Annotated in this window: 105 protein-coding genes (1 of these 105 cut by a window edge); 46 read left to right on the forward strand and 59 right to left on the reverse strand. The window is 67.4% G+C overall.

Annotated features, from left to right (window positions below; all coding sequences use genetic code 11):
• From DIE12_RS09135 to DIE12_RS09145, 3 genes are all read right to left on the reverse strand, one after another.
• Positions 1-268, reverse strand: the 5' end (the start) of a protein-coding gene (locus DIE12_RS09135) for a helix-turn-helix domain-containing protein (RefSeq protein WP_044848383.1). 767 nt of this gene lie to the left of the window's left edge; the window shows 268 of its 1,035 coding nt (coding positions 1-268); the start codon lies at positions 266-268; its stop codon lies beyond the left edge, outside the window.
• Between the two features lie 185 nt (positions 269-453).
• Complete coding sequence (locus DIE12_RS09140; RefSeq protein WP_124520461.1) at positions 454-999, reverse strand: hypothetical protein; 546 nt, start codon at positions 997-999, stop codon at positions 454-456.
• A gap of 323 nt (positions 1,000-1,322) precedes the next feature.
• Complete coding sequence (locus tag DIE12_RS09145) at positions 1,323-2,849, reverse strand: aldehyde dehydrogenase family protein (RefSeq protein ID WP_124520460.1); 1,527 nt, start codon at positions 2,847-2,849, stop codon at positions 1,323-1,325.
• A gap of 317 nt (positions 2,850-3,166) precedes the next feature.
• Between DIE12_RS09145 and DIE12_RS09150 the strand changes: the two genes are divergently transcribed.
• Complete coding sequence (locus DIE12_RS09150) at positions 3,167-3,595, forward strand: pyridoxamine 5'-phosphate oxidase family protein (protein WP_124486842.1); 429 nt, start codon at positions 3,167-3,169, stop codon at positions 3,593-3,595.
• Between the two features lie 359 nt (positions 3,596-3,954).
• On the opposite strand, the gene DIE12_RS09155 is transcribed toward DIE12_RS09150, so the two are convergent.
• On the reverse strand, positions 3,955-5,562 hold the full coding sequence (locus DIE12_RS09155) for an MFS transporter (protein ID WP_124520459.1): 1,608 nt from the start codon (positions 5,560-5,562) through the stop codon (positions 3,955-3,957).
• A gap of 150 nt (positions 5,563-5,712) precedes the next feature.
• On the opposite strand from DIE12_RS09155, the gene DIE12_RS09160 reads away from it, so the two are divergent.
• On the forward strand, positions 5,713-6,597 hold the full coding sequence (locus DIE12_RS09160; protein ID WP_044848388.1) for a LysR family transcriptional regulator: 885 nt from the start codon (positions 5,713-5,715) through the stop codon (positions 6,595-6,597).
• Positions 6,598-6,633: 36 nt separating this feature from the next.
• Here the strand turns inward: DIE12_RS09160 and eutC are convergent, their stop codons facing one another.
• The 4 genes from eutC to DIE12_RS09185 all read right to left on the reverse strand — a co-directional run bounded on the left by eutC (position 6,634) and on the right by DIE12_RS09185 (position 12,015).
• Positions 6,634-7,428, reverse strand: a complete 795-nt coding sequence (eutC, locus tag DIE12_RS09165; protein ID WP_124486840.1) for an ethanolamine ammonia-lyase subunit EutC — start codon at positions 7,426-7,428, stop codon at positions 6,634-6,636.
• Positions 7,425-8,822, reverse strand: coding sequence for an ethanolamine ammonia-lyase subunit EutB (locus DIE12_RS09170; protein WP_124520458.1), 1,398 nt, complete (start codon positions 8,820-8,822; stop codon positions 7,425-7,427). Before DIE12_RS09170 ends, eutC begins: the two co-directional genes overlap by 4 nt.
• A gap of 106 nt (positions 8,823-8,928) precedes the next feature.
• A complete protein-coding gene (eat, locus tag DIE12_RS09175) occupies positions 8,929-10,341 on the reverse strand; it encodes an ethanolamine permease (protein WP_124486838.1) in 1,413 nt (470 codons plus the stop codon).
• A 210-nt stretch (positions 10,342-10,551) separates the two neighbouring features.
• Complete coding sequence (locus tag DIE12_RS09185) at positions 10,552-12,015, reverse strand: mechanosensitive ion channel (protein WP_124520457.1); 1,464 nt, start codon at positions 12,013-12,015, stop codon at positions 10,552-10,554.
• A gap of 278 nt (positions 12,016-12,293) precedes the next feature.
• On the opposite strand from DIE12_RS09185, the gene DIE12_RS09190 reads away from it, so the two are divergent.
• Positions 12,294-13,172 (forward strand): GyrI-like domain-containing protein, encoded by an 879-nt coding sequence (locus tag DIE12_RS09190; protein WP_124486836.1) that lies wholly within the window; start codon positions 12,294-12,296, stop codon positions 13,170-13,172.
• Positions 13,173-13,305: 133 nt separating this feature from the next.
• Here DIE12_RS09190 and DIE12_RS09195 read toward each other — a convergent pair whose 3' ends face one another.
• Positions 13,306-13,671, reverse strand: a complete 366-nt coding sequence (locus tag DIE12_RS09195; protein ID WP_124520456.1) for a zinc ribbon domain-containing protein — start codon at positions 13,669-13,671, stop codon at positions 13,306-13,308.
• A 13-nt stretch (positions 13,672-13,684) separates the two neighbouring features.
• Positions 13,685-15,790 (reverse strand): heavy metal translocating P-type ATPase, encoded by a 2,106-nt coding sequence (locus tag DIE12_RS09200; RefSeq protein WP_260426252.1) that lies wholly within the window; start codon positions 15,788-15,790, stop codon positions 13,685-13,687.
• A 105-nt stretch (positions 15,791-15,895) separates the two neighbouring features.
• Between DIE12_RS09200 and DIE12_RS38575 the strand changes: the two genes are divergently transcribed.
• The 3 genes from DIE12_RS38575 (at position 15,896) to DIE12_RS09210 (ending at position 17,451) form a co-directional block, all read left to right on the forward strand.
• Entirely contained in the window at positions 15,896-16,333 is a 438-nt protein-coding gene (locus tag DIE12_RS38575) for a hypothetical protein (RefSeq protein WP_260429003.1), read from the forward strand.
• A gap of 45 nt (positions 16,334-16,378) precedes the next feature.
• Positions 16,379-16,810, forward strand: coding sequence for a Cd(II)/Pb(II)-responsive transcriptional regulator (gene cadR, locus DIE12_RS09205; protein ID WP_014895515.1), 432 nt, complete (start codon positions 16,379-16,381; stop codon positions 16,808-16,810).
• Positions 16,811-16,878: 68 nt separating this feature from the next.
• On the forward strand, positions 16,879-17,451 hold the full coding sequence (locus DIE12_RS09210) for a PadR family transcriptional regulator (protein WP_124520454.1): 573 nt from the start codon (positions 16,879-16,881) through the stop codon (positions 17,449-17,451).
• A 24-nt stretch (positions 17,452-17,475) separates the two neighbouring features.
• Here DIE12_RS09210 and DIE12_RS09215 read toward each other — a convergent pair whose 3' ends face one another.
• The 4 genes from DIE12_RS09215 to DIE12_RS09230 all read right to left on the reverse strand — a co-directional run bounded on the left by DIE12_RS09215 (position 17,476) and on the right by DIE12_RS09230 (position 21,871).
• Positions 17,476-18,906 carry an FAD-binding oxidoreductase gene (locus DIE12_RS09215; RefSeq protein WP_124520453.1) on the reverse strand — a complete coding sequence of 477 codons (1,431 nt, stop codon included), beginning with the start codon at positions 18,904-18,906 and terminating at the stop codon, positions 17,476-17,478.
• Between the two features lie 13 nt (positions 18,907-18,919).
• The gene (locus DIE12_RS09220) at positions 18,920-19,708 is read right to left on the reverse strand and encodes an ABC transporter substrate-binding protein (RefSeq protein WP_044849065.1); all 789 of its coding nucleotides are present in this window, start codon (positions 19,706-19,708) and stop codon (positions 18,920-18,922) included.
• 113 nt (positions 19,709-19,821) lie between these two features.
• A complete protein-coding gene (locus DIE12_RS09225) occupies positions 19,822-20,976 on the reverse strand; it encodes a pyridoxal phosphate-dependent aminotransferase (protein ID WP_124520636.1) in 1,155 nt (384 codons plus the stop codon).
• 226 nt (positions 20,977-21,202) lie between these two features.
• Positions 21,203-21,871: a TetR/AcrR family transcriptional regulator gene (locus DIE12_RS09230; protein ID WP_124520451.1), complete on the reverse strand. Its 669-nt coding sequence runs from the start codon at positions 21,869-21,871 to the stop codon at positions 21,203-21,205.
• Between the two features lie 73 nt (positions 21,872-21,944).
• On the opposite strand from DIE12_RS09230, the gene DIE12_RS09235 reads away from it, so the two are divergent.
• Positions 21,945-23,597, forward strand: coding sequence for an acyl-CoA dehydrogenase family protein (locus DIE12_RS09235; RefSeq protein WP_124520450.1), 1,653 nt, complete (start codon positions 21,945-21,947; stop codon positions 23,595-23,597).
• A 33-nt stretch (positions 23,598-23,630) separates the two neighbouring features.
• Positions 23,631-25,145 (forward strand): class I adenylate-forming enzyme family protein, encoded by a 1,515-nt coding sequence (locus DIE12_RS09240; protein ID WP_124520512.1) that lies wholly within the window; start codon positions 23,631-23,633, stop codon positions 25,143-25,145.
• 105 nt (positions 25,146-25,250) lie between these two features.
• On the opposite strand, the gene DIE12_RS09245 is transcribed toward DIE12_RS09240, so the two are convergent.
• From DIE12_RS09245 to hemE, 4 genes are all read right to left on the reverse strand, one after another.
• A complete protein-coding gene (locus DIE12_RS09245; protein WP_124520449.1) occupies positions 25,251-26,390 on the reverse strand; it encodes a branched-chain amino acid ABC transporter substrate-binding protein in 1,140 nt (379 codons plus the stop codon).
• Positions 26,391-26,474: 84 nt separating this feature from the next.
• Positions 26,475-30,407: a trifunctional transcriptional regulator/proline dehydrogenase/L-glutamate gamma-semialdehyde dehydrogenase gene (putA, locus tag DIE12_RS09250; RefSeq protein ID WP_044849064.1), complete on the reverse strand. Its 3,933-nt coding sequence runs from the start codon at positions 30,405-30,407 to the stop codon at positions 26,475-26,477.
• 554 nt (positions 30,408-30,961) lie between these two features.
• Positions 30,962-33,223: a primosomal protein N' gene (locus DIE12_RS09260; RefSeq protein WP_124486826.1), complete on the reverse strand. Its 2,262-nt coding sequence runs from the start codon at positions 33,221-33,223 to the stop codon at positions 30,962-30,964.
• A gap of 448 nt (positions 33,224-33,671) precedes the next feature.
• Positions 33,672-34,766, reverse strand: a complete 1,095-nt coding sequence (gene hemE / locus DIE12_RS09265) for a uroporphyrinogen decarboxylase (RefSeq protein WP_311766328.1) — start codon at positions 34,764-34,766, stop codon at positions 33,672-33,674.
• A gap of 149 nt (positions 34,767-34,915) precedes the next feature.
• On the opposite strand from hemE, the gene DIE12_RS09270 reads away from it, so the two are divergent.
• Positions 34,916-35,722: a transporter substrate-binding domain-containing protein gene (locus tag DIE12_RS09270; RefSeq protein WP_124520448.1), complete on the forward strand. Its 807-nt coding sequence runs from the start codon at positions 34,916-34,918 to the stop codon at positions 35,720-35,722.
• Between the two features lie 727 nt (positions 35,723-36,449).
• Here DIE12_RS09270 and DIE12_RS09280 read toward each other — a convergent pair.
• The 26 genes from DIE12_RS09280 to DIE12_RS09405 form a co-directional block, all read right to left on the reverse strand.
• A complete protein-coding gene (locus DIE12_RS09280) occupies positions 36,450-38,177 on the reverse strand; it encodes an AMP-binding protein (RefSeq protein ID WP_124520447.1) in 1,728 nt (575 codons plus the stop codon).
• Between the two features lie 257 nt (positions 38,178-38,434).
• Positions 38,435-38,860 (reverse strand): F0F1 ATP synthase subunit epsilon, encoded by a 426-nt coding sequence (locus DIE12_RS09285; protein WP_006477288.1) that lies wholly within the window; start codon positions 38,858-38,860, stop codon positions 38,435-38,437.
• Positions 38,861-38,980: 120 nt separating this feature from the next.
• Positions 38,981-40,375: a F0F1 ATP synthase subunit beta gene (gene atpD / locus DIE12_RS09290; protein ID WP_044845237.1), complete on the reverse strand. Its 1,395-nt coding sequence runs from the start codon at positions 40,373-40,375 to the stop codon at positions 38,981-38,983.
• Between the two features lie 66 nt (positions 40,376-40,441).
• A complete protein-coding gene (atpG, locus tag DIE12_RS09295) occupies positions 40,442-41,317 on the reverse strand; it encodes a F0F1 ATP synthase subunit gamma (RefSeq protein WP_034209645.1) in 876 nt (291 codons plus the stop codon).
• Between the two features lie 69 nt (positions 41,318-41,386).
• Entirely contained in the window at positions 41,387-42,928 is a 1,542-nt protein-coding gene (gene atpA, locus DIE12_RS09300) for a F0F1 ATP synthase subunit alpha (RefSeq protein WP_014895499.1), read from the reverse strand.
• A 44-nt stretch (positions 42,929-42,972) separates the two neighbouring features.
• Complete coding sequence (locus tag DIE12_RS09305) at positions 42,973-43,512, reverse strand: F0F1 ATP synthase subunit delta (protein ID WP_014895498.1); 540 nt, start codon at positions 43,510-43,512, stop codon at positions 42,973-42,975.
• A 2-nt stretch (positions 43,513-43,514) separates the two neighbouring features.
• Positions 43,515-43,985 carry a F0F1 ATP synthase subunit B gene (locus tag DIE12_RS09310; RefSeq protein ID WP_006477283.1) on the reverse strand — a complete coding sequence of 157 codons (471 nt, stop codon included), beginning with the start codon at positions 43,983-43,985 and terminating at the stop codon, positions 43,515-43,517.
• A 129-nt stretch (positions 43,986-44,114) separates the two neighbouring features.
• Positions 44,115-44,387: a F0F1 ATP synthase subunit C gene (atpE, locus tag DIE12_RS09315; protein WP_021160442.1), complete on the reverse strand. Its 273-nt coding sequence runs from the start codon at positions 44,385-44,387 to the stop codon at positions 44,115-44,117.
• Between the two features lie 75 nt (positions 44,388-44,462).
• Positions 44,463-45,314, reverse strand: coding sequence for a F0F1 ATP synthase subunit A (atpB, locus tag DIE12_RS09320; protein WP_039351439.1), 852 nt, complete (start codon positions 45,312-45,314; stop codon positions 44,463-44,465).
• A gap of 119 nt (positions 45,315-45,433) precedes the next feature.
• Positions 45,434-45,958 carry an ATP synthase subunit I gene (locus DIE12_RS09325; protein WP_124486822.1) on the reverse strand — a complete coding sequence of 175 codons (525 nt, stop codon included), beginning with the start codon at positions 45,956-45,958 and terminating at the stop codon, positions 45,434-45,436.
• A 324-nt stretch (positions 45,959-46,282) separates the two neighbouring features.
• Entirely contained in the window at positions 46,283-46,465 is a 183-nt protein-coding gene (locus DIE12_RS09330) for a hypothetical protein (protein ID WP_124486821.1), read from the reverse strand.
• 64 nt (positions 46,466-46,529) lie between these two features.
• Positions 46,530-47,651 (reverse strand): SLC13 family permease, encoded by a 1,122-nt coding sequence (locus DIE12_RS09335; protein WP_124520511.1) that lies wholly within the window; start codon positions 47,649-47,651, stop codon positions 46,530-46,532.
• Positions 47,652-47,673: 22 nt separating this feature from the next.
• Entirely contained in the window at positions 47,674-48,567 is an 894-nt protein-coding gene (locus tag DIE12_RS09340; RefSeq protein ID WP_124520632.1) for a ParB/RepB/Spo0J family partition protein, read from the reverse strand.
• Positions 48,568-48,598: 31 nt separating this feature from the next.
• Positions 48,599-49,378 carry a ParA family protein gene (locus DIE12_RS09345; protein ID WP_044845234.1) on the reverse strand — a complete coding sequence of 260 codons (780 nt, stop codon included), beginning with the start codon at positions 49,376-49,378 and terminating at the stop codon, positions 48,599-48,601.
• Positions 49,379-49,429: 51 nt separating this feature from the next.
• Positions 49,430-50,116: a 16S rRNA (guanine(527)-N(7))-methyltransferase RsmG gene (gene rsmG, locus DIE12_RS09350; RefSeq protein WP_124486820.1), complete on the reverse strand. Its 687-nt coding sequence runs from the start codon at positions 50,114-50,116 to the stop codon at positions 49,430-49,432.
• Positions 50,113-52,083, reverse strand: coding sequence for a tRNA uridine-5-carboxymethylaminomethyl(34) synthesis enzyme MnmG (mnmG, locus tag DIE12_RS09355; RefSeq protein ID WP_044845232.1), 1,971 nt, complete (start codon positions 52,081-52,083; stop codon positions 50,113-50,115). Before mnmG ends, rsmG begins: the two co-directional genes overlap by 4 nt.
• A gap of 490 nt (positions 52,084-52,573) precedes the next feature.
• Complete coding sequence (locus DIE12_RS09360) at positions 52,574-53,329, reverse strand: ABC transporter ATP-binding protein (RefSeq protein WP_044845231.1); 756 nt, start codon at positions 53,327-53,329, stop codon at positions 52,574-52,576.
• A complete protein-coding gene (locus tag DIE12_RS09365) occupies positions 53,329-55,113 on the reverse strand; it encodes an ATP-binding cassette domain-containing protein (protein WP_124520446.1) in 1,785 nt (594 codons plus the stop codon). The genes DIE12_RS09360 and DIE12_RS09365 overlap by 1 nt, the downstream gene beginning before the upstream one ends.
• Positions 55,114-55,117: 4 nt before the next feature.
• Positions 55,118-56,173 carry a branched-chain amino acid ABC transporter permease gene (locus DIE12_RS09370; protein ID WP_124520445.1) on the reverse strand — a complete coding sequence of 352 codons (1,056 nt, stop codon included), beginning with the start codon at positions 56,171-56,173 and terminating at the stop codon, positions 55,118-55,120.
• Positions 56,174-56,362: 189 nt separating this feature from the next.
• A complete protein-coding gene (locus DIE12_RS09375) occupies positions 56,363-57,520 on the reverse strand; it encodes an ABC transporter substrate-binding protein (RefSeq protein WP_044845229.1) in 1,158 nt (385 codons plus the stop codon).
• 1,142 nt (positions 57,521-58,662) lie between these two features.
• Positions 58,663-59,637 carry a branched-chain amino acid ABC transporter permease gene (locus tag DIE12_RS09380; RefSeq protein WP_185500351.1) on the reverse strand — a complete coding sequence of 325 codons (975 nt, stop codon included), beginning with the start codon at positions 59,635-59,637 and terminating at the stop codon, positions 58,663-58,665.
• Positions 59,637-60,521 (reverse strand): branched-chain amino acid ABC transporter permease, encoded by an 885-nt coding sequence (locus DIE12_RS09385; RefSeq protein ID WP_044845228.1) that lies wholly within the window; start codon positions 60,519-60,521, stop codon positions 59,637-59,639. The genes DIE12_RS09380 and DIE12_RS09385 overlap by 1 nt, the downstream gene beginning before the upstream one ends.
• A gap of 99 nt (positions 60,522-60,620) precedes the next feature.
• The gene (locus DIE12_RS09390; RefSeq protein WP_124520443.1) at positions 60,621-61,820 is read right to left on the reverse strand and encodes an ABC transporter substrate-binding protein; all 1,200 of its coding nucleotides are present in this window, start codon (positions 61,818-61,820) and stop codon (positions 60,621-60,623) included.
• A gap of 77 nt (positions 61,821-61,897) precedes the next feature.
• A complete protein-coding gene (locus tag DIE12_RS09395; RefSeq protein WP_124486816.1) occupies positions 61,898-62,653 on the reverse strand; it encodes an ABC transporter ATP-binding protein in 756 nt (251 codons plus the stop codon).
• Positions 62,650-63,429 carry an ABC transporter ATP-binding protein gene (locus DIE12_RS09400; protein ID WP_040142748.1) on the reverse strand — a complete coding sequence of 260 codons (780 nt, stop codon included), beginning with the start codon at positions 63,427-63,429 and terminating at the stop codon, positions 62,650-62,652. Before DIE12_RS09400 ends, DIE12_RS09395 begins: the two co-directional genes overlap by 4 nt.
• Positions 63,430-63,928: 499 nt before the next feature.
• Positions 63,929-65,614: a GMC family oxidoreductase gene (locus DIE12_RS09405; protein ID WP_124520442.1), complete on the reverse strand. Its 1,686-nt coding sequence runs from the start codon at positions 65,612-65,614 to the stop codon at positions 63,929-63,931.
• A gap of 400 nt (positions 65,615-66,014) precedes the next feature.
• Between DIE12_RS09405 and DIE12_RS09410 the strand changes: the two genes are divergently transcribed.
• Complete coding sequence (locus DIE12_RS09410) at positions 66,015-66,914, forward strand: LysR family transcriptional regulator (RefSeq protein ID WP_044845224.1); 900 nt, start codon at positions 66,015-66,017, stop codon at positions 66,912-66,914.
• Between the two features lie 295 nt (positions 66,915-67,209).
• Positions 67,210-67,743 (forward strand): class IV adenylate cyclase, encoded by a 534-nt coding sequence (locus DIE12_RS09415; RefSeq protein WP_124486814.1) that lies wholly within the window; start codon positions 67,210-67,212, stop codon positions 67,741-67,743.
• Between the two features lie 54 nt (positions 67,744-67,797).
• On the opposite strand, the gene DIE12_RS09420 is transcribed toward DIE12_RS09415, so the two are convergent.
• On the reverse strand, positions 67,798-68,283 hold the full coding sequence (locus DIE12_RS09420) for an Lrp/AsnC family transcriptional regulator (RefSeq protein WP_006408082.1): 486 nt from the start codon (positions 68,281-68,283) through the stop codon (positions 67,798-67,800).
• Between the two features lie 138 nt (positions 68,284-68,421).
• Here DIE12_RS09420 and phhA point away from each other — a divergent pair, with 138 nt between their 5' ends.
• On the forward strand, positions 68,422-69,315 hold the full coding sequence (gene phhA, locus DIE12_RS09425; protein WP_221621945.1) for a phenylalanine 4-monooxygenase: 894 nt from the start codon (positions 68,422-68,424) through the stop codon (positions 69,313-69,315).
• Positions 69,316-69,471: 156 nt separating this feature from the next.
• Entirely contained in the window at positions 69,472-69,780 is a 309-nt protein-coding gene (locus tag DIE12_RS09430) for a 4a-hydroxytetrahydrobiopterin dehydratase (RefSeq protein ID WP_044845221.1), read from the forward strand.
• A 92-nt stretch (positions 69,781-69,872) separates the two neighbouring features.
• On the opposite strand, the gene DIE12_RS09435 is transcribed toward DIE12_RS09430, so the two are convergent.
• The gene (locus DIE12_RS09435) at positions 69,873-70,103 is read right to left on the reverse strand and encodes a DUF3717 domain-containing protein (protein ID WP_044845220.1); all 231 of its coding nucleotides are present in this window, start codon (positions 70,101-70,103) and stop codon (positions 69,873-69,875) included.
• Positions 70,104-70,225: 122 nt separating this feature from the next.
• On the opposite strand from DIE12_RS09435, the gene DIE12_RS09440 reads away from it, so the two are divergent.
• Positions 70,226-70,918 carry a response regulator transcription factor gene (locus DIE12_RS09440; protein ID WP_006401494.1) on the forward strand — a complete coding sequence of 231 codons (693 nt, stop codon included), beginning with the start codon at positions 70,226-70,228 and terminating at the stop codon, positions 70,916-70,918.
• A gap of 116 nt (positions 70,919-71,034) precedes the next feature.
• On the forward strand, positions 71,035-72,519 hold the full coding sequence (locus tag DIE12_RS09445; protein WP_124520440.1) for a sensor histidine kinase: 1,485 nt from the start codon (positions 71,035-71,037) through the stop codon (positions 72,517-72,519).
• A gap of 92 nt (positions 72,520-72,611) precedes the next feature.
• Here the strand turns inward: DIE12_RS09445 and DIE12_RS09450 are convergent, their stop codons facing one another.
• The 4 genes from DIE12_RS09450 to DIE12_RS09465 all read right to left on the reverse strand — a co-directional run bounded on the left by DIE12_RS09450 (position 72,612) and on the right by DIE12_RS09465 (position 76,025).
• Positions 72,612-73,142 (reverse strand): SET domain-containing protein, encoded by a 531-nt coding sequence (locus DIE12_RS09450; RefSeq protein ID WP_124520439.1) that lies wholly within the window; start codon positions 73,140-73,142, stop codon positions 72,612-72,614.
• A 188-nt stretch (positions 73,143-73,330) separates the two neighbouring features.
• Positions 73,331-74,443: an NADH:flavin oxidoreductase/NADH oxidase gene (locus DIE12_RS09455; RefSeq protein WP_124486810.1), complete on the reverse strand. Its 1,113-nt coding sequence runs from the start codon at positions 74,441-74,443 to the stop codon at positions 73,331-73,333.
• A gap of 204 nt (positions 74,444-74,647) precedes the next feature.
• Entirely contained in the window at positions 74,648-75,358 is a 711-nt protein-coding gene (locus DIE12_RS09460) for a glutamine amidotransferase (RefSeq protein WP_124520510.1), read from the reverse strand.
• Between the two features lie 28 nt (positions 75,359-75,386).
• Entirely contained in the window at positions 75,387-76,025 is a 639-nt protein-coding gene (locus tag DIE12_RS09465) for a MarR family winged helix-turn-helix transcriptional regulator (protein WP_059682639.1), read from the reverse strand.
• A gap of 56 nt (positions 76,026-76,081) precedes the next feature.
• Here DIE12_RS09465 and DIE12_RS38580 point away from each other — a divergent pair, with 56 nt between their 5' ends.
• Positions 76,082-76,210 (forward strand): hypothetical protein, encoded by a 129-nt coding sequence (locus tag DIE12_RS38580; protein ID WP_260426250.1) that lies wholly within the window; start codon positions 76,082-76,084, stop codon positions 76,208-76,210.
• A 320-nt stretch (positions 76,211-76,530) separates the two neighbouring features.
• Here the strand turns inward: DIE12_RS38580 and DIE12_RS09470 are convergent, their stop codons facing one another.
• From DIE12_RS09470 to mnmC, 3 genes are all read right to left on the reverse strand, one after another.
• Positions 76,531-77,646, reverse strand: a complete 1,116-nt coding sequence (locus DIE12_RS09470; protein ID WP_006490006.1) for a YbdK family carboxylate-amine ligase — start codon at positions 77,644-77,646, stop codon at positions 76,531-76,533.
• A 14-nt stretch (positions 77,647-77,660) separates the two neighbouring features.
• On the reverse strand, positions 77,661-78,875 hold the full coding sequence (locus DIE12_RS09475; RefSeq protein ID WP_044845215.1) for a cation:proton antiporter: 1,215 nt from the start codon (positions 78,873-78,875) through the stop codon (positions 77,661-77,663).
• A 675-nt stretch (positions 78,876-79,550) separates the two neighbouring features.
• On the reverse strand, positions 79,551-81,512 hold the full coding sequence (gene mnmC / locus DIE12_RS09490; protein WP_124520626.1) for a bifunctional tRNA (5-methylaminomethyl-2-thiouridine)(34)-methyltransferase MnmD/FAD-dependent 5-carboxymethylaminomethyl-2-thiouridine(34) oxidoreductase MnmC: 1,962 nt from the start codon (positions 81,510-81,512) through the stop codon (positions 79,551-79,553).
• Positions 81,513-81,526: 14 nt separating this feature from the next.
• Between mnmC and DIE12_RS09495 the strand changes: the two genes are divergently transcribed.
• Positions 81,527-81,889 carry a hypothetical protein gene (locus tag DIE12_RS09495; protein WP_124486807.1) on the forward strand — a complete coding sequence of 121 codons (363 nt, stop codon included), beginning with the start codon at positions 81,527-81,529 and terminating at the stop codon, positions 81,887-81,889.
• 13 nt (positions 81,890-81,902) lie between these two features.
• On the forward strand, positions 81,903-82,181 hold the full coding sequence (locus tag DIE12_RS09500; protein WP_006401505.1) for an HU family DNA-binding protein: 279 nt from the start codon (positions 81,903-81,905) through the stop codon (positions 82,179-82,181).
• A gap of 134 nt (positions 82,182-82,315) precedes the next feature.
• On the opposite strand, the gene DIE12_RS09505 is transcribed toward DIE12_RS09500, so the two are convergent.
• Positions 82,316-83,629 carry a GTP-binding protein gene (locus DIE12_RS09505; protein ID WP_124520437.1) on the reverse strand — a complete coding sequence of 438 codons (1,314 nt, stop codon included), beginning with the start codon at positions 83,627-83,629 and terminating at the stop codon, positions 82,316-82,318.
• Positions 83,630-83,801: 172 nt separating this feature from the next.
• Positions 83,802-84,251, reverse strand: a complete 450-nt coding sequence (locus DIE12_RS09510) for a lytic transglycosylase domain-containing protein (RefSeq protein ID WP_044845212.1) — start codon at positions 84,249-84,251, stop codon at positions 83,802-83,804.
• 368 nt (positions 84,252-84,619) lie between these two features.
• Here DIE12_RS09510 and gspD point away from each other — a divergent pair, with 368 nt between their 5' ends.
• The 3 genes from gspD to gspF are packed head-to-tail and all read left to right on the forward strand — an operon-like array spanning position 84,620 to position 89,644.
• Positions 84,620-86,926, forward strand: a complete 2,307-nt coding sequence (gene gspD, locus DIE12_RS09515; RefSeq protein ID WP_124486805.1) for a type II secretion system secretin GspD — start codon at positions 84,620-84,622, stop codon at positions 86,924-86,926.
• A complete protein-coding gene (gspE, locus tag DIE12_RS09520) occupies positions 86,923-88,422 on the forward strand; it encodes a type II secretion system ATPase GspE (protein ID WP_124486804.1) in 1,500 nt (499 codons plus the stop codon). The genes gspD and gspE overlap by 4 nt, the downstream gene beginning before the upstream one ends.
• A gap of 4 nt (positions 88,423-88,426) precedes the next feature.
• The gene (gspF, locus tag DIE12_RS09525) at positions 88,427-89,644 is read left to right on the forward strand and encodes a type II secretion system inner membrane protein GspF (protein WP_124486803.1); all 1,218 of its coding nucleotides are present in this window, start codon (positions 88,427-88,429) and stop codon (positions 89,642-89,644) included.
• Positions 89,645-89,674: 30 nt separating this feature from the next.
• On the opposite strand, the gene DIE12_RS09530 is transcribed toward gspF, so the two are convergent.
• Complete coding sequence (locus tag DIE12_RS09530; RefSeq protein ID WP_044845208.1) at positions 89,675-90,085, reverse strand: hypothetical protein; 411 nt, start codon at positions 90,083-90,085, stop codon at positions 89,675-89,677.
• Between the two features lie 177 nt (positions 90,086-90,262).
• On the opposite strand from DIE12_RS09530, the gene gspG reads away from it, so the two are divergent.
• The 8 genes from gspG to DIE12_RS09570 are packed head-to-tail and all read left to right on the forward strand — an operon-like array spanning position 90,263 to position 96,291.
• Positions 90,263-90,715 (forward strand): type II secretion system major pseudopilin GspG, encoded by a 453-nt coding sequence (gene gspG / locus DIE12_RS09535; RefSeq protein WP_027783126.1) that lies wholly within the window; start codon positions 90,263-90,265, stop codon positions 90,713-90,715.
• A gap of 42 nt (positions 90,716-90,757) precedes the next feature.
• Positions 90,758-91,291: a GspH/FimT family pseudopilin gene (locus tag DIE12_RS09540; RefSeq protein WP_124520436.1), complete on the forward strand. Its 534-nt coding sequence runs from the start codon at positions 90,758-90,760 to the stop codon at positions 91,289-91,291.
• Positions 91,292-91,293: 2 nt separating this feature from the next.
• Positions 91,294-91,773 carry a type II secretion system minor pseudopilin GspI gene (gene gspI, locus DIE12_RS09545; RefSeq protein ID WP_409333448.1) on the forward strand — a complete coding sequence of 160 codons (480 nt, stop codon included), beginning with the start codon at positions 91,294-91,296 and terminating at the stop codon, positions 91,771-91,773.
• Positions 91,751-92,455, forward strand: a complete 705-nt coding sequence (locus DIE12_RS09550; RefSeq protein ID WP_124486801.1) for a type II secretion system protein J — start codon at positions 91,751-91,753, stop codon at positions 92,453-92,455. Before gspI ends, DIE12_RS09550 begins: the two co-directional genes overlap by 23 nt.
• 2 nt (positions 92,456-92,457) lie before the next feature.
• The gene (gene gspK / locus DIE12_RS09555; RefSeq protein WP_124520435.1) at positions 92,458-93,570 is read left to right on the forward strand and encodes a type II secretion system minor pseudopilin GspK; all 1,113 of its coding nucleotides are present in this window, start codon (positions 92,458-92,460) and stop codon (positions 93,568-93,570) included.
• A gap of 24 nt (positions 93,571-93,594) precedes the next feature.
• Entirely contained in the window at positions 93,595-94,968 is a 1,374-nt protein-coding gene (gene gspL / locus DIE12_RS09560) for a type II secretion system protein GspL (RefSeq protein ID WP_124520434.1), read from the forward strand.
• Positions 94,965-95,471: a type II secretion system protein GspM gene (gene gspM, locus DIE12_RS09565; RefSeq protein ID WP_124486798.1), complete on the forward strand. Its 507-nt coding sequence runs from the start codon at positions 94,965-94,967 to the stop codon at positions 95,469-95,471. Before gspL ends, gspM begins: the two co-directional genes overlap by 4 nt.
• Before the next feature lie 31 nt (positions 95,472-95,502).
• A complete protein-coding gene (locus DIE12_RS09570) occupies positions 95,503-96,291 on the forward strand; it encodes a type II secretion system protein N (RefSeq protein WP_124520509.1) in 789 nt (262 codons plus the stop codon).
• A 27-nt stretch (positions 96,292-96,318) separates the two neighbouring features.
• Here DIE12_RS09570 and DIE12_RS09575 read toward each other — a convergent pair whose 3' ends face one another.
• Entirely contained in the window at positions 96,319-97,866 is a 1,548-nt protein-coding gene (locus tag DIE12_RS09575; protein WP_124520433.1) for an efflux transporter outer membrane subunit, read from the reverse strand.
• A gap of 273 nt (positions 97,867-98,139) precedes the next feature.
• Positions 98,140-98,424 (reverse strand): multidrug ABC transporter ATPase, encoded by a 285-nt coding sequence (locus tag DIE12_RS09580; protein ID WP_082088525.1) that lies wholly within the window; start codon positions 98,422-98,424, stop codon positions 98,140-98,142.
• Positions 98,425-98,599: 175 nt separating this feature from the next.
• On the opposite strand from DIE12_RS09580, the gene DIE12_RS09585 reads away from it, so the two are divergent.
• Together DIE12_RS09585 and DIE12_RS09590 are read left to right on the forward strand one after the other, a co-directional pair.
• Positions 98,600-99,088 carry a MarR family winged helix-turn-helix transcriptional regulator gene (locus DIE12_RS09585; RefSeq protein ID WP_124520432.1) on the forward strand — a complete coding sequence of 163 codons (489 nt, stop codon included), beginning with the start codon at positions 98,600-98,602 and terminating at the stop codon, positions 99,086-99,088.
• Between the two features lie 175 nt (positions 99,089-99,263).
• Positions 99,264-100,826, forward strand: a complete 1,563-nt coding sequence (locus DIE12_RS09590) for a DHA2 family efflux MFS transporter permease subunit (protein ID WP_124486794.1) — start codon at positions 99,264-99,266, stop codon at positions 100,824-100,826.
• Between the two features lie 66 nt (positions 100,827-100,892).
• Here DIE12_RS09590 and DIE12_RS09595 read toward each other — a convergent pair whose 3' ends face one another.
• Entirely contained in the window at positions 100,893-101,819 is a 927-nt protein-coding gene (locus DIE12_RS09595) for a LysR family transcriptional regulator (protein WP_044845196.1), read from the reverse strand.
• 139 nt (positions 101,820-101,958) lie between these two features.
• Between DIE12_RS09595 and DIE12_RS09600 the strand changes: the two genes are divergently transcribed.
• From DIE12_RS09600 to DIE12_RS09670, 15 genes are all read left to right on the forward strand, one after another.
• Positions 101,959-102,435, forward strand: a complete 477-nt coding sequence (locus DIE12_RS09600; protein ID WP_044845195.1) for a CidA/LrgA family protein — start codon at positions 101,959-101,961, stop codon at positions 102,433-102,435.
• Positions 102,436-102,448: 13 nt separating this feature from the next.
• Positions 102,449-103,171, forward strand: coding sequence for an LrgB family protein (locus DIE12_RS09605; protein WP_044845194.1), 723 nt, complete (start codon positions 102,449-102,451; stop codon positions 103,169-103,171).
• Positions 103,172-103,371: 200 nt separating this feature from the next.
• Entirely contained in the window at positions 103,372-103,908 is a 537-nt protein-coding gene (gene fliL / locus DIE12_RS09610; RefSeq protein WP_124486793.1) for a flagellar basal body-associated protein FliL, read from the forward strand.
• A 22-nt stretch (positions 103,909-103,930) separates the two neighbouring features.
• A complete protein-coding gene (gene fliM, locus DIE12_RS09615; protein ID WP_124486792.1) occupies positions 103,931-104,929 on the forward strand; it encodes a flagellar motor switch protein FliM in 999 nt (332 codons plus the stop codon).
• Positions 104,922-105,413 (forward strand): flagellar motor switch protein FliN, encoded by a 492-nt coding sequence (gene fliN / locus DIE12_RS09620; RefSeq protein WP_124486791.1) that lies wholly within the window; start codon positions 104,922-104,924, stop codon positions 105,411-105,413. The genes fliM and fliN overlap by 8 nt, the downstream gene beginning before the upstream one ends.
• Positions 105,410-105,970 carry a flagellar biosynthetic protein FliO gene (gene fliO / locus DIE12_RS09625; RefSeq protein WP_124520431.1) on the forward strand — a complete coding sequence of 187 codons (561 nt, stop codon included), beginning with the start codon at positions 105,410-105,412 and terminating at the stop codon, positions 105,968-105,970. The genes fliN and fliO overlap by 4 nt, the downstream gene beginning before the upstream one ends.
• Positions 105,971-106,006: 36 nt before the next feature.
• Positions 106,007-106,768 carry a flagellar type III secretion system pore protein FliP gene (gene fliP, locus DIE12_RS09630; protein ID WP_124520430.1) on the forward strand — a complete coding sequence of 254 codons (762 nt, stop codon included), beginning with the start codon at positions 106,007-106,009 and terminating at the stop codon, positions 106,766-106,768.
• Between the two features lie 16 nt (positions 106,769-106,784).
• A complete protein-coding gene (gene fliQ / locus DIE12_RS09635) occupies positions 106,785-107,057 on the forward strand; it encodes a flagellar biosynthesis protein FliQ (protein WP_006750427.1) in 273 nt (90 codons plus the stop codon).
• A 29-nt stretch (positions 107,058-107,086) separates the two neighbouring features.
• A complete protein-coding gene (fliR, locus tag DIE12_RS09640; RefSeq protein WP_124520429.1) occupies positions 107,087-107,878 on the forward strand; it encodes a flagellar biosynthetic protein FliR in 792 nt (263 codons plus the stop codon).
• A 134-nt stretch (positions 107,879-108,012) separates the two neighbouring features.
• Positions 108,013-109,017 (forward strand): ABC transporter substrate-binding protein, encoded by a 1,005-nt coding sequence (locus DIE12_RS09645; RefSeq protein WP_044845245.1) that lies wholly within the window; start codon positions 108,013-108,015, stop codon positions 109,015-109,017.
• Positions 109,018-109,132: 115 nt separating this feature from the next.
• Positions 109,133-109,930 (forward strand): ABC transporter ATP-binding protein, encoded by a 798-nt coding sequence (locus DIE12_RS09650; RefSeq protein ID WP_044845187.1) that lies wholly within the window; start codon positions 109,133-109,135, stop codon positions 109,928-109,930.
• 24 nt (positions 109,931-109,954) lie between these two features.
• Positions 109,955-110,812, forward strand: coding sequence for an ABC transporter permease (locus DIE12_RS09655; RefSeq protein WP_124520428.1), 858 nt, complete (start codon positions 109,955-109,957; stop codon positions 110,810-110,812).
• A 76-nt stretch (positions 110,813-110,888) separates the two neighbouring features.
• The gene (locus tag DIE12_RS09660) at positions 110,889-112,256 is read left to right on the forward strand and encodes a sensor histidine kinase (RefSeq protein ID WP_044845186.1); all 1,368 of its coding nucleotides are present in this window, start codon (positions 110,889-110,891) and stop codon (positions 112,254-112,256) included.
• Positions 112,257-112,362: 106 nt separating this feature from the next.
• Positions 112,363-113,040, forward strand: a complete 678-nt coding sequence (locus DIE12_RS09665; RefSeq protein WP_044845185.1) for a response regulator — start codon at positions 112,363-112,365, stop codon at positions 113,038-113,040.
• Positions 113,041-113,296: 256 nt separating this feature from the next.
• The gene (locus DIE12_RS09670; protein ID WP_124486784.1) at positions 113,297-114,427 is read left to right on the forward strand and encodes a porin; all 1,131 of its coding nucleotides are present in this window, start codon (positions 113,297-113,299) and stop codon (positions 114,425-114,427) included.
• Positions 114,428-114,743: the final 316 nt, after the last annotated feature.

Raw genomic sequence — 114,743 nt, forward strand, 5'->3', positions numbered from 1 at the left:
GCACCTCGCACGCCTGCCGCAGCAGGTGGCTGGTCGATTCGCGAAACAGCTTCATCGTGTCGAGCGGCAGCTCGGTCAGCGTGCCGACGAAGCGGCCGGCCGCGAGCTGGTCGTAGGTCTGCCGCCAGCCGATCAGGTTGCGCGCCTGCTCGTCGGCGTCGTGCGCGACGCTGACCACGGCCTGGCCGGCCAGCGCGTCGTCGCCCTGTGCGCTGCACCGCGTGTCCTCGGCCGTCGGCTCGGCCATGCACTCCACTCGTTGACCCATCATGTTCTCCTCACCCGCCCGGGACCACGTCCAACACGCAAGTCCCGTGCCGATCCGCGTTGTCCGGCGACAAGCCCGTCATTCAACGCCGTGCGGCCGATGCGCGCCATGCGGGCGCACCCGGAGGCGGCATGCCGCGCACCGCGCGGGTGCGGCATGCGTGCCGCCGCCCGCCCGGCGACGCGCTACGCGCCCGGCCGCAACCGCACGACCCGCGTGCCGCAGTTGCCGTACGCCTGCGCGACCGCCAGTTCGACGATCGGACTGTCCGCCGGCCAGGGCGCCGCGTCCGCTTCCGGCAGATCGGTGCGCAACGTCGCGCGGCCGTTGATCCGGTAGCGGATGCCGCGCACGAAATCGATGAACAGCAGCCCGACGCCGCAGCCGTCGCACGCCAGCGCATCGAGCCGGTGGCCGCCGTGCGCCGGCAGCGCGAAGCGCAGCGTCTTCGTGTCGATCACGCGCACGACCGGCCATAGATCGCCGTTCGCGTCGCGCATGCCCTGCACGATGTCGCAGGTCATGCGCGACGGGGCCGGGCCGCCGCTCGTCGTGCCGACGAACATGAACGGCTGCGATTCGACGAACTGGCGCACACCGATGCTCAGCCGCGTCGTCACGACGTCGCTCATCCGCTCGGCTTCGTCGGCGACGCCGAAGCGGTGATGCGCGTCGAGCTCGCCCGCGTGAAACACCGGGTGACGCGGATAGGATCCGGGCAGTTCTGACATGCTGGTTTCCGTCGGGGCCATCGGGGTGCGATACGGGCACGATACGGGCGCGAACGCGCACCGGCCGGTGCGAATGCCGACGCCCGTATCGAAGGTCGGAACACGAAAACGGCGAAGTGCCGGACGAACCGGCGCCAGCGCATTGCCACCTCGCCGCGGACGCCGCCCGACGGCCGAAGGCTGGACAGCCAGCGCCCGACCGCCGCACCCTCCACGGCAAGCCGGCACCGGACGCGTCGCCGCCGTCCGGCACCGGCCGCCGTACCGGGCAGCGTTGCGCTGCCGCCCGGCCAGCCCCGGCACTTCGCCCCCTGCTGCGGCGATCAGAAGAACCCGAGCGCCTCGGCCTGGTAGCTGACCAGCAGGCACTTCGTCTGCTGATAGTTCGACAGCGCCATCTTGTGCGTCTCGCGGCCGATGCCGGACTGCTTGTAGCCGCCGAACGCCGCGTGCGCCGGGTACAGGTGGTAGCAGTTGGTCCACACGCGGCCGGCCTCGACCTCGCGGCCCATCCGGTACGCACGCGTGCCGTTGCGCGTCCACACGCCCGCGCCGAGCCCGTAGAACGTGTCGTTCGCGAGTTCGATCGCCTCCTGCTCGTCCTTGAACGTCATCACCGACGCGACCGGCCCGAAGATCTCTTCCTGGAACACGCGCATCTTGTTGTTGCCGAACAGCATCGTCGGCTTCACGTAATAGCCCGTGCCGAGGTCGGCGGCCGGTGCCGTGCGCTCGCCGCCCGTCAGGCATTGCGCGCCTTCGTCGCGGCCGATGTCGATGTACGACAGGATCTTGTCGAGCTGCTGCTGCGACGCCTGCGCGCCGATCATCGTCTGCAGGTCGAGCGGGTGGCCGCCCTTGATGCGCTCGACGCGCGCGACGGCCTTCTCGATGAAGCGTTCGTAGATCGATTCCTGGATCAGGATCCGCGACGGGCACGTGCACACTTCGCCCTGGTTGAGCGCGAACATCGCGAGGCCTTCGAGCGCCTTGTCGAGGAACGCGTCGTCCTGGTCGAGCACGTCGGCGAAGAAGATGTTCGGGCTCTTGCCGCCCAGTTCGACCGTCGACGGGATCAGGCTCTCGGCCGCCGCGCGCAGGATGTGCTTGCCGACCGGCGTGGAACCGGTGAACGCGATCTTCGCGATCCGCTTGCTGGTCGCGAGCGCCTCGCCCGCTTCCTTGCCGAAGCCGCTGACGATGTTGATCGTGCCGGCCGGGAACAGGTCGCCGATCAGCTCCATCAGCACCAGCACCGACGCGGGCGTCTGCTCGGCCGGCTTCATCACCACGCAGCAGCCGGCCGCGAGCGCCGGTGCGAGCTTCCACGCGGCCATCAGCAGCGGGAAGTTCCACGGGATGATCTGGCCGACGACGCCGAGCGGCTCGTGGAAGTGATACGCGACGGTGTTGTCGTCGATCTCGGAGATGCCGCCTTCCTGCGCGCGGATGCAGCCCGCGAAATAGCGGAAGTGGTCGATCGCGAGCGGCAGGTCGGCCGCCATCGTCTCGCGCAGCGGCTTGCCGTTGTCGATCGTCTCGGCCACCGCGAGCAGCTTCAGGTTCTTTTCCATCCGGTCGGCGGCGGCGAGCAGCAGGTTCGCGCGCTCGGTGACCGACGTCTTGCCCCACTTGCGGCGCGCGGCGTGCGCGGCATCGAGTGCGACCTCGATGTCGTCGGCGCCGGAGCGCGGCACGCGGCAGAACGGCTTGCCGTTGATCGGCGACACGTTCTCGAAATATTCGCCCTTCACCGGCGGAACCCACTTGCCGCCGATGTAGTTGTCGTACTGCTGACGGTACGGGTATTCGACGTCGAGGCCCAGTTGTTTCAGGTCAAACGGGTTCATACATGTCTCCTGTTCATCGTGCTTGTGTGAATGCAGCGCCGGTTGGATCGCGCTGCACGGTTTACGCAACATGCGTGCCAAACCGGGCGAAAACGGAACAGGAGCGGTGCGTCCGGGCGCCCGCCGGGGGCGATGCCGGCGCATCGAACACGAGTGTCCCGATTCTGAACACCGGGACGGCACAGCGGGTACGACGGGTGTTCGGATTTTTCACAGCGCAGCTGCGCACGCACCGCTGCGCGCCACGCTCGCCGCATGGCATGTCGCTTGCGTGCGGAACGCGAATCCGCACGCATCGGCCACGCGCCGACCGAACCATGAACCAACCGGGCCCCTTGAGCGACGATGTCGTCGCGTTCATCCATGAACAGGCATTCCTGATCGTCGCGACCGCGAACGCGGCGGGCGACGCCGACTGCTCGTATCGCGGCCGGCAGCCGCGCGCGGACGGTTCGTTCGCCCCGCTCGTCGACCTGCCCGATCGCCGCACGCTCGTGCTGCCCGACTTCGCGGGCAACAACCTGTTCAACACGATCGGCAACCTGCTCGTGAATCCGGCGATCGCGCTGCTGTTCGTCGATTTCGTCCGGCAGACGACGTGGCTCGTGCAGGGGCGCGCGACGATCGACGAAGAGGCGGGAAGCCGCGCGCAACTGTGGCCGGATGCGCTGCGTTATGTGGTCGTTGACGTGGAAAGCGCGCACGCGCGGGCCGATGCGGAATTGCCGCCGCTCGTGCTGGCGTGAGGCGCCGCACCATGCCGTCGTTGCGGCAAGGCGCGCGTGCCTGGGCCGGTGAGGCGCTGCGGCCGCTCGTGCTGGCGTGAGTCGCCGCACCATGCCGCCGTCGCGGCAAGGCGGGCGCGCATGGGCCGATGAGGCGCTGCGGCCGCTTGCGCAAACGTGACGCGCCGGGTGAGTCGTCGGTGCAGGAGCGCGCCGGCGCCGTTCCCGATGAGCGTGTGCCCGGCGACGCAACGCTCTACGGTCATTCGCGCGCGGGGCCGATCGTCGGTACGCGGATTCGCGCCATCGCAAAATGCCCGGGCGCGCGGTCCGCGATTGTCGACCTGCACGCCCCCGACGACGCCCCGCTCACCGCACACTCACCGCCCGCTTGCTTCCACGCAAGCCGGTCCGGTCCGGCGACGCGCCCGCGCGTCGGTATGCGCCGGTTCGCCGTCATCGCCGCGCGCTTCCGCCACTGCCGGCCGTGCACCGAGAAACGCGAACACCACCACCGCACACAGCACCGTGACGACCGCGAGCCCGATCAGCAGCCGATCGAATGCATGCACATAGCTCGCGAGCAGCGCCGCACGACCGACGCCCGGCAACCCGGCCGCCGCACCGGCGAGATCGCCGGTCGCGAGGCGCGCGGCCGCCCGCAGCGTCGCGTCGGATGTTCCCGTCGCCGCCTGCCGCAAATCGGCGTGCGCGAGGGTCGCCAGCACCGCGCCGGCGATCGCTAACGCGATCCCTTCGCCCGCAACGCGCGTCGTGCTGAAGATCCCGGTCGCCATCCCCGCGCGCTCCTTCGGCACGACGCTGACCGACAGCCCGTCCATCAGCCCCCACGGCATGCCGGCCCCGACGCCGATCGCGAGCATCGGCGCGATCGCCGCCGGCCCCGCGCCGCCGCGCAGCGCGACGCCCAGCCATACGAGGCCCGCCGCCGCGAGCAGGAGCCCGAGCCCCGAGATCACGCCGGCCGACAGCCAGCGCGTGAGCGTCGCCGCGACGAGCGGCACGACGAGCATCGGCGCGGAGATCGCGAGCATCAGCCAGCCCGCGTCGATTTCGCTGAAACCGTCGATGCCGATGAAGCGCAGCGGCAGCACGACGAGCAGCACGATGTAACAGCAGCAGGTCGACACCGGCAGCACCTGCACGCCGACGAAGCGCGGAATCCGGAACAGCGAGAGGTCGAGCATCGGCCGCGCGACGCGCGTCTCGATCGCGACGAATGCGCACGCGCCGAGCACCGCGCCCGCCAGCAGCACAACGACGAGCGGATGCGTCCAGCCGCGCGCGGGTGCCTCGATCACGCCGAACGTGAACAGCGTGAGCGCGGCGGTGAACGCTGCGGTGCCGGGCCAGTCGAGCCCCGTCGCGTGCGGATCGCGCGACTCGTGCATGCGCGGCAGCCCGAACCCGAGCGACAGCGTGCCGGCCGCCGCGCCCGTGACGAAGATCGCACGCCAGCCACCGTGCGCGATCAGCGAGCCGGCGAGCACCGGCCCGAACGCGAGCCCGATGCCGAAGGTCGTGCCGAGCAGGCTGAACGCACGCGTGCGCGCCGCGCCGTCGAACTCCTGCGCCAGCGCGGCCGTGCCGCCCGCGAGCGCCGCGGCCGCCGCGAGCCCTTGCGCGCCGCGCAGCAGGTCGACCGCGAGCATCGACGGCGCGAACGCGAGCGCAACCGACATCAGCGTGAAGCCGCCGACGCCGATCGCGAACACGCGCTTGCGGCCGAACTGGTCGGCCAGCGCGCCCGCCGCCATCAGGAAACTGCCGAACGCGAGCATGAACGCGTTCGTGATCCAGTTCATCGCGACCGGGCCGCCGTGCAGGTCGCGGCCGATCGCGGGCGTCGCGACCGCGCCGCCCGAAAACGACAGCGGCAGCGCGACGGCGGCCATGCAGACGGCGGCCAGCACCCACGCGCGCCGGCGTGCCGATGTGGCTGAATCGGCTGAAAACGGGTGATCCATCATTGCTCCTCGAAAAGCCGGCGCGGATGCGCCTCAAGCGCGATCAAGGATAATTTCGATTCAATCACCGAAAAACAATGCGTTGCTCCGTATATAACGGACTAAAATTCCTCAATTCACCGCATCGCATCCGCTCGCCCGCCTACGTCGATGGAAAACCTGAACGGCATCGCCGCCTTCGTCCGCACCGCCGAAGCGCTCAGCTTCGTCGCGGCCGGCCGCGCGCTCGGCATCTCGGCGTCCGCCGTCGGCAAGACGATCGCGCGGCTCGAGCAGTCGCTCGGCGTGCGCCTGTTCAACCGCACGACGCGGCGCGTCACGCTGACCGACGAAGGGCGCCATTTCTACGAACGCTGCCAGCGGATCCTCGAGGATTTTCGCGATGCGGAGGCGACCGTGACGGCCGCCGCGCAGCGCCCGCGCGGCAAGCTGCGCGTGAGCCTGCCGGTGATCGGCTACCGGTTCCTGCTGCCGGTGCTACCCGAATTCAGGCAGCGCTATCCGGACGTCGAGCTCGACCTGGATTTCAACGACCGGATGGTCGATGTCGTCGAAGGCGGCTTCGACGCGGTGATCCGCAGCGGCCCGCTGTCGGATTCGAGCCTGATGTCGCGGCGGCTCGGCCCGTTCGCGTTCGTGCTGTGCGCAACGCCCGCGTATCTCGCGCAGGCCGGCACGCCGCGGGCGCCGCGCGATCTCGAAGCGCACGATTGCGTGCGCTACTGTTTCCCGACCACCGGCAAGCTGCAGGACTGGGCGCTCGCCGCCGACGACGGCACGCCGCTGAAGCTGCGCACCGCGATGACCTGCAACAACATGGAAGCGCTGCGCGGCGCGGTGATGGCGGGGCTCGGCATCGGCTACATGCCCGATTTCCTCGCGCGCGACGCGCTGGACACGGGCGCGCTCGTCACGGTGCTCGACGACTACCGGATCGCGCCGGGGCAGTTCTCGATCGTGTGGCCGTCGAGCCGGCAGCTGTCGCCGAAGCTGCGCGTGTTCGTCGACTTCCTGTGCGAGCGGCTGTTCAAGTAGACAAGTAGACGGACGGCGCGGTCGCGCCATCGATCCTCACCAATCCGCGCCGATCCGCTCCGCTTCCGCCTGCGGCAACAGCGCATCGCTGTCGTCCTTCAGCCCGACGCCCGTGAGGCCGAGCCGGCGCGCGTGCGTCATCAGGTAATGCAGCTTGTGCGCGGCCGCGGCATGCGGCAGCCCTTCGGGCCGCACGTTCGAGATGCAGTTGCGCAGTGCGTCGTGGCAGCCGACCTTCGGCGCCCAGGTCAGGTACACGCCGAGGCTGTCCGGCGAGCTGAGCCCCGGCCGTTCGCCGATCAGCATCGCGACGACCTGCGCGCGCAGCAGTTCGCCGATCTCGTCGCCGAGCGCGACGCGCGCCTGCGTCGCGACCACCACCGGGCCGATCCGCCAGCCGTCCGCTTCGAGCCGCGGGCACACGGCCTGCAGCAGCGGCAGCGCCTGCTTCGCGGCCGCGAACGCCGACAGCCCGTCGCCGACCACGAACACCACCTCCGGCGCGTCGTCGAGCGCCGCGCCGTAGCCGGCCAGCAGCGCGCGTCCGTCATCGGACAGCTTGCGGCCGAGATCGGGCCGGCGCAGGTAATGCTGGCGGTCGGGCGCCGCGCTCTGCACGCCGAGCGTCGCGAAGCCGGCCGCGTCGATCTCGCGGCGCAGCGCGTCCGCGTCGAGCGGCTGGTGCACCGCGTCGCGCGCCTGCGCGTGCGACAGGTTGAACGCGAGCAGCGGCGCGGTCGGCAGGCTGCTGCCCGCGCGGCCGAGCGCGATCCGCGCGTTCGTGAACGACTTCAGCTGCGCCCACGGGTTCTTTTCGACGGCGTCGCTCATGCCGAAATCCCCATCCAGTCGTTCGCGCCCGCGAGCAGCGGCACACGCGCGTTCGCGGCGCGCAGCGCGCCGTGCGCGTCGGCGATCTCCATCGTCTCCAGCCATTCCTCGAACTCGGGCGCGCGGCGCAGGCCGAGCACCTCGCGCACGTAGAGCTGGTCGTGAAACGACGTGCTTTGATAGTTCAGCATCACGTCGTCCGCGCCCGGAATCCCCATGATGAAGTTGATGCCGGCCGCGCCCAGCAGCGTCAGCAGCGTGTCCATGTCGTCCTGGTCGGCTTCCGCGTGATTCGTGTAGCAGATGTCGCAGCCCATCGGCACGCCGAGCAGCTTGCCGCAGAAATGATCCTCGAGCCCCGCGCGGATGATCTGCTTGCCGTCGTACAGGTATTCGGGCCCGATGAAGCCGACCACCGTGTTCACGAGAAACGGATCGAACTTGCGCGCGACCGCATACGCGCGCACCTCGCAGGTCTGCTGGTCGACACCGAAGTGCGCGTTCGCCGACAGCGCGCTGCCTTGCCCCGTCTCGAAGTACATCAGGTTGTTGCCGACGGTGCCGCGCTTGAGCGACAACGCGGCCTCGCGCGCCTCGCCGAGCAGCGCGAGCGAGATCCCGAAGCTCGCGTTCGCCTTCTCGGTGCCCGCGATCGACTGGAACACCAGGTCGACCGGCGCGCCCTTCTCGATCGCCGCGATCGTGTTGGTCACGTGCGTGAGCACGCACGACTGCGTCGGCACGCCGTAGCGTTCGCGGAATCCGTCGATCATCGCGAGCAGCTTCACGATCGCCGCGAGGCTGTCGGTCGCCGGGTTGATGCCGATCATCGCGTCGCCGCAGCCGTACATCAGCCCGTCGAGCATCGACGCGGCAATGCCCTTCACGTCGTCGGTCGGATGGTTCGGCTGCAGCCGCACCGACATCCGGCCGGCCAGCCCGACCGTGTTGCGAAAGCGCGTGACGACGCGGCGCTTGCGCGCGGCCGCGATCAGGTCCTGGTTGCGCATCAGCTTCGACACGGCCGCGACCATCTCGGGCGTGAGGCCCGGCGCGATCCGCTCGAGCGCGGCGCCGTCGGCCGCGGGCGACAGCAGCCAGTTGCGGAAGTCGCCGACGGTGAGGTGCGAGATCTCCGCGAACGCGGCCGCGTCGTGATCGTCGAGGATCAGGCGCGTGACCTCGTCGTGTTCGTACGGAATCAGCGCTTCGTTCAGGAACGCCTTCAGCGGCACGCCCGCGAGCGCGATCTTCGCGGCCACGCGCTCCTCCTCGCTCGCCGCCGCGACGCCGGCGAGCTGGTCGCCCGAGCGCAGCGGGCTCGCTTTCGCGAGCAGCGTCTTCAGGTCCGCGAAACGGTACGTGCGCGGACCGATCGTCTCCGTGTAGGACATCGTTCGAATCTCCTTGCCAGTCCTTGCCTTGCCTGACGCCGACGGCGCGCCCGTTCGACGGGGCGCGCCGCATGCCGTCACGAACGGCCGTTCGGGTCGGCCATCCTCATTCCTCGAGCAGCGCGTCGCCCGGTGCGCTCGCACGCTGCGAACGGGTCGCGAGGAAGTACGCGTAGCCGAGCGCGAGGAACGCGATGAACACCATCGCCACCAGCCCGTTGAAGTACACCATCGTCGCAAGGCAAATCAGGGCTGCAACGATCGCGAACGCCGGGAAGAACGGGTACAGCGGCGCGCGGAACGGTCGCTCCAGGTTCGGCTGCGAGCGGCGCAGCTTGAACAGCGCCGCCATGCTTACGATATACATCACGATCGCGCCGAACACCGACATCGTCACGATGTTCGCGGTGAGCGTCTGGCCGCCGAACTGGATCAGCTCGTCGCTGTAGATCGCGGCGATGCCGACCACGCCGCCCGCGAGAATCGCGCGATGCGGTGTCTTGAAGCGCGGATGCACCTTGCCGAGCCACTCCGGCAGATAGCCTTCGCGGGCCAGCGCGAAGATCTGGCGCGAATAGCCGAGGATGATCCCGTGGAACGACGCGACGAGCCCGAACAGCCCGAGCCACACGAGCATGTGCATCCAGCCGCTGTTCGCGCCGACGATGTACTTCATCGCCTGCGGCAGCGGGTCGTTGATGTTCGCGAGCTTGGTCCAGTCGCCCGCGCCGCCGGCGAACACCATCACGCCGATCGCGAGCGTGACGAGCGTCAGGATGCCGGCCACGTATGCGATCGGGATCGAGCGCTTCGGGTTCTTCGCCTCCTCGGCGGCCATCGCGACACCTTCGATCGCGAGGAAGAACCAGATCGCGAACGGGATCGCGGCGAACATGCCGTGGAACGCGCCGACGCTGAAATGATCGGCGCCCGACCAGCCGCCCTTCATGAAGTTGCTCCACGCGAAGCCCGGCGACACGACGCCCATGAACACCAGCAGCTCGAAGATCGCGAACAGCGTGACGACCAGCTCGAACGTCGCGGCGATCTGCACGCCGACGATGTTCAGCGCCATGAACACGAGATACGCGCCCATCGCCGCGTGTTTCGGTTCGAGCCCCGGAAACTGCACGTGCAGGTACGCGCCGATCGCGAGCGCGATCGCGGGCGGCGCGAACACGAACTCGACGAGCGTCGCGGCGCCGGCGAGATAGCCGCCCGCCGGGCCGAACGCGCGGCGCGCATACGCGAACGGGCCGCCCGCGTGCGGGATCGACGTCGTCAGCTCGGTGAAGCTGAAGATGAAGGTGGTGTACATCGCCGCGACGAACAGCGCGGTGACGACGAAGCCCAGCGTGCCGGCGCTCGCCCAGCCGTAGCTCCAGCCGAAGTATTCGCCTGAAATCACGAGGCCGACCGCGATGCCCCACAGTTGCCAGGTCCCGAGCGTCTGCTGCAGCGCGGGCTGGCCGGACGACTTGGCGCCGGCGGCGGGCCGGCCATTCGACTCTGCTTTCATCGGATTCTCCTGAAAGGCGCCGGCCTGCGGGCCCGCGCGACTGAGAATCGATGCTAGAGAGTCATTAAACGACGTGTTATCGAAATTCGGCAAAGATGACGGCTGACGTTTCGCTGACGGCAACGGTGGGCGGTGGGCGGCTCTCCACGAGCGTCGTGCACACACCGTCCGGCCGCGCGAAGCGGCCGGACGGCCGACGCGTCACCGGCGTTACTGACCGCCGCCGCGCTGGTTGAACCAGCGGTCGAGCAGCTTGCCGGCCGCCTCGCGGCCGCCGAGGCCGAACGACAGCGCGACCGCCACCGCGATCGCGCCGAGCACGAGGCCGAACGCGAGCTGCACGATCTCGTTGGCGATGCCCATCGCGCGCAGCCCCATCGCGAACACCAGGCCGAGGATCGCGAACTGCGCGATCCGTGCGAACAGCACGCTGTGCTCGCGGTCGGCCTGCTCGATCACGCGGCGCGCGAGGCCCGCGAGCCATACGCCGATCACGAGGATCACGCCGCCCGTCAGCACATGGCCGCCGAATTCGATGAACAGCGTGACGACGTCGCGCACCTGCGTGAAGCCGAGCCGGTTCGCGGCCTCCACCGATGCGAACAGCATCGCGAAGAACACGATCAGCCGCGCGACCAGCACCGACGGTTGCAGGATCCCCGAAAACACGCGCTCGACGCCGAGCACGGCCGGCAGCCCGTCGGCGCCGGCGGCTTCCAGCAGCTTCTGCGCGAGCGACGCGACGAAGCGCGCGAAATAGAACGTGACGAGCACGATCACGATCGCCGCGACGATGTCGGGCACCGCGCTGAGGAACTGGTTCAGCATGTTGGTGGCGGGAATCGAGATCGCGTCGATCTTCAGCGCGTCGAGCGCGGAGATCAGCGTCGGCACGAACACGAACACGTAGACGATGGTGCCGATCAGGCTCGACACGCGCACCGGCGTCGGGCTGTCGAGGCCCTGCGTGAGGCGATCGGCGCCTGCGGCAACCAGCAGGTTCGTCACGAGGCCGCGCAGCACGCGCGCGACGACCCAGCCGACGAAGCCGATCACCGCGGCCGCGAACAGGTTCGGCACGATCGCGAGCAGCCTGTCGACCATCCCCTGCACCGGCGACAGCAGGCCGGACAGCGCGAACGACGCGAGAATCGCCGGCAGGAACATCAGGATCACGAGCCAGAACAGCACGTCGCCGAGATAGCCGCTCATCGGCTGCATGCCCGCGCTTTCGGACAGCTTGTCGTCGACCTTGCTCGCCTTCAGCGCACGGTTCGCGAGGCTGCGCAAGAGCGACGCGATCAGCCACGCGATCAGCGTCAGCGCCGCGCCGCCGATCAGGTTCGGCAGGTAGTTGACGATGTGGGTGACGAGCAGCGAGAACGGATTGGACACCGCGTACAGGTTGAGCACGTTGAAGATGCCCACCGCGGTGACGAGCAGCACGAGCCAGAACAGCCCGCCGGCGATGATCCGCTCGACGCGCGCGCCCTGGCCGGTGCTTTCGTTGATCCGCTGATCGACCTTCAGCGCGTTGAGCAGCCGGAGCGCGCCGGCCCGCACCGCGACGGCGATCAGCCAGCCGATCACCAGGATGCCGATCGCGCCGGCAATCTTCGGCAGGTATCCGCCTAGCGTGGTCTGCAGCGACGTGATGAAGCTGGAAGCATCCATTTCTTCTTCTCCCGAAAAACGTGGCGTTGCGATTGAACATCGACGAACTACCTGCGTACTTCGAAAACCGTGCGTTGCCGCCCCAAGCAACTTACCCGAGAAAAATGACGCGATCACCCGATTTCACCGTCTTTAACTTTAGACATATCTCGACGGGGACGAGACCCCATTTCGGCGAAATTAAAAAGGGGCAGATTTTGTTGGCCTACGCATCTCCGCAAGATTTATCAATCGGCGGCGTGCTACCGTGACGTCGATTCCTGCCGGGGGACGCACGCATGACCGTCGACACGAAAGCCGAAACGCCCGCGTGGACCCGCTATGCAGCACGCATCGCGCGCGTTCACGACCACATCCGCACGCACCTCGACGACACGCTCGACCTGAACCGGCTCGCCGACATCGCGTGCCTGTCGCCATATCACTGGCAGCGCGTCTATCGCGCGCTGTACGGCGAGTCGATCGTGCTGACGGTGCGGCGGATGCGGATCGTGCGCGCATCGGAGGACCTCGTCTGCACGGCGCTGCCGCTCGACGCGATCGCCCGGCGCGCCGGCTACGGTTCGACGCACGCGTTCGCACGCGCATTTCGGGATGCTTACGGCGTGCCGCCCGCGCAGCACCGGCGCGCCGGGGTCCACCGGCCGATCTATCCGTTACAGCGAGGAGAGGAAGACATGTTCAAGCATGAAGTCGAGATCCGGCGGCAGCCGGAATTGCGCGGTTATGCGGTGGCGCATACGGGCGCTTACCTGAAGGTCGGCGACGCGTTCGGGCAGATTGGCGCGTGGGTCGGGCAGCACGGGTTGATCGGCCCCGGCGCAAAGATGATCGGGATCTTCTACGACGATCCGGACACCACGCCCGAAGCGCAATTGCGAGCGAAAGCGTGCTTCGTGCCGGCCGGCGGCGCGCCGGACGTCGAGCCGACGCCGCCGGTCGAGCGCATCACGATCGCGGGCGGCGAGTATGCGGTGCTGCTGCATACCGGGCCGTATGCGGACCTCAAGACCGCTTACCAGTGGCTGTACGGCGACTGGCTGCGTCACTCGGGCCGCGAAGCCGCCGATGCGCCGCCGTTCGAGCTGTATCTGAATACGCCGATGGATGCGGCGCCGGCCGACCTGCGCACCGAGATTCATTTGCCGCTGCGTTGAGCGCAGGTCCCGGGTTCGGGGTTCGGGACTCGGAGCGAGCCCGCACGCCGTGGCCCGGCGACGCCCGTTGCAGGCGCCACGCCGCCCTTGAAGATCGGCCGTCACAACCGGCATCGAGGCCGACGATCGAGCCTTACCCGGCCTGCGTGCCGCAGCCCGGACAGAAGCGCGCGTCAGCGGCCAGTGCCGCGTGGCAGCGGCTGCATGCCTTGCCCCGCTGCGCGACACCGCACTGCGCGCAGAATCGCGCATCCGCCGCGTTGATGGCGCCGCAGCCCGCACAGGCGAGCTGACGCAGCGGCAAGTTGCTGCCGGGGCCGCCCTGCGCGTCGGCCGACGGCTGCCAGCCCCAGCCGTGACGATCGCGGCCGCGCGCATCGTGGCCGCCATGGCCTTCCCGGCCCGCTCCGCCATGATGCCCGCCGCTACCGTGGCCGCTTCCATGCCCACCGCCATGACCGCCTCCGTGGCCGCCCAGGATCCGTTTCAGAAAGCTCATCGCCCGCTCCTCGTCACTGCGTCCGCGCGCTGTCGAACACGCCCGTCTTCGATAGCAGCCGCAAGCCGTTGCCGACGACGATCAGGCTCGCACCCGCATCGGCGAACACGGCCATCCACATCGTGCCGAGCCCGGCGACCGTCAGGCCGAGGAACACGATCTTCACGCCGAGCGCGAAGCCGATGTTCTGCACCAGCACGCGGTGCGTCGCGCGCGACAGCCGCACGAACGCGGGAATCTTGCGCAGGTCGTCGTCCATCAGCGCGACGTCGGCCGTCTCGATCGCCGTGTCGGTGCCCATCGCGCCCATCGCGAAGCCGATGTCGGCGCGCGCGAGCGCCGGTGCGTCGTTGATCCCGTCGCCGACCATCCCGACCGCGCCCGCGCCGCCCGCCGACAATTCCTCGACCGCCGCGAGCTTGTCCTCGGGCAACTGGTTGCCGCGCGCATCGTCGATGCCGGCCTGCTGCGCGATCGCCTGCGCGGTGTGCGGGTTGTCGCCGGTCAGCATCGCGGTGCGGATGCCGAGCGCGTGCAGGTCGGCGATAGCCGCGCGGCTGGTGTCCTTGATCGTGTCGGCCACCGCGAAGATGCCGAGCACGCGCGTGTCGTCGACCAGCATCACGACGCTCTTGCCCTGCCGCTCGAGTGCGTCGAGCTTCGCCTCCAGCGCCGGCGAGCAGCGTTCGAGCTCCTCGACGAGCCGGTGGTTGCCGAGCCAGTAGCGCGCGCCGTCGATCGTGCCGCGCACGCCACGCCCGACGATTGCTTCGAATTCCTCAACATCGGAGAACGCTGCCGTCTGCGCGTCGCGCGCCGCCGCGGCGATCGCCTGCGACACCGGATGATCGGAGCGCGCCGCAAGGCTCGCGCCGAGATGACGCACGCGCGCCGCGTCGACGTCCGTCGCATGCAGGTCGAAATCGGTCTGCACCGGCTTGCCGTGCGTGATCGTGCCGGTCTTGTCGAGCGCAAGCCACGCGAGCTTGCGGCCTTCTTCCAGATACACGCCGCCCTTCACGAGAATCCCTCGCCGTGCGGCGGCCGCGAGCCCCGACACGATCGTCACCGGCGTCGAGATCACCAGCGCGCACGGGCACGCGATCACGAGCAGCACCAGCGCGCGGTAGATCCAGTCGTGCCACGCGCCGCCCATGACGAGCGGCGGCGCCACCGCGACCAGCAGCGCGACCGCGAACACGATCGGCGTATAGACGCGTGCGAACCGGTCGACGAAGCGCTGCGTCGGCGCCTTCGCGCCCTGCGCTTCCTCGACCGCGTGGATGATCCGCGCGAGCGTCGAGTTGGCGGCAACCGCCGTCACGCGATAGTCGAACGAACCCGCTTCGTTGATCGTGCCCGCGTACACCGCATCGCCTGCCGTCTTGTCGACCGGCAGGCTCTCGCCGGTGATCGGCGCCTGGTTCACCGTCGAGCGGCCCGCGACCACTTCGCCGTCCAGCCCGATCCGCTCGCCCGGCTTCACGCGCACGATCGCGCCGAGCGCGACCCGCGCGGCCTCGATCGTGCGCCACGTGCCGTCGATGTCCTGCACGGTCGCGGTGTCCGGTGCGAGCTGCATCAGGCCCTGGATCGCATTGCGCGCGCGATCGAGCGACTTCGCCTCGATCAGCTCGGCGATCGTGAACAGCACCATCACCATCGCGGCTTCCGGCCACTGGCCGATCGCCATCGCGCCCGTCACCGCGATGCTCATCAGCGCGTTGATGTTCAGGTTGCCGTTACGAATCGCGATCCAGCCTTTCTTGTAGGTGGTCAGCCCGCACGTGAGCACGGCCGCGAGCGCCAGCACCGCCGACAGCCACACCGGCAGGCCGGCCCAGCTCACGGCCTCGGACGCGATCGCGGCGACGCCGGCGACCGCGAGCGGCCACCACGGCTTCGCGGGCGGCGGCGCGACCGGCGTTGCCGGCGCGTCGGCCGATGCGGCCTCCGGCGTCATCCCGAGCGTACGGATCGCGCTTTCGATCGCAGGCTGCGCACCGGCCACGTGGTCGACGGTCAGCATCCGCTGCATCAGGTTGAATTCGAGCGCCGACACCTGCTGCATCCCGCCGAGCTTCTTGCGGATCAGCGTTTCCTCGGTCGGGCAGTCCATCTGCATGATCCGGAACGCGGAGCGCACATGACCCGACGCGGTCGCGCGCGCGGCCGGCAGCGGTACGAGCGTCAGCGCGGCCGGCGCGCAGCAGGCGCCGGCCGCGTGGTCGTGATCGTGATCGTGATCGTGATCGTGATCGTGATCAGCATGGTCATGCGTGGCATGGCCGTGTGCCGCGTGGTCGTGCGAGCTCGCCGCGCCGTGCCCGTGCCCGTCGTCGTGCGCGTGGCCATGCGCATCGCCATGCCCGTCGCCGTGCGCGTGGCCGGCACGGTCACCGTGGTCGTGCCCGGCGAGGTTCGCCGATGCCTGATCGTGGTCATGGTCGTGGCCGCATCCACGCGACTGCCCGTCGCGCGCCGCGTCGCCGTGCGCGTGCTCGCCGGCCGCCGACGCCGCGTCGCCAACAGTCGCCGCCTGCGGGTCGCGCGCATCGGCGCAGCAGGTCTCGGCGCCGCCGGCATGACGGTGTCGTGGGTCGTGGGTACGCTGCGCGTCGGTCATGACAACCTCCTCTATGGCTTGACGGAGTACAGTTAACACCCTGAAGCCACTACAAGGTCAACCCTTGCAAAGGAGAAAGCCATGAAGATCGGCGAACTGGCCAAGGCGGCCCGCTGCACGCCCGAGACGATCCGCTTCTACGAGAAGGAGGGGTTGATGCCGGATGCGGAGCGCACCGATTCGAACTACCGCAACTACACCGACGTGCACGTCGAGCGGCTGCGCTTCATCCGCAACTGCCGCGCGCTCGACATGGCGCACGACGAAATCCGCGCGCTGCTGCAGCTCACCGACACGCCCGCCGACCCATGCGATTCGATCAACGCGCTGCTCGACGAACACATCGGCCACGTCGATGCGCGCCTCGCGGAACTGACGCATCTGCGCGACCAGCTCACCGAATTGCGCCGCCAGTGTGTCGGCGAACATTCGGTCGAGGACTGTGGAATCGTTCACGGTCTCGCGACGATGGAAACCGTCGCGCCGGCCGCAAAGCGCTCGCACCTTGGCTGAAACCCTTGTGAAATATGATAGTCTAGTTGATACTAGTTATATATTTACTAGATATAACAGAACTATTCATGTCAACAAGCCGCCCGTCTCCGCTCGCACTCGCGGTCCTCGCGACGCTTACTGAAACGCCGATGCATCCATACGGAATGCTGCAGCAGTTGAAGGCGCGCGGCTACGACGAAGTCGTCAACGTGCGGCAGCGCACGAGCCTGTACCAGACGATCGACCGGCTGCTGCGCGACGGGTTGATCGCCGTGCACGACACCGAGCGCGACGGCGCGTTTCCCGAGCGCACGCTGTACACGCTGACCGAAGCCGGACATACGGCCGGCCAGGCATGGCTGCATGCGCTGCTCGCGGAGCCCGCGCGCGAGTTTCCGGCATTCGGCGCCGGCCTCGCGTTCCTGCCGCTGCTCGATGCCGACGATGCACGCCGGCAACTCGAGCGCCGCATCGCAGCGCTCGAAGCCGAACGCGAACGTCTCGAGTCGCTGCGCAACGCCGCGCAGAACGACCAGGTGCCGCGCCTGTTCCTGCTGCACAACGAGCATGCGCTCATGCTGCTGAACGCGGAGCTCGACTGGGCGCGCAGCGTCGTCGAACACGTGAAGATCGGCGCGCTGCGCTGGGTCGACGGCTGACGCGCAGCCATCGACGCGCGCCGCTCAAAGCACCTTGCCGGGGTTGAGCACGCCGACGGGATCGAGCGCGGCCTTCAGGCGCCGCATCAGGCCGATTTCCGCTTCACTGCGCGTGTGCGCGAGATAGGCGCGCTTGAGCATGCCGATGCCGTGCTCCGCCGACACCGAGCCGCCCATGTCCCGGACGACCGTGTAGACGCAGCGATCGATCGCATCGGCGTTGGCGTCGCCCATGCCGTCGAGCGATACGCCGACATGCACGTTGCCGTCGCCGACGTGGCCGAAGCACAGGCACACGATGTCGGGCCAGGCCGCGCGCAACGCCGCTTCGCAGCGCTCGGCGAACAGGCCGAGTTCGCCCGTCGGCAGGCTCACGTCGAAGTTCACCAGATGCGGCAGCGCATCGATTGCGAGGCCTTCGCGCAGGGTCCACAAGTCGCGCGCCTGCCGCTCCGACGTCGCCAGCGCCGCATCGTCCACGAGCCCCGCGTCGATCGCATCCGCCAGGCCGTTTTCCAGCGCCGCGCACGCATCGCCGCCCGGTGCGCTCGTCGCGCACTCGATCAGCACCGCGAAGCCGCCGTCGCCCGCGAACGGCGCGACGACGCCGGGCGTATGACGCGCCACGTAGTCGTAGAAGGCCGGCCACATCGCTTCGAAACTGACGAGCTCGGGCAGTGCGCGCAGACGGTTCCACAACCCGACCACGGCATCGTAGCCGTGCACGCGACAGAGCGCGGTGGCCGGCGCGGCCAGCTTCGGATGCAGCCGCAGCACGGCACGCGTGACGATGCCGAGCGTGCCTTCGCTGCCGATGAACAGCTGCTTCAGGTCGTAGCCCGCGTTGTTCTTCAGCATCCGGTTCATCGACGACACGACGGTGCCGTCGGCGAGCACGGCTTCCAGGCCGAGCACCTGCTCGCGCATCATGCCGTAGCGGATCGCGCGCGTGCCGCCCGCGTTGGTCGCGAGCATGCCGCCGATCTGGCACGAACCGCGTGCGCCGAGATCGACGCCGAACGTGAAGCCCGCCGCGTCCGCTGCCTCCTGCACCGTCTGCAGCGGCGTCCCGGCGCGCACCGTCATCGTGCCCGCCGCCGCGTCGATCGACTCGACGCCCGCGAAACGCTCCATCGACAGCACGATCTCGCCGCCCAGCGCGACCGCGCCGCGCGCGAGCCCGGTGAGGCCGCCCTGCGGCACGACCGGCTGCCCGAGCCGCGTGCACAGCGCGAGCGTGCGCGACACGTCGTCGACGCTGCGCGGCCGCACCAGCGCACGCGGCCGCACGCCGGCCGGCTCGTTGTACGTGGTGAAGTAGCGCGGATCGATCTCGGCCGCCCGCGTGACCAGCGTGTCACCCAGCGCGGCGACGAGCGCCGCCTCGAGCGCGTCGTCCGCCGGCGCGGCTACATCGTGGCCGCCACGCGCGGCGGCCGTTTCCAGGCTCTGCATCGTGCGGGTCCGCTTACTTGGTGGAGATGTCGATGTCGCCGAAGTACTTCTGGCCGAGCGACTTCACCGTGCCGTCCGCCTTCAGCTTGTCGATCGCCGCATCGAGCTTCCCCTTCAGCGCGTCGTCGCCCTTGCGCAGGCCGAACGCGATCCCGCTGCCGAGAATCCGGTCGTCGCGCACCGGCTGGCCGACGAACGCGAAGCCCTTGCCGTCCGGGCGCGACAGGAAGCCGCGCTGGCCGGCCGGCGCGAGCACCAGCGTCGCGTCGAGGCGGCCCGACACGAGGTCGGCATACACCTGGTTCTGGTCCTGGTACGCGACGATCGACACGCCGGCCGGCTCCCAGTGCGCCTTCGCGTAGGTTTCCTGGATCGACGCCTGCAGCACGCCGACGCGCTTGCCCTTCAGCGCTTCCGGCGTCGGCAGCAGGCCGCTGCCGGTGCGCGCGATCAGCTGCGTCGGCACGCGGTAGATGATCGTCGTGAAGTCGATCGCCTGGCGCCGCTGCTCGGTCGCGTTCATCGCCGAGTTGATCGCGTCGAACTTGCGGCCCTGCAGCGCGGGAATGAGCCCGTCGAACGACGTCTCGACCCACTTGCACGACAGCTTCGCGGTCTGGCAGACGGCATTGCCGACGTCGATGTCGAAGCCCTGCAGGTCGCCGTTCGGCGCCTTCGACTCGAACGGCGGATATTGCGCCTCGAGGCCGAAACGCAGCGTTTGCCCGTCGGCCGATGCCGCGCCGGAGCCGAGCGCGCACGCGAATGCGAACGCGAGTTTGAGGGTGTGTGCATGCTTCATCGTGATCTCCTGGCTGGCCGGTCGGCGCCGCGCTTCGGCACGTGCGCCGGTCCCGTCCGTGACTTTCGGTGCGACGTACACGTCGCCTGCTTGGGTGCGGGCCGCGCCCGCGATTACAGCGAACGCAACCGCCGCGCGCCCTCGATCAGCGTCGCGTCGTCCTTCGAGAAACTGAGGCGGATCACGCCCGCGTCGGTGCCGTCGGTGTAGAACGCCGACAGCGGAATCGTCGCGACGCGCGCATCGCGGATCAGGCGCAGCACGAAGTCGCTGTCGCGCTCGTCCGAGAAGTGGCGGAACCGCGCGAGCATGAAGAACGAGCCTTCGCTCGGCAGCAGCTCGAAGCGCGACCCGGCCAGCTCGCGCGCCAGCAGGTCGCGCTTGGCCTGGTAGAACGCCGACAGGCCGAGATAGCTTTCCGGCCGCGCGAGGATCTCCGCGAACGCGACCTGCATCGGCGTATCGGCCGAAAACACCATGAACTGGTGCACCTTGCGGATCTCGTCCATCAGTTCGGCCGGCGCGACGCAATGCCCGACCCGCCAGCCCGTCACGTTGAACGACTTGCCGAACGACGACACGATCACGCTGCGCTCGGCCAGCTCGCGGTGACGCGCGACGCTCTGGTGCTGCGCACCGTCGAACACGACATGCTCGTAGACCTCGTCCGACAGCACCACGATGCCGGTATCGCGCGTGAGCTGCGCGAGCCGTTCGAGATCGTCGGCGGAGAACACGGTCGCGGTCGGGTTGTGCGGCGTATTGACGACGATCATCCGCGTGAGCGGCGTGATCGCGGCGGCCACTTCGTCCCAGTTCACGCGGAAATGTTCGGGCGACAGCTTGATCGCGACCGGCGTCGCGCCCTGCATCCGCACGATCGGCGCATAGCTGTCGAACGACGGCTCGAAATAGATCACTTCGTAGCCCGGATGCACGAGCGCGCTGATCGCCGCGTAGAGCCCCTCGCTCGCGCTCGCGATCACCGTGATCTCGGTGCCCGGGTCGTAGCGCGTGCCGTACAGCGCCTCGGTCTTCTCCGCGAGCCGTTCGCGCAACGACGCGAGGCCGGCCATCGGCGCGTACTGGTTGTGGCCGTCGCGCATCGCGCGCGCGACGCCGTCGACGAGCGCCGGATCCGGCGCGAAATTCGGCGCGCCCTGCGACAGGTTCAGCGCATCGTGCTGTGCGGCAAGCTGGCCGATCACCGTGAAGATCGTCGTCCCGACGTCCGGCAGTTTCGAACGGGGCCTGGTGGCGCTTCGCATGAGTTCTCCTTCTGATGTCCTTCGGGCCGGCCCGTGCGATGCGCGCGGCCGGTCTCATCGGGGATGATTTAGCCCGAGCCAATATCGGCGGACAACCGAAAGTTCGTCATGGCGGCCATGCGTTTTTCTCATGAGCGGCCATACGCTTGGCTCGACGCCAAGGCCGAGTGACCGGCAATGCATGCGAATCGGGCATTTCCCTGGACGCGCGCGGCCACGCCGCGCGTCACGCGCCCGCGGCCGCCAGATAGGCGCTCAGCACGGCCCGCAACTCGCCGCGCAACGCCTCGAGGTCCAGTGCCGGCCCGAGCGTGAGCAGCGCCTGGGACACGCCGCCGTAGCAGACCGCATGCGCCATCCGGGCGATCCCGTCGAGCCGCGCGGCCGGCGGCGGATCGGCGACCTGCGCGAGCGCGTCGCGCCACAGCGCGACAAAGGCGTCGTAATGGCGCCGGTACGCGGCGAGCGGCGACACCTGCCGCTCCAGCGCGAAGAACGCGCCCCACAGCGCGGCGTCGGCGCCGATCGCGTCGACCTGCATGTCGGCGAGCGCGGCCGCGAGCTCGGCGCGCGGCGCGCCGCGCAACCCGTGCGCCGCATCGCGCAGCCGGTCGGCCAGCGCCAGCACGCGCCGGTGGATGCACAGCGCGGCGAGGCTCTGCTTGTCGCCGAAGTATTCGTAGAAGGTGCCGACGCTCACGCCCGCGACGGCCGCGATCTCGCGAATCGTCGCCTTCGCGTAGCCGCGCTCGAGCAAAAGCTGAACGAAGGCCTGCTGGAGCGCGTCGGACGTGGCCTGCGCGCGCGACTGGCGCGGCCGGCGACGCAGCGCGGGCGCGGGTTGCGCCGCCGGCTGGCCGGGCGGCGCCGGAACCTGAACATGTCGCGGCGGCATATTTGCTACTCTGAAATTCAGCGGAAACGCGTTTGACCGGCAGACCGCGACGCACGAGACCGGAGACAGCCCGATGACCGAATCGACCCGAGACGTCACGAACCAGTTCGACGAACTGGTCGACTATAACCTCTTCGCCACCGACGTCGCGCTGCGCGACGCACTCGCCCGCGCGGGCGCCGACTGGGCCGTGCCGCGGCTCGACGCGTACGGCGCGCGGCTCGGCAGCGCCGACACCGCACAGCTCGCCGACGAAGCGAACCGCCACGCGCCGGAACTGAACGCGTTCGACCGGCGCGGCCGGCGCATCGACCGCGTCGACTTCCATCCGGCCTGGCACACGCTGCTCGGCATGTACCGCAACGAAGGCTTCGTGTCGCTCGCGTTCCGCGACACGCGCCCCGGCCGCTGGGCCGCGACCGCGGCCGGCTTCTACCTGCACGGCCAGATCGAGGCCGGCACGCTGTGCCCGGCGACGATGACGCAGGCCGCGATTCCGGTGCTGCAGAAGGAGCCGGCGCTCTGGGGCCTGCTGCGCGACAGGCTGTACAGCGACGACTACGATCCGCGCGACGTGCCGGTCGCCGACAAGCGCTCGATCTGGTTCGGCATGGGGATGACGGAGAAACAGGGCGGCTCCGACGTGCGCGCGAACACGACGCTGGCGACCCCGGTCGGCGCGGGCGGGCGCGGCGGCGAATACCGGCTGCGCGGCCACAAGTGGTTCTTCTCCGCGCCGATGTGCGACGCGCACCTGGTCGTCGCGCGCACCGAAGCAGGCAGCCCGTCATGCTTCTACGTGCCGCGCTGGCGGCCCGACGGCACGAAGAACGCGGTCGAGATCCAGCGGCTGAAGAACAAGATCGGCAACCGCAGCAATTCGAGCAGCGAAATCGAGCTGAACGACGCATGGGGGATCATGCTCGGCGACGAAGGCCGCGGCATTCCGACCATCATCGAGATGGCCACCTACACGCGGCTGAACTGCGTGCTCGGCAGCGCCGCGATGCTGCGCCAGGGCGTCGTGCAGGCGATCGCGTACACGCGCCGGCGCCACGCGTTCGGCCGCGCGCTCGCCGAGCAGCCGCTAATGCGCACCGTGCTCGCCGACCTCGCGCTCGAAAGCGAGGCCGCGCTCGTGCTCGCGATGCGCCTCGCCGACGCGTTCGAGCGCGACGACGCGCCGCGCGAACGCGCGTGGAAGCGGATCGTCACGCCCGCCGCGAAATTCTGGGTCTGCAAGCGCGCGGTCGAGCTGACCGGCGAGGTGATGGAGGTGTTCGGCGGCAACGGCTACGTCGACGATGGGCCGATCGCGCGCCTGTTCCGCGAAGCGCCGGTCAACTCGATCTGGGAAGGCTCCGGCAACGTGATGTGCCTCGACGTGCTGCGCGCGGTGTCGCGCGAGCCCGACGCGGCCGCGGCGCTGCTCGCCGAACTGGCCGACCTCGGCGCCGGCGAACCGCGCATCCGCGCGGCGCTCGATACGCTGCGCGCGATGCTCGCGGCGCCGGCCGACACGCTCGAGGCGTCGGCCCGGGTGTTCGCGCAACGGCTGGCGCTGGTCGCGCAGGCGTGCCTGCTGCGGCGCGACGCGCCCGCGTTCGTCGCCGACGCATTCGTCGCGACCCGGCTCGCCGCGCCCGACTGGGGCCGCATCGCGGGCGGCTTCGACCCGCACGCGCTCGACGTCGGCGCGCTGCTGCAGCGCGCGTACGCGGCCTGACGCGCCCGCTCGTCCTCCTCGCGTGGAGCCATGATGAACCTCGTCGCCGCCCTCGACCGCGCCGCCCGTGCGACGCCCGACAAGCCGTTCCTGATCCACGACGACACGGCGATCACGTACGCCGCCGCGCGCGAGCGTTCGCATCGCGCGGCGGCCGTGCTGAGCGCACTCGGCGTCGCGGCCGGCGACCGCGTCGCCGCGATGTGCCTGAACACGCCCGCGTTCGTCGACCTGATGTTCGGCGCGTGGCGGCTCGGCGCCGCGTTCGTGCCGATCAACCACAAGCTGCAGGCGCCGGAAGTCGACTACGTGCTCGAGCACAGCGGCAGCAAGGTGCTCCTGTTCGACGCGGCGCTCGCGCCGGTGCTGGCGCGCGTGATCCATCCGGTGCGGCGGCTCGTCACCGAAGGCGACGCCGCCGGCACGCCGAACTTCGACGCGATGCGCGCGGCGATGGACGGCGTCGCGGGCATCGAGCCGGCCGACGGCGACGTCGCGCAGATCCTCTACACGTCCGGCACGACCGGCCGCCCGAAAGGCTGCGTGCACAGCCATCGCACCGTGACGCTCGCAGCGATGCAGGCGGCGCTCGCGACCGGCATCGGCCGTAACGAACGCACGCTGATGGCGATGCCGATCTGGCATTCGTCGCCGCTGAACAACTGGTTCGGCGGCACGCTGTACGCAGGCGGCACCGTCGTGCTGCTGCGCGAATACCATCCGCTGCGCTTCCTGCAGGCCGTCGAGCGCGAACGCGTGACGCTGTATTTCGGCGCGCCGGTGTCGTATACGCTGCCGCTCGACACGATCGAGCGCTTCGCGGCGTTCGACCTGTCGAGCGTGCGCGCATGGCTGTACGGCGGCGGCCCGATCGGCGCCGCGCAGGCCGAACGGCTCGCGCATGCGTATCGCAGCAACGCGTTCTTCCAGGTGTACGGAATGACGGAAACGGGCCCGGCCGGCACCACGCTGTATCCGGACGAACAGATCGCGAAGGCCGGCTCGATCGGTCGCCAGGGCGGCCCCGGCGTCGACCTGCGTGTCGTGCGGAGCAATGGCGCCGACGCGCTGCCGGGCGACACCGGCGAGATCTGGCTGAAGGCCGACAGCATGATGCTCGGCTATCTCGACGACCCGGCCGCGACGCGCGCCGCGTTCGCGCCGGACGGCTGGTATCGCACCGGCGACATCGCGCGAATCGATCAGGATGGCTACCTGTTCATCGTCGACCGGCTGAAGGACATGATCGTGACGGGTGGCGAGAACGTCTATTCGAAAGAAGTGGAGGACGTGCTCGACGCGCATCCGGACATCGCGGAAGCGGCCGTCGTCGGCGTCCCGCATCCGGAATGGGGCGAGACGGTCGTCGCGCACGTCGTGCTGCGCGCGAGCGCCGCGCCCGATGCGGATGCGCTGCGCGCGTTCTGCGGCGAGCGGCTCGCCGCGTACAAGATCCCGCGCGAATTCGTGTTCGCGGAAACGCTGCCGCGCACGCCGACCGGCAAGCTGCAGAAGTTCCTGCTGCGCACGCGGCGCGAGCGCGAGTAACGCCGAAGCCAAAGAAAAAGCCACCGGACCCGACGGCCCGATGGCTTTTTCGCACGCGATGCGGGACGGGGCATTGCGACGCCCCCGCCCGCGCTCACGCCATGCTTACTTGCCGCCGATGCTCTTCAGCGGCTTCCACTCGCCCTTCTCGACCTTGTACATCGTGATGCCGCCGTTCTTCAGGTCGCCCTTCGCGTCGTACGCGACGTGCGACGACGTGACGCCAGCCATGTCGGTCTTCGCGAGCACCGGCAGGTACTTCGCCGGATCGGTCGAATCGGCCTTCTTCATCGCGTTGAGCATCGCCATCGCGCCGTCGTACGCGTACGGCGAGTACGTCTGCACTTCTTCGCCGAAGCGCTTCTTGTACTTGTCGGCGTAGGTCTTGCCGCCCGGCATTTCTTCCAGCGGCAGGCCTGCCAGCGATGCGATCGTGCCGTCGGCCGCGTTGCCCGCGATCTTCAGGAACGTCGGCGTCTTCACCATTTCGCCGCTCATCAGCGGTGCGGTGATGCCGAGCGTCTTCATCTGCTTGACCATCGGCGCTGCCTGCGAATCCGCGCCGCCGTAGTAGACGAGGTCCGGCTTCGCGGCCTTCAGCTTGGTCAGGATCGCCTTGAAGTCGACCGCCTTGTCGTTCGTGAATTCGCGGTCGACGATCGTCGCGCCGCCGGCCTTCGCGGCCTTCTCGAACTGGTCGGCGAGACCCTGGCCGTAGGCCGTGCGGTCGTCGACGATCGCGATCTTCTTCATGCCGAGATCCTTCGACGCGAAGGTGCCCGCCACCGAGCCCTGCTGCGTGTCGGACGTCATCATGCGGAAGGTCGTCTTGTAACCCTGCTGCGTGTATTCCGGCGCCGTCGCCATCGCGATTTGCGGAATGCCGGCGTTCGCGTAGATGCGCGAAGCGGGAATCGTCGTGCCCGAGTTGAAGTGGCCGAGCATGCCCTTGATGCCGTCGTCGACGAGCTTCTGCGCGACCGTCGTGCCGGTGCGCGGGTCAGCCTGGTCGTCCTGCGTCTCGAGCACGAACTTCACCGGCTTGCCGCCGATCTTCGGGCTGGTCGCGTTGAAGTCTTCCAGCGCGAGCGCGATCCCGTTCTGCATATCCTTGCCGTAGTGAGCCTGGGCGCCCGTCATCGGCCCTGCGTAACCGATCTTCACGTCATCCGCATGGGCCGTCCCCGCCAGCGACATGACGGCGACGAACGTCGCGCCTGCCAGCCTTTTCATCGTGTGTTGCATAGCTTCTCCTTGGTACCAGGGTAAATGGAGCGGCTTCGGGATCGCCTTGCCGCTTCCTTTGATTGATCCGAACGGCAAGGATGGTCAGCCGATCGTCATCAAATTCGCATTGCCGCCCGCCGCGGCCGTATTCACGCTCACCGAGCGCTCGGTCAGCAGGCGCTCGAGCGCGTAGTCTTCCGCGTCGCCGTTCTCGAACGCGCCCGCCGACACGCCCTGCACCGACACGATCGGGCCCGGCCGCTGCGCGACGTCCTTCACGAGCGTCTGCAGCTCGTCGCTGTCGCCTTCGAACAGCACCGCGTCGAACGGCGCGTCGGCCTGCTTGCGCACGGCCGCATGCGCCTTCAGCGCAGCCGGCAACGCGGCCACCAGCGCCTCGCCCGCGGCACCGGCGAACAGCGCGCGGTTGCCGGTCGCCAGCACCGCCGCGAACTGCGCGCGCGCACCGCTCGGCGTTGCCGCGACACACAGCACCGTGCCGCGCGGGCCGAGTGTATACGTGTTTCGCTCGCCGGTCGGGCCGGTCAGCACCGCGGTCGCACCGGCCGGCACCTGCGCCAGGTAGCCGTCGCAGCGGGCGGCCAGCGCCGGTTCGCGCTGCTCGATCAGCCAGTCGCGCAGCGCGGTCAGCGCCGTCGCCGGGTTGCTGCGCTGTTCGCCATCGACCGCGCCGTCCGCGATCAGCGTCTGCGCGAGCGAACGCGGCAGGCCCGACGGACGCGTCGCGAGCAGGCGCTGCAGGTACAGCGCGCCGCCGGCCTTCGGACCCGTGCCCGACAGCCCTTCGCCGCCGAACGGCTGCACGCCGACCACCGCGCCGATCACGTTGCGGTTCACGTAGATGTTGCCGACGTGCGCGTTCGAGATCACGTGCGCGATCGTCTCGTCGATCCGCGTGTGGATGCCGAGCGTCAGGCCGTAACCCGTCGCGCGGATCTGCTCGAGCAGCTTGTCGAGCTGGCTGCGGCGATAGCGCACGACGTGCAACACGGGGCCGAACACTTCGCGCTTCAGCTCGTCGATGCTGCCGATCTCGATCAGCGTCGGCGGCACGAACGTGCCGTGCGCGCAGGCTTCCGGCGACGGCAGCTGCGTGACGGTGTGGCCCTTGTCCTTCATCGTCGCGACGTGCGTGTCGATCGTCTGCTTCGCTTCGGCGTCGATCACCGGGCCGACGTCGGTCGACAAGCGGTCCGGGTTGCCGAGCGCCAGCTCGTGCATCGCGCCCTTGAGCATCGTCAGCGTGCGATCCGCGACATCGTCCTGCAGACACAGAACGCGCAGCGCCGAACACCGTTGACCGGCCGAGTCGAACGACGACTGCATCACGTCCGCGACGACCTGCTCCGCGAGCGCCGACGAATCGACGATCATCGCGTTCTGGCCGCCCGTTTCCGCGATCAGCGGAATCGGCTTGCCGTCCGGGTCGAGGCGCGCGGACAGCGTCTTGTTGATCAGGCGCGCGACTTCGGTCGAGCCGGTGAACATCACCGCGCGCGTGCGCGGATCGGCGACCAGCGCCGCACCGACGGTCTCGCCGGTGCCCGGCAGCAGCTGCACCGCGCCGGCCGGCACGCCGGCCTCGCGCAGCAGGCGCACGGCCTGGGCCGCGATCAGCGGCGTCTGCTCGGCCGGCTTCGCGAGCACCGTGTTGCCGGCCGCGAGCGCGGCGGCGACCTGCCCCATGAAGATCGCGAGCGGGAAGTTCCACGGGCTGATGCAGACCACGGGGCCGAGCGGACGGTGCGTGTCGTTCGAGAATTCGTCGCGGATCTGCGCCGCGTAGTAGCGCAGGAAGTCGACCGCTTCGCGGATTTCGGCGATCGCGTTCGGCAGCGACTTGCCGGCTTCGCGCACGATCAGGCCCATCAGCGTGTGCATCTGCGCTTCGAGCAGGTCGGCCGCGCGCACCAGGCAGTCGGCACGCGCATCGACCGGCGTCGCCTGCCAGATCGGTGCGGCGGCGACTGCGTGCGCGAGCGCCGCGCTCACGTGTTCGGCCGTCGCCTCGCTGACCGTGCCGACGATGTCGCGCTGGTCGGCCGGGTTGCGCACGTCGCGCGCCGGGGCGTCGGCGAGCGCGTCGTCGGCGAGCATCGGCGCCGCGCGCCACGGATGGTGCGCGCTCGCCAGCAACGCGGACGACAGCGACGCGAGACGGTGTTCGTTCGACAGGTCGAGGCCCATCGAGTTGGGACGCTCGTCGCCGTACAGGTGGCGCGGCAGCGGAATCTTCGCGTGCGGCGCGCCGAGCGGCACGACCTTCGACGCCTCGTCGACCGGATCGGCGACCAGTTCCTTCACCGACACGGTTTTATCCGCGATGCGGTTCACGAACGACGTGTTCGCGCCGTTTTCCAGCAGGCGGCGCACCAGGTACGCGAGCAGCGTTTCGTGCGTGCCGACCGGCGCATACACGCGGCACGGACGGTTCAGCTTGTCGCGGCCCGTGACTTCCTCGTACAGCGGTTCGCCCATCCCGTGCAGGCACTGGAATTCGTACTGGCCCGGGTAGTAGTTCTGGCCCGCCAGGTGATAGATCGCGGCCAGCGTGTATGCGTTGTGCGTCGCGAACTGCGGGTAGACGGCGTCGGGTGCCGCGAGCAGTTTCTTCGCGCACGCGAGATACGACACGTCCGTGTAGATCTTGCGCGTGTAGACCGGATAGCCTTCGAGGCCGTCGACCTGCGCGCGCTTGATTTCGGTGTCCCAGTACGCGCCCTTGACGAGGCGGATCATCAGGCGGTGACGGCTGCGGCGCGCGAGGTCGATCAGGTAGTCGATCACGAACGGGCAACGCTTCTGGTAACCCTGCACGACGAAGCCGATGCCGTTCCAGCCCGCGAGTTCCGGATCGAAGCACAGCGCTTCCAGCAGGTCGAGCGACAGCTCGAGACGGTCGGCTTCTTCCGCGTCGATGTTCAGGCCGATGTCGTAGCGGCGCGCGAGCAGCGCGAGCGCACGCACGCGCGGCAGCAGCTCGCTCATCGTGCGGTCCTGCTGCGAGCGCGAGTAGCGCGCGTGCAGCGCCGACAGCTTGATCGAGATGCCCGGGCCTTCGTAGATGCCGCGGCCGCCGGCCGCCTTGCCGATCGCGTGGATCGCCTGTTCGTACGACGCGTAGTAGCGCTGCGCGTCCTCTTCCGTCGTCGCCGCTTCGCCGAGCATGTCGTACGAGTAGCGGAAGCCGCGCGCTTCGTACTTGCGGCTGTTGGCCAGCGCCTCGGAAATCGTCTCGCCGGTGACGAACTGCTCGCCCATCAGGCGCATCGCCATGTCGACGCCCTTGCGGATCAGCGGCTCGCCGCCACGGCCGATCAGGCGCGTGAGCGCCGACGAGAGGCCCGCTTCGCTGTTGGTCGTCACGAGCTTGCCGGTGATCATCAGCCCCCAGGTCGCCGCGTTCACGAACAGCGACGGCGCGTGGCCGACGTGCGAACGCCAGTCGCCCTTGCTGATCTTGTCGCGAATCAGCGCATCGCGGGTCGCGCGATCGGGGATCCGCAACAGCGCTTCGGCCAGACACATCAGCGCGACGCCTTCCTGGCTCGACAGCGAAAACTCGTGGATCAGCCCTTCGACGCCGCCGCCCGAGCTCTTCTCGCGCAGCGCCTCGACGAGCTGCGTCGCGAGCGTCTGCACGTCGGCCTGCAGGTTCGCCGGCAGGCGCGCCTGGCCGAGCAGGAACGGCACGCATTCCGGTTCGGGGCGGCGATACGCGGCCGTGATCGCCGCGCGCAGCACCGATTGCGGCTGCACGTTCTGGGCGAACTCGAGGAACGGATGCGGCGAGTTGTCGTCGTCACCGTCCGGCGTCTGGCCGTCGGCGAGCTCCGTCACGCCGCTGCTGCCCGACAGTTCGGGCGGCAGCTGGCCGTGCTCGATCCGCTCGAGGTACGCGAAGATCGCCTGCTTGATCAGCCAGTGGGGAGTGCGCTCGAGACGCGCTGCCGCGTCTTTCAGGCGCGAGCGGAGAAGGTCGTCGACTTTGACGCCAAGAGTCGTGCTTGCCATGGTGGGTTCGTGCGCCGGTGCGAGCCCGGCAATGTGGTGTGAGAGGATGCGCGAAATCCTACGGCACGCAATAAAAAGGTGCAACCGAATTAAGAGATTGGTTGCACCTCGAAGTTACTCAATATAATCAGCCACTTATAAGGTCGCAACCTAGGGGTTGCCCGTGGTGGGCGGATCGGTGTTTTCCCTGATCGAGGGCGAGTTGGTGCGCGTGGGCAACCTTCGGTGTGCGCGGCGGAGGGGAAAGACGGGTTGCACTGGCCGGGTCGGCAGGTACCGCAGGTAGGTATGGAACGCGCCCGGCGGGGATCGCATGCCGCTCGGTGCGGGCGGCGGGGTTGGTGGGTTGGCGGGTTGGCGGGTTGGCGGGTCGGCGGGTCGGCGGGTCGGCGGGTCGGCGGGTCGGCGGGTCGGTGGCTCGGTGGCTCGGCGGCTCGGCGGCTCGGCGGCTCGGCGGCTCGGCGGCTCGGCGGCTCGGCGGCTCGGCGGCTCGGCAGCTCGGCAGCTCGGTACCGAGGAAGCGGCGCGCGGCACGACGACCGCCGCCGCGCCGCTCATATATCGAGCGGATCGACCTCGACGCTCCACCGCAGCACGCCCTTCAGCGCGCGCAGTTCCGGCTGCCATGCGCGCAGCGCGTGCTGCAGCGCGGCCCGCGACGCGCTTTCGAGCAGCAGCTGCGCGCGGTGGACGTTCGCGACCTTCACGATCGTCATCGGCACCGCGTCGTACACGGTCACGCGATCGGCACCCGGCAGCCCCGGCAACGCGGCCGCGGCCTGCAGCAGGAACGCGAGCGCCGCGTCGAGCGTGCGCCCTTCGGCGCGCAGCAGCGCCTGGTAGACGAACGGCGGCAGGTGCGCGTCGCGGCGCTCGCCGAGCGTCGAATTCGCGAAGCCGACGTAATCCTGCCGGCCGAGCGCGTGATACAGCGCGTGACGCGGATAACGCGTCTGCACCAGCACCTCGCCCGGCAGCCCCGCGCGCCCCGCGCGGCCGCTCACCTGCATGAGCTGCGCGAACAGCCGCTCGCTCGCGCGGAAGTCGTGCGAGAACAGCGCGGTGTCGGCATTGAGCACGCCGACGAGCGACACGCGCTGGAAGTCGTGCCCCTTCGCGATCATCTGCGTGCCGACCAGGATGTCGACTTCACCGGCGTGGACATCCGAGAACAGCGCCTGCGCACTGCCCTTGCGCCGCGTGCTGTCCGCGTCGATCCGCAGGATCCGTGCGCCCGGCACGGCCTCGGCGAGCGCCTCCTCGATGCGCTGCGTGCCGCGCCCGAGCGGCGCGATGTCGACGTTCCCGCATTCCGGGCACGAACGCGGAATGCGCGCTTCCCAGCCGCAGTGATGGCAGCGCAACGCGTGCTCGGGTTTGTGCAGCACGACATAGGCGCTGCAGCGCGGGCAACCGGCGACCCAGCCACACGCGTCGCACGCAAGCTGCGGTGCGTAGCCGCGCCGGTTCAGGAACACGAGGCTCTGCTCGCCGCGCTCGAGCCGCGCCTTCAGCGCCGCGACGAGCGGCCCCGACAGCCCGCCCATCGACGCGCGCCCGCGCCGCCGCTCCTCTTCGAGATCGATCAGCCGCACGGTCGGCAGCGTCGCGTCGGCCACCGCGCGGCGCGACAGCGTGAGCCGCGTGTAGCGCCCCTGCTCGGCCTGCCACCAGGTCTCGAGCGACGGCGTCGCCGAACCGAGCACGACCGGAATGCCGAGATGCTTCGCGCGCCACACCGCGAGATCGCGCGCCGAATAGCGCAGCCCTTCCTGCTGCTTGTACGCGGGCTCGTGCTCCTCGTCGACGACGATCAGCGCGAGCGTCGGCAGCGACGCGAGCACCGCGAGCCGCGTGCCGAGCACGATCCGCGCGCGGCCCGTGTGCGCGGCGAGCCAGTTGCGCGCGCGTTCGCCTTCGGCGAGCCCGCTGTGCAGCGTGACGATCGCGTCGTCGGCGAGCGTGCCTGCGAAGCGCGCGCGAAACGCGGCCTCGAACTGCGGCGTCAGGTTGATTTCGGGCACGAGCACGAGCGCCTGCGCGTCGGGCCGCGCATCGAGCAGCGCGGCGAGCGCATGCAGATACACCTCGGTCTTGCCGCTGCCGGTCACGCCATGCAGCAGGAACGGCGCGAAGCCCTGCGCGGCGCGGATCGCGTCGAGCGCCTCGACCTGCTGGTCGGTGAGCGCCGGCGGCACAGTTCGTCCACCGGTTGTCGACAGGTTATCCACAGCTTTGGGCACAGGCGCGTCGGCCCAGCCGATTTCCTCGATCGCGACCCAGCCGCGCGCCGCCCAGTCGTCGAGCGTGGCCGCCGCCTTCGGGTGCAATGCGCGCGCATCGGGCAGCGTCAGCGAATCGGTGTCGGCGAGTGCCTGCGCGAGCCGCCGCAGCGCGGCCCCGCGCGCGGGCAGTGCGTCGGGGAGCGCCGCGCGGCCGGCTTCGGTCAGCCGGTGACGCACTTCGGGCGCCAGCAGCCGCCCCCAGCGCTCCGCGTCGCGCAGCGCCTGCGGCAACGCCGGCAGCGCGACTTCACCGCGACCGCGCTGGTAGTAGTCGGCCGCGAAGGAGACGAGCGCAAGCCAGTCCGGCGCCAGCGGCGGCAGCTCGGTACAGATCGCGTCGATTGCCCGCAAGCGGGACGGCGGCACGTCGGTGTGAGTCGTCACTTCGCAGACGAGGCCGACGACCTGCCGCTTGCCGAACGGCACCTGCACCAGGGTGCCTGGCTCGGGCGCCGGCTGGACGTCGCAGCGGTAGTCGAACAGGGTGGCGAGCGGATGGTCGAGGGCGACCCGCAGGTAGGTGCCGTCCATCACCGCGCTCCGGCGGCAGCGCACAGCGCACGGACGACTTGCATCCGAGTCCGCATCACGGTGACGGACTTAAAGTAAAACTTCAGATTCGGCGCTAAGTTTTGGATTCGCATTAGGAATCGCCGTATACCCTGACCAGCCTGTGGATAACTTTGTTGAGAACTCCCCGTCCAATCGCCGCAAAGCGCGCGGGGCCGTGCTTTCCGCTGTTTCCGGCCGCCGTGTGCCGCGCCCCGCGGAGCCTTATTCCATAAGGCTGCTATTCAAATTACCCAACCATAGCGAGACAATTCGACCGATGCAGGGCTCTACCGCGCTGCAACGTGGAAAATGTGCATAAGTCAAGTCTTGACAAGCGATGGATCGGCAACCGGGGCGGGGTTGCGCCCTGTTTAGCGCCGACAGCGAAACGCCGTCATCCCGCAGCGCAGCATGACAGCGCTTGCGCTCAGCCCGCCGCTCCGCTACGAATCTTGCGGCTGTGCGTGTGCACTTCGTCGACGAGTTCGGCGACGTGGTCGGGCGACGTGAACTGCGAGATGCCGTGGCCGAGGTTGAATACGTGGCCGGGATGATTGCCGTAGCTGTCGAGTACCGCGCGGGCCTGCTCGCGCACCGCGGCCGGCGGCGCAAACAGGATCGTCGGGTCGAGGTTGCCCTGCAGCGCAACGCGCCCCGCGACACGCTCGCGTGCGGCGCCGAGGTTGACCGTCCAGTCGAGCCCGACCGCGTCGACGCCGGTCGCCGCGATTTCCTCGAGCCACAGCCCGCCGCCCTTCGTGAACGTGATCACCGGCACGCGCTCGCCGTCGTGCTCGCGCTTCAGTTGCGCGACCACCCGGCGGATGTAGTCGAGCGAGAAGCGCTGGTATGCGCCGTCCGCCAGCGCGCCGCCCCACGTATCGAAGATCATCACGGCCTGCGCGCCGGCTTCGATCTGCGCGTTCAGGTACGCGGCCACGGCCTGCGCGTTCACGTCGAGGATGCGGTGCATCAGGTCGGGGCGCGAATACGCCATCGACTTCACCGTGCGGAAGTCGTCCGACCCACCGCCTTCGACCATGTAGCACGCGAGCGTCCACGGGCTGCCCGAGAAGCCGATCAGCGGCACGCGCTGGCGGCCCTGGCCGTCGGTCAGCGCGCGGCGAATCTCGCGCACGGCGCCCGTCACGTAGCCGAGCGTTTCCTCGATGTCGGGCACCGCGAGCTTCGCGACATCGGCCTCGGTGCGCACCGGATGCGCGAACTTCGGCCCTTCGCCGACCTGGAAGTCGAGGCCGAGGCCCATCGCGTCGGGAATCGTCAGGATGTCCGAGAACAGGATCGCGGCGTCGAGCGGGAAGCGCTCGAGCGGCTGCAGCGTCACTTCGGTCGCGTAATCGGGATTCTTCGCAAGGCCGAGGAAGCTGCCGGCGCGCGCGCGCGTCGCGTTGTACTCGGGCAGGTAGCGGCCAGCCTGGCGCATCAGCCAGATCGGCGTGTAGTCGGTCGGCTCGCGCAGAAGCGCACGCAGGAAGGTGTCGTTGAGCAGGGTATGGGCCACGGTAGGAGCGACGATGCGAAGGCAAAGCGGCATTTTACCGGAGCGGGGCCGCACGGCTGCGTATGTCGATGCGATGGCGGCCATATGACGCGCGCGATGGCTCCGTTATGATCGGACGCTGATATCGAACCGATCCACGGAGGAGACCGATGAAGACATTTGCCACGCGCGCCGCACTCGCCGCCGCCACCCTGCTTTGCTGCGCCGCCACGCACGCGCAGGGTACGACCGCACCGTCGTCCGCGGCCGCGGCCGGCTCGCGGCTCGACGACGTGCTCGCACGCGGCACGCTGCGCGTGTGCACGACGGGCGACTACAAGCCGTATTCGTACTACCGGAGCGACAGCCGCTTCGAAGGCATCGACATCGACATGGCCGAGTCGCTCGCGAAATCGCTCGGCGTGAAGGCCGACTTCGTGAAGACGAGCTGGTCGAACCTCACCAGCGACTTCGTCGCGAAGTGCGATATCGCGGTGGGCGGCGTATCGACGACGCTCGAGCGCCAGAAGCGCGTGTTCTTCACGCAGCCGTACGTGGTCGACGGCAAGACGCCGATCGTGCGCTGCGCGGACGCCGACAAGTACCAGACCGTCGCACAGATCGACCGACCCGAGACACGCGTGATCGTGAACCCGGGCGGCACCAACGAGCGCTTCGCGAAGCAGTTCTTCACGCACGCGAACCTGACCGTCTACCCTGACAACGTGACGATCTTCAAGCAGATCATCGCGGGCAAGGCGGACGTCATGGTGACGGACGCATCCGAGACGCTGCTGCAGCAAAAGCTGAATCCGGGCCTGTGCTCGGTGCATCCGGACAAGCCGTTCCAGTTCGGCGAAAAGGCGTACATGGTGCCGCGCGGCGACGTCGTGTTCCAGCAGTATGTCGACCAGTGGCTGCACCTCGCGCTGTCGACCGGCGAATACCAGGCGATCGCCGACAAGTGGCTGAAGTAAGCACGATCGCGGGCGGCAACGGCGGCCGATAGCAGACACGCCCCCGCTATCGCAGCAGGCGAACGGGGCGCGGGCGGTAGTATGGCCGTCCGCCGCCCCCCGTTACACACGGCGCAGGGGGCTGAAGACGTAAAATCGCGAAAATTGGCCGAATAGCCGACTACCGCGCGCGCCGATCACGTTTCAAAATCTTTCTGACGAATGAATCGTCATATGCGATATGTGCCGCGCGATGCACATTCGGGCGTGTAAATCGGCCATTCACCGATGCTGATACGCATGAAAAACGCATTATGTGCAACCGCTGAAAACTCTGCGGAAAAGATGGGTAAATATGACCTTTTTCAGGACCCCGAAAACAGCAAAAAATCCCGGAAAGCCTTATCTGGCGGGCGTTACAACCTGAAACACTTTGTTACCGCGAGGGGTGAGCAATTCGCCCACAATGGCCTCAACGGTTTCAACACGGATGCGGTCTCGTGTGCCAAGTGTGAGCGGACGCGAAGCGCTGCGAGCCAGTCGGTCACGTACCGAAGCCCTTCCGAGGGGCATCCCTGTTGGAGTCGTTTCCGGCCCCCCGCCGGATCCGGTTTCATCTTTGGTCTCCTCGCGCTAACCCCGTAGCGTGTGGTTTTTAGCGGGCTAATAAGCCCGCTTTTTTTCGTCCATCGAAAACGCAACGGCCCGCAGGCCGCCGCGTTTTTCCTGCCGCCGGCCAACCGGCCTCTCACGCGGTCTTCTGCACGTTCAGCTTCAGTTCCTCGATCATCCGGTCGCGCATCACGAACTTCTGCACCTTGCCCGTCACCGTCATAGGCAGCTCGTCGACGAAGCGGATGTAGCGCGGAATCTTGTAGTGCGCGATCTGGCCGCTGCAGAACGCGCGCACGTCGTCCTCGGTCATCTGCTCGTCCGCGCGCAGCACGATCCACGCGCACAGCTCCTCGCCGTATTTCGGATCGGGCACGCCGAACACCTGCGCGCTCTGAATCTTCGGATGCCTGAACAGGAATTCCTCGATCTCGCGCGGATACACGTTCTCGCCACCGCGGATCACCATGTCCTTCAGCCGACCGACGATATTGCAGTAGCCGTCCGCGTCGAGCGTCGCGAGGTCGCCCGTATGCATCCAGCCGTCGACCAGCACCTCGCGCGTCTTCGCGTCGTCGTCCCAATAGCCGAGCATCACCGAATAGCCCTTCGTGCACAGCTCGCCCGTCGCGCCGACCGGCACGATCTCGCCGTTCGGATCGACGATCTTCACCTCCAGGTGCGGCTGGATGCGCCCGACCGTCGTCGTGCGCTTCTCGAGCGGATCGTCGGTCGAACTCTGGAACGACACGGGGCTCGTCTCCGTCATCCCGTACGCGATCGTGATCTCGCGCAAATGCATCTGCGACACGACGCGCTTCATCGTCTCGATCGGGCACGGCGAGCCGGCCATGATGCCGGTGCGCAGCGTCGACAGGTCGAACTTCGCGAAGTCCGGATGATCGAGTTCCGCGATGAACATCGTCGGCACGCCGTGCAGCGCGGTACAGCGTTCGTCGGCCACGGCCGCGAGCGTCGCGACCGGATCGAATGCCTCGCCGGGGAACACCATCGCCGCGCCCTTCGACACGCACGCGAGCACGGCCAGCACCATCCCGAAGCAGTGATACAACGGCACCGGGATGCAGAGCGAATCCTGTTCGGTGAAGCGCATCGCCGCCGCGATCGAGCGTGCGTTGTTGACGACGTTGCGGTGCGTGAGCGTCGCGCCCTTCGGGCTGCCGGTCGTGCCGCTCGTGAACTGGATGTTGATCGGCTCGGTGGCCACGAGCGTCGCGCCGATCGCGTCGAGCCGAGCGACATCGAGCGTGTCGCGGCCGCGCGCCATCACGTCCGCGAAGCGGAACATGCCGGCCGGCGCCGCCTCGCCCATCGAAACGATCGTTCGCAGGCTCGGTACGCGCGCCGCATGCAGGTCGCCCGGCGTCGCGCTCGCGAGCTCAGGCGCGATGGTCTGCAGCATCTCGACGTACGCGGACGTCTTGAAGCGCTCGGCCGCGATCACGGCCTTGCAGCCGACCTTGTTCAGCGCGTATTCGAGTTCCGCGAGCCGGTAGGCCGGGTTGATGTTGACGAGCACCGCGCCGATGCGCGCGGTCGCGAACTGCGTGAGCAGCCATTCGCTGCGGTTCGGCGACCAGATGCCGACGCAGTCGCCCTTCACGATCCCGAGCGCGGCGAGGCCCGCCGCGAGCACGTCGACCTCGTGTGCGAATTCGCGCCAGGTCCAGCGCACCTGCTGTTCGCGAAATACGACGGCCGGACGATCGGGAAAGCGGCCGGCCGTGTCGAGCAGGAACCGGCTGATCGTCGCTTCGGATAGCGGCACGTCGGTCGCGCCGCGCACGTACGACAGTCCGTTTTCGGGCGCGATCAGCGCCCCCTTGCCAAGGTCTGCTGCCATCGATGTCTCCGTCCGTTTTTGTCTGATCGGCCCGGCGCGCGGCTCGCGCGCCTGCCTGCTCCGCCACGATCGCGGCGGACTGCCTCTGCCGGATGATGCCGCGCTCTGCTGACGACACTCTGACATCAAATCGCGGCGGACGGATGAAATAGCACGACCGGACGATACGATCCGGCCCGCAAAAAACAGACGAAAACGACGGGCGAAAAAAAAGCAGCCCGAAGGCTGCTTTCTTTCGCGGGATACGCGCGCGCGGCTCAGTGCCGGCTGCGGATCTTCGCCAGACGCTGGATCGCTTCGAGCTGCGCCATCGCGGTCGCGAGCTCGGATTGCGCCTTTGCGAGGTCGAGGTCCGACTTCGCGTTCTGCAGCGTTTCCTCGGCACGCTTGCGCGCTTCCTCGGCTTTCGCCGCGTCGAGGTCCTTGCCGCGGATCGCGGTATCGGCGAGCACCGTCACGGCGCCCGGCTGCACTTCGAGAATGCCGCCTGCGACGAACACGAATTCGTCGTTGCCGCCCTCGACTTCGATGCGCACCGCACCCGGACGAATCCGGGTGATGAGCGGCGTGTGGCCCGGCAGAATGCCCAGCTCACCCGTTTCGCCCGGCAGCGCGACGAATTTCGCCTCGCCCGAGAAGATCTGCTCTTCCGCGCTGACGACGTCTACTTTGATGGTTGCCATATCGACTCCAATCTCATCCACGGGTTGAGCGTATTGCGGCCGGCGCGAGCAGCCGGAACAAAGTCATCGCTGACTGATTGCTCCGGCCGGCACACGCCGGCTTGCGACTCACTCAAGCCGTTACTGGATCTTCTTGGCCTTTTCGAAGGCTTCGTCGATCGTGCCGACCATGTAGAACGCCTGTTCCGGCAGGTGGTCGCACTCGCCGTCGACGATCATCTTGAAGCCACGGATCGTTTCCTTCAGCGGCACGTACTTGCCCGGCGAGCCCGTGAACACTTCAGCGACGTGGAACGGCTGCGACAGGAAACGCTGGATCTTACGCGCACGTGCGACCGACAGCTTGTCTTCCGGCGACAGTTCGTCCATGCCCAGAATCGCGATGATGTCGCGCAGTTCCTTGTAGCGCTGCAGCGTCTGCTGAACGCGACGGGTGATCGAGTAGTGCTCTTCACCGATCACGTTCGGGTCGATCTGGCGCGACGTCGAGTCCAGCGGGTCGACCGCCGGGTAGATACCCAGCGAAGCGATGTCACGCGACAGAACGACGGTTGCGTCCAGGTGGCCGAAGGTGGTTGCCGGCGACGGGTCGGTCAAGTCGTCCGCAGGGACGTACACGGCCTGGACCGACGTAATCGAGCCCTTCTTGGTCGACGTGATGCGCTCTTGCAGCTTGCCCATTTCTTCAGCCAGCGTCGGCTGATAGCCCACTGCCGACGGCATACGGCCGAGCAGTGCCGACACTTCGGTACCGGCCAGCGTGAAACGGTAGATGTTGTCGACGAAGAACAGCACGTCGAGGCCTTCGTCACGGAAGTGCTCGGCCATCGTCAGGCCGGTCAGCGCGACGCGCAGACGGTTGCCCGGCGGCTCGTTCATCTGGCCGTACACCAGCGCGACCTTGTCGAGAACGTTCGAGTCCTTCATTTCGTGGTAGAAGTCGTTCCCTTCACGGGTACGCTCGCCCACGCCCGCGAACACGGAGTAACCGCCGTGTTCCTTCGCGATGTTGTTGATGAGCTCCATCATGTTGACGGTCTTGCCCACGCCAGCACCGCCGAACAGGCCAACCTTGCCGCCCTTCGCGAACGGGCAGATCAGGTCGATGACCTTGATACCCGTTTCGAGCAGTTCGGTCGACGGCGACAGTTCGTCGAACGCCGGAGCCTTCTGGTGGATCGAACGCGTCGTTTCGCTTTCGATCGGGCCGGCTTCGTCGATCGGACGGCCGAGCACGTCCATGATACGACCGAGGGTCGGCTTGCCGACCGGAACCGAAATCGGCTTGCTCGTGTTCTTCACGGTCAGGCCGCGGCGCAGGCCGTCGGATGCACCCAGACAGATGGTACGGACCACGCCGTCGCCCAGCTGCTGCTGGACTTCGAGCGTCAGTTCCGAGCCATCGAGAATGAGCGCGTCGTAGATCTTCGGCATGCTGTCGCGCGGGAATTCCACGTCGATAACGGCGCCGATGCACTGTACGATCTTGCCTTCTACCAAAGCAGCAGTACTCATCGCTTTTCCTTTAAATACCTGATTCTTTACTCGCGCAAGGGCGCAGTTGTCGTCCGTGGCGCGCGCTTAAACAGCGGCTGCGCCGCCGACGATCTCCGACAGTTCTTTCGTAATCGCGGCCTGGCGGCTCTTGTTGTACACGAGCTGCAGTTCGCTGATCACCGTCTTCGCGTTGTCGGACGCGGCCTTCATCGCGACCATCCGCGCCGATTGCTCGGACGCCATGTTCTCCGCGACGGCCTGGTACACCAGCGCCTCGACGTAACGCACGAGCAGTTCGTCGACGACTGCCTGCGCGTCCGGCTCGTAGATGTAGTCCCACGACGTGGCCGGCGTACCGTCATCGGCTTCGAAGTGTTCCGACGACAGCGGCAGCAGCTGCTCGATCACGGCTTCCTGCTTCATCGTGTTGACGAAGCGCGTGTAAGCGATATAGACCGCCGACAGCTTGCCTTCCGAGTACAGATCGAGCTGCGTCTTCACGGCGCCGATCAGCTTGTCCAGATGCGGGGTGTCGCCGAGGTGCACGACCTGCGACATCACCTTCGCGCCGAAGCGGTTCAGGAACCCGAGGCCCTTGCCGCCGATCGCGGTGGCTTCGACCTTCTGGCCCTTCTCTTCCAGCTCCTTGAACTTCTGCACCGTCGCACGCAGCACGTTGGTGTTCAGACCGCCGCAAAGACCCTTGTCCGTCGTGACGAGGATGATGCCGGCCGTCTGCGCGCCGTCGTTTGCCACCATGAACGGGTGGCGGTACTCCGGGTTCGCACGGCTCATGTGCGCGGCGATGGCACGGACCTTGTCTGCATACGGACGAGCGGCGCGCATGCGTTCCTGCGCGCGACGCATCTTCGATGCAGCCACCATCTCCATCGCCTTCGTGATCTTGCGCGTGTTCTGCACGCTCTTGATCTTGCCGCGAATTTCCTTCATTCCAGCCATAGCTTGCTCCTTGACCGAAGCGGCGCGGGCGCATCAGCACCCGCGCGGCCTCAGTGTGTCACTCGCGGATCAATAGGCACCGGACTTCTTGAAGGATTCGATCGCCGAGCGCAGTGCGCCTTCGTCGTCCTTCGAGAGATCCTTGGTGTCTTCGATGCGCTTGATGAGGTCAGCGTGGCTGGTCTTCAGGTTGTCGCGCAGGCCCTTCTCGAACGACAGCACTTGCTTGACGTCGAGATCGTCGAGGTAGCCGTTGTTCGCGGCGTACAGCGACACGGCCAGTTCCCAGACCTGCAGCGGCTGGTACTGCGGCTGCTTCAGCAGTTCCGTCACGCGGCGGCCGCGCTCGAGCTGCTTGCGGGTCGCTTCGTCGAGGTCCGATGCGAACTGCGCGAATGCGGCCAGTTCACGGTACTGCGCGAGGTCGGTACGGATACCGCCCGACAGCTTCTTCACGACCTTCGTCTGAGCGGCGCCGCCGACTCGCGACACCGACACGCCGGCGTTGATTGCCGGGCGGATGCCTGCGTTGAACAGGTCGGTTTCCAGGAAGATCTGGCCGTCGGTAATCGAGATCACGTTCGTCGGAACGAACGCGGTCACGTCGCCAGCCTGCGTTTCGATGACCGGCAGTGCCGTCAGCGAGCCGCTCTTGCCCTTCACTTCGCCGTTCGTGAACTTCTCGACGTACTCTTCCGACACGCGAGCAGCACGCTCGAGCAGACGCGAGTGCAGATAGAACACGTCGCCCGGGTATGCTTCACGGCCCGGCGGGCGGCGCAGCAGCAGCGAGATCTGACGGTATGCCCAAGCCTGCTTGGTCAAGTCGTCATAGATGATCAGCGCGTCTTGGCCGCGGTCGCGGAAGTATTCGCCCATCGTGCAGCCGGCGTACGGCGCGAGGTACTGCATCGCTGCCGAATCCGAAGCCGAAGCGGCGACGACGATCGTGTATTCCATCGCGCCCGTTTCTTCGAGCTTGCGAACCACGTTCATGATCGACGAAGCCTTCTGGCCGATCGCGACGTAGATACAGATCAGGTCCTTGCCCTTCTGGTTGATGATCGCGTCGAGCGCCACGGCGGTCTTGCCGCACTGACGGTCGCCGATGATCAGCTCACGCTGGCCACGGCCGATCGGCACCATCGCGTCGATCGACTTGATGCCCGTCTGCACCGGCTGCGACACCGACTTACGCCAGATCACGCCCGGGGCGATCTTTTCGATCGCGTCGGTCAGCTTCGCGTTGACCGGGCCCTTGCCGTCGATCGGGTTGCCGAGCGCATCGACCACGCGGCCGACGAGTTCCGGACCAACCGGGACTTCGAGAATGCGGCCCGTCGTCTTGACGATGTCGCCTTCCGAGATGTGTTCGTATTCGCCGAGAATCACCGCGCCGACCGAGTCGCGCTCGAGGTTCAGCGCGAGGCCGAACGTGTTGCCCGGAAACTCGAGCATTTCGCCCTGCATCACGTCCGACAGGCCGTGGATACGCACGATACCGTCGGTCACGGAGATCACGGTGCCCTGGTTGCGAACGTCTGCGCTCGCTTCAAGGCCCTGGATCCGGCTCTTGATCAGCTCGCTGATCTCAGAGGGATTGAGTTGCATTATTCGCTCCTGATAGTCAATTCTGTTGCGTGCCGGCGTGGCGCTCAGGCGGTCAAGGCAGCCTGCATCGATGCGAGGCGCGCGCGAACCGAGGTGTCGAGCACTTCGTCGCCGACCGTCACGCGCACGCCGCCGATCAGCGACGAATCGACTTCGACCGTCGGCTTCAGCTTGCGCTTGAACTTGCGTTCGAGGCCAGAGACGAGGCTTTCGAGATCCGCGCCGTTCAGCGGGAACGCGCTCACGATCTCGGCGTCGGCTGCACCTTCACGTTCGTTCTTGAGCGCCTCGAACTGCTCGGCGATTTCCGGCAGCAGCGCGATGCGATGATTGTCGACCAGCATCTGCACGAAGTTCTTCGCTTCGGCGCCGGCCGCGACCGGCGACTTCACCGCAGCAAGCAGCAACTCGGCTACTTGCGTGCGCGTCACCTTCGGGCTCGACGCGACCGACAGCACTTCCGGCAGACGCGCAACCTGGGCCAGCTCTTGCACGAGCGTGGACCAGGCGGCGATGTCACCTCCCTCGGCCACGCGGAACAGCGCTTCTGCGTAAGGGCGGGCGATGGTTGCAAGTTCGGCCATGATCAGAGCTCGGCTTTCAGTTGATTCAGCAGTTGGGCGTGGGCCGTTTGATCGACTTCGCGCTTCAGGATCTGCTCGGCGCCCTTCACGGCCAGCGCGGCGACTTCGCCACGCAGCGCTTCGCGCGCCTTCACGATTTGCTGTTCTGCTTCCGCTTTCGCCTGGGCGACGATGCGGGCGGCTTCAGCCTGGGCGTTGGCCTTGATTTCCTCGGCGACCGCCTGGGCACGCTTTTCAGCGTCGGCGATGCGCTGCTGGCCGTCGTTGCGGGCCTGCGCGAGTTCCTGGTCCACGCGCTTGTGCGCTGCGTCGAGTTCCGCCTTGCCCTTCTCCGCGGCTGCGAGGCCGTCGGCGATCTTCTTCGAACGTTCGTCGAGGGCGTTGATCAACGGCGGCCACACGAACTTCATCGTGAACCACGCGAGGACCAGGAACACGACCATTTGCGCAAACAGAGTTGCGTTGAGATTCACGGTGTTTCCTTATCTGCTATTCCGGAAAAATGAAACGGTAAGGCGCTCATCGAGTTGCATTCGATCAGCGCCCCAAGTCTCCGTTCCGCCCTGCGCCGGCTCACGCCGGTCGCATATTTCCGAGGAACCTTAGCCTGCGACGAGCTTCGACAGGAGCGGGTTCGCGAACGCGAACAGCATTGCGACACCAACGCCGATCAGGAATGCAGCGTCGATCAGGCCGGCCAGCAGGAACATCTTCGTTTGCAGCGGGTTGATGAGTTCCGGCTGACGTGCGCAGGCTTCGATGTACTTGCCACCCATCAGCGCGATACCGATACAGGCGCCGATTGCACCCAGGCCGATGATGATGCCGATACCGATGGCGGTCAGACCCTGGATGTTGGCGATGTAAGCTTGCATGATCACTCCTTTGTGAAAAGACTTGGAACTGAGATTTAAAAAACTAAAACGGAAACTCTTTTTTGCACGCCGCGCTTAGTGCTTGTCGTGCGCTTGGCCGAGATACACCAGCGTCAGCATCATGAAGATGAATGCCTGCAACAGAACAATCAGGATGTGGAAGATTGCCCAGACGCTACCCGCGATCACGTGACCAACGAAGCCGAGGAACGTTGCGTCGCCACCGAAGCTCCACATGCTGCCGAGCAGGGCGATCAACAGGAACAACAGCTCACCCGCGTACATGTTGCCGAACAGCCGCATGCCGAGGGAGACGGTCTTCGCGAGATATTCGACGATGTTGAGCGCGAGGTTAGGGATCCACAGCAGCGGGTGGGCACCGAACGGGGCCGACAGCAGCTCATGCACGAAGCCGCCCGCGCCCTTGATCTTGATGCTGTAGTAGATCATCAGGACGAACACGCCGAGCGCGATGCCGAGCGTGCCGTTCAGGTCGGCCGTCGGGACGATGCGATGGTGGGAAATCACGTCCGACAGACCGAGCAGGCCGATCACGCGGCCCGGCAGGTCGACGGGGAGGAAGTCGAGGGAGTTCATCAGCGCGACCCACACGAACACCGTGAGGGCGAGCGGAGCGATGAAGGTGCGGTTGCCGTGGACGATGGCCTTCGATTGATCCTCGACCATTTCGACGAGCATCTCGATCGCGCACTGGAAACGGCCCGGCACGCCCGACGTCGCCTTGCGGGCGGCCAGACGCAGCAGGAGGATCGTCACGATGCCGCACACGATCGACCAGAACAGCGTGTCGAGGTTCCAGACGTGGATGTCGAAAATCGACGTCTGATGCGAGGTGGAGAAATTCTGCAAGTGGTGCGCAATGTACTCGGACGGATCCGGACCGCGCGTGCCTTCGCTAGCTGCCATATCGTTAATGCCACCCAAATTGTCGAAAATCGTTTTGCCCCGTTCCGCAATACGCTATTGCCGCGATTGCGGGAACGGGCCGGTGCGATTCGTTGTCGAAACCGCACGCTGCTTGTTGCTTACCGCCAGGCCAGCGCGATCCAGTACGTCTTCAGCACGACGAGGTAGGTGACGAGGAGTGCCGGCCAGTGCACGCCGGCGTAGCCGTACGCCACTGCGGCGAACATCCCGATCGTCACGCCGAGCTTCAGGGCTTCGCCCATCACCCAGCTCATCACGGTGGCCGAGCCACCTGCCTTCAGTCGTGCCACGAACAACGCGCTTGGCACCCAGCCGATCGCCCCGCCCAGAAACGCGGATTGCGCAGCGGCGCCCGGCGACTTTGAAAACAGCCACCACGCCAGCGTTGCAACCAGGGACAAGACCACCTGCGCGATCACCACCTTGTAGGGGGTCACGCGCGACGGCTTGCTCACGTCCGGACCGAACAACCTCTCGGCTTCCGTCCGCGTGAGCGGAACGATGTTGTTATCTTGCTGCTCGGCATCCCAGTCGTCGTCGGACTCGCGCCGCTCGCCGGCCGCTGAAGCGGTGCGTTGCGCTCGGTGATCATCGTGCCCGTCGTTCGGCGCCTGACCCGCCATCGCAATCTTCCGCAAAATCCTTGAACCCGGCCCCTGCTTTCCGAAAGCTTTCAGGGGTGCCTAGCTAACAAATCCGGGCGATTGTAAGCGATAGTTGCAAGTGATTCAAGGCTTTAGACGCGACAAAAACCTGCGTAAAACGACGCCTCATCATGTGAAAAACGCGCGAATCCACGACGTACGATGACAGTTGTAAGGTCGCTTTTTTGCACGGGTATTTCTTGCCCGAAAAAGTCCGGCGACGAGGCAATGACGTGGCATCGACGCCTGGTGCGGGCGACACCGGCGCGACGCGTTTGCAGCAGGAATTCTGCTGTGACGCGATCACGGAAAATGATCGGGCGCAGCGATGCGAAGGAGAGGAAATACTGTGACCACCGCGACGAGCGCGATGCGTGAAATACGCTCGCACGCGAGCGCGTCGATGCCTGCAATCAGTTGTTGTGCCGCCACAGTCGATCGACTGTGGATCGCCGCACTTATCAACAGCCCCGGCTTCTCACCCACTGCGAATGCTGTGCCCCACCCCGCCAAGCTTGCAGCGCGCCTGCACCGCAGGCCGCCGCATCGCTTAACCGCGCACGAGCAACCATGCACCCAATGCCGCGCTCACGAGCGCGAACGGGATCGACACGAGGTGAAACGGCAGCCACATGCGCGGCTCCTTCGCGAGACGCACCGCGATCAGGTTCGCGAGCGAACCGATCGCGAAACCGAAACCGCCGACCGATACGCCGAACGCGAGCGCCCGCCAGTCGTGCGTGAATTCCGACAGCAGGATCGCCGCCGGCACGTTGCTGATGCCCTGTGACAGCACCGCGCCTGCCGCGAACACGCGCAGCGGCGAATCGAGGTGAGTCCGCGCGATCGCGTCGTGCACGACGGGCAGCGCGGCCGCGCTGCGCAGCACGACGAACATCAGCACGAAAATCAGCAGCAGCAGCCAGTCGATCTTCAGGACTGCATCACGTCTCGCCACCAGCAGCGCGATCACGACGGCGATCAGGCCCGGCACGGGATGGTGCGCGTCGGCGAGCAGCACGAACGCACCGAACAGCACCGCCGCGAGCAACGCATGCAGGCGCTGGACGGGGACGGCCTGAACGTCTCCCGACAGATCGAGCGGCTTCGCGCGAAACGCACACGCCGTCAGCACGAGCAGCAGCGCCATCAGCGCCAGCGCGAGCGGCCCGAGCGTGACGACGAAGCGGCCGAACGACACGCCGCTCAATTGCCACAGGAACAGGTTCTGGGGATTGCCGAGCGGTGTCGCGACGGACCCCGCATTGACGGCCAGCGCGACCACGATCACGAGCCGCCGGAAAGGCAGCGGCGTCAGCAGGCGCAGCGACACCATCAGCGGCACGACGACGAACAGCGCGACATCGTTGGTGAGCCACATCGCGAGCGCCGCCGCGAACACGACGAGCAGCATCGCCAGCCCGCGCTCGGAATGCACGTGATGCACGATGCGATGCGCGAGCCACATCAGGCACCCGGACAGCTCGAGCGCCTTGGTCAGCATCAGCAGACCCGCGAGCGTCGCGACGGTCTGCCAGTCGACGAGACCGGCCAATGTGGCAATTGGTTGCGGACGCAACCATTGAAGAATAATCAGTGCAAGCGCCAGTACCGCCAGCACCGGCTCCTGCATCAGCCATCCGAGCCATCGGCGCGGCGCTGCCGCGCCCATGTTCTCCGTCAATCGCACCTCGTTACTCTTCCGTCGCGGCGTTGCCGCGAAGGCGCGCGAGAATGCCCTCGAGCGCGTCGAGGTTGCCGAAGTCGATCAGCACCTGCCCTCGCCCGCGGCGGCCGAGCTTGATCTTCACCGTCGACGCGAGCAGGTCGGACAACTCCTCCTCGAGACGGCGCGTGTCGCGGCCGCCGTCATCCTTCGCACGCGCCTTCACCGCCGGCGCTTCCTTCGTCGTGTGCGCGACCAGCTTCTCGGTCTCGCGCACCGACATGCGCTTGTTCACGACCTGATGCGCGAGCGTGATCTGCGTCGCGGCGTCGACCGCGAGCAGCGCTCGCGCGTGCCCCATGTCGAGATCGCCGGCCAGCAGCATCGTCTGCACCGGCGAAGCAAGGTTCAGCAGGCGCAGCAGGTTCGATACCGCGCTGCGCGAACGGCCGACCGATTCGGCCGCCTGTTCGTGCGTGAAACCGAACTCGTCGAGCAAACGCTGGATGCCGTGCGCCTCTTCCAGCGGGTTCAGGTCCTCGCGCTGGATGTTCTCGATCAGCGCCATCGCCGCGGCTGCCTGATCGGACACGTCCTTCACGAGCACCGGCACTTCGTCGAGGCCAGCCAGGCGTGCCGCGCGGAAACGCCGCTCGCCTGCGATGATCTCGTATTTGTCAGATGAAATGGGTCGTACCAGGATCGGCTGCATCACGCCTTGCGCGCGAATGCTGGCCGCCAGCTCCTGCAGGCTGCCTTCGTCCATCCGCGTCCGCGGCTGGTACTTGCCGGCCTGCAGCTTGCCGAGCGCGAGCGTGTTCGGTGCCCCTTCGATCTTCACCGCTTCGGTGATGTCCGCACTGCCGCCGAGCAGCGCTTCGAGGCCACGTCCCAAGCCCTTCTTCTTTGGTACCGCGTTCATGTCTTTCTTCCTCGCTTCGCTCATGTCCGGATCACGACACCTCGAACGCGCGCACGCGATCGATCATCTCGGCACCGAACTGGAGATACGCCTGCGCACCGCGCGAATTGCGGTCGAACACGACGCCCGGCAACCCGTAACTCGGCGCTTCCGCGAGGCGCACGTTGCGCGGAATCACCGCGTCGAACACCTTGTCGCCGAAGTGCGCTTTCAGTTGATCGGAGACTTGCTGCTGCAGCGTGATGCGCGGATCGAACATCACGCGCAACAAGCCGATGATCTTCAGGTCGCGGTTCATGTTCGCGTGGACCTGCTTGATCGTGTTGACGAGATCCGACAACCCTTCCAGCGCGAAGTACTCGCACTGCATCGGGATCACGACGCCATGCGCCGCGCACAGCCCGTTCAGCGTCAGCAGCGACAGCGTCGGCGGGCAATCGATCAGCACGAAGTCGTAGTCGTCGGCCACATGCTCGAGCGCGGCCTTCAACCGACGCTCGCGGTTGTCGATGCTGATCAGTTCGATCTCGGCACCCGACAGCTCGCGGTTGGCCGGCAGCACGTCGTACGTGACACCCTCCGGACGCACGCGTGCGTCCGTCACCGAGACGCCGTCAACCAGCACTTCGTACACAGTCGACTCGCAGGCGGCCTTGTCGATCCCGCTACCCATCGTCGCGTTGCCCTGCGGGTCGAGATCGATCAGCAGGACTCGTTGCTCCTGCGCTGCAAGGCTTGCGGCGAGATTGACCGATGTCGTCGTCTTGCCGACGCCCCCCTTCTGGTTCGCAACGCAGAAGATCTTTGCCATCGTTGGTGTGTTCCCTTTACCTTCAAACAAACAGCGCGCTACCGCGCGCCTTCAATTCGCCTCGTCGACGGTGACCTCGATCAGATGCCGTTCGGCATCGAGCATCGGTACCGCCAGCCGCATCGTCTGCTTTACGCGACTGCCTTCCGGCAGCCGTGCAATTTCGTCGTCCGGGTGGACACCCTTCATCGCCCAGATCGATCCGCCGGGCGCGACGAGATGTCGAGCAAGTTTAACGAAGTCGGATAGATCCGCGAAGGCGCGGGATACGATCATGTCGAATTTTTCCGGCACTTCGACACCCGGCTGCAGCGATTCGACCCGCCCGGTGACGACCGACAGGTTCGCGAGCTTCAGCTCCGCACGCATCTGAGTCTGGAATGCAGACTTCTTCTGCACGATATCGTTCAGCGTCACTTGCCAGTCCGGCCGGACGATCGCCAGCACGATACCGGGCAACCCGCCGCCCGAACCCACGTCGAGCACGCGCGCCGATGCACGGTCGCGCAGATGCGGAACGATGGAGAGTGAATCAAGAATGTGCTGGATCAGCATCTGCTTCGGGTCGCGGATCGCGGTCAGGTTGTAGACCGCGTTCCACTTGCCGAGCAGCGCGACGTAATCGAGCAGCTGGTTGCGTTGTGTATCCGTCAATGCGATGTCGAGCGCGGCCGTGCCGTCGACGAGCATTTGTTCAAGTACGTCCCGATTAACCGCCGGCGCGCGACGCGCCGTCATTGTTGCGTCGGGACGGTGCCGTCCCCCTGCTCGGTCGCCTCTGCGGCAGTGCCATTACGACGGCCGAGGCCACGGCGCTTCAGGTGCACCATCAGCAGCGAGATCGCAGCCGGCGTGACGCCCGAGATCCGCGATGCCTGGCCGATCGTTTCCGGCCGGAACTCGTTGAGCTTCTGGCTCACTTCGAACGACAGGCCGCGCACCTCGCGATAGTCGATACCGTCCGGCAGGCGCGTGTTCTCGTTCGCATCGTTGCGCTCGATCTCGCTCGCCTGGCGTTCGATATAGCCCTGATATTTGATACCGATCTCGACCTGCTCCTTGATCTGCTCGAGCAGCACCGGATCGTCGGCCAACGGCTCCGCCGGACCGCATTCGCCGCCCTTCAGGCCGCACACGCCGTCGTAGCTGATACCCGGGCGACGCAGCAGCTCCGCGAGGCTGTACTCGTGATCGATCGCCTTGCCGAGCAGCGCGGTCGCCTCTTCCGGCGGCAGCGTCTTCGGCGTTACCCATGTCGACTTCAGTCGTTCGGTTTCACGTGAAACAGCGTCGCGCTTCCGGCTGAATGCATCCCAGCGCACATCGTCGACCAGCCCCAGCTCGCGGCCGATCTCGGTCAGGCGCATGTCCGCATTGTCTTCACGCAGGCTCAGACGATACTCCGCACGGCTCGTGAACATCCGGTACGGCTCGGCCACGCCACGCGTGACGAGGTCGTCGACCAGCACGCCAAGGTACGCCTGGTCGCGACGCGGGCACCATGCGTCCTTCTCCTGCACGTAACGGCCTGCGTTCAGACCGGCCAGCAGGCCTTGAGCGGCCGCTTCTTCATAGCCCGTCGTGCCGTTGATCTGGCCCGCAAAGAACAGCCCGTTGATCGCCTTCGTCTCGAGCGATGCCTTCAGCGCGCGCGGGTCGAAGTAGTCGTATTCGATCGCATAGCCGGGGCGCAGGATGTGCGCATTCTCGAGGCCGCGCATCGAGTGCACGAGTTCGAGCTGCACATCGAACGGCAGGCTCGTCGAAATCCCGTTCGGATAGAACTCGTTGGTCGTCAGCCCTTCCGGCTCGAGGAAGATCTGGTGCGATTCCTTCGACGCGAACCGGTGGATCTTGTCCTCGATCGACGGGCAGTAACGCGGGCCGACACCTTCGATCACGCCTGTATACATGGGCGACCGGTCGAGGCCGCCGCGAATGATGTCGTGCGTGCGCTCGTTCGTATGCGTGACCCAGCACGGCAACTGCTGCGGATGTTGCTCCGCACGGCCCAGGAACGAGAACACCGGGATCGGATCGAGGTCGCCCGGCTGCTCGTCCAGCTTCGAAAAGTCGATCGAGCGGCCGTCGATACGCGGCGGCGTACCGGTCTTCAGGCGGCCCTGCGGCAGCTTCAGTTCCTTCAGACGCGCCGACAGCGACACGGCCGCCGGATCGCCCGCGCGACCGCCCGTGTAATTGTTCAGGCCGACGTGGATCTTGCCGTCGAGGAAGGTACCCGCCGTCAGCACCACCGCACGTGCGCGGAAGCGGATGCCGATCTGCGTGACGGCGCCCACCACGCGGTCGCCTTCGACCATCAGATCGTCGACGGCCTGCTGGAACAGCCACAGGTTCGGCTGGTTCTCGAGCCGATGGCGGATCGCAGCCTTGTACAGGATACGGTCGGCCTGCGCACGCGTCGCGCGCACGGCCGGGCCTTTCGACGAATTCAGGATCCGGAACTGAATACCGCTCTCGTCCGTCGCAGCGGCCATCGCGCCGCCGAGCGCATCGACTTCCTTGACCAGATGGCCCTTGCCAATACCGCCGATCGACGGATTGCAGCTCATCTGCCCGAGCGTTTCGATGTTATGGGTCAGCAGCAGCGTCTTCGCACCCATACGGGCCGATGCCAACGCGGCCTCCGTGCCGGCGTGCCCGCCGCCGACGACGATGACGTCAAATTCTGTGGGAAAAAGCATGGTGGATTCCGCGCGCAGGACTGCGCACGAACCTATCTGAGAAATGTATGGGCCGAATTATAGCGGGTTCGCTTTTCACCCGAAGGCCGTCCGAATGGTAGGGACCGTTCATTTAGCCGGTTTTTTTCGGCCGATCGGCCGAGCTGTGCCGCCTAGCCGGCCTTGGCGGCGCTGGCGCGACCTCACCGCACATCGCCAAGCTGTGCAAAACCGAGGACCCGGTAGCGGCTCGTGAACCGACATCACCGTGACATCACAGTATTTCCGGTCAATCGCCCGGCACTTATCCCCTGTGGCGACCGACCACCGTCAACGCTCATTCCCTGTGCAACCCGACGCGATGAGCCCGCACTCTCGTCACAGTGCTTCCGCTGGTTGCTCCGGCACTTATCCCCACACTCGATTCACCGTCACGTCGCCCTCCCCCGAAACAAAAACGGCGTGTTTCACGTGAAACACGCCGCCCGTTTCCCGCCCACCGCCTCACCCATCAAGCCGTTTTCTTCGCAAGCCCCAGATACGTTTCGATTACCTGCGGATTCTGTGCCAACTCGGCAGCCGGCCCTTCCAGCGCAAACTCGCCGGTCTCCAGCACATAGCCGTAGTCCGAGATCTGTAGCGCGGCCCGCGCGTTCTGCTCGATCAGCAGCGTCGCGACGCCCGTGCCACGCAACGCGCTGATGATATGAAAAATCTCTTTCACGATCAGCGGCGCCAGCCCGAGGCTCGGCTCGTCCAGCATCAGCAGGTCGGGCTTACCCATCAGCGCGCGGCCCACCGCAAGCATCTGCCGTTCGCCGCCCGACAGCGTGCCGGCCGCCTGCTTGCGCCGCTCCTTGAGCCGCGGAAACAGCGCGAACACATGATCGAGCTGGTCGAGGAAGTTCGACTCACCCGCGACCTTGCGGCGATACGCGCCCAGCACGAGGTTGTCCTCGACGGTCATCGTGCTGAACAGCTCGCGCTTTTCCGGCACAAGGCACATCCCGCGCGCGACGCGCTGCTCGACGGGCAATGCGCCTACGTCGTTACCGCGGTAAACGATCGCGCCCGACGCGTGCCCGGTCACCGGCAACGCGCCCATGATCGCGTTCAGCAGCGTCGACTTGCCGGCTCCGTTCGGGCCGATCACGCTGACGATCTGCCCTGCGCCGACCTTGATCGCCGCACCGTGCAGCGCCTCGACCTTTCCGTACCGCACCGCCAGCCCGCGTACCTCGAGAATCGGCATCGTCGTGTCCGTCATCACTCCACCCCGCCCAGATACGCTTCGAGCACCGCCGGATCCTGCTGCACGTCCTGCGGCAGCCCTTCCGCGATCCGCGTGCCGAATTCCATCACCACCAGCCGGTCGGTGAGGTTCATCACGAAATCCATGTCATGTTCCACGAGCAACACGCTCATCCCTTCGGCCTTCAGGCGCCGCAGCAAGTCCGCGAGCTGCTGCTTCTCCTGGTAGCGCAGCCCGGCCGCCGGCTCGTCGAGCAGCAGCAGCGTCGGATCGCAGCACAGCGCGCGCGCGATTTCGAGAATCCGCTGCTGGCCAAGCGCGAGGCTGCCCGCTTCGTCGTACATGTGCTTCTCCAGCCCGACGCGGCGGATCTGTCGTGCCGCTTCAGCCAGCAGCTGCGCTTCCTCATGTGCATTGAGCCGCGCGATGCTGCGCCAGACGCCCGTATGGCCGCGCAAATGCGCGCCGATCGCGACGTTCTCGAGCACCGTCATCGTCGGCAGTAGCTTCACGTGTTGGAACGTCCGGCCGATCCCGCGGCGGACGATCTGGCGCGACGTGAGCCCGTTGATCCGCTCGCCGCGGAACGTGATCGTGCCGCCGGTCGGCTGCAGCACGCCGGTCACGAGGTTGAACGTGGTCGACTTGCCCGCGCCGTTCGGGCCGATCAGGCCGACGATCTGCCCCGCTTTCACGTCGAAACTGACGTCGTTGACGGCCACCAGCCCGCCGAACTGCTTGCGCGCGTTGTCGACCACGAGCAGCGGCTCGCCCGCCACCGGCTTCGCGCGCTGCGGCAGCGGGTCGGCATGGTCGGGCACATGTGCGCGCGGCCCGCGTGGAAACAGCTTCGCGACGAACGGCCATACGCCCTGGCGCGCGTACTGCAGCAACAGCACCATCAGCACGCCGAACACGATGATCTCGAAGTTGCCTTCCGAGCCGAGCAGCTTCGGCAACAGCGTCTGCAGGTAGTCCTGCAGCACGGTGAGGATCGCCGCACCGAGCACCGCGCCCCATACGTGCGACACGCCCCCGACCACGGCCATGAACAGGAATTCGATCCCGTGGTTCAGGCCGAACGGGGTCGGGTTCACCGCGCGCTGCAGGTGCGCGTACAGGAAGCCCGATACCGCGGCGAGCACGGCCGCGTAGGTGAAGATCACGACGCGCATCCACGCGGTGTTCACGCCCATCGCTTCGGCCATCACGCCGCCGCCGCGCAGCGCGCGGATCGCGCGGCCGGGCCGGCTGTTGAGCAGGTTCTGCACCGACACGATCGCGGCCAGCACGACGACCCAGATCAGGAAGTACAGGCTGCGGCCGCTGCCGAGCTCGATGCCGAACAGGTTCAGTGCCGGAATCCCGTTGATCCCGTCGTACTTGCCGAGCAACTCGAGGTTGCCGAACAGATAGAACAGCGCGAGCCCCCACGCGATCGTGCCGAGCGGCAGGAAATGCCCGGACAGGCGCATCGTGACCGCGCCCAGTACCAGCGCGACGAGCGCCGTCAGCACGACGCCGACGATCAGCGCGAGCCACGGCGACACGCCGTATCGCGTGGTCAGGAATGCGGTCGCATACGCGCCGATGCCGACGAACGCGGCCTGCCCGAAGCTCGTCATCCCGCCGACGCCCGTCAGCAGCACGAGCCCGATCGCGACGATCGCGTAGAGGCCGATGTAGTTCAGCAGCGTGATCCAGTATTCGGGCACCTGCAGCGCGCCGGGCAGCACCGGCAGCGCGAACAGCACCACGAGAAACACCCAGAAGGTCTTGTTGCGTACCATCGTCTTCATCGTGTCACTCCTCTTCCTCTTCCGCATGCGGCGCCGCGAAACTGCGCCACAGCAGCACCGGGATGATCAGCGTGAACACGATCACTTCCTTGTACGCGCTCGCCCAGAATGACGAATACGATTCGAGCACGCCGACCAGCAGCGAGCCGGCGGCCGCGAGCGGATAACTGACCAGCCCGCCGATGATCGCGCCCACGAAACCCTTCAGGCCGATCAGGAAGCCGGAGTCGTAATAGATCGTCGTCAACGGACCGACGAGGATGCCGGACAGCACACCGAGCCCGGCCGCCAGCGTGAATGCGAGCCGCCCTGCTTCGGTCGTGCCGATGCCGACCAGCCGCGCGCCGAGCCGGTTCACCGACGTCGCGCGCAGCGCCTTGCCGGCGATCGTGCGGCCGAAGTACACGTAGAGCGCGCCGATCAGCACCAGCGCGGTCACGACCACGAGGATGCTCTGCACCGACACCGTCATGCTGCCGACCGACAGCGACGCATCCGCGAAGCCGTTGGTGCGCGAGCCTTCAGCGCCGAACATCACGAGCCCGAGGCCGACCATCGCGAAATGGACGGCGACCGACACGATCAGCAACAGCAGCGTCGTGCCTTCGGCGATCGGCTGATAGACGAGCCGGTAGACGAACGGCCCCATCGGCACGACGATCGCGAGCGTCAACGCGATCTGCGCAAGCATAGGCAGCGGCTGCGCGGCAAAGCTGCGCGTGATCGCGAACACCGCGAGCGGCAGCAGCACGTAGCGGCTGCCGAGCGTCGCGAGCGTGCGGCCGAGTTGATGGCGGCGTTCGCGATGGCGGACCAGGCCGCCGACTTCCAGCAGGAAGCACGCGATGCCCATCACGAACAGCAGCCAGCAGGTGGCGGGAAATTTCTGCGCCTGCAACGCCGCAAGCGTGAGCGCACCGTAGGCGACGAATTCGCCCTGGGGAATGAAGATCACCCGCGTGACGGAAAACACCAGCACGAGCGCCAGCGACAGCAATGCATAAATGGCGCCGGTCGTGATGCCGTCTTGCGCGAGGATCGCCGCAATCGAGAGATCCATACGTTTCGTGTATCGAGAATGCTGCGGAGAAACGGCGACGGGAACGGCCCGCGCGCGGACGGCAAGACCGGCGGTCAGGCGTCGCGTTGCGGGCTTCCCGGCATTCCATGCGGCGCGAGCACGGATCGCCGCGCCGCCGACGGCGCGCACGGCACCGTTCGCGCCGCGCCCGCCGGTTTCACGTGGTGCTTACTCGGCCTGCAGCTTCCACTTGCCGTCGACGATCTGCACCATCACGCGCGCCCGCGTGTCGAAGCCGTTGTGATCGGTCGCCGTCGTGTTGATCACACCGTGCGACACGGGCAGATCCTTCACGCTCTCGAGCGATGCGCGCAGCGCCTCGCGGAACGCCTCGGTGCCCGGCTGGCCCTTCTTCAGCGCATCGGGAATCGCACGCTGCAGCAGCAGGCCCGCATCCCATGCATGGCCGCCGAAGGTCGCCAGCGAACCGGCCCCGTACGCCTTTTCGTATGCGGCCTTGTAGCCGAGCGCCGGCTTCTTCACCGGATTCGAATCGGGCAACTGGTCGGTCACGAGCACCGGGCCGGCCGGCAGGATCTCGCCTTCGCAGTCCTTGCCGCACACGCGCAGGAAGTCGTTGTTCGCGACGCCGTGCGTCTGGTACACCTTGCCCTTGTAGCCGCGCTCCTTCAGCGTCTTGGCCGGCAGCGCGGCCGGCGTGCCCGAACCGGCGATCAGCACCGCGTCGGGATTCGAGCCCAACAGCTTCAGCACCTGCCCCATCACCGACGCGTCGGTGCGGTTGAAGCGCTCGTTCGACACGAGCTTCAGGCCGTTCTTCTCGGCCGCCGCGCTGAACGTCTTGTACCAGCTGTCGCCGTACGCATCGGCGAAGCCGATGAAGCCGACCGTCTTCACGCCATGCTTCGCCATGTAGCCGGCGATCGCGTCGGCCATCAGCTGGTCGTTCTGCGGCACCTTGAACATCCATGCGCGCTTCGCGTCCATCGGCGAGATGATCTGCGCGCTCGCCGCGAGCGAGATCGTCGGCGTCTTGCCCTGCGACACCGGATCGAGCATCGCGAGCGAGTTCGGCGTGACGGACGAGCCGATGATCGCGTCGACGTGATCCTCGTCGATCAGCTTGCGCACGTTCTGCACCGCGCGGCTCGTGTCGGACGCATCGTCGAGCACGATGTACTGGACGCTCTTGCCCGCGATTTCCTTCGGCAGCAGCGCGATCGTGTTCTTTTCCGGAATCCCGAGCGAGGCGGCCGGCCCGGTGGCCGACAGCGTCACGCCGATCTTCACCTGCGCCGACGCCGTGGCCGCCGCACCCACGAGGCCCGCGGCAAGCAGAACCTCCATCCATCGATTCATCTTCATTTACGTTGTCTCCAAACGCTGCTCGAAAAATCCGTGGGTCGCTCGGGCGGCTCCCGGTCCTCAAACAAGTTAATAAATTAACTATCTCGCCGTACCGCGTCTACGCTCGTTTTCCCGTGAAACGCCGGCGTCGCAATCGAGCCCCGGCGATCGCACGCACGCACGCGCCGCGGCGCGTTCCGAAACGGTCGTTCGACCGCCACGATGCGCGGCAGCAATGTCGCCAGGATGAAGGGAACGGAGAAACGCAGCGTTGCGCGAGACGCGATCGATGCGAATGCAACGATCGCGGGAAGGTCGGCCGGCCGAGCCTGGTTCGGCTCCGCAAGCGCGCGGCACACGATCGGAAAACCGGCGGTTCATGCGCATCCGAACGACGCGTCGGATGCGAACGCAACGACCGGAGAAGCCGCCGTGCCGGGCAATCGCGCCAGAACGCGCATACCGTCCGCAGGACGGCTCGTGAAAGCCCGGGCATACCGATGCACCGCCGCACCCGAACGAGCGGCGCCAGCCGCCCCTCGCACCCCGATCCATCGTCCCGCGCTTCTCATCCAACCGCACTCCCTCTTCTGCATTTTGCTTGTAGGAGAACTGCCGACTATTTTCCCGACCGCACGGTCGGCGAAAGCTGAGTGTAACGGACGCTTTTTGCGCACGCCAACCGGGTAAGCCCGGACGGCATGCGCGTGGCTGCGCGCCAGCGGCGATCGACCGGCAGGATTGGACGAAAACGGGGGGACGGGATGAAACGCGAGCGATGCGAGATGAGGTGAGGCAGAAACGGGCGCGGGAAACGCGGCGCCACTCGCCTGCACCATCAATGGAAATTCGCGCACACAAATGAAAAAGCGCTGTTGGATTCCGTCCAACAGCGCTTTGGGGTCCGGGCACTTTGTGCCTCGATTGTCTCCTCGTTCTCCACCTGCAAATTCGTTTCGCGGTGCATCAGAACTGAAACGAAGATTAAAGGACCTTTCACCCTGCGACAACTTAGCATTTACCCCTATGGTGCATCGCCGCACGAAAATGGGGCACCAGCCTTGCCGCGCGGCACCGTCCCGAGGCCGCCGCAACGCCCTTCCCGGCCGCGCCGGATGGTGCTTCGCATCAACGCGTCGCCACGCCGCGGCGCGCTGCAATCAGGACGGCCTGAGCGTCTTGACCCGTGCGACCATCTCGCCGACGATCCCGCGCCGGAACGCAAGCACGCATGCGATGAAGATCAGCCCGGTGACGATCGTCGCCGATTCGCCGAGCGAGTGGAACCAGCCGATGCCCGTCACCGACGCGAGCCATTCGCCGATGTCGCCGAGCCGGTCCTCCAGTGCGACGATCAGCGCCGCGCCGAGCAGCGGCCCGAACAGCGTGCCCATCCCGCCGACGAGCGTCATCAGCACGACGAGGCCCGACATCGTCCAGTACGCGTCGGACAGCGTCTCGAAGCCGAGCACCAGCACCTTCAGCGAACCGGCCAGCCCCGCGAGCCCGGCCGACAGGATGAACGCGAGCAGCTTGAAGCGGTCGGTGTCGTAGCCGAGCGAGATCGCTCGCGCTTCGTTCTCCTTGATCGCGACGAGCACCTGGCCGAACGGCGAGTGCACGATGCGCACGATGAACGCGCACGCCGCGACGATCACCGCGAGCACGACGTAGTAGAGCGCGACGTCGTTCGACAGGTCGACGACCCCGAACAGATGCCCGCGCGGCACGCCCTGCAGGCCGTCCTCGCCGTGCGTGAACGGCGCCTGCAGGTAGATGAAATAGACCATCTGCGCGAACGCGAGCGTGATCATCGCGAAGTAGATGCCTTGCCGGCGGATCGCGAACAGGCCGACGACGAGCCCGAGCAACGTCGCGGCGAAGGTGCCGACGAGCACGCCGAGCTCCGGCGTGAAGCCGAGCGTCTGGATCGTATAGCCGGTCGCGTAGCCGGCGGTCGCGAGGAACATCGCATGGCCGAACGACAGCAGCCCCGTATAGCCGATCAGCAGGTTGAACGCGGCCGCGAACAGCGCGAACGTGAGCACCTTCATCACGAACACCGGATACGCGCCGATGAAGGGGGCTGCGAGCAGTGCGGCGAGCAGCACGCCGTAGAGCACTTTTCTCTGCATCATTTTTCCTTGCCGAACAGGCCAGCCGGGCGGATCAGCAGCACGATCGCCATGATCACGAACACCACCGTGGCCGACGCTTCCGGATAGAACACGCGCGTGAAGCCCTCGATCACGCCGAGCATCAGCCCGGTGATGATCGAGCCGAGAATCGAGCCCATCCCGCCGATCACGACCACCGCGAACACGGTGATGATCATCGGCTGGCCCATCAGCGGCGACACCTGGATCACCGGCGCCGCGAGCACGCCCGCGAATGCTGCGAGCGCGACGCCGAAGCCGTAGGTGAGCGTGATCATCATCGGCACGTTCACACCGAACGCCTCGACGAGCTTCGGGTTCTCGGTGCCCGCGCGCAGATAGGCGCCCAGGCGCGTCTTCTCGATCACGAACCAGGTCGCGAGACACACCGCGAGCGACGCGACGACCACCCACGCGCGGTAGTTCGGCAGGAACATGAAGCCGAGATTGGTCGCGCCGGACAGCTGCGAAGGCACGTCGTACGGCTGGCCGGACGACCCGTAGACCGAGCGGAACACGCCTTCGACGACGAGCGTGAGGCCGAACGTGAGCAGCAGCCCGTACAGGTGATCGAGCTTGTACAGCCAGCGCAGCATCGAGCGCTCGACCAGGATCCCGAACGCGCCGACGATCAGCGGTGCGAGCGCGAGCATCGCCCAGTACGGCAACCCGAAATACGACAGCCCCATCCACGCGAGCATCGCGCCCAGCATGAACAGCGCGCCGTGCGCGAAGTTGATCACGTTGAGCAGCCCGAAGATCACCGCCAGCCCGAGGCTCAGGATCGCGTAGAACGAGCCGTTGACGAGCCCGAGCAGCAACTGGCTCAGCATCGCCGGCAACGGAATGCCAAAGATTTCCATCGACTTAGCCGTCCGAATGAGTTTCGTTGCGTGCGCAACCGTCATGCCGTCGCGCACGCGGGCGGTGCAGCGGCCACATCGCTGCGGCCGCGCCCGCGCTTACTTCCATGCCGCGCAGCGCGTCTCCTGCTTGGTCGTGAACGCCTGCTCGCCCGGAATCGTCGCGAGCACCTTGTAGTAGTCCCACGGCTCCTTCGATTCCGACGGCTTCTTCACTTCCATCAGGTACATGTCGTGAATCATGCTGCCGTCCTGGCGGATGTAGCCCTTCGCGTAGAAGTCGTTGATCTTCGCCTTCTTCAGCTCGGCCATCACCTTGTCGGAGTCGGTCGTGCCGGCCGCCTGGACCGCCTTCAGGTAGGTCGTCACCGACGAGTAGTCGGCCGCCTGCAGGCTCGACGGCATCTTCTTCATCTTGCCGAAGTAGCGCTGCGCCCACTGGCGCGCCGTCGCGTCGCGGTTCCAGTACCAGCTGTCGGTCAGCACGAGGCCCTGCGTCGTCTCGAGGCCGAGGCTGTGCACGTCGTTGATGAACATCAGCAGCGCGGCGATCTTCATCGACTTCGTGATGCCGAACTCCTTCGCGGCCTTGATCGAGTTGATCGTGTCGCCGCCCGCGTTCGCGAGGCCGAGGATCTGCGCCTTGGACGACTGCGCCTGCAGCAGGAACGACGAGAAGTCCGACGCCGACAGCGGGTGCCGCACCGTGCCGAGCACCTGGCCGCCGCTCGCCTTCACGACGTCCGACGTGTTCTTCTCGAGCGCCTTGCCGAACGCGTAGTCGGCGGTCAGGAAGAACCAGCTCTTGCCGCCCTGCTTCACCACCGCCGAGCCGGTGCCCTTCGCGAGCGCCATCGTGTCGTATGCGTAGTGGACCGTGTACGGCGTGCACTGCTCGTTGGTCAGCGTGTCGGCGCCCGCGCCGATGTTGATGTAGACCTTCTTCTTCTCGGCCGCGACCTGGTTCATCGACAGCGCGGTCGCGGAGTTCGTGCCGCCGACCAGCAGGTCGAGCCCGCCGCGGTCCATCCATTCGCGCGCCTTCGACGCGGCGATGTCCGCCTTGTTCTGGTGATCGGCATAGACGACCTCGATCGGCTTGCCGAGCACCTTGCCGCCGAAGTCGGCGACCGCCATCCGGATCGCCTCGAGGCCGCCCTGCCCGTCGATGTCCGCGTACAGCCCCGACATGTCGGTGATGAAGCCGATCTTCACGCTATCCGCGGCGTGTGCGGCGCCGGCGGTGAACGCTGCGGTCGCGACCGCCAGGCACGCGTGTGCGAGGGTCTTCATTTTCATTGACGTCTCCTGTTGTTCTGATGCGTTGTGGTTGTTCGTAGGCCGCCACGGCTAGCGGCAAGGGAAACGGGGCGGCGTCACACCCCGAGCAGGTCGTGAAGGATCGGCATCTTGCCTTCCAGTTCGGATGAGCGGAAATGCTCGACGATGCGGCCATGTTCCATCACGTAGAAGCGATCGGCGAGCGGCGCGGCGAAGCGGAAATTCTGTTCGACCATCACGACCGTGTAGCCGCGCGCCTTCAGCGCGACGATCATGCGCGCGAGCGCCTGCACGATCACCGGCGCGAGGCCTTCGGAAATTTCATCGAGCAGCAGCAGGTTCGCGCCGGTGCGCAGGATCCGCGCCACCGCGAGCATCTGCTGCTCGCCGCCGGACAGCCGCGTGCCCTGGCTCTGCCGGCGCGACGCGAGGTTCGGGAACATCGTGTAGATCTCGTCGAGCGACATCGCGTGCTCGCGCGGGCCGATCGGCGGCGGCAGCATCAGGTTCTCCTCGCACGACAGGCTCGAGAAGATTCCGCGCTCCTCCGGGCAATAGCCGACGCCGAAATGCGCGATGCGGTGCGTCGCGAGGCCGATCGTCTCGTTGCCTGAAACCTTGATCGAGCCGCTGCGCCGGCCGGTGAGGCCCATGATCGCGCGCAGCGTCGTGGTGCGGCCCGCGCCGTTGCGGCCGAGCAGCGTGACGACCTCGCCGCGATGAACGCTCAGGTCGACACCGTGCAATATGTGGGATTCCCCGTACCAGGCCTCGAGGCCCGTGATCTCCAGCGCGGGCGTGCCGCTCTCGACGCCGCTCAATTCGCGTTCCTCCCGTTCGCTGTGCTTCATGCGTGCGCCCCCGCGAGCGCCGCATCGGCGCTGCCCATGTAGGCCTCGATCACCAGCGGATTCTTCGACACTTCCGCATACGAGCCCTCGGCCAGCACTTCGCCGCGTTGCAGGACGGTGATCGTGTCGGAGATGCCCGCGATCACGTTCATGTTGTGCTCGACCATCAGGATCGTGCGGCCGCTCGCCACTTTCTTGATCAGCGCGGTCACGCGATCGACGTCCTCGTGGCCCATCCCTTGCGTGGGCTCGTCGAGCAGCATCAGTTCGGGTTCCATCGCGAGCGTCGTCGCGATCTCGAGCGCGCGCTTGCGGCCGTATGCGAGTTCGACCGTCGGCACGTGTGCGAAATCGGTGAGGCCGACCTGCGTGAGGAGATCCATCGCGCGATCGTCGAGGCGCCGCAACGTGCGCTCGCTGCGCCAGAAATGGAATTCGGTCCCGAGCGCGCGCTGCAGGCCGATGCGCACGTTCTGCAACGCGGTCAGGTGCGGGAATACCGCCGAGATCTGGAAGGAACGGATGATGCCGCGCCGCGCGACCTGCGCGGGCCGCTCGTCGGTGATGTCGATGCCGTTGAAGACGATCTGGCCGGCCGTCGGTGTCAGGAACTTGGTCAGCAGGTTGAAGCAGGTGGTCTTGCCCGCGCCGTTCGGTCCGATCAACGCATGGATCGCGCCGCGCCGCACACGCAGGTTGACACCGTTCACGGCGGTGAAGCCCCTGAATTCCTTCGTCAGTCCGCGTGTTTCGAGAATCGTGTCGCCGAGAATCATGTTCCCTTCCGTACGAAGTCAGGCGAAGCACCGGGAGGATTCGCGCAAGCGACCGCGAACAAGTCCGCGGATCAGCGGGCTGCCCCCGGGGCGCCGTATTACGCCTCGAGGGTGGTCTCCCGCGCCGACGCGTATGCACACTGCGCAACATTGTCGCGCCGTTGGTGCAGTGCAATCATCGGGATTTGCACTTATAGGGCGGGCTGCCATATCGGGCGCGGCTGAGCGAGAATTTTCGACGCGCTTTTTTGACGCGCGCATCATCGAGGTGCGCATGCTCGCATCGGACGTGCCTGATTGAACGCATGCATGTGACGCTGCGCGTCATGTCGTCGCGCAAAAAAAGCCGCGTGACATAAGCGATAAGCGGGTGCGCGAAGCAATTGCCGTGCGCATCGCCGGCCCGTGTCATTGTGATGCTCGCGCGTCACCTTTGCTTCGCATAGCGAAACAGCGGGCGCTCGGATGACAGCCCGCTGTCGCGCGTGTCAGCGTGGCGTCACGCAGCCGTCATCGTCGCGTCCATTCGCACCTGCGTCGCGTCGTGCGCCGCGCGTCGATCGGCGCGAATCATGTCGCTTGCGCGCTCGGCGATCATCAGCGTCGGCGAATTCGTGTTGCCCGACGTGATGAACGGCATCACCGATGCGTCGACGATCCGCAGCCCGGCGATGCCGCGCACGCGCAGCCGGCTGTCGACGACGGCACGCGCGTCGTCCGCGCGCCCCATCCGGCACGTACCGACCGGATGGAAGATCGTCGTGCCGACCGCGCCCGCCGCTTCGATCAGTTCGGCTTCGGTCCGGTATCGCTCGCCCGGCAGGATCTCCTCCGGACGGTAGCGCGCGAGCGCCGGCGCGGATGCGATGCGGCGCGTGAGGCGCAGCGCGTTCGCGGCGACCTGGCGATCGTGGTCGGTCGACAGATAGTTCGGTGCGATCGACGGCGCCACGCCGGCATCGGGGCTCGCGATATGCACGCTGCCGCGCGAACTCGGCCGCAGATGGCAGACGGACGCCGTAAAGGCGTTGAAGCTGTGCAGCGGCTCGCCGAAGCGCTCGAGCGACAGCGGCTGCACGTGATATTCGAGATCGGGGCGCGTGAGCGCGGGATCGTCGGGATCGGATTTCGCGAACGCGCCGAGCTGCGACGGCGCCATCGACATCGGCCCGCGTTGCAGCAGCGCGTATTCGGCACCGATCATCAGCTTGCCCCACCAGTGCGCGGACAGCGTGTTCAACGTGCGCACGCCTTCGACGCGAAATGCCATCCGCAGCTGCAGGTGATCCTGCAGGTTCTCGCCGACGCCCGGCAGGTCCTGCACGACGTCGATGCCGAGCGCCTGCAGCCGTGCGCCCGCACCGATGCCCGACAGTTCGAGCAGCTGTGGCGAATTCACCGCGCCGGCGGTCAGCAGCACTTCGGCGCGTGCGTGCGCGACGTAGTCGGTGCCGCCGCCGCGATACTCGACGCCGACCGCGCGCCGCCCGTCGAAGATCACGCGCTGCGCATGCGCGCCGGTTATCACGGTCAGGTTCGGGCGCATCATCGCGGGGCGCAGGAACGCCTTCGACGTATTCCAGCGCACGCCGCGCTTCTGGTTCACCTCGAAATAGCCGACCCCGCTGTTGTCGCCGCGGTTGAAATCGTCGGTCGCCGGAATGCCCGTCTGCTGCGCGGCCTGCGCGAACGATTCGAGGATCTCCCAGCGCAGCCGCTGCTTCTCGACGCGCCAGTAGCCGCCTGCGCCGTGTGCGTCGCTCGCACCCGCGTGGTGGTCCTCACTGCGCTTGAAGATCGGCAGCACGCTGTCCCACGACCAGCCCGCGTCGCCGGTTTCCTGCGCCCAGCTGTCGTAATCCTCGCGCTGGCCGCGCATGTAGATCATCCCGTTGATCGACGAGCAGCCGCCGAGCACGCGACCGCGCGGATACGACAGTGCGCGGCCGTTGAGCGCCGCCTCCGGCTGTGTCTTGTACAGCCAGTCCGTGCGTGGATTGCCGATGCAGTACAGATAGCCGACCGGGATGTGGATCCAGTGATAGTCGTCCTTGCCGCCCGCTTCGAGCAGCAGCACGCGGATCTCGGGATCCTCGGTCAGGCGGTTCGCGAGCACGCAGCCTGCGGTGCCCGCGCCGACGATCACGTAATCGAATTCGCCCTCGAGCGTGCGTTGAGTCGTCACGACGTGTCTCCTGTCGACCCGAGTTAGCGCTTCAGCGCTTACTCGGGTCCCATGCTTTGCGGTCGACCCGAGTTAGCGCTTCAGCGCTTACTCGGGTCCCATGGCGTGGTTGGATGGAGTTGGCGCTTCAGCGCTTACTCCATCCCCACGGCGGTCGACTCGAGTTAGCGCTTTAGCGCTTACTCGGGTCCCATGGCGTGGCTGGATGGAGTTAGCACTTCATCGCTTACTCGTGCCCCATGCAAAGCGCATTGTTGTGTCCCGCGCGGCGCAATCCCGCGCGTCGTTTTCAGCATAGTGCGTCGCGGGCGACGCGATCGATGAAGCGTACCCCGCCTGCCCTCCGCCGATCCAATGAGTTATGCTGAACTGCGTTATAAGCTGCACTCATATCACGACGATGGATCTCACCCTGCTCCGTGCGTTCGCGACGGTCGCCCGCGAAGGCAACCTGACGCGCGCCGCCGTGCAGTTGCACCTGACGCAGCCGGCCGTCAGCCTGCAGATCAAGCATCTGCAGGAAACGCTCGGCGTCACGCTGTTCACGCGCACGTCGCGCGGGCTCGCGCTCACACGCGACGGCCAGACGCTGCTGCCGCACGCGGAGCGCGCGCTGGCCGCAGCCGCCGACGTGCAGCGCGCCGCTGCCGCGCTGCGGCACGAGGTGCGCGGCCGGTTGCGGATCGGCACGATCCTCGACCCCGGTTTCCTGCGGCTCGGCGGCTTCCTGCGCGCGCTGGTCGAAACCCATCCGCAGATAGAAACCGCGCTGCGGCACGGGATGTCCGGCTGGGTGCTCGAGCAGGTGCGCGCGCGGGCGCTCGACGTCGGCTACTACATCGGCCGGCCCGGCGAGGACGAGCCGCGCGACGACACGCTGTTCCACACGGTCACGCTCACGCGTTTCCAGTACCGCGTACTCGCGCCGGCCGGCTGGAAGGAGCGCGTGCAGCGCGCTCACGACTGGCGCGCGCTCGCCGCGCTGCCGTGGATCTGGACGCCGCCGGCGTCCGCCCATCACCGGCTGCTGTCGCGGCTGTTCGCGGCGGCCGGCGCGCAGCCGGTGAAGGTCGCCGAGGTCGACCAGGAGCAGTCGATGCTCGATCTCGTGAAATCGGGGATCGGGTTGACGCTCGCGCGGGACTCGACCGCGCTGGCCGAAGCGCACGCGCACGCGCTGACGATCGTCGAACGCGTGACGGTGCCGACCGAGCTGACTTTCGTGGCACTCGTCGAACGGCGTGACGAACCGGCAATCGCGGCCGCGCTGCGACTGATCGAGACGCAGTGGGCGATATGAGCGTGGCTGATGTCGGTGTGACGGGTCGTGCAGTGGACTTTTGCGGCTGACGCTTCCTGCTATTCCTGTTCCTCGGCGTTCCTGAGTTCCTGAGTTCCTGCGTCTAGTGCGTCTCCTGCGGATCTTGCGAATCGCCAACTCGCCCGCGCATGACCGGCGAAAATCACATACGAGCCCCAATCGCCCGCTCCGCGTCGCGTTGCCGCGCGCCGGTCGCTCGTCACGCCACCATCGCAGGCTTTTTGCTAGATTGTCCGTTCGCACACCGCGAGACCCCTGATTGAAGGAGACCCGCATGGCCCGCAACATCGAGATCAAAGCCCGCGCCCGCGAATTCGACCAGCTGCGCGAACGCGCCGCGACGCTCGCAACCGAAGCACCGCTCTTCTACCGCCAGCAGGATTTCTTCTACGACGTGCCGCGCGGCCGGCTGAAGCTGCGCCGCTTCGAAGACGGCACGCCGGCCGAACTGATCTTCTACCAGCGCGACGATCGCGACGGTCCGAAAGCGTCGTACTACACGCGCAGCCCGGTCACGAACCCGGACGCGATGCACTCGCTGCTCGCGACTGCGCTGACCACGCGCGGCATCGTGACGAAGGAACGGCACGTGTACCTCGTCGGCCGCACGCGGATCCACCTCGACCGCGTCGACGGCCTCGGCGACTTCATCGAACTGGAAGTGGTGCTCGGCCCCGACGACGACGAAGCCGGCGGCGAAGCCGAGGCGCATGACGTGTTCGCGAAGCTCGGCGTGGCGCACGAGGATCTCGTCGCGGTCGCGTACGTCGACCTGCTGAACGCCGACGCGCAATCCGCAGCGGCCTGATCGAACCCTATCCGCGGCGGCGCCTTGCGCCCCGCCGCCAGCCCTGCCGCCGCGTCACGCGGCGCCGGGCGCCAGGTGCGCGAGCGGCAGCGCGCCATTGCGCTTGAACGTCGTCAGCACGATGTTCGAGCGCACGCTGTCGACGCCCGGCACGCGCATCAGCTTCTTCATCACGAACTGCGACAGCGCGTTGAGATCCGGCGCGACGATCCGCAGCAGATAGTCTGCATCGCCGACCACGGCATGGCATTCGAGCACCTCGGGCAGCACGTCGATCTGCTGCTGGAACTGCTCGATGATCGAATCGCCGTGGTGCTTGAGCTTCAGGCTCGTGAACGCGGTGACGCCGAGCCCGAGCTTTTCGGGGCGCAACATCACGCGATAGCCTTCGATCACGCCGGCAGCCTCGAGCCGCTGCAGCCGCCGGCCGATCTGCGACGGCGACAGCGGCACCTCCTCGCCGAGCTGCTGGTGCGTCGCGCGGCCGAAGCGCTGCAGCACGTCGAGAAGCGCGAGATCGAAGTGATCGAGTTCCAGCATGAGCATTCTCCGCATTGATTCCGATTTTGATGCGCGATTATCGCATCATCAGTCGAATCAACGCCATCTTTGCGCCCATTCCGCATGTCCCCCGCTCTACACTTGCATGGTTCCCATCACAGCGTGCAGAGCCTCACCATGTCCACCGTCGTCACCGCGAAACTGCAGGAGCAGTTCGATGCGGGCCTCGAAACCCGCGCCGATTTCACCATCGACCAGCCGCTCGAACGTTACGGCCAGGTCGACCACGCGGTGTGGCAGCAGCTCTATGCGCGCCAGTCGGCGCTGCTGCGCGGTCGCGCGTGCGACGCGTTCGTCGCCGGGCTCGGGAAGATCGACCTGCCGGCCGATCGCGTGCCGTCGTTCGCCGACGTGAACCGCCAGCTGAAACCGGTCACCGGCTGGGAAATCGTCGCGGTGCCGGGCCTCGTGCCCGATCGCGTGTTCTTCGAGCACCTCGCGAACCGGCGGTTTCCGGTCACCTGGTGGATGCGCCGCCCGGACCAGCTCGACTACCTGCAGGAACCCGACTGCTTCCACGACCTGTTCGGCCACGTGCCGTTGCTGATCGAACCGGTGTTCGCCGACTACATGCAGGCCTACGGCCGCACCGCGCTCGCGGTCGCGGACGACGAAGCGGCGCTCGCGCGGCTGGCGCGCCTCTACTGGTATACGGTGGAATTCGGCCTGATCCGAGACCCGCAGGGCACGAACGGGCTGTCGATCTATGGCGCCGGGATCGTGTCGAGCAAGGGCGAGAGCCTCTACAGTCTCGAAAGCGCAGCGCCGAACCGGCTCGGTTTCGACCTCGAGCGCGTGATGCGCACGCGGTACCGGATCGACACGTTCCAGAAGACCTACTTCGTAATCGACGATTTCGCGCAGCTGTTCGCGCTGGCCGACGTCGACGGCCGCGCGCTGGCCGACCGGCTGGCCACGCAGCCCGAATTCGCGGCCGGCGCGGTATGCGATGGCGATCTCGTGCTGCATCGCGGCACGGGAGAAGGCTGGCCGGACGACGCGGACGCGTAAGGCCGCGGGCCACGCCGGCGTGATTCGTGCACCGGCGCCCGCCTTCCGATGCCCGTCACCGAATGCCCGTCGCCCAACTATGAAACAATGACCGGTACCGGCTTTGCCGCGTGGCCCTTGCCCGCGTGCGGGCGCCGTTACCGAACGAGGTGCAACATGATCCACAAGCTCACATCAGAAGAACGCAAGACCCGGCTCGAAGGCCTGCCGCACTGGACGGCCGTGCCGGGCCGCGACGCGATCCAGCGCAGCCTGCGCTTCGCCGATTTCAACGAGGCCTTCGGCTTCATGACGCGCGTCGCGATCAAGGCGCAGGAAATGAACCACCATCCGGAATGGTTCAACGTATACAACCGCGTCGACGTGACGCTGTCGACCCACGATGCGGACGGCCTGACCGAGCGCGACATCGCGCTCGCGACGTTCATCGACCAGGTGTGCGCACATACCCAACCGGCCGCCTGAGGTCGTCCTCTACCGCCGCGCGTCTTTCGACGCGCGGCGCGTCAACTTTTCATTTCGATGAACGTTTTCTAGGATGTACTCAGCGAAAGCCTTCAACTTTCCAAGCCATCCTTAAGGCGCACGTAAGTCTCATACGCTTTCCGCGCCCTGGGGTCCAAACCTTCCAGTTGCAGCGCGCTTGCGCGCTGTACAATCAGCAGCGCATACGGCTTGGAGAGCGCGCTGGCCTCTTCGCAGAGTTTGAGTTCGTCGCCGCTCGACGGCGAGCGGGCGCGCCAGAAATTGATCGCGGCTTCGAGGTCGTGGATCGAAATATCGGACATGATTGGATTTAATCGTTCGCTGGCCGCCATGCTTGATGTCAGGCGATGCGGCGCCCCTGTGGAAACGGCGTCGTGCTGTCCGCGTGCCTGAACCGCCAACCCATTGTACTTGAGCGAACTTCATGCGACTCCTTCTGATCGAAGACGACCGCCCCATCGCACGCGGTATCCAGAGCAGCCTCGAGCAGGCTGGCTTCACCGTCGACATGGTGCATGACGGCATCTTTGCCGAACAGGCGCTGGCACAGAACCGCCACGAACTCGTGATCCTCGACCTCGGCCTGCCGGGCATCGACGGGATGACGCTGCTCACGCGTTTCCGCCAGACCAACCGCCACACGCCGGTCATCGTGCTGACCGCGCGCGACGAACTGAACGACCGGATCCAGGGCCTGAACTCCGGCGCCGACGACTACATGCTCAAGCCGTTCGAGCCGGCCGAGCTCGAAGCGCGCATCCGCGCGGTGATGCGCCGCAGCGGCCCGCACAGCGACATGCCGCGTCCGGAAGTGTCGCTCGGCGGCGTCCGCCTGTCGGGCGTCGATCGCCGCATCTTCAACGACGACAAGCCGCTCGAACTGTCGCCGCGCGAATTCGCGGTGCTGGAAATGCTGCTGCTGCGTCACGGCCGCGTCGTCAGCAAGGCCCAGCTGCAGGATCACCTCACGCACTTCGGCGGCGATCTCGGCGACACCGCAATCGAAGTCTACGTGCATCGCGTGCGCAAGAAACTCGAGCAGTGCCGCGTCGAAATCGTCACGGTGCGCGGCTTCGGCTATCTGCTGCAGGAAATCCGCCAGACCGCGAGCGTCTGAGCGGCGCCGCACGCCGGCCGGCCGCGTGCCGCCGGCGAGCCGCCCTGCCCGCGTCGCCGTCCGGCGCACGTCCGCGCCGCTCCCCGTGAGCGGCGCTTATCCATTTGCCCGTCGAAATGTCTTCTGATCCGGCTGTGACCACCAGCCTGCGCCGCTCGCTGCTTCGGCGCCTCGCCGCGCCGCTGTCGATGCTCGCGCTGATGAGCGGCCTGATCGCCTACTGGCTCGCGTGGCAATACACGCAACACGTGATCGACCGCTCGCTCGCCGACCTCGCGACCGCCATCTCCAAACAGATCCAGATCGCCGGCCCCGACGCGCCGTTCACGGTGCCGCCGCTCGCGCAGGCGATGTTCTCCGATCCGGCCGAGGCGCTGATCTACCGGATCAGCGACGGCGAGCAGGAACTCGCCGGCGATCCGAAACTGCCGCTGCGGGGCATCAACGTGCGCCGCATGCATCACGCGTACGTGTTCGAGGCCGAGTACGACAACCGCGCGGTGCGGGTCGCGCAGGTGCGCGTCGAGGAAGTCGACGGCGGCCGGCCGATGGTGGTTGAGGTCGCGCAACCGGTGCGGCACCGTTACCGGATCGCGGCCGAATTCCTCGTCGCGATCATGATGCCGCTGCTGCTGCTGCTGCTCGCGGGCTGGGGCATCGTGTGGCGCGTCGTGAACCAGCAGCTCGGCCCGCTCACGCATCTCGCCGATTCGCTGAACCGGCAGACCCACACGTCGCTGGAGCCGGTCGACGAAACCGACGTGCCGCTCGAGATCCGGCCGCTGACGAGCGCGATGAACGCGCTGCTCGGCCGCCTGAAGACCGCCCTCGACGCGCAGCGCAAGTTCATCGCCGATGCCGCGCACCAGCTGCGCACGCCGCTCACGGCCGTGAAGCTGCATGCCGAGCAGGCCGCCGTCGCGCGCGACCCGCAGCAGACCTATGCCGCGGTGCGCGAACTGCGCGCGGCCGCCGACCGCGCGGTGCGGCTGTCGAACCAGCTGCTGTCGCTCGCGCGCGCGGAGCCGGGCGAACAGGCCGCGCGTTTCGTCGACGTCGACCTGGCCGCGATGGCGTTCGAGACGGGTGCCGAATGGGTACCGCGCGCGCTCGCGTCGCATGTCGACCTCGGCTTCCAGCGCAGCGACGATCCCGGCGAAGACGAAACGCTGAACGTGCGCGGCAACCCCGTGCTGCTGCGCGAGGTGATCGCGAACCTGCTCGACAATGCGTTGAAATATGTGCCGCTCGCCCGGCCGGACGGGGCGCGGATCACGGTGAACGTCGCGCGCGGCGCGCTCGAGACCGGCGAGCCGGCCGCCGAGATCGTCGTCGAGGACAACGGCCCGGGCGTGCCGGCCAATCAGCAGGCCGACCTGTTCAAGCGCTTCTTCCGTGGCGACGCGCAAAGCGGCAACGGCGTCGAGACGGGCGCCGGGCTCGGGCTCGCGATCGTGCACGACATCATCGCGATGCACGGCGGCACGGTGTCGTACGAGGATGCATCGGAAGGCGGTTCGCGCTTCGTGGTGCGGGTGCCGCTCGCCAAGCGCACCGGGAAGCCGGCGAGCGAGACGCCGGCCGCCGCGCCGACGCACTGAGGCACGCGCGGCGAACCCTCATCAGGCTGGATGGACGGCCGAGTGGCGGCCATCCGGCGGTGAAGCAGCCGCGCGATGCGCGGCCTCACCGGTCACTTCTTCTTTTTCTTGTCCTTCGCGCCGGACTCGGACTTGCCGTCCTTCCTGTCCTTCTTCTTTTTCTTCTTGCCGTCGTCGTCCGGCGTGGCGAGCAGCGTGCCGCGGCATACGGTCGCGCCGCAATGGCACGCGTATTCCCGCTTGAGTTTCTTCGTCAGCTTCTCGTCGATCACGAGGCCGTAGTCGTAGAACAGCTCTTCTTCCGGCCCGATGTCGCGCAGTGCGTGGATGAACACGCGACCCTTGATCTCCTCGGCCTCGCAGTTCGGCGCGCACGAATGGTTGATCCAGCGCGCGCTGTTGCCGTCGATCTTGCCGTCGATCACCCCGCCCTCTTCCAGTGCGAAGTAGAACGTATGGTTCGGCTCGTTCGGGTCGTGCGGATGGCGGCGCAGCGCTTCCTTCCACGAAATTCGCTCGCCCTTGTATTCCACTACGCGTTCGCCGGCCTTGATCGGCTCCACCGCGAACACGCCCTTGCCGTGAACTCCCGAGCGGCGTACCGCGATCCTGCGTGAACTCATCGAACGAATCCTTTGAAGACGACTTGAATGGAAGACGGCCGCGCCTTCGTTTTGCGCGGCCCTGCGTCGCGCAAAACGAAAACGCGGCACCGGTCGGTGCCGCGTCGGGACATGCGGCGAATCACCCGCATCCTACACGTTCAAGATTGCTTCGCTCAACATCGCGCGCAATATTGCGCGCATGACGCTCAGCGCTGGCCGAATGCGATGTCGCCGAACAACGCCTTGTGCTCGCGCGGCTGCGAACGCCAGTACTGCGGCGGCGCCGACACCTGCGCGCCGAGCTCGGCAGCCGCATGCCACGGCCAGCGCGGGTCGTACAGCATCGCGCGCGCCATCGCGACGAAATCGGCGTCGCCCGACTCGATCAGCCGGTTCGCATGCGCGGGATCGTTGATCAGGCCGACCGCGATCGTCGGCATCCCGACCGCGCGCTTCACCGCCTGCGCGAACGGCACCTGGTAACCGGGCGACAGCGGAATCTTCTGTAGCGGCGACACGCCGCCGGACGACACGTCGATCCAGTCGCAGCCGCGCTGCTTCAGCTCGTGCGCAAACGCGATCGTGTCCTCCAGTTCCCAGCCGCCCTCGACCCAGTCGGTCGCCGACACGCGCACGCCGACCGGCCGGTCCGCCGGAAACGCCGCGCGCACGATCTCGAAGATCTCGAGCGGAAAGCGCATCCGGTTTTCGCGCGAGCCGCCGTATTCGTCGGTACGCTGGTTCGCAAGCGGCGACAGGAACTGATGCAGCAGGTAGCCGTGCGCCGCATGCACCTCGATCGCATCGATGCCGAGGCGCGCGGCACGCTTCGCGGCGGCGGCGAACGCGTCGCGGATCCGGTTCAGGCCGGCCGCGTCGAGCGCGAGCGGCGGCGTCTCGCCGTCCTTGTGCGGCAGGGCCGACGGCGCATGCGGCAGCCAGCCGCCATCGGCGACGGACACGAGCTGGCCGCCCTTCCACGGCACCTCGCTCGACGCCTTGCGCCCCGCGTGCGACAGCTGCATCGCGACGCGGACCGGCGAATGTTTGCGGATCGCCGCCAGCACGGGCTTGAGCGCTGCTTCGGTCGCGTCGTCCCACAAACCGAGGTCGCCGGCCGTGATGCGCCCGTCGGGTTCGACCGCGGTCGCTTCGATGCAGAGCAGGCCCGCGCCGGACAGCGCGAGATGGCCCAGGTGAATCATGTGCCAGTCGGTCGCCTCGCCGCGCTCGGCCGAGTACTGGCACATCGGGGAGATCACGATCCGGTTCGGAAGGGTCACGCCGCGCAGCGTGAACGGGGAAAACAGCGCAGTCATGGAGGCCGCTCGCCAGGAAAGGGAAACAGCGGACGAGCGTAGCATGCGGGCTCGAAGCCTGCTGGCGGCCGGTTCGGCAGTAAGCGGATGGTCAGGTAGCGCCGCCGCGCCGCCGGCAGCGATGCCGCGCGCACACGGCATGCAGCGGTGCGCCGGCCGGCAAGGCCTGCGGGCCGGTCACACGCGGCGCCGGCTCGCTCCGGATCAAAGCCCGACGCTGTCGAGCCACTCCGCGAACATGCGTCGCGCGGCCGCCTCCAGCGCCGGACCGTGCTGCACGGTGTCGGCGCGCAGCTGGCGTGCGTCGATGCCGGGCGTCGACGCGATTTCGCCGGCGTTGCCGATCAGCCAGGGTTCGAAGCGGTCGGCACGGATTTCGGGATGGCATTGCAGCGCCAGCACGTGCTGCCCCCACGCGAACGCCTGGTGGCGGCAGGCCGGTGTCGAGGCCAGATGGATCGCGCCGCCCGGCAGGTCGAACGTATCGCCGTGCCAGTGCAGCATCGAGGTCGCCGCGCCGTCGAGATGGCGCAGCGGCGACGCGCGGCCCGCGTCGGTGAGCGTCAGCGGCGCCCAGCCGAGTTCCTTCTGCGCAGCCGGATAGACGCGCGCACCGAGCGCGCGGGCGATGAACTGCGCGCCAAGGCAGATGCCGAGGATCGGCAGCCCGGCGTCGATGCGCTGGCGCACGAGCGCCGTGAGCGGCGCGATCGACGGATACTGCGCGTCTTCGTACACGCTGAGTGGCCCGCCGAGCATCACGAGCAGCGCCGGCTTGAGCGCGTCGAGCACCTCGACGCGCGACGCGCCGACGTCGACGTAGCGCACCCGCCGCCCGCGCGCCCCGAGCACCTGCTCGAAGCTGCCGAGGTCCTCGAAATGCACGTGGCGGATCGCCACCACTTCAGCGTTCATCATCGGCCTCCCGGTCGATCGACGGACGTCAGCCGGCGAACACCTTCCAGGTCTTCTTTTGCGTTGCCGCGTCGGCTTCTTCGTGCACCGAACAGTCCAGACGCAGATCGCTGTCGGCCATCGACAGGTCGAGCGCCGCGCAGTGATGCACGGTCTTCTTCGACTGCTTGCCCGGCTGGAAATGCGCGCACGTCAGGCACATGCGCTGCGGCGGCGTCGCACCGGCCACCTGCAGTTCGCGCAGCGTCTTCAGCAGCGCGCGGTACAGCGCGCCCTGCTCGTCCGCGCCGAGCTTGCCGACCGCCTTCGTCAGGAATTCCGGCCATTGCAGCGCCTTCTTCGCCGCGGTACGGCCGCGGGCCGACAGGCGCACGGCAAGCGCTCGGCCGTCGTCCAGCGCGCGGCGCTTCTCGACGAGCCCCTTCGTCTCCAGCGTGCTGACCGCATCGCTGGTGGTCGCAGCCGTGAGCTGCGTCTCGCGCGCGATCTCGCCGAGCCGCATCGGGCCCTTGCGTTGCAGCAGCAGCACGAGGATCTCGCCCTGCGTCGGCGTGAGGCCCGCGCCTTCCGCCCAATCCCATGCCTGGCTTCGCATGGCCGTACTCAACCGCAGCAAGCTGTGGGTCACACGTCCCGAAGCCTGATTCCCGTAAACGCCTTCGCTCATAGTCTTTTCGCTTTGCCGCCGCCCGGATTGCCGAGCAGCCGTAGTGTGGAGATCGAATGTCTATCTCAAAACAGACGCTCGTCGAGGAGCGTCGACACGGCCGTCGCGAGGCACACGCGGCGGTCGCGTTCGCGGCGACCGGTGAGACACAGGTCATTCCGGTGTCCGCAAAGCCGACATTCTAAGCGAGAGCGGAAAATCGCACAGCTAAGTTATCCCCTTCATTCTGTGGAAAATCGCTGGATAACCGGATTTTTTCGTTGTGCCGGCAATCCCTGCCGGCCTGACGGCACAACGCGCAAACATTTTCCTGTTCAAATCGGCCATCGTGCGGCTAGCGGCGATCCACCGGGTTATCCATGCCGCAGTGCGTTGACTTTGCAGCGGAATATCCAGTTATCCACAGATTTTCAGGATGACTGGCGACGCGGTACGCCCGAATCGGCGTCGACCGGCATTCAGCGAATCGCCGCGCGGTCGAGCCTGTAATCTGCAAAACATTTTTTCATTCACGCCAGCGCAGGCACTGCTGGCGGACCGTCTCGTTCAGCGATTTTTCCTGTTTGAAAACGGTTCTCAACCACGATGCGTCATTCACGCGCGCCTTCGCGAGCGCACCGATCTCGTCGAGTGCCGCGCGCGAACCGAGCGCGGCCGCATGCGGCGCGATCCGGTCGAGCGTGTCGAGGATGTCTTCCGCGATCGTGCGGCGCTCACCTGTCTGAGGATTGACACAGGTGCCCTCGAGCCCGAAGCGGCAGGCTTCGAAACGGTTGAATGTGTAGACGAGATAGTCGTCCTCCGACAGCTTCAGCGGCCGGTCGGTCAGCAGGTAGCGCGCGAGCGTCTGGATGTAGCACGCGATCGCGGCCGCGCGGTCGACCGACAGCGGCGTGTCCATCACGCGCACCTCGATCGTCCCGTAGCCGGGCTTCGGCCGGATGTCCCAGTAAAAGTCCTTCATCGAGTTGACGACGCCCGTGTTGACCATCTTCGTGAAGTACTCCTCGAAGCTGTCCCAGGTCAGCACGAACGGCGCGCGGCCCGACAGCGGGAACGCGAACACCGAATTCAGGCGCGCCGAATGGAAGCCGGTGTCGACGTTCTGCACGAACGGCGACGACGCGGACAGCGCGATGAAGTGCGGAATGAAGCGCGACATCGAGTGCAGCAGGAACAGCGCGCTGTCCGGATCGGGACAGCCGATGTGCACGTGCTGGCCGAACACGGTGAACTGCTTCGCGAGATAGCCGTACAGCTCGGAGATGTACTGGAAGCGCGGCGCGTCGTAGATCTGCCGGTCGCTCCATTGCTGGAACGCGTGCGTGCCGCCGCCGGCGAGCCCGACGTTGAGCTGGTCGGCCGCCTTCACCAGCACGTCGCGGATCGCGTGCAGCTCGGAGACCGCCTGCTCGTGCGAATGGCAGATGCCGGTCGACAGCTCGATCATGCTCTCGGTGATTTCAGGCGTGATGTTGCCGGGGAAGGTCTCGCCCTGGATCAGGCGCATCAGGTCGGATGCAGCCTTGGTGAGGTCGTAGTTGTGCGTGTTGACGACCTGGATCTCCAGTTCGACGCCGAACGTGAACGGTTCGGAATTGACGAAGGTTTCGAGTGCCATGGCAGGTTCCGGAATCAGTTTCTGTCGCTGCGTTCGCTGACCGCCGACAGGCAGCGGTAGACGACGAACGGGCTGACGAGCTGCAGGATCACGATCGTGCACATCACGATCGCGCGCAGGTGCGGGTCGAAATTCGGATAGAGCTGGTAGGTGTCGTCGACGAGCAGGTACGACAGCGCGGACATCGGTGTCAGCGCGATGCCGAGCGCGACGCCCTGCTTCATCCCGAGCCCGCTCGGCTTCGCGAACGCGACGACGCCGGCGAGCTTGGCGGCGAGCCGCGTGACGATCAGCGCGATCGCGAGCAGGCCGCCGAGCGCGATGTCGCCCCACGTGAACGACGTGAGCGTCAGCACGAACAGGATCACCGTCAGCAGCCAGCCGGCCGTGCCGAAATGCTCGGGCCACAGCTGCGGCCGCGCTTCGAGGTTCTTCACGATGATGCCGGCGAGCAGCAGCGTGAGCAGCGTCGACAGCTTCAGCGCCTGCGCGACCGCGATCGCGAGCATCACGAGCCCGAACAGCGCGACGAACGAATGCTCGTCGCGCATCGTCGCGGTCATGTGACGGAACAGGTAATTGCACGCCCGCGCGACCAGGTACGCGACGATGAACGAACCGGCGATCAGGTAGGCGGGTTGCAGGATCGTCGCGAAAACGTTCCCGTACGCTTCCTGGTGGAGCCAGCTCGTGACGAGCTTGGTCAGCACGATCGCGTACACGCTGTTCAGCGCGGTCAGCGTGATGAGGCGCTGCGACACCTGCCCTTCCGCGCGCAGCTCGGTCTTGAGCTGGATCACCATCGACGGCGACGTCGCGATTGCGATCGCCGACAACACGAGCGCGACCATGCCCGACACGCCGAGCGCGAGCATCACGAACAGCACGAGCACGAACGTCAGCGTCGCCTCGGCCAGGCTCGACGCAATGAGCCACGGATTGCGGCGGATCCATTTCAGGTCCAGGCGGCTGCCGAGCTCGAACAGCAGCAGGCCGAGCGCGACGTCGATCAGCAGCCGCGAGGTTTCGTCGGTGCTCGCGTCGATCACGCCGAATCCGAACGAACCGGCGATGAGACCGATCACCGCATACCCGGTGATGCGCGGCAGCCGCCATGCGCGATAGCACAGCTCGCCACACAGACCGGCCGCGAACAACGCGAGCCCGGCCCAGAACACGGCATCCGGCGCGAGCGGCCAATTGGGCAGGAATGAAAACGCCGACTTCATCGTGGTGACTTCTCCTTTGGAAGCAATCGCCAGCGGCGCGGGGTCAAGCGTCAGAAATGAGATGCGCGCCGGCTGGGTATCGCCCCGAGTGTGAATGTTGTGGTCGACGACGGCGGGACATGGGATCCGCCTCTTTCCGCCATCCGGCGGAACTGTCGTTCAGGCTGCCGATCTGGATTGTCGGCCTGGTGTGTGAACGGACTGCGCAGTCTCGATGATTCAGATTCGAAATCGAGCCGACCGTTCCATTGAAGCATGTCCGGCGCTTGGCCGAACGAACGCGAAGGAAACCGATTGTGCCACAGCTTTTTCGCTCCGGAACCGATTGAATCGACTCGCGGCGCTGTGAGGCGCCACAGGTCTTTGGTTTCAATGGTTTACTTGTATATATACGTAGTAGAAGTTAACAAGGCGCTCACAGTTCTGTGGATAACTTCGGTTTACGCAACAAGATCAAGGCGTTGGCGCGGCCATAAGTCGTTGCACAGGCTGTTTGCTCACAGAGGTTTGAGTTGGGCAACTTTCGGGCCGTTTCACAGCTGTGCCGAGTTGCCCAGTTTACGTCCACTGTGATTGCACACGAAGTGCGTGCGGATTTCGCGCGGTTATCCACAGCGTCGCGTGGATAACCTTGCGCGAAAAAATCGAAGGACTGTGAGGATTCGGCTGACGAGATCAGCCGATCTGGCGGCCGCGCAGCGCGCGGATCAGGAACCGGGCCGGGTCGACGGCATCGGCGAGTTCGCGCTCGAGCGGCAGCGGCTCGCCTTCCAGTTGCGACGCGATCAGTTCGGCGCCGAGCGCGGCCCACACGAGGCCGCGGGAACCGTAGCCGAATGCGCCGTACAGGCCCGCGGTGCGCGGCAGGTCGCGCGCCCTCGCACCGCTCAGCGCGCGTGCGTTCGCGACGGCCTGCGCTTCGTCGGCGAGCGGGCCGATCACCGGCACGCGGTCGGCGACGACCCAGCGAAACGCGACGCGCCCGCGCAGCGTATCGACGTCCGGCAGCTCGCCGATCAGGCCGGGCAGCAGATGCCGGACGCGCTCGATATTTTCGATATGCCCGGCGCCGCGCATCGCCGGATCGAGGTCGTCGGGTTCGAACGTCGCGCCGATCAGCAGCGTGCCGTCGTCGAGCGGTACCGCATAGCCGTCGCCGATCGCGGGGCACGGCAGCGGTGCCGTGCTGCCGGGCGGCAGCAGCGTGAGCTGGCCGCGCACCGGCTGCAGCGCGACGTGCCGCAGGCCCGCGAGACGCACGGCGTCGCCGGCGTTCGCGAGCACGACGACCGGCGCCTCGGCAAGCGTCGCGCCTGCCGCGTCGACGGCGCGCCACGTGTCGCCATCGCGCTCGAGGCGCGCGACTTCGGTGCCGGCGAGCAGTGTCACGCGTTCACCGGCCGCCGCGACTTGTGCGGCGCAGACCCCGGCCGGCCAGACGGCGCCGCCGTGCGGAAACAGCAGGCCGCCATGTGCGACCGGCAGGTTCAGATGCGCGCGCGCGGCGTCCGTGTCGAGCAGCGACACGTAGTCGGACGGTGCGCCGAGCGCGTCGAACGCATCGCGCATCCGCACGAAATCGTCGGCCGATTCCGCGAGATGGATCATCCCGCGCGTGCTGCGCGCGAACGCATGACCCGCATGCTCGAGCGCGCGCCAGCGTGTCAGTGCATGCAGGAAACCGCTGCGCGTGAGGCGGCTCGCGACGTTGTCGTCGCGCGTCATCAGTGGATGGAATGCGCCGGCCGGATTGCCCGATGCGTCGCTCGCGATCCGCGCGTGCCGCTCGATCAGCGTGACGTTCCAGCCGCGCGCGGCGAGTCGTTCGACGACCGCGCAGCCGGCCAGCCCCGCGCCGATCACGATCGCGTCGCGCGCGGCAACCGGCAAGGCGCGCGGCGGTTCGTGCCGGCGCATCCGCCAGCGCGGTGCGTATTCGCCCGCGAGCATCGCGAACTTGCCGGCCAGCCCGGCCATCTTGCGATACGTGAAACCCGCTTCGAGGAGCGCTTGTTTCACCACGCCCGCGCTCGAATAAGTCGCAAAGGTCGCTTTCTCGGCGGCGATACGTGCGAGCGCGCGGAACACATCGGCCGACCAGAGATCCGGGTTTTTCGCGGGCGCGAAACCGTCCAGATAGAACGCATCGGCGCGGGCGACCAGTTTCGGCAGCATCTCGCACGCGTCGCCCAGCGCGAGCGTGAGCACGACCCGGCCAGCGTCGAATTCGAGGCGATGAAAACCGGGAACGAGCATCGGCCACGCATCGGCGAGCATTTCTGCTTCCGTCGATATAGTTGTGTTCGCAACCATATGGGACAGTGCCAGGCGCAGGTCATCGCGCGAAAACGGATGCTTCTCGAACGACACGAAATGCAGCCGTTCGCAGCGCGCGGGATCGTCGCGCCAGGCGGCCCAGGTCGCGAGGAAGTTGACGCCCGCGCCGAACCCCGTCTCGACGATCGTGAACGTGCGCCGGCCTTGCCAGCGCCCGGGCAGCGCGTTGCCCGCGATGAACACGTAGTTCGCCTGCGCGAGCGCGCCCGCGACGTTGTGATAGATGTCGCCGTACGCGGGCGAGATGAGGGTGCCGTCGTCGCGGAACGCGAGCGTGGCGGGAACGAGTCGGTCGGGCATGCGAAACAAAAAACGTGGCAGCCAAGCCTGGCAAGGGATTGCGCGGAGGCGTCCGGCGGGTCGTTGGCAAAAACCAACGGCGTTGCGCGGCGGCGGACCCGGCTGCGTATCCCGTCCGGTTGGCGCAGGTCAAAAAACGGGCAATCGACGATTCATTCGGCGAAATACCGATGAAAATCTTTGAAACCCTTGTCGTTATTGGGTTTGCGCTGCGCTATCATAGCAACGCCGTACCGCGGGGTGGCCTTCCGGCAAACCGGACGGCACGTCGCGCGGGCCAGGATTCGGCGCTGTGCCGTCGAAGTCTGACTCTCGACGGCACGGTTCGCGCACGTATAATCGGCGCGTTCGCGCTGTTCGTGTCAAACCTAACCTGAAAAAGGAACCTTAATGAACAAACAGGAACTGATCGACGCCGTCGCCGCCCAAACGGGCGCCAGCAAGGCTCAAACCGGCGAAACGCTGGACACGCTGCTCGAAGTCATCAAGAAGGCCGTGTCGAAGGGTGATGCGGTTCAGCTGATCGGCTTCGGCAGCTTCGGTTCGGGCAAGCGCGCAGCACGTACGGGCCGCAACCCGAAGACCGGCGAAACCATCAAGATCCCGGCAGCCAAGACGGTCAAGTTCACGGCTGGCAAGGCGTTCAAGGACGCCGTCAACAAGCGTTAATCCAGCGCCTGTTCCAGGAAAAAAACCCGCCTTTCGGCGGGTTTTTTGTTGGGCGCGCGCGGCATTTTTGCCACAGTTCGCGCCCCTCTTGCAAGATTTAACGGTTGCCTGTCGCAGGCCGTTTTTACCGCGTATTACGCGTGCACGATCTGCGTGTCGCCGGGATCGTCGTCGTCGTGCGCATCGACATCCCACACCGGAAACGGATCGTCGAACGTGCTCCATTGCGCCGCACCGAGCGCGAATTCCGCATCGGTGAGCAGGCATGCGTCGAGTTTTGCGCGCCATGTGTCGGCATCGAGCCCGATGCCGATCAGCACCAGTTCCTGACGGCGATCGCCGACCGAGCGGTCGTCGAGGTCGCCCTGCCACTCCGTGCGAATTTCGGCGAGCAACTCGTCGTCGTCCGGCCATTCCGCGCGATCCTGCGCGGCCCACCAGAGGCCCGCCGGGCCATGCCGGCATACGCCGCCCGCCTGCGACAGCGAGCCCGCGATGTCGTTGCGCGTCGCGAGCCAGAAGAAGCCCTTGCTGCGCAGCACGCCCGGCCACTCCTGATGCAGCAGCGCCCAGAGCCGTGCCGGATGAAACGGCCGGCGCGCGCGGTAAACAAAATTGCCGATGCCGAATTCGTCGGCTTCGCCATGCACGTGCGCATGATGCGGATCGTGGCAGTCGGGATCGTCGCAATGCGTGTGATCGTGATCGAGCGACGCGAGCCAGCCCGGCGCGTTCGCGGCCTCGTCGAAATCGAAGCGGCCGGTGTTCAGCACTTCCTCGAGCGGCACGTTGCCGAACGTCGACACGACCTGGTGCGCGCGCGGGTTGAGCCGCGCGAGGATGTGCTGCAGGCGCGCGAGTTCTTCCGCGCCGACGAGGTCGGTCTTGTTGATCACGAGCACGTCGCAGAACTCGATCTGCTCGATCAGCAGCTCGACGAGCGTGCGATCGTCTTCGTCCGATGCGGCGATGCCGCGCGTCGCGAGCGCGTCGTCGGAACCGTAGTCGCGCAGGAAATTGTAGGCGTCGACCACGGTGACGAGCGTGTCGAGCCGCGCGACGTTCGACAGCGATGCGCCGTCGTCGTCGACGAACGTGAAGGTTTCGGCGATCGGCATCGGCTCCGCGATGCCGGTCGATTCGATCACGATCGCGTCGAAGCGGCCATCCGCCGCGAGATTGCGGATCTCGACGAGCAGGTCGTCGCGCAGCGTGCAGCAGATGCAGCCGTTCGACATCTCGACCAGGCGTTCCTCGACATGCGACAGCGCCTGCGCATCGCGTACGAGCGACGCATCGATGTTGACCGCCGCGAGATCGTTGACGATCACGGCGACTTTCAGGCCTGCGCGGTTCGCGAGGATGTGATTGAGCAGCGTGGTCTTGCCGGCGCCGAGGAAACCGGACAGCACGGTGACGGGCAACGGCTGGTTCATTGCCGGATTCATAACGATTTGCACCAACGGAAAAAAGGGAAAAGCGGCCGCGGCGCCCTGACGGGGCGCGATCGGCCCGGAGCCGGTCGCCCGGGCCGGTCGAAACCGCGGCGTGAGATCCGCATTGTGCATCAAACGCGCGCCGGCCGAGCGGCACGGCGTCGGCAAGCGCCGCGGCGCGGCGTCACTGCTCGGGCGGCATCAGCTTCCACTGCGTCAGGATCCCGGCGATCTGCCGCGCATACTTGTCGCGCAGCGACGGCGTTTCCGAATGATAGGCGCCGACGGCCTGCCATGTGTTGCCGTAGCGATTCATCTTCTGGCGCAGGTGCCACGCGGCGATGTAGACGTTCTTGCACGGCTGCATCAGCGTGTCGCGGCCGATGCCGTAGCGCGACAGCGCCGGCAGGTGGATCGAATTGATCTGCATCAGGCCGTAGTCGACCGAGCCGTTCGTATTCTTGTTCAGCGCGTCGGGCCGGTTGTGCGACTCCTGCCACGCGATCGCGCGCAGGATCAGCGGATTGACCTTCTGGTAGCGGGCGGCCTCGTCGAAACAATCCGCGCGTGCGCTTCCGCAGGCGAACCACACGCCGGCGGCGATCAACGCGATCGAAGCGAACCGTCTGTTCATGGTGCGGAAAACGAAAGGAATGGGCGCAAGGATCGGGAAAACCCGTGTCCGTTATTCGTGCGACTGGAAACGTGCCGCCCGTATCATACCGAGAGTCCGTCACGTGGCGACATGCGAACGACGGCTGCCCGTTTATACCGCATTTTCGTGTCGATTCATCGCAAAAACGACGGCGACGGACGGCATGCCGGGGCGGCGCCGAAATCTTACATATTGCATACGGCGCGCCGGATACATGTCGTATGTGAGACAGTCCTCGGCTCAATGTGATATTCCGGACATGAAAAGCTGCTAATGTCGCCTCTTTCGGACCTGGATCCCAGCACTACCGCCGGAAGTGGCCTGAGCCGGCATCGACCCATTCATCCATGACAAGAAATCGCTTCGTTATGCGGCGCATCGCGACGACCCTGATCGTCGCCGGCATCATCGTCTCGCAGGCCGCCTACGCTCAGGTCACGCTCAATTTCGTGAATGCGGACATCGACCAGGTCGCCAAGGCGATCGGTGCCGCAACCGGCAAGACCATCATCGTCGACCCCCGCGTGAAGGGGCAGCTCAATTTAGTGGCCGAACGGCCGGTGCCGGAAGACCAGGCGCTGAAGACGCTGCAGTCGGCGCTGCGCATGCAGGGCTTCGCGCTCGTGCAGGATCACGGGGTGCTGAAGGTCGTGCCGGAAGCCGACGCGAAGCTGCAGGGCGTGCCGACCTATGTCGGCAATGCGCCGCAGGCCCGCGGCGACCAGGTCATCACGCAGGTGTTCGAGCTGCGCAACGAATCGGCGAACAACCTGCTGCCGGTGCTGCGGCCGCTGATCTCGCCGAACAACACGGTCACCGCCTACCCGGCGAACAATACGATCGTCGTCACCGACTACGCGGACAACGTGCGCCGCATCGCGCAGATCATCTCGGGCGTCGACAGCGCCGCGGGCGCGCAGGTCCAGGTCGTGCCGCTGCGCAACGCGAACGCGATCGACCTCGCCGCGCAGCTGCAGAAGATGCTCGACCCGGGCGCGATCGGCAACAGCGACGCGACGCTGAAGGTGTCGGTCACCGCCGACCCGCGCACCAACTCGCTGATGCTGCGCGCGTCGAGCGCGTCGCGCCTCGCGGCCGCGAAGCGCCTCGTGCAGCAGCTCGACGCGCCGAGCGCGGTGCCCGGCAACATGCACGTCGTGCCGCTGCGCAACGCCGACGCGGTGAAGCTCGCGAAGACGCTGCGCGGGATGCTCGGCAAGAGCAGCAGCGACAGCGGTTCGTCGGCGTCGTCCAACGACGCGAACAGCTTCAACCAGGGCGGCGGCTCGTCGCAGAGCGGCAACTTCTCGACCGGCACGTCGGGCACCCCGCCGCTGCCGTCGGGCGGCCTCGGCGGTTCGTCTTCGTCGTCGTACGGCGGTGGTTCGTCCAGCGGCGGCGGTCTCGGCACGGGCGGCCTGCTCGGCGGCGACAAGGACAAGAGCGGCGACGACAACCAGCCGGGCGGGATGATCCAGGCCGACGCGGCCACCAACTCGCTGATCATCACCGCGTCCGATCCCGTTTACCGCAACCTGCGCTCGGTGATCGACCAGCTCGACGCACGGCGCGCGCAGGTCTATATCGAAGCGCTGATCGTCGAGCTGAACTCGAATACGTCCGGCAACCTCGGCATCCAGTGGCAGATCGCCCAGGGCCAGTTTCTCGGCGGCACGAACTTCAGCGCCCCCGGTACGCCCAGCGGCAACATCCTCGGGGTGTCGGGCGCGGTTGCCGCCGGTGGTACGGCGGGGCTCGGCGCGCTGGGGCAGACGCTCCTGCCGGGCCTGAACGTCGGCTGGCTGCACAACATGTTCGGCGTGCAGGGCCTTGGCGCGCTGCTGAATTATTTCGCGGGCGTGAGCGACGCGAACGTGCTGTCGACGCCGAACCTCATCACGCTCGACAACGAAGAGGCGAAGATCGTCGTCGGCCAGAACGTGCCGATTCCGACGGGGTCGTATTCGAACCTGACGAGCGGCAACACGAACAACGCATTCAATACCTACGATCGCCGCGATGTCGGCCTCACGCTGCACGTGAAGCCGCAGATCACCGACGGCGGCATCCTGAAGCTGCAGCTCTACACCGAGGATTCGGCGGTCGTCACCAGCACGTTGACCGCCACGACCGGCCCGACGTTCACCAAGCGCTCGATCCAGTCGACGATCCTGGCGGACAACGGCGAAATCATCGTGCTCGGCGGCCTGATGCAGGACAACTACAACGTGTCGAACAGCAAGGTGCCGCTGCTGGGCGACATCCCGTGGATCGGCCAGCTGTTCCGCTCGGAATCGAAGAACCGACAGAAGACCAACCTGATGGTGTTCCTGCGCCCGGTGATCATCACCGACCGGCAGACCGCGCAGGCGGTGTCGGCGAACCGCTACGACTATATCCAGGGCGTCACGGGCTCGTATAAGTCTGACAACAACGTCATGCGTGACAAGGACGATCCGACCGTTCCGCCGATGCCGCTCGGCCCGAGCGAAGGCGGCTCGGCACTGAACCTGTTCGACCTGACGAAGATTCGCCGCCAGCAGCAGGGCCCGCAGCCGGCGCAGCAGGCGCAACCGGCCGTCCAGCCGCAAGCCGTGCCGCAGCAGCAGATGCAGCAACAGCCGCTGACGGTGCCGTCGGGAGCCTCGCAGTGACCGACGTGCTCGCGTCCTCCGCCCACGACGGCGCGCCGGGCGAACGGCAGCCGCCGTCGCCGCTCGCCGCGCGCCTGTTGCCGTACGGCTTTGCGAAGAGCGGCCAGGTGCTGATCGCGCACCAGCTCGACGACACGCTCGAGGTGTGGATCAGCGAACGCACGAACGATGCGGCGCTCGCCGAAATCGCGCGCAACTTCGGCTCGATCTCCGTGCATCGCGTGCCGGCCGACGAACTTGCGCAGGCGATCAACCAGGCCTACGCGCGCCAGGACGGCAGCGCGGCGCAGATCGTCGGCGAGGTCGAAGGCGAAGTCGACCTGTCGCGGCTGATGCAGGACATCCCCGAAGTCGAGGATCTGCTCGAATCGGAGGACGACGCGCCGATCATCCGGATGATCAACGCGCTGCTCACGCAAGCGGCGCGCGAACAGGCATCGGACATCCACATCGAGCCGTTCGAGAATGCATCGGTCGTGCGCTTTCGCGTCGACGGCACGCTGCGCGACGTCGTGCGCCCGAAGAAGGCGCTGCACGGCGCGCTGATCTCGCGGATCAAGATCATGGCGCAGCTCGACATCGCCGAGAAACGCCTGCCGCAGGACGGCCGCATCACGCTGCGCGTCGGCGGCCGGCCGGTCGACGTGCGCGTGTCGACGCTGCCGACCGGGCACGGCGAGCGCGCGGTGCTGCGTCTGCTGGAAAAGGATGCGCAGCGCCTGAACCTCGAAGCGCTCGGGATGGGCCGCGACACGCTCGTCCAGTTCGACAAGCTGATCGCCCGCCCGCACGGGATCGTGCTGGTGACGGGCCCGACCGGTTCGGGCAAGACGACGACGCTGTATGCGTCGATGTCGCGGCTCGAAACGGCGACGACCAACATCATGACCGTCGAGGATCCGATCGAATACGACCTGTCCGGCATCGGCCAGACGCAGGTGAACGAGCGGATCGGGATGACCTTCGCCCGCGCGCTGCGTTCGATCCTGCGCCAGGACCCGGACGTGATCATGATCGGCGAAATCCGCGACCTCGAAACCGCGCAGATCGCGGTGCAGGCGTCGCTCACGGGCCACCTCGTGCTCGCGACGCTGCACACCAACGATGCGGCGTCCGCCGTCACGCGCCTGACCGACATGGGCGTCGAGCCGTACCTGCTCGCGTCGTCGCTGCTCGGCGTGCTCGCGCAGCGCCTGGTGCGGCAGCTGTGCCCGGTCTGCAAGGAAGAGCGGCAGGAGGAAGGCCGCACCGTGTGGCATCCGGTCGGCTGCGACAAGTGCGGGCATTCGGGCTACACGGGCCGGCGCGGCGTATACGAACTGCTGGTGGTCGACGATTCGATCCGTACGCTGATCCACCGCAACGCGGCCGATGCGGAGATTCTCGCCGCGGGCCGCGCGGAAGGGATGCGCACGCTGCGCGACGACGCCGAGCGCTGGCTCGCGGCCGGTGCGACGTCGCTCGAGGAAGTGCTGCGCGTGACGGGAGGCGCATAGCGCGATGTCGGCATTCCGTTTCGAAGCAATCGATTCGGCCGGGCGCGCGCAGAAGGGCGTGATCGATGCCGACAGCGCGCGCGCCGCGCGCGGCCAGCTGCGCACGCAGGGGCTCACGCCGCTGGTGGTCGAGCCGGCCGCCAGCGCGAGCCGCGGTGCGCGCTCGCAGCGCCTCGCGTTCGGCCGCAAGCTGTCGCAGCGCGAGCAGGCGATCCTCACGCGCCAGCTCGCGAGCCTGCTGATCGCGGGGCTGCCGCTCGACGAGGCGCTCGGCGTGCTCACCGAGCAGGCCGAGCGCGACTACATCCGCGAACTGATGGCCTCGATCCGCGCGGAGGTGCTCGGCGGCCACTCGCTCGCGAATGCGCTGGGCCAGCATCCGCGCGACTTCCCGGAAATCTATCGCGCGCTCGTCGCGGCGGGCGAGCACACCGGCAAGCTCGGCATCGTGCTGTCGCGCCTGGCCGACTACATCGAACAGAGCAACGCGCTGAAGCAGAAGATCCTGCTCGCGTTTACGTATCCGGGGATCGTCACGCTGATCGCTTTCGGCATCGTCACGTTCCTGCTGAGCTACGTCGTGCCGCAGGTCGTCAACGTGTTCGCGAGCACGAAGCAGCAGTTGCCGATCCTCACGGTCGTGATGATGGCGCTGTCGGATTTCGTGCGGCACTGGTGGTGGGCGATCCTGATCGCGGCCGCGCTCGTCGTGTGGGTCGTGAAGGCGACGCTGTCGCGCGACGGGCCCAGGCTCGCGTTCGACCGCTGGGTGCTGACCGCGCCGCTCGCGGGCAAGCTCGTGCGGGGCTACAACACGGTGCGCTTCGCGAGCACGCTCGGCATCCTGACCGCGGCCGGCGTGCCGATCCTGCGCGCGCTGCAGGCGGCCGGCGAGACGCTGTCGAACCGCGCGATGCGCGCGAACATCGACGACGCGATCGTGCGCGTGCGCGAAGGCTCCGCGCTGTCGCGCGCGCTGAACAACGTGAAGACGTTTCCGCCGGTGCTCGTGCACCTGATCCGCTCCGGCGAGGCGACGGGCGACGTGACGACGATGCTGGATCGCGCGGCGGAAGGTGAGGCACGCGAGCTCGAACGCCGCACGATGTTCCTGACGAGCCTGCTCGAGCCGCTCTTGATCCTGGCGATGGGCGGGATCGTGCTCGTGATCGTGCTGGCCGTGATGCTGCCGATCATCGAGCTGAACAACATGGTGCAGTGACGGCCTGACCGCCGGTCAGGCCACCGCCGTTCAACGCATGTAGATCGCGGGCGACGGCGTGTTCGCGGGGAGCTGGACTTCGGCGCGCGCGCCGTTGCGGTCGACGATGATCGAGCGGTTGCGCACTTCGGCGAGCTTCGCGCCGGGCGCGAGCTCCGCGCCGAGCGACACGGCGCGCGGCGGCTCGCCGCCGATGCCGACGATCGCGGCGCCGCCATGATCGAGCGCGAGAATGCCGAACAGGTGGATGTCCTGCACGGGATTCTTGTCGAGCTGGCCGCCGAAGAGCGCGGCGGCGTCCTCGGTGCGGATCGGCAACCGCGCGGCGGCGGCGGGCAGCGGCGCTTCGCGGGCCGACAGCGTGACGACCCAGTAGGTGGCCGTCGCGCACAAACCCGCGAAGAGGGCTAGGGAGAGGATCCGGATCGAGAGCGCGTTCATGCGCGCTATTGTACGGATGTATATGAAATTTGCGTTGGGTGAAAGCCCTCGGCAGTGCGCGCCTTACAATGCGTGCTCCGCGCCCGGGGGAAACGGAAGCTGGCCGTCAGGCAAACGTCCGGAATGCGCCGGGTGCGTCACTTAATCGACGACATTTTTTGGAAGAGGTAGTCAGTCATGCAAACGTGGATCACTCGCCGTAATGCGGCCGTGCGCCGTCAGCGCGGTTTCACGCTGATCGAGATCATGGTGGTGGTCGCGATCCTCGGGATCCTGGCGGCACTGATCGTGCCGAAGATCATGAGCCGTCCCGACGAGGCGCGCCGTATCGCCGCGAAGCAGGACATCGGCACGATCATGCAGGCGCTCAAGCTGTACCGGCTCGACAACGGCCGCTATCCGACCCAGGAACAGGGCCTGAACGCGCTGATCCAGAAGCCGACCACCGATCCGATCCCGAACAACTGGAAGGACGGCGGCTATCTCGAGCGCCTGCCGAACGATCCGTGGGGCAACGGGTACAAGTACCTGAACCCGGGCGTGCACGGCGAGATCGACGTGTTCAGCTACGGCGCCGACGGCAAGGAAGGCGGCGAGAGCAACGACTCCGACATCGGTTCGTGGCAGTAAGCCTGCGCTGACCGTCCCGACGTTCTCCCCGTTCTTCACTCCATGCCCGCCCCTCGCACGCCCTTGCGCTCCGCTCGCGCTCGCCGCGACGGCCGCGTGCGGCGCGGCGCGGCCGTGACCGTGGCACGCGCACGCGGCTTCACGCTGCTCGAGATGCTGGTCGTGCTCGTGATCGCGGGCCTGCTGGTGTCGCTCGCGTCGCTGTCGCTGACGCGCAATCCGCGCACCGACCTGCGCGAGGAAGCGCAGCGCATCGCGCTGCTGTTCGAGACGGCCGGCGACGAAGCACAGGTGCGCGCGCGCCCGGTCGCGTGGCAGCCGACCGCGCACGGTTTCCGCTTCGACGTGAGCTCGCCCGACGGCTGGCACACGCTGCGCGACGACGTGCTGCGCCCGCGCGACTGGGACGGCGGCGTCACGGGCGCCGATATCGACTATCCCGGTTCGGACACGCGCGCGAGCCGCGTCGTGTTCGGCACGGAAAGCATCGACACGCCGGTGCGCGTGACGCTGCATTCGGCGGTGGGCAGCGCGACGATCGTCGGCACCGGCAACGGCCGCTACGAGGTGCAATGACGATGCGTCGTCGCCTGCCCTTTCCGGCCGCTTCCCGCCCCCCAAGGGGGCTCCCTTCGGGGCACCCCAGGCGTACTTCCTCCGGAGACCGGCCTGCGGCCGGCCTCGTCGGGGCGCGCGGCTTCACGATGATCGAGGTGCTGGTCGCGCTCGCGATCATCGCGGTCGCGCTCGCCGCGTCGATCCGCGCGGTCGGCACGATGGCGACCAATGCATCCGATCTCCACCGCCGGCTGCTCGCCGGCTGGAGTGCCGACAACGCGCTCGCGCAACTGCGCCTCACGCATGCGTGGCCGGAGGTCGGCGAACAGAGCTTCGACTGTTCGCAGGGCAACCTGCAGCTGGTCTGCACGCAGCGCGTGAGCACGACGCCGAACCCAGTGTTCCGGCGCGTGCAGATGTCGGTGAGCATGCCGGGGCGCGCCGGCGTGCTCGCGCAAATGGTGACGGTGGTCGCGAATGAAACCAGCCGTCCGCTCTGACGCGCCGATGCCGCGCCGGCCGCTGCGCGCCGCCGGCTCGCGCCGCGTGCGCGGCTTCACGCTGATCGAACTGATGATCGCGATCGCGATCCTCGCGGTGGTCGCGATCCTGTCGTGGCGCGGGCTCGACCAGATCATGCGCGGCCGTGACAAGGTCGCGGCCGCGATGGAAGACGAGCGCGTGTTCGCGCAGATGTTCGACCAGATGCGCATCGACGCGCGGCTCGCCGCGACCGACGACGAAGCCGGCCAGCCGGCGATCGGCGTCGCCGGCAACACGCTGCAAATCGTCCGCGAGCTCGACGTGCCGGGCGCCGCGCCGCGGCTGCAGGTGGTCCGCTACCGGATCGCCGGCGGGCGCGTCGTGCGCTATGCATCGCCGCCGCTCGACGACGCGAACCGCCTGCGCGACGTGCTGAAGGACAGCAGCGTTGACGGCTGGAGCTGGGTCGCGCTGATGGGCGGCGTCGGTGCGATCGACGCGAAGCTGTACGTGCCGCGCGTCGGCTGGACCACCAACCTGCAGACGGCCAACGACGCGCTCGCGCAGAACAACGATGCGCTGAAGGTGCCGCAGATCGGCAACGCGCCGCCGGCGCGCGCGGTGACGGGGCTGCAGGTCAGCATCGGCGCGACCTCGCTGCGCGTGCCCGTCACGCGCATCTTCCTCGTCGGGGAATGACGATGCGTGCGCGCCCTCACCGTACCCGGTTCGCCGCGCGTGGCGCCGCACGCGGCCGCCGCGAGCGCGGCGCGGCGATCATCACCGCGCTGCTCGTCGTCGCGCTGTCGGCGATCCTCGTGTCGGGGATGCTGTGGCGCCAGCAGGTGCAGATTCGCCGCATCGAGAACCAGCGCGTGATCGCGCAGGCGCAGTGGGTCGCGCGCGGCGCGCTCGACTGGACGCGCATGATCCTGCGCTCCGAGGGCGACACGGCGCCCGGCATCACCTATCTCGGCGGGATCTGGGCCGTGCCGATCGCGAAGACGAAGCTGTCGGATTTCCTCGGCCGGATCGGCGCGCCGAACGACAACGGCGGCGAAGACACCTACATCTCCGGATCGATCGAGGACGCGCAGGCCAAGTACAACCTGCGCAACCTCGTGTCGTCGCCGGCGCCCGGCGTGCTGCAGCTCAACGCGATGCAGCTCAAGGCGTTCCAGCGGCTGTTGACGACCCTCGGCTACGACGGCGCGCTCGCGAAGCGCATCGCGCTGCAGATGCGCGCGGGCCTGATGCACTCGGCGACGCGTTTCCAGACGCCGACGCTGCCCGGCGCCGGAACGGCCGCGACCGCGCCGGTGCCCGGCGGCGACACGGCCGGCAACTTCACCGACGAGCCGGGGATGTCCGACAGCGACCGCGGGCCCGCGCCGCTCGTGATGACCGGCGTCGACAGCCTGCTCGACGTCGACGGCGTCACGCCCGAAATGGTCGCGCGGCTGCGCCCGTTCGTCACCGTGCTGCCGACCACGACGCCGGTGAACATGAACACCGCGCCGGCCGAGGTGATCGCGGCGCTGATGCCGGGGATGAGCGTGTCGTCCGCGCAGGCGCTCGTCGCGCGGCGCGAGACCGTGTTTTTCCGCAACGTCGGCGACGTGCAGCTCGCGCTGCGCGGTGCCGGCGCGCCGAACGTGACGATCGACTCGAGCCTCGTCGACGTCAATTCCAGTTACTTCATCGTGCATGGCCGGATTCAGCACGATCGCGCGGAGGTCGATCGCACCTCGCTCGTGTATCGTGATCCGACCACGCACTCGACGCGGGTCGTGCGCATCCGCGACCAGCTATAACGACGCCATCCGGGAGAGGAGCTCTTGAGCACGCTGATTGTTTCTTTGCCGCCGCGCGAGCCGGCCGTGCCGTTGCAGGAATGGCAGTGGCCCGAGCTGCCGTTCACGCTCGTGGACAAGGCCGGCCAGGTGCAGCGCGCGGGCCGCGCCGCGCTCGCGCTGCTGCCGCGCGCGAACGCGACGGTGCTGATCGTCGCCGCGCGCGACGTGCTGCTGCTGGCCGCGACCGTGCCGCCGCTCAAGGGGCCGAAGCTGCGCCAGGCGCTGCCGAACATCGTCGAGGATCAGCTGATCCAGGATCCGCTCGGCTGCCATGTCGCGCTCGATCCGGTCGCGCTGCCCGACGGCCGTCGCGTGCTGGCCGTCGTCGACCGCGCGTGGTTCCGCGCGATCTGCGATGCGTTCACCGCGGCCGGCCACCGGCACCTGAGCGCGGTGCCCGCGACGCGCTGCCTGCCCGCGCCGCGCGCGCCGGCGTCGGAAGCTGCACCGGATGCGCATGCCGACGGTGAGGCCACCCAAGCCGACGCGCTCACGGATGCGGTCGAGCCGCCTGCGCGCCCGACCGCGGTCGCCGCGGTGCTCGGCCTCACGACGGCGATCGAGCCGGTGCTCGTGGAAGCCGGCGCGCAGCCGGCCGCGGCCGGTGCGCCGCGTCTCGAGTTCGCGGTCGCGCGCGGCGCGCTCGGCGAAGGGTTCGCGGCGCCTGCGTCGCGCGCGGCCGGCACGCTCGCCGCGCTCGCGGGCGGCGGCGACGTCGAACTGTACGAACTCGGCGAACCGGGCGCGGAGCCGCGCCTCGCGTCGGTCGGACGCGCCGACGGCCCGCTGCTGCCGGGCGCGCAACCGCTGCCGTTCGATGCGTTCGCGCGGCGTGCGCTGACCGAGCGCTTCGATCTGTGCCAGTTCGAATTCGAATCGCAGCCGTGGCGCTTCGACCGCGCGACGCTGAAGCGCCTGCGCGTGCCGATCGCACTCGCCGCGGCCACGCTCGGCGTCGCGGTGATCGGGATGAACCTGCACTGGTGGAAGCTGTCGCGCGAGCGCGACGCGCTGTCCGCGCAGATCACCGAGACGCTGCTGTCTGCCTTCCCCAAGACGACGACGGTGCTCGATCCGCCCGCGCAGATGCAGCGTCAGCTCGACCAGCTGCGCCTCGCGGCGGGCGAGCTGTCGCCGAACGATTTCCTCGCGCTGTCGAGCGGGCTGTCGCGTTCGATGGGCGCGCTGCCGCTGAACGGTATCGCGTCGCTCGATTATCACGACCGGCGGCTCGACGTCGGCTTCAAGCCGGAGGTCAAGGTCGACCCCGATTTCCCGCAGCGTCTCGCGCGCAACGGGCTGGCCGGCGAAGTCGACAGCAGCACCGGCAAATGGACGATCCGGAGCCGCTCATGAAGACGGAACAACTGACCCAGACGCTGGCCCAGTTCTGGGGCGAGCGCACGCCGCGCGAGCGGACGCTGCTCGGCTGGGGCGGCGCCGTGCTGGCCGTCGCGATCGCGTATTCGGTGCTGTGGTCGCCCGCGGAGGAAGGCCGCGCGCGGATCCGGCGCGAGCTCCCGACGATGCGCCAGGAACTCGCGCAGATGACCGCGCAGGCCAACGAGGCGAAGTCGTTGACGGCCGCCGCGCAAGGCGTCGCGCCGACCGGTCTTGCGCTGAAGGACGCGCTCACCGCGTCGCTGTCCGATCACGGGCTGCAGGGCGCGCAGGTGCAGGTCGTCGGCAACGGTGTGCAGATCCAGATGAAGAACGCCTCGTTTCCGGTGTGGACGCAGTGGCTCGACGACGCGCGCCGGCAGTTCAAGGTGCAGGTCGGCGAAGCGCACGTGACCGGACTGAAGGAAGACGGCCAGGTCGACCTGACGGCCGTGATGCAACCCTCGACGCAGAAATGACGCAGTGGATGAAACCAGCGACGGTCGGCCGATGAGGCCAGGGATCAGGCGGCTCGCCGCCGCATTGCCGTGGGTGGTGGCAGGCGGGTTCGCGACGGCGCTGACGCTCGTCGCGCTCGCGCCGGCCGCGTGGATCGCGCCGCAGTTCGCGCGCGCGAGCGGCGGCCACGTGAACCTCGTCGATCCGGACGGATCGCTGTGGCACGGGTCGGGCACGCTGATGCTCGCACCGGGCGCGGACCAGAGCGCGGCAACGCTGCTGCCGGGGCGGGTCGAATGGACCACGGGCTTCTGGCCGCTCCTGAGCGGGCGCGTGCGGATGCGCATGCGGCAGACCGAGGCGATGCCCGACGCCGTCACGCTCGACGCGACGTGGCGCGGCGCCGTGCTGTCGGCGGGCACGATGGCCGTGCCCGCGTCGCTGCTTGCCGGGCTCGGCACGCCGTTCAACACGCTCGACCTGCAGGGCGACGTGCGGCTCGGCTGGACCGACTGGCGGATGATCGGCAACAGCGCGTTCGGCCAGCTGACGGTGACGATCGATTCGATGAGTTCGCGCGTGTCGCGCGTGAAGCCGCTCGGGTCGTATCGCGCAGTGCTGCAGGCGAAGGGCTCGGGCGCCGATCTCGACCTGTCGACGACGCAGGGCCCGCTGTTCCTCGACGGACACGGCAGCTTCGGCCCCGGCCAGGGTTCGTTTCGCGGCACCGCGCATGCGGCGCCCGAGCAGCAGGCGAACCTCGCGGGGCTGCTGAACCTGCTCGGCCATCCGATCGGCAACAACGAAGTGTCGCTGATCTTCGGCGACGCGACGCGCTGACGCGCGCGCCACCCTCTCCTTTCCGTCTTACTTCTGCGCGAGCGGCACGGCGGCCGACGGTGCGGTCGCGGCCGGCGCCGCCGCACCGGATGCCGGCGCCGGCGCCGCCATGTCGCCCGTTTCGCGTGCGATGTCCGACGCATCCCAGCCGCCGCCGAGCGCCTTCACGAGCCCGACCGACGACACCATCCGCTGGCCTGCGATCGTCGCGAGCTTCTGCTGCGCGGTGAACGCGGTGGTCTGCGCGGTCAGCACGTTCAGGTAGGCGACCGTGCCGGCCTTGTACTGGTTCGTGACGATCGCGAGCGCGTGCTGGGCGCTGTCGACGGCCTGCCGCTGCACGTCGACTTCCTGAGCGAGGATGCGCTGCGACGCGAGGTTGTCCTCGACGTCCTGGAACGCCGTGAGCACCGCGAGGCGGTACGCGGCGACGTCCTGGTCGTAGGTCGCGCGCGCGGCATCCGTTTGCGCGGCGCGCAGGCCGGCGTCGAACAGCGTCGCCGCGAGCTGCGGGCCGACCGTCCAGAACCGCGCGGGCAGCGTGAACAGTTGCGACCACACCGAGCTCTGGAAGCCGCCGGTGGCCGACAGGGTGAGCGTCGGGAAGAACGCGGCGATCGCGACGCCGATCTGCTCGTTCGCGGCCGCCGCGCGGCGCTCGGCCGCCGCGATGTCGGGCCGGCGCTCGAGCAGCGCGGACGGCACGTCGACCGGCGTGATCGGCGGCTCCGCCGCGAGCGGGTTCGGCGCCAGCGAGAACGTCGATGCCGGTTCGCCGATCAGTGTCGCGATCGCATGCTCGTACTGCGCGCGCGCGACGCCGTTGTCGATCGACGCGGCCTGCGCGCTCTGCAGCTGCGTCTGCGCCTGGATCACGTCCGCGCGCGCGGCGACGCCCTGCGCGTACTGGTTCTGCGTGAGCTTCAGCGATTCGCCGTACGACTTCACGGTGTCGTCGAGCAGCTTCTGCAGCGCGTCGGACGTGCGCAGCTGGAAGTAGGTCTGCGCGAGCAGCGCCTGCTGCGAGAGCCGCGCGTTCGCGAGATCGGCCGCGGCGGCCGCTTCGCCGGCGCGCTGCGCGCTGACGGTGCGGCTCACCTTGCCCCACAGGTCGGGTTCCCAGCTCGCGTCGAGGCCGACGCTGTAGCTGTTGCTGATCGACGAACTGCTGCCGAAGCTCGACGAAGACGACGTACGCCCCGTCCGGGAGCGCGAGCCCGAGGCGGTCAGCCCGACGGTCGGGAAGTACGCGGCACGCGCTTCGGCGACGAGCGCGCGGGCCTGCCGGTACGCGGCGGCCGATTGCGCGATGGTCTGGTTCGATGCGTTGAGCTTGCCGACCAGCGCGTCGAGCTGCGGGTCGTTGTAGACGCTCCACCACGGACCGCGGTCGGCGCGGTCGGCGGGCTGCGCGACTTTCCAGCCGGCCGGCGCTTCCTTGAAGGCGGCGGGGATCGACGTGTCGGGCCGGTGATAGTCGGGCCCGACGGCGCAGCCGGCGAGCAGCACGGCCGTCGCGACGGCGACGGCGGCGCTCAGCGGGCGAAGGGCGCGCGGGAGGGGAGCGTACGGCATGGTGGTTTTCCTGTCGGGATGCTGCGGCCGGCGAGCGGCGTCGCGCGATGCGGTCGTCGTGCCGCTGGCGGACAAATGGTAACTGACGGCGGGAAAGCCGCGCAGCCCTAAGGGTACGGTGCGCGGCGGCACGAATGTGTTACCGGCGCGGCCGGCCGGTTTACCGGTCATTACGGATCGCTTGCGCTCGAGGCAGGCGACGAATGCGGCGCAGACGAAGCCGGGCCGCGGGGTGCGGCCGGCATTCGGTCGGGATGACGGGAGCCGGCGGTGTCAGTGACAGCGCGCGGGCACCGGGACGGGATCGGCGGCGGACCGCCATGTCGACGGCTCCGTGGCCGCCGGCCGGCTCGTGCGGCGGGCGGCGCCCTTCGCGTTGCGCTGCCGGCGGTGATCGAACCAGGCAAACCCGAGCGCCGCGAGCGACCCGCCCGGCACCACCAGCATCGTCACGTACAGCGCGATCTTCCAGCCGCGGTGCGGCCCGGAGAACACATGATGAGCGGTATCGGTCAGGTTGCGGCGCAGCGCGCCGGCGGCATTTTTCAGGAACAGCATTGCGAACATCCTCGGGTGCCCGGCAGCGCGGGCTGAGCGGTCAGAACATCGTCTCCGGCAGTGCGGCATGCACGTCGTAACTGGTTGCCTGAAATAATATTGACTAAGCAATCATTTTTCAAGATACTGGGCGCGTTTTGACCTGAAACGCACTGTTGCTGCGCGCGCAATTCGCATGAACGGCGGCCTCTACGATCCCGACACCATCGCACTGGAAACGAGCCTCGGTTATTACCTGACCAAGGCCCGGCAGGCGCTCGTCGAGCGAATGGACCGCGCACTCGAGCCGTACGACCTCACCGCGCAGCAGATCGGCGTGATCCTGCTGCTGTCGCGCGGTTATGCGCGCACGCCGTTCGAGCTGTCGCGCAAGATGTCGTACGACAGCGGTTCGATGACCCGGATGCTCGACCGCCTCGAGCGCAAGGGCCTGGTCGCGCGCTCGCGCAGCGAACAGGACCGCCGCGTGATCGAGCTGACGCTGACCGAGCGCGGCGCCGACGCGGCCCGCGCGCTGCCGTCGCTGATCGCGACCGCGTTGAACGCGCAGCTCGCCGGTTTCTCGGCCGACGAACTCGCGCTGCTCACCGGCCTGCTGCAGCGGTTCATCGCCAACGGGCCCGGCGACGGCGGCTGCCCGAAGCCCGACGAACCGGATTGCTGAGCGCGGGAGGCCCGATGTCTAGGTTAAGCATTCGCTTATTTCTCTGTCTGGGCAGAAGATGACGAGGCACGTGCTCCATCTCTCCCCTCACCCGTTCCACCCGTCCGGGCCGCGCGATAGGGTGCGCCCGTGTGTTGTGCCGGCGCGCTGCGCGCGTCGCGTCTAGGAGATTCCGATGTCCGCCACCACGGCATCCGCCGCGCCACCTGCCGCCCAACCCGCGCCGCTCACCGGCGGCGCGCTCGCGCTCCTCACCGTCGGGCTCGCGCTCGGCACCTTCATGGAAGTGCTCGACACGTCGATCGCGAACGTCGCGGTGCCGACCATCTCGGGCAGCCTCGGCGTCGCGACGAGCGAAGGCACGTGGGTGATCTCGTCGTATTCGGTCGCGTCCGCGATCGCGGTGCCGCTGACCGGCTGGCTCGCACGGCGGGTCGGCGAGGTGCGCCTGTTCACGCTGTCGGTGCTCGCGTTCACGATCGCGTCGGCGCTGTGCGGCCTCGCGGAGAACTTCGAGACGCTGATCGCGTTCCGGCTGCTGCAGGGCCTCGTGTCCGGGCCGATGGTGCCGCTGTCGCAGACGATCCTGATGCGCAGCTATCCGCCCGCGAAGCGCGGGCTCGCGCTCGGGCTATGGGCGATGACGGTGATCGTCGCGCCGATCTTCGGCCCGTTGCTGGGCGGCTGGATCAGCGACAACTACACGTGGCCGTGGATCTTCTACATCAACCTGCCGATCGGGATCTTCTCGGCGGCCTGCGCATACTTCCTGCTGCGCGGCCGCGAGACGAAGACGACGAAGCAGCGGATCGACGCGATCGGCCTCGCGCTGCTCGTGATCGGCGTATCGTGCCTGCAGATGATGCTGGACCTCGGCAAGGACCGCGACTGGTTCAACTCGAGCTTCATCGTCGCGCTCGCGCTGATCGCGGTCGTGTCGCTCGCGTTCATGCTCGTGTGGGAGGCGACCGAGAAGGAACCGGTGGTCGACCTGTCGCTGTTCAAGGACCGCAACTTCGCGCTCGGCGCGCTGATCATCTCGTTCGGCTTCATGGCGTTCTTCGGCTCGGTCGTGATCTTCCCGCTGTGGCTGCAGACGGTGATGGGCTACACGGCCGGCAAGGCCGGCCTCGCGACCGCGCCGGTCGGGCTGCTCGCGCTGGTGCTGTCGCCGCTGATCGGGCGCAACATGCACCGGCTCGACCTGCGGATGGTCGCGAGCTTCGCGTTCATCGTGTTCGCGGGTGTATCGGTCTGGAATTCGACGTTCACGCTCGACGTGCCGTTCAACCACGTGATCCTGCCGCGGCTCGTGCAGGGGATCGGCGTCGCCTGCTTCTTCGTGCCGATGACGACGATCACGCTGTCGAGCATCTCCGACGAGCGGCTCGCGAGCGCGTCCGGGCTGTCGAACTTCCTGCGCACGCTGTCGGGCGCGATCGGCACCGCGGCCAGCTCGACGTTCTGGGAGAACGATGCGATCTATCACCACGCGCGGCTGTCGGAATCGGTGAGCATCTACGCGCAGAGCACGACCGACTACCAGGGCGCGCTCGCGCAGCTCGGGATCGTCGGGCAGACGGCCAACGCGCAGCTCAACCAGCTCGTCACGCAGCAGGGCTTCATGATGGCGACCAACGACTTCTTCCATCTGTCGGCGGGCGTGTTCATCGCACTCGCGGCGCTTGTGTGGATCACGAAGCCGAGGAAAGGCGCGGGGCCGGCGATGGGGCATTGAACGCGCGGCGGGCCGCGCCGGCCTCCGCCCGTTCGTCGTATCGCTGCGCCGCCCGCGCCGCGCGCCTCACTCCCTCGCCCGCAACCCGCCGAAGGCCAGATCGTCGCCCGACGCGATCGGCAGCGTCGCCCGCGCGACGTCGAGCCACGCCCGCGCCGCGTGCGACAGGTAACCCTTCTTCAGCCAGCCGAGCGCGATCGCCCAGGTGATCTCCGGCTCGACGATCGGCCGGCACGTGAACTGCCGCGCATCGAGCCGCCGGCAGTACGGCTCCGGCAACAGCGCGATGCCGACCCCCGCGTGCACCAGCGCGGCCATGAAATCCCAATGACCGCTGCGGCTCACGATCGACGGCGTGAAGCCGGCCTGCCGGCACGCGTCGAGCACCGCGTCGTGCAGCGCGAGGCTTTCCGCGTAGAACACGAACGACTCGCGCGCCAGATCGGCGAGCGGCACGGCCGTGTGATCCTCCCAGCGCGACTCGCGCGGCGCGACCAGCCACAGCGGCGCGCGCACCATCGGCAGTCGCTCGAACGTGGCCGGATCGACCGGCTCCAGCAGCCCGCCGAGCTCGAGCTCGCCCGACATCAGCGCGGCCTCGATCATCCGCGCGCCCTGCTCGAACAGCTTCAGCTCGATGTTCGGATAACGCTGCTTGTACGCGGCGATGATCGGCGTGAACAGCGACCCGCCGAGCGGCGGAATGCCGATCGTCAGCTCGCCGCGCCCGAGCGTGCCCAGATCCTTCAGTTCCGACTGCAGCTGCGCCTGCGCGGCGAGCACGTCCTGGCCGCGCTGGAACACGATCCGCCCCGCGTCGGTCAGCACCATCTGCCGGCCGTCGCGCAGCAACAGCGGCGAGCCGATCTCGTCCTCGAGCGCCTTCACCATCTTGCTGATGGTCGGCTGCGTGACGAACAACCGGTCGGCGGCCGCCGTGAAGCTCTGCTGACGGACCACCTCGACGAAGTACCGCAGCGCGCGCAATTCCATCGATGACTCCCCAAGTTGGTGCAACGAACCAAGCTGAATTCCGAATTGGAATGACAAGGATAGAGACAAGTCATTTTATTTATGGTTAGGGGAAACCCTATACTCACACCATCAACGCAACATCTGTATGGAGCCCGCCATGACCAAGCCGACCGCCACTGCCGCCGCCCGCCCCGCCGCTGCGGGCAACGTTGCGCGTACGGGCCGGATCGTGCTGCAGGCCACCGCGCTCGGCGTGCTGTGGATGGCGGTCGACTGGGCCGTGCGCGCGGTCGGGCTGCCGGTGCCGTCCGGCGTCGTCGGCCTCGCGGTGCTGCTCGCGCTGCTGTTCTCGGGCCGGGTCGCGCCCGCGTGGGTGAAGGACGGCGCGAACTGGCTCCTGTCCGACATGCTGCTGTTCTTCGTGCCGGCCGCTGTCGCGGCCGTCCAGTATGGCGGGCTGTTCCGCGAGGACGGCTGGCGCATCGCGCTGGTCATGCTCGCCGGCACCGCGTTCGTGATGGTCGCGGTGGCGGTGGCGGTCGACCTCGCCGCGAAGCTCGAGCGCCGGCTCGCCGCGCAGCGCGTGTTCGCCGAGCGCCGCCGTGCGCGCCTCGCGACCGCGTCGGCCCACTGAGCCGGAGCCTGCGATGCTTGCGCTGCTGTCGAACCTGTCCGCCGACCGCGTGAATACCGCGATCTCCGTCGGCTGCTTCGTGCTGACGGTCGTCCTGTATTTCGTGTCGAAGCGGCTCTACGCATACAGGAAGACGCTGCTGTTCTCGCCGCTCGTGTTCGTGCCGGGCGTGCTGGCGCTGCTCGTCGTGCTGACCGGCATCCCGTATTCGGTCTACTTCCGCGACACGCGCTGGCTGATGTGGCTGCTCGGCCCGGCGACGATCGCGTTCGCGGTGCCGATCTACGAGTATCGCGACCTGATCCGCCGCCACTGGCTGTCGCTGTCGGTCGGCGTCGCGGTCGGGATCGGTGCCGGCGTGTGCGGATCGCTGCTGCTCGCGAAGCTGCTGCACCTGTCGCCCGAGCTGCAGCGCTCGCTGATGACGCGCTCGGTGTCGACCCCGTTCGCGCTCGCCGTTTCCGACAAGATCCATGCGCCGAAGGATCTCACCGCGCTGTTCGTGATCGCGACCGGCATCTGCGGGATGCTGCTCGGCGAGATCGTGCTCGCGCTGGTGCCGATGCGCACGCGGCTCGCGCGCGGCGCGCTGTTCGGCGCGGCCGCCCACGGCGTGGGCACGGCGAAGGCGCGCGAGATCGGCAGCGAGGAAGGCGTCGTGTCGAGCCTCACGATGATGATCGCGGGCGTGGCGATGGTGCTGATCGCGCCGCTGCTGTCGCTGCTGCCGATCTGACGATGCGCGGGCGGGTGCCGCCGCCCGCCCTTCCCGCCTGAAGGCCCGGATGCCCGCCGGTCGCCCGCCTCACCGCTCGCAGACGCCGTTTTCCCGCCGCTCGTACCCTGCATCGAGCCGACACCCGGCCGACAATCGGCTGAGATAGCCGCAATTCCCCCCTCTTTTCCGCCCATCGGGCTCGGCCCGGATGCCGAACAATGCATGCTACGAGACATCACGCACGCATTCACATGGCCTCCACGACCGCAAACCCGACTGCCGACAAGCCGGCCTCGTCCGGCAAGTTCAAGCGCATCGCGCTCATCGCCGTCATCGCGCTGGGCGCAGCGGCCGCCGCCGCGGGCGGCATGTACGTGTTCCTGAGCAAGACCGGCGTCGGCCATGCGAGCGCGCCCGCCGAACCGGCGCCGCTGGCAGCCCCGGTGTTCTTCCCGCTCGACCCGCTGACCGTCAACCTGCAGTCGGACGACGGCGTGCAGCACTACCTGCGCGTCGGCCTGTCGCTGAAGCTCACCGACCCGAAGGCACAGGAGCAGCTGACCGCGCGCATGCCGGAGACCCGCAGCCGGATCCTGCTCGCGCTGTCGAACAAGCATCCCGAGGATCTCGCGACGCCGGACGGCAAGCGTTCGCTCGCGAAGGAGCTGCGCGAGCTGATCGAACAGCCGACGCAGCCGGGCAACCAGCGCGCGAAGGTCGACGACGTGCTGTTCACCGAATTCGTCGTCCAGTAACGCGGCCGGAAAAGGAGCGCGCATGGGCCACCAGGAGTTCATGTCCCAGGAGGAGGTCGATGCCCTCCTCAAGGGCGTCACGGGCGAAACCGACGCAATCGACGAGCAGCGCGATACGTCGGGCGTCCGCCCCTACAACATCGCGACGCAGGAGCGGATCGTCCGCGGCCGGATGCCCGGCCTCGAGATCATCAACGACCGCTTCGCGCGCCTCTTGCGGATCGGCATCTTCAACTTCATGCGGCGCACGGCGGAAATCTCCGTGAGCCAGGTGAAGGTGCAGAAGTACAGCGAGTTCACCCGCAACCTGCCGATCCCGACGAACCTGAACCTGGTGCACGTGAAGCCGCTGCGCGGCACGTCGCTGTTCGTGTTCGACCCGAACCTCGTGTTCTTCGTCGTCGACAACCTGTTCGGCGGCGACGGGCGTTTCCACACGCGCGTCGAGGGCCGCGACTTCACGGCCACCGAGCAGCGGATCATCGGCAAGCTGCTGAACCTCGTGTTCGAGCACTACACGACCGCGTGGAAGAGCGTGCGGCCGCTGCAGTTCGAATTCGTGCGCTCGGAGATGCACACGCAGTTCGCGAACGTCGCGACGCCGAACGAGATCGTGATCGTCACGCAGTTCTCGATCGAGTTCGGGCCGACGGGCGGCACGCTGCACATCTGCATGCCGTACTCGATGGTCGAGCCGATCCGCGACGTGCTCGCGTCGCCGATCCAGGGCGAGGCGCTCGAAGTCGACCGCCGCTGGGTGCGCGTGCTGTCGCAGCAGGTGCAGTCGGCCGAGGTCGAGCTGAGCGCGGATCTCGCCGAGATCCCGTCGACGTTCGAGAAGATCCTGAACCTGCGCGCGGGCGATGTGCTGCCGCTGGAGATCGCGGACACGATCACCGCGAAGGTCGACGGCGTGCCGGTGATGGAGTGCGGCTACGGCATTTTCAATGGTCAATATGCGTTGCGCGTACAGAAGATGATCAGCGCGGGCGACACGATGAAGGAAGGTGGATATGAGTGAGCTGAACCCGACGACCGAACTCGACCCGCAGGCACTCGCCGACGCGGCCCTCGCGGAATCGGCCGCGGCCGTGCAGGCAGCACCCGCCGCCGCGGAAGAGGATTCGGGCATTGACGACTGGGCTGCCGCGCTCGCCGAGCAGAACCAGCAGCCGGTGCAGGCGGGCGCGACCGGCGCCGGCGTGTTCCAGCCGCTGTCGAAGGCCGCGGCCAGCTCGACGCACAACGACATCGAGATGATTCTCGACATCCCGGTCAAGATGACCGTGGAGCTCGGCCGCACCAAGATCGCGATCCGCAACCTGCTGCAGCTCGCGCAGGGGTCGGTCGTCGAGCTCGACGGCCTCGCCGGCGAGCCGATGGACGTGCTCGTGAACGGCTGCCTGATCGCGCAGGGCGAGGTCGTGGTGGTCAACGACAAGTTCGGCATCCGGCTGACCGACATCATCACGCCGGCCGAACGGATCCGGAAGCTGAATCGATGAAAGTCGTGACGTCCGGCCGCCGCGCGCGCCTGTTCGCGATCGCGGCGGCGGCTGCCGTTGCCGCGTCGCTTGCGTGCGCGCCGGCCGGCGCCGCCGACATGAACGCGGTGAACAACGCCGGCGCCATCGCATCGAGCGTGACGGTCGGCTCGGCCGTGCCGTCGCTCGGCGTCGGCGCGGTGCTGCAGACGCTCGTCGGGCTCGCGGTCGTGATCGGCCTCGTGTTCGGCTGCGCGTGGCTCGCGCGCCGCTTCGGGTTCCAGCCCGCGCGGCGCGGTGGCCCGCTGAAGGTCGTGTCGAGCGTCGCGCTCGGCGCGAAGGAAAGCGCGACGATCGTCGAGATCGGCGACACCTGGCTCGTGCTCGGCGTCGCGCCGGGCAACGTGCGGCTGCTGCATACGCTGCCGGCCGGCTCGGCGGCGGCCACCGCGACGGCCGAGGCACCCGCCGGCGGCACCGCAACCGGCGGCGGCCAGCCCGGCACGTTCGGCGCGCGGTTTCGCGACGCGCTCGCGGGCGAAGCCGCGAAGCGCTTCGGACGCGGCAAGGACCGCTGACATGGCGTCGCGCCCTCTTTCCGTACTCGCATTCCGATGAAACACGAATTCCTGCGTCGCGCGGCGCGCTTCGCGCCCGTGCTGATCCTCTGCGCCGCCCCGGCGCTCGCGTGCGCGCAGGCGGCCGGCCTGCCCGCGTTCAACACCAGCCCGGGCCCGAACGGCGGCACCACCTATTCGCTGAGCGTGCAGACGATGCTGCTGCTCACGATGCTGTCGTTCCTGCCGGCGATGCTGCTGATGATGACGAGCTTCACGCGCATCATCATCGTGCTGTCGCTGCTGCGCCAGGCGCTCGGCACCGCGACGACGCCGCCGAACCAGGTGCTGGTCGGCCTCGCGATGTTCCTCACCTTCTTCGTGATGTCACCGGTGCTCGACCGTGCGTACGCCGACGGCTACAAGCCGTTTTCCGACGGCTCGATGCCGATGGAGCAGGCCGTGCAGCGCGGCGTCGCGCCGTTCAAGACCTTCATGCTGAAGCAGACCCGCGAGACCGATCTCGCGCTGTTCGCGAAGATCTCGAAGGCCGCGCCGATGCAGGGCCCGGAAGACGTGCCGCTGTCGCTGCTGGTGCCCGCGTTCGTCACGAGCGAGCTGAAGACCGGCTTCCAGATCGGCTTCACGATCTTCATCCCGTTCCTGATCATCGACATGGTCGTCGCGAGCGTGCTGATGTCGATGGGGATGATGATGGTGTCGCCGTCCACCGTGTCGCTGCCGTTCAAGCTGATGCTGTTCGTGCTGGTCGACGGCTGGCAGCTCCTGATCGGCTCGCTCGCGCAGAGCTTCACGTAAGCGGAGGACGCGCACGATGACACCCGAACAGGTGATGACGCTGGCGCACCAGGCGATGATGGTCGGCCTGCTGCTGGCCGCCCCGCTGCTGCTGGTCGCGCTCGCGGTCGGCCTCGTCGTGAGCCTGTTCCAGGCCGCGACGCAGATCAACGAATCGACGCTGTCGTTCATCCCGAAGCTGCTCGCGGTGGCCGCGACGCTCGTGATCGCCGGCCCGTGGATGCTGACGACGATGCTCGACTACCTGCGGCAGACGCTGCTGCACGTCGCGACGCTCGGCGCCGGCTGAGCGGCGCGTCCGGCTTTCGTTCCCCCCCGATGTTCTCGGTTACCTACGCGCAGCTCAACGGCTGGCTGACGGCCTTCCTGTGGCCGTTCGTGCGGATGCTCGCGCTCGTCGCGACGGCACCCGTGGTCGGCCATGCGGCCGTGCCGGTGCGCGTGAAGATCGGCATCGCCGCGTTCCTGGCGCTGGTCGTCGCGCCGACGCTCGGCGCGATGCCGGGCGTCACGGTGTTCTCCGCGCAGGGCATCTGGATCGTCGTCACGCAGTTCCTGATCGGCGTTGCGATGGGCTTCACGATGCAGATCGTGTTCGCGGCCGTCGAGGCGGCCGGCGACTTCATCGGCCTGTCGATGGGGCTCGGTTTCGCGACCTTCTTCGACCCGCATTCGAACGGCGCGACGCCGGCGATGGGCCGCTTCCTGAATGCGATCGCGATGCTCGCGTTTCTCGCGGTGGACGGCCACCTGCAGGTGTTCGCGGCGCTGGCCGCGTCGTTCCAGACGCTGCCGGTGTCGGCCGACCTGCTGCACGCGCCCGGCTGGCGCACGCTCGCCGCGTTCGGCGCGACCGTGTTCGAGATGGGGCTGCTGCTCGCGCTGCCGGTCGTCGCGGCGCTGCTGATCGCGAACCTCGCGCTCGGGATCCTGAACCGCGCGGCGCCGCAGATCGGCATCTTCCAGATCGGCTTTCCGGTCACGATGCTGGTCGGGCTGTTGCTCGTGCAACTGATGATCCCGAACCTCGTGCCGTTCGTGTCGCATCTGTTCGACATGGGGCTGGATGCGATGGGGCGGGTGTTGCTCGGCTGGCGCCAGGCCGCTTGAGCCGCCGATTGCTGGAAAACCCCTAAAGGAACCGCCACCCCGCGAAAGGTTGCAGAAGGTTTCGCCTTCCTATACTCGTCAGGACGATGCAGCAAGCATCGCGCCATACGAATACAACGAAGGAGACGACCCCGATGCGACCCATCCTGCGCACCCTCGCCGTGGCAGCCAGCCTGAGCTGCGCGCTCGCCGCTCACCCCGCTTTCGCCGACGACGGCGGCAAGATCACGATCATGGTCGGCGGGATCGCGAAGCTGATCTACCTGCCCGCGCGGCTCACGCAGGAGCTCGGCAACTTCAAGGCCGAAGGGCTCGACGTCGAGCTGCTGTCGCAGCCGGCCGGCGTCGACGCCGAGAACGAGCTGCTGGCGGGCGCCGTGCAGGGCGTCGTCGGCTTCTACGACCACACGATCGACCTGCAGAGCAAGGGCAAGGACGTGAAGGCGATCGCCGTGTTCGGCCAGGTGCCGGGCGAGGTCGAGATGGTGTCGACCAAGGCGGCACCCACTTTCAAGTCGATGGCCGACGCGAAGGGCAAGACGCTCGGCGTGACGGGCCTCGGCTCGTCGACGAGCTTCCTCACGCAATATCTCGCGCTGCAGCACGGCGTGCCGTCGACGCAGTACACGATGCTGCCGGTCGGCGCCGACGCGAGCTTCATCGCCGCGATCAAGCAGGGCCGCATCGACGCCGGGATGACGACCGAGCCGACGGTGTCCGCGCTCGAGAAGATGGGCGACGCGAAGGTGCTGGTCGACCTGCGCACGCTGGAAGGCACGCGCGCCGCGCTCGGCGGCACCTATCCGGCCGCGAGCCTGTACGTGCAGTCGGCGTGGGCCGATTCGCACAAGGCCGAAGCCACCAAGCTCGCGCACGCGTTCGCGAAGACGATGCAGTTCATCCACACGCACAGCGCCGAGGAAATCGCCGCGAAGATGCCGGCCGACTACCAGAAGGACAAGGCGCTGTACGTGTCCGCGCTGAAGGCATCGCTGCCGATGTACACCGCCGACGCGAAGATGCCGGCCGACGGCCCGGCGACCGTGCTGAAGGTGCTGTCGGCGTTCAACCCGTCGGTGAAGGGCAAGCACATCGACCTGGCGCGCACCTACACCAACGATTTCGTGAACGCGAAGTAATCGATCTCGGCGCCGGCGGCGGCGATCCCGCCGCCGCGCGTTCCCCGTTCCGGCCCGGCTGACCGGCCCGGCGCCGCCACGATGCGGCGCCCTCATCACCCGCAGGACGAATGCGATGACCCAGGCAGTTTCTCCGAGCACACCGGCGATCGAGTTTCGCAATGTGTCGTGCCGCTTCATTTCGCCGGAAGGCAAGGCCACCGTCGCGCTGCGCGACTTCAGCATGAGCGTCGCGCGCGGCGAGTTCATCGCGATCGTCGGGCCGACCGGCTGCGGCAAGTCGACCACGCTGAACCTGATCACCGGGCTGTTGAAGCCGGCTTCCGGCGAGGTGCGCGTGATGGGCCGCCCGGTCGACGGGATCGATCCGCGCATCGGCTTCGTGTTCCAGGCCGACGCGGTGTTCCCGTGGCGCAACGTGATCGACAACGTCGCGGCAGGCCCGCTGTTTCGCGGCCGCTCGAAGGACGTCGCCTACGCGCAGGCCGAGGAATGGATCCGCAAGGTCGGCCTCGACAAGTTCACGAAACACTACCCACACCAGCTCTCCGGCGGGATGCGCAAGCGCGTCGCGCTCGCGCAGACCTTCATCAACCAGCCGGAAATCCTGCTGATGGACGAGCCGTTCTCCGCGCTCGACATGCAGACGCGCACGCTGATGCAGGACGAGCTGCTGCAGCTGTGGTCCGCGAACAAGGGCTCGGTCGTGTTCGTCACGCACGATCTCGAGGAGGCGATCGCGCTCGCCGACCGCGTGTTCGTGCTGACCGCGCGCCCCGCGACGCTCAAGCGCGTGTACGAGATCGACCTGCCGCGCCCGCGCGTCACGTCGGAGATTCGCTACGACACGCGCTTCATCGAAATTTCCAAGGACATCTGGCACGACCTGCGCGAAGAAGTGCAGATCGGCTGACAGCAGCAAGGACAGGACAGGAGCATGACCGACATGACGCTTCCCCCCACCGCCATTCCGGCAACGTCGCTCGAGGACGAGTCGCGTGCCGCTCAAACCCGGCTGCGCCGCCGCCGGCAACTGATCATCGGCCTGCGGATCGCCGTGCTCGTCGTCGTGCTGGGCGGCTGGGAACTCGCCGCGCGCCTGAAGTGGATCGATCCGTTCTTCTTCTCGCAGCCGACGCTGATCTTCGCGCAGCTCCAGGACTGGTTCGCGAACGGCACGTCGCAAGGGCCGCTGCTTACGCAGGTCTGGGTGACGCTCGAGGAAACCACGATCGGCTTCCTGATCGGCTCGGTCGCCGGCGTGCTCTGCGGGATCGTGCTCGGCCGCAACAAGCTGATGTCCGACGTGTTCGGCCTCTATATCCAGATCGCGAACTCGATCCCGCGCGTCGTGCTCGGCTCGATTTTCGTGATCGCGCTCGGCCTCGGCATGGCGTCGAAGATCGCGCTGGCCGTCGTGATGGTGTTCTTCGTCGTGTTCGGCAACGCGTTCCAGGGCGTGCGCGAAGCCGACCGCTACCTGATCGCGAACGCGCAGATCCTCGGCGCGTCGCGCCGGCAGATCACCACGTCGGTCGTGATTCCGTCCGCGCTGTCGTGGATTCTCGCGAGCCTGCACGTGAGCTTCGGCTTCGCGCTGGTCGGTGCGGTCGTCGGCGAATTCCTGGGTTCCAAGCAGGGCATCGGCCTGCTAATCTCCACCGCCCAGGGCGCGTTCAACGCGAGCGGCGTGTTCGCGGCGATGATCGTGCTGGCCGTGGTCGCGCTGGCCGCCGACTATCTGCTGACCTGGCTCGAGAAGCGCTTGCTCAAGTGGCGCCCCGCCGCGTTCTGAGCAACGCACGCATCATCGAATGACACGCCCGAACCGCGCCGGTTACCCCGGCGCGGTTCGGCATTGAGGAGACGGAATGGCGCACAGCCTGCGCGGGCGGCTCTTGTGGTGGCTGCTGCTGCCGCTCGCGGCTTTCGTGCTGATCGCGGGCGCGATGTCGTACGACACCGCGCGGCGCACGGCCGGGCTCGTACAGGACAGCGCGCTCGTCGCGTCCGCGCGCACGATCGGCGAGGACGTCGAATGGCGCAACGGGCGGCCGGCGGCCGACGTGCCGCCGGCCGCGCTGGAGATCTTCGAATCGCCGTCGGGCGATTCGGTGTTCTACAAGGTAATCGACGGCCACGACCGGCTGCTCGCGGGCAACCCGGCGCTCGCGGTGCCCGGGCGGCACGGGGTCGAGCCGACGCTGTACGACACGTCGCTCGACGGCGTGCGGCTGCGCGCGGCCGCCTACGACCGCCAGCTGTACGACGAGGGGCAGATCGAGACGGTCACGGTGATCGTCGCGAAGACGACGCGCTCGTACGACGCGATGGTCGCGACGATCTGGCGGCCGCAGCTCGTGCGCCTGTCGCTGATGCTGGTGCTCGCGATCGTGCTCGTCTATCTCGGCCTCACGCTCGAGCTGCGCCCGCTGATGAAGCTGAAGGACGACGTCGCCGACCGCGGGCCGATGGAACTGGAGCCGATCCGCCCGGAGCGGCTGCAGCACGAGCTGCGGCCGATCGTCGACGCGATCAACCAGTGCATCGCGCGGCTCAATACGCACACGGCCACGCAGCGCCGCTTCATTGCCGACGCCGCGCACCAGCTGCGCACGCCGATCGCGGTGCTCGACACGCAGATCCAGTACGCGCAGCAGCGCGACCATGACGATCGCGAGCTGGCGTCGGTGCTCGACAGCATGCAGCGCAGCAGCCGCAAGATGGCCGACGTGACCGACAAGTTGCTGCTGCTCGCGCACGCGGAAGCGACGCCGTCGACGCTGCTCACGCATCGCGTCGATCTCGCGGCCGTCGTGTCGAGCGTGCTCGAGGAAACCATCGTGCTCGCGCAGCAGCGCGACATCGACCTCGGCGCCGATCTCGGCGAACGGCTCGACGTCGCGGGCAGCGACAGCCTGCTGACCGCGCTGGTGATGAACCTCGTCGACAACGCCGTGCGCTATACGCAGCCGGGCGGCTGCGTGACGGTCGCGGCACGGCGCGACGGCGCCGCGGTCGTGCTGGAGGTGGTCGACAACGGCCCCGGCATTCCGGCCGAAGCGCGGCCGCACGTGTTCAAGCGGTTCTACCGCGTGTCGGCCGACACCGAAGGCTCGGGCCTGGGCCTCGCGATCGTCCGCGAGATCGCGCAGGCGCACGGCGGCAGCGCGTCGCTCGCGCCGGGCCCCGGCAATCGCGGTATCGTCGTGACCGTGCGGCTGCCCGCGTACGATTGAAGAGTGCGCCCAAACCTGTCGCTGCGCGCCAGGCCCCCCAAGGGGACTACCTGCCGGGCGGGAAACTTGGGGCGGCCCGACGTTTCCTTGAAGAGATGAAGTCGCCATGAAACTCCTGCTGGTCGAAGACAACGCCGAACTCGCGCACTGGATCGTGAACCTGCTGCGCGGCGAGGATTTCGCGGTCGACTGCGTCGGCGACGGCGAGCGCGCCGATACCGTGCTGAAGACCGAGCGCTACGACGCGGTGCTGCTCGACATGCGGCTGCCTGGCATCAGCGGCAAGGAAGTGCTCGCGCGATTGCGGCGCCGCAACGACAACGTGCCGGTGCTGATGCTGACCGCGCACGGCTCGGTCGACGACAAGGTCGACTGTTTCGGCGCGGGCGCCGACGACTATGTGGTCAAGCCGTTCGAATCGCGCGAGCTGGTCGCGCGGATCCGCGCGCTGATCCGCCGGCAGGCCGGCGTCGGCACGACGCAGCTCGTGTGCGGCGATCTCGTCTATGCGTTCGGCACGCGTGAATTCCGCTGCGGCGACACGGTGCTCGCGCTGCGCCGCCGCGAGCATGCGATTCTCGAAACGCTGATGCTGCAGCAGAACAAGACGGTATCGAAGGCGCGGCTGATGGACAGCGTGTTCGCGCTCGACGACGAGCCGAGCGCGGATGCGATCGACATCTACATCCACCGGCTGCGCAAGCATCTCGCGCTCAGCACGGCCGAGATCATCACGCTGCGCGGGCTCGGCTATATCCTGCGCGCGAAGACCGCGCAGGACTGACGGCGCGGCCCGCGGCATCGATTCGCAGCACGTAACGTTGTTTTGGCAGCCCGCGGGCTGCCCGCCTGCCCGATTCCCGATTATTGCGATTTCGGTGTTTTCACCGATCCGATTCTTTCCTCCGGGAAAGCGGCGTGAAGGATTGCCCCCTCTACGATGCTATGCGTCGACCCTCTCGCTGTGGTCGGCAACAATCGGCATACATTACGTACTGCCAACAAACAGATTTCAATGCGGCAGCTCGGAGGAGACGATCTTGAAACGAAAAACCCTTGCCCTTTCCATCGCGGCGGCAGGCCTGTGCGCCGGCACCCAGGCGCAGGCGCAGTCGAGCGTGCAGCTTTACGGCCTGATGGACCTGAGCTTTCCGACCTACCGGACCCACGCCGACGCCAACGGCAACCATGTGATCGGCATGGGCAACGAAGGCGAGCCGTGGTTCAGCGGCAGCCGCTGGGGCCTGAAAGGCGCCGAGGACATCGGTGGCGGCACGAAGATCATCTTCCGCCTCGAAAGCGAATTCGTGGTCGCGAACGGCCAGATGGAAGACGAGGGCCAGATCTTCGACCGTGACGCCTGGGTCGGCGTCGAGGACGAGCGCTTCGGCAAGCTGACGGCCGGCTTCCAGAATACGATCGCGCGCGACGCGTCGGCGATCTACGGCGACGCGTACGGCTCCGCGAAGCTGACGACCGAGGAAGGCGGCTGGACCAACTCGAACAACTTCAAGCAGATGATCTTCTACGCGGCCGGCCCGACCGGCACGCGCTACAACAACGGCGTCGCGTGGAAGAAGCTGTTCAGCAACGGTATCTTCGCGAGCGCCGGCTACCAGTTCAGCAACTCGACCTCGTTCGCGACCGGCTCCGCATACCAGGTCGCGCTCGGCTACAACGGCGGGCCGTTCGCCGTGTCGGGCTTCTACAACCACGTGAACCACAACGGCTTCAGGAACCAGACGTTCTCGGTCGGCGGCGACTACGCGTTCAGCATCGTGCGCCTGAACGCCGGCTACTTCCGCTACAACGGCGACCAGGGCGCGCTCGGCCAGCGCCACGACGATTCGTGGACCGTGTCGATGAAGATCGCGCCGAAGGGCGCGCTCGACTACGAGCTCGGCTATCAACAGATGCGCATCAAGAACGCCGCGTACAACGCCGACGGCTTCACGCCGAACGCGAACCTCGGCGCGTTCAGCCTGACCAACGGCGTCGGCAACGGCTTCAAGGAGACGATCTATGGGTCGGTGTTCTACCACCTGAGCAAGCGCACCGAGGTGTATCTGGCCGGCGACTACATGAAGCTGCATGGCGGCTACAAGGTGTCGTCGACGTTCGGCGCGAAGAACCAGCTCGAACTGACGTCGGGCATCCGCACGCGCTTCTGACCCGAGGGCCGGTCATCCGGGCGGGGCCCGCCGGGCTCCGCCACACCCTCCATCCGGGATTCTCCATGCTGGCACGGCGGCGCATCGCGCTGACCGTGCCCTTTTTTTCGCCTTTTTTTCGTCGCTTTTGGCCCGCGCAGCGCCCCCGGGGAACGCCGGTCGGCCGCCGCCGCGACCACCGGCCCGAAGCCGCTTGCGGCCCGTCGGGCGGGCGATCGCGGCCGATGCGCGCACGATCGCCTCACATCGGTGCTTGACCTGCGCCGACCGACTCGCTAGCGTTTCGGGTTTGCCCGGGTGGCCATTGCCGCCGGTG

It is taken from the genome of Burkholderia sp. Bp9015 (assembly GCF_003853505.1).
Classification (GTDB): domain Bacteria; phylum Pseudomonadota; class Gammaproteobacteria; order Burkholderiales; family Burkholderiaceae; genus Burkholderia.

Coding starts and splice junctions, on each gene's coding strand:
- DIE12_RS09140 (WP_124520461.1), bottom strand. CDS start 999: ATGTCAGAACTGCCCGGATCCTATCCGCGTCACCCGGTGTTTCACGCG.
- DIE12_RS09145 (WP_124520460.1), bottom strand. CDS start 2,849: ATGAACCCGTTTGACCTGAAACAACTGGGCCTCGACGTCGAATACCCG.
- DIE12_RS09150 (WP_124486842.1), top strand. CDS start 3,167: ATGAACCAACCGGGCCCCTTGAGCGACGATGTCGTCGCGTTCATCCAT.
- DIE12_RS09155 (WP_124520459.1), bottom strand. CDS start 5,562: ATGGATCACCCGTTTTCAGCCGATTCAGCCACATCGGCACGCCGGCGC.
- DIE12_RS09160 (WP_044848388.1), top strand. CDS start 5,713: ATGGAAAACCTGAACGGCATCGCCGCCTTCGTCCGCACCGCCGAAGCG.
- eutC (WP_124486840.1), bottom strand. CDS start 7,428: ATGAGCGACGCCGTCGAAAAGAACCCGTGGGCGCAGCTGAAGTCGTTC.
- DIE12_RS09170 (WP_124520458.1), bottom strand. CDS start 8,822: ATGTCCTACACGGAGACGATCGGTCCGCGCACGTACCGTTTCGCGGAC.
- eat (WP_124486838.1), bottom strand. CDS start 10,341: ATGAAAGCAGAGTCGAATGGCCGGCCCGCCGCCGGCGCCAAGTCGTCC.
- DIE12_RS09185 (WP_124520457.1), bottom strand. CDS start 12,015: ATGGATGCTTCCAGCTTCATCACGTCGCTGCAGACCACGCTAGGCGGA.
- DIE12_RS09190 (WP_124486836.1), top strand. CDS start 12,294: ATGACCGTCGACACGAAAGCCGAAACGCCCGCGTGGACCCGCTATGCA.
- DIE12_RS09195 (WP_124520456.1), bottom strand. CDS start 13,671: ATGAGCTTTCTGAAACGGATCCTGGGCGGCCACGGAGGCGGTCATGGC.
- DIE12_RS09200 (WP_260426252.1), bottom strand. CDS start 15,790: ATGGACTGCCCGACCGAGGAAACGCTGATCCGCAAGAAGCTCGGCGGG.
- cadR (WP_014895515.1), top strand. CDS start 16,379: ATGAAGATCGGCGAACTGGCCAAGGCGGCCCGCTGCACGCCCGAGACG.
- DIE12_RS09210 (WP_124520454.1), top strand. CDS start 16,879: ATGTCAACAAGCCGCCCGTCTCCGCTCGCACTCGCGGTCCTCGCGACG.
- DIE12_RS09215 (WP_124520453.1), bottom strand. CDS start 18,906: ATGCAGAGCCTGGAAACGGCCGCCGCGCGTGGCGGCCACGATGTAGCC.
- DIE12_RS09220 (WP_044849065.1), bottom strand. CDS start 19,708: ATGAAGCATGCACACACCCTCAAACTCGCGTTCGCATTCGCGTGCGCG.
- DIE12_RS09225 (WP_124520636.1), bottom strand. CDS start 20,976: ATGCGAAGCGCCACCAGGCCCCGTTCGAAACTGCCGGACGTCGGGACG.
- DIE12_RS09230 (WP_124520451.1), bottom strand. CDS start 21,871: ATGCCGCCGCGACATGTTCAGGTTCCGGCGCCGCCCGGCCAGCCGGCG.
- DIE12_RS09235 (WP_124520450.1), top strand. CDS start 21,945: ATGACCGAATCGACCCGAGACGTCACGAACCAGTTCGACGAACTGGTC.
- DIE12_RS09240 (WP_124520512.1), top strand. CDS start 23,631: ATGAACCTCGTCGCCGCCCTCGACCGCGCCGCCCGTGCGACGCCCGAC.
- DIE12_RS09245 (WP_124520449.1), bottom strand. CDS start 26,390: ATGCAACACACGATGAAAAGGCTGGCAGGCGCGACGTTCGTCGCCGTC.
- putA (WP_044849064.1), bottom strand. CDS start 30,407: ATGGCAAGCACGACTCTTGGCGTCAAAGTCGACGACCTTCTCCGCTCG.
- DIE12_RS09260 (WP_124486826.1), bottom strand. CDS start 33,223: ATGGACGGCACCTACCTGCGGGTCGCCCTCGACCATCCGCTCGCCACC.
- DIE12_RS09270 (WP_124520448.1), top strand. CDS start 34,916: ATGAAGACATTTGCCACGCGCGCCGCACTCGCCGCCGCCACCCTGCTT.
- DIE12_RS09280 (WP_124520447.1), bottom strand. CDS start 38,177: ATGGCAGCAGACCTTGGCAAGGGGGCGCTGATCGCGCCCGAAAACGGA.
- DIE12_RS09285 (WP_006477288.1), bottom strand. CDS start 38,860: ATGGCAACCATCAAAGTAGACGTCGTCAGCGCGGAAGAGCAGATCTTC.
- atpD (WP_044845237.1), bottom strand. CDS start 40,375: ATGAGTACTGCTGCTTTGGTAGAAGGCAAGATCGTACAGTGCATCGGC.
- atpG (WP_034209645.1), bottom strand. CDS start 41,317: ATGGCTGGAATGAAGGAAATTCGCGGCAAGATCAAGAGCGTGCAGAAC.
- atpA (WP_014895499.1), bottom strand. CDS start 42,928: ATGCAACTCAATCCCTCTGAGATCAGCGAGCTGATCAAGAGCCGGATC.
- DIE12_RS09305 (WP_014895498.1), bottom strand. CDS start 43,512: ATGGCCGAACTTGCAACCATCGCCCGCCCTTACGCAGAAGCGCTGTTC.
- atpE (WP_021160442.1), bottom strand. CDS start 44,387: ATGCAAGCTTACATCGCCAACATCCAGGGTCTGACCGCCATCGGTATC.
- atpB (WP_039351439.1), bottom strand. CDS start 45,314: ATGGCAGCTAGCGAAGGCACGCGCGGTCCGGATCCGTCCGAGTACATT.
- DIE12_RS09325 (WP_124486822.1), bottom strand. CDS start 45,958: ATGGCGGGTCAGGCGCCGAACGACGGGCACGATGATCACCGAGCGCAA.
- DIE12_RS09335 (WP_124520511.1), bottom strand. CDS start 47,651: ATGGGCGCGGCAGCGCCGCGCCGATGGCTCGGATGGCTGATGCAGGAG.
- DIE12_RS09340 (WP_124520632.1), bottom strand. CDS start 48,567: ATGAACGCGGTACCAAAGAAGAAGGGCTTGGGACGTGGCCTCGAAGCG.
- DIE12_RS09345 (WP_044845234.1), bottom strand. CDS start 49,378: ATGGCAAAGATCTTCTGCGTTGCGAACCAGAAGGGGGGCGTCGGCAAG.
- rsmG (WP_124486820.1), bottom strand. CDS start 50,116: ATGACGGCGCGTCGCGCGCCGGCGGTTAATCGGGACGTACTTGAACAA.
- mnmG (WP_044845232.1), bottom strand. CDS start 52,083: ATGCTTTTTCCCACAGAATTTGACGTCATCGTCGTCGGCGGCGGGCAC.
- DIE12_RS09360 (WP_044845231.1), bottom strand. CDS start 53,329: ATGACGGACACGACGATGCCGATTCTCGAGGTACGCGGGCTGGCGGTG.
- DIE12_RS09365 (WP_124520446.1), bottom strand. CDS start 55,113: ATGAAGACGATGGTACGCAACAAGACCTTCTGGGTGTTTCTCGTGGTG.
- DIE12_RS09370 (WP_124520445.1), bottom strand. CDS start 56,173: ATGGATCTCTCGATTGCGGCGATCCTCGCGCAAGACGGCATCACGACC.
- DIE12_RS09375 (WP_044845229.1), bottom strand. CDS start 57,520: ATGAAGATGAATCGATGGATGGAGGTTCTGCTTGCCGCGGGCCTCGTG.
- DIE12_RS09380 (WP_185500351.1), bottom strand. CDS start 59,637: ATGCAGAGAAAAGTGCTCTACGGCGTGCTGCTCGCCGCACTGCTCGCA.
- DIE12_RS09385 (WP_044845228.1), bottom strand. CDS start 60,521: ATGGAAATCTTTGGCATTCCGTTGCCGGCGATGCTGAGCCAGTTGCTG.
- DIE12_RS09390 (WP_124520443.1), bottom strand. CDS start 61,820: ATGAAAATGAAGACCCTCGCACACGCGTGCCTGGCGGTCGCGACCGCA.
- DIE12_RS09395 (WP_124486816.1), bottom strand. CDS start 62,653: ATGAAGCACAGCGAACGGGAGGAACGCGAATTGAGCGGCGTCGAGAGC.
- DIE12_RS09400 (WP_040142748.1), bottom strand. CDS start 63,429: ATGATTCTCGGCGACACGATTCTCGAAACACGCGGACTGACGAAGGAA.
- DIE12_RS09410 (WP_044845224.1), top strand. CDS start 66,015: ATGGATCTCACCCTGCTCCGTGCGTTCGCGACGGTCGCCCGCGAAGGC.
- DIE12_RS09415 (WP_124486814.1), top strand. CDS start 67,210: ATGGCCCGCAACATCGAGATCAAAGCCCGCGCCCGCGAATTCGACCAG.
- DIE12_RS09420 (WP_006408082.1), bottom strand. CDS start 68,283: ATGCTGGAACTCGATCACTTCGATCTCGCGCTTCTCGACGTGCTGCAG.
- phhA (WP_221621945.1), top strand. CDS start 68,422: ATGTCCACCGTCGTCACCGCGAAACTGCAGGAGCAGTTCGATGCGGGC.
- DIE12_RS09430 (WP_044845221.1), top strand. CDS start 69,472: ATGATCCACAAGCTCACATCAGAAGAACGCAAGACCCGGCTCGAAGGC.
- DIE12_RS09435 (WP_044845220.1), bottom strand. CDS start 70,103: ATGTCCGATATTTCGATCCACGACCTCGAAGCCGCGATCAATTTCTGG.
- DIE12_RS09440 (WP_006401494.1), top strand. CDS start 70,226: ATGCGACTCCTTCTGATCGAAGACGACCGCCCCATCGCACGCGGTATC.
- DIE12_RS09445 (WP_124520440.1), top strand. CDS start 71,035: ATGTCTTCTGATCCGGCTGTGACCACCAGCCTGCGCCGCTCGCTGCTT.
- DIE12_RS09450 (WP_124520439.1), bottom strand. CDS start 73,142: ATGAGTTCACGCAGGATCGCGGTACGCCGCTCGGGAGTTCACGGCAAG.
- DIE12_RS09455 (WP_124486810.1), bottom strand. CDS start 74,443: ATGACTGCGCTGTTTTCCCCGTTCACGCTGCGCGGCGTGACCCTTCCG.
- DIE12_RS09460 (WP_124520510.1), bottom strand. CDS start 75,358: ATGAACGCTGAAGTGGTGGCGATCCGCCACGTGCATTTCGAGGACCTC.
- DIE12_RS09465 (WP_059682639.1), bottom strand. CDS start 76,025: ATGAGCGAAGGCGTTTACGGGAATCAGGCTTCGGGACGTGTGACCCAC.
- DIE12_RS38580 (WP_260426250.1), top strand. CDS start 76,082: ATGTCTATCTCAAAACAGACGCTCGTCGAGGAGCGTCGACACGGCCGT.
- DIE12_RS09470 (WP_006490006.1), bottom strand. CDS start 77,646: ATGGCACTCGAAACCTTCGTCAATTCCGAACCGTTCACGTTCGGCGTC.
- DIE12_RS09475 (WP_044845215.1), bottom strand. CDS start 78,875: ATGAAGTCGGCGTTTTCATTCCTGCCCAATTGGCCGCTCGCGCCGGAT.
- mnmC (WP_124520626.1), bottom strand. CDS start 81,512: ATGCCCGACCGACTCGTTCCCGCCACGCTCGCGTTCCGCGACGACGGC.
- DIE12_RS09500 (WP_006401505.1), top strand. CDS start 81,903: ATGAACAAACAGGAACTGATCGACGCCGTCGCCGCCCAAACGGGCGCC.
- DIE12_RS09505 (WP_124520437.1), bottom strand. CDS start 83,629: ATGAATCCGGCAATGAACCAGCCGTTGCCCGTCACCGTGCTGTCCGGT.
- DIE12_RS09510 (WP_044845212.1), bottom strand. CDS start 84,251: ATGAACAGACGGTTCGCTTCGATCGCGTTGATCGCCGCCGGCGTGTGG.
- gspD (WP_124486805.1), top strand. CDS start 84,620: ATGACAAGAAATCGCTTCGTTATGCGGCGCATCGCGACGACCCTGATC.
- gspF (WP_124486803.1), top strand. CDS start 88,427: ATGTCGGCATTCCGTTTCGAAGCAATCGATTCGGCCGGGCGCGCGCAG.
- DIE12_RS09530 (WP_044845208.1), bottom strand. CDS start 90,085: ATGAACGCGCTCTCGATCCGGATCCTCTCCCTAGCCCTCTTCGCGGGT.
- gspG (WP_027783126.1), top strand. CDS start 90,263: ATGCAAACGTGGATCACTCGCCGTAATGCGGCCGTGCGCCGTCAGCGC.
- DIE12_RS09540 (WP_124520436.1), top strand. CDS start 90,758: ATGCCCGCCCCTCGCACGCCCTTGCGCTCCGCTCGCGCTCGCCGCGAC.
- gspI (WP_409333448.1), top strand. CDS start 91,294: ATGCGTCGTCGCCTGCCCTTTCCGGCCGCTTCCCGCCCCCCAAGGGGG.
- DIE12_RS09550 (WP_124486801.1), top strand. CDS start 91,751: ATGAAACCAGCCGTCCGCTCTGACGCGCCGATGCCGCGCCGGCCGCTG.
- gspK (WP_124520435.1), top strand. CDS start 92,458: ATGCGTGCGCGCCCTCACCGTACCCGGTTCGCCGCGCGTGGCGCCGCA.
- gspM (WP_124486798.1), top strand. CDS start 94,965: ATGAAGACGGAACAACTGACCCAGACGCTGGCCCAGTTCTGGGGCGAG.
- DIE12_RS09570 (WP_124520509.1), top strand. CDS start 95,503: ATGAGGCCAGGGATCAGGCGGCTCGCCGCCGCATTGCCGTGGGTGGTG.
- DIE12_RS09575 (WP_124520433.1), bottom strand. CDS start 97,866: ATGCCGTACGCTCCCCTCCCGCGCGCCCTTCGCCCGCTGAGCGCCGCC.
- DIE12_RS09580 (WP_082088525.1), bottom strand. CDS start 98,424: ATGCTGTTCCTGAAAAATGCCGCCGGCGCGCTGCGCCGCAACCTGACC.
- DIE12_RS09585 (WP_124520432.1), top strand. CDS start 98,600: ATGAACGGCGGCCTCTACGATCCCGACACCATCGCACTGGAAACGAGC.
- DIE12_RS09590 (WP_124486794.1), top strand. CDS start 99,264: ATGTCCGCCACCACGGCATCCGCCGCGCCACCTGCCGCCCAACCCGCG.
- DIE12_RS09595 (WP_044845196.1), bottom strand. CDS start 101,819: ATGGAATTGCGCGCGCTGCGGTACTTCGTCGAGGTGGTCCGTCAGCAG.
- DIE12_RS09600 (WP_044845195.1), top strand. CDS start 101,959: ATGACCAAGCCGACCGCCACTGCCGCCGCCCGCCCCGCCGCTGCGGGC.
- DIE12_RS09605 (WP_044845194.1), top strand. CDS start 102,449: ATGCTTGCGCTGCTGTCGAACCTGTCCGCCGACCGCGTGAATACCGCG.
- fliL (WP_124486793.1), top strand. CDS start 103,372: ATGCATGCTACGAGACATCACGCACGCATTCACATGGCCTCCACGACC.
- fliM (WP_124486792.1), top strand. CDS start 103,931: ATGGGCCACCAGGAGTTCATGTCCCAGGAGGAGGTCGATGCCCTCCTC.
- fliN (WP_124486791.1), top strand. CDS start 104,922: ATGAGTGAGCTGAACCCGACGACCGAACTCGACCCGCAGGCACTCGCC.
- fliO (WP_124520431.1), top strand. CDS start 105,410: ATGAAAGTCGTGACGTCCGGCCGCCGCGCGCGCCTGTTCGCGATCGCG.
- fliP (WP_124520430.1), top strand. CDS start 106,007: ATGAAACACGAATTCCTGCGTCGCGCGGCGCGCTTCGCGCCCGTGCTG.
- fliQ (WP_006750427.1), top strand. CDS start 106,785: ATGACACCCGAACAGGTGATGACGCTGGCGCACCAGGCGATGATGGTC.
- fliR (WP_124520429.1), top strand. CDS start 107,087: ATGTTCTCGGTTACCTACGCGCAGCTCAACGGCTGGCTGACGGCCTTC.
- DIE12_RS09645 (WP_044845245.1), top strand. CDS start 108,013: ATGCGACCCATCCTGCGCACCCTCGCCGTGGCAGCCAGCCTGAGCTGC.
- DIE12_RS09650 (WP_044845187.1), top strand. CDS start 109,133: ATGACCCAGGCAGTTTCTCCGAGCACACCGGCGATCGAGTTTCGCAAT.
- DIE12_RS09655 (WP_124520428.1), top strand. CDS start 109,955: ATGACCGACATGACGCTTCCCCCCACCGCCATTCCGGCAACGTCGCTC.
- DIE12_RS09660 (WP_044845186.1), top strand. CDS start 110,889: ATGGCGCACAGCCTGCGCGGGCGGCTCTTGTGGTGGCTGCTGCTGCCG.
- DIE12_RS09665 (WP_044845185.1), top strand. CDS start 112,363: ATGAAACTCCTGCTGGTCGAAGACAACGCCGAACTCGCGCACTGGATC.